The organism is Maribacter sp. UBA3344, assembly GCF_002362375.1.
GTDB lineage: Bacteria > Bacteroidota > Bacteroidia > Flavobacteriales > Flavobacteriaceae > Maribacter > Maribacter dokdonensis.
Genome location: NZ_DERI01000018.1, coordinates 57672 through 141645 on the forward strand (window position 1 = coordinate 57672; position 83974 = coordinate 141645).

Below are 83974 nucleotides of genomic sequence, written 5' to 3' on the forward strand. Positions count from 1 at the left end.
TTGGAGAAGGATGGCATTAGCTGTGAAATAATAGATTTACGTACTGTAAAGCCATTGGATTACGAAGCTATTTTAAAATCAGTAAAGAAGACCAATAGATTGGTCATCTTAGAGGAGGCTTGGCCGTTTGGTAACGTAGCAACAGAGGTAACTTATCACGTTCAGGCGCATGCATTTGATTATTTAGATGCTCCTATTGTAAAAATAAACACGGCAGATACACCTGCACCTTATTCTCCGGTATTATTGGAGGAGTGGTTGCCTAATCACAAAGATGTGGTAAACGCTGTTAAAAAAGTTTTATACAAATAAGATATAAATATTGTAAAGTACCTTAGCTTCTCCGACCAAGTCTGGAGAAGCTTTTTTTATTGGTATGCTATTTGCCACAAAACAATATTATTGAACTACGTATTTTAATGAGAGGGATATTTTTTATAATCTTAAGTCTAAGCTTTTTTATACTGCAGGGGCAAACCAAAATTGGTGGCATGGTTGTAGACGAGCAAGGTGAACCTGTATCCTTTGCCAATGTATTCTTTAAAAATTCCACAGAAGGTACCATTACCAATGATAATGGTAGGTTCTATTTGGAATCTGAAAATGATTATAATACGGTAATTATATCTTTTATCGGTTACACCGAGTATGAGCTTGAATTAAAAAACAAAGTCTCTTATGACCTGAAAATCATTATGGTCGAAGCTGCTGAGCAGTTAAATGAGGTGGTGCTAATATCGGGTAAGCAATCTAAAAAGAATAATCCGGCAGTCGATATCCTTAGAAAAATCTGGGCAAAAAAACGTCAGAATGGGGTTCGCCAATTTGATCAATATGCTTTTGATAAGTATGAAAAGGTAGAATTTGATTTAAATACCATTGACAGCGCCCTAATTAAAAGTAAAGTGTTTAAGGGTCTTGAATTTGTTTTTCAAGATTTGGATACCTCACGTATTACGGGTAAAACCTATTTACCAATTTTCTTGAACGAGACTTTTTCTAAAGTCTATGGCGATAATAAGATCAAGGAAGAGAAAGAAGATGTTCTAGGGAATAAAAACTCAGGTTTTGAGAATAATCAAGCAATAATAGCTTTTGTAAAGGATTTGTATCAAGAATACGATGTCTATAACAACTACCTTAAATTTTTCGATAAAAGTTTTACGAGTCCTTTGTCCAAAACTGGGGTAGATGTCTATAACTATGCGCTAAGGGACAGTGCGTTTATTGATAACAAATGGTGTTATAATATTGTATACTATCCTCGCCGTAAAAATGAATTGACCTTTAAGGGAGATTTCTGGGTAAATGATTCTACTTGGGCAATTAAGAACATCAATTTACAGGTAACCAAAAGTGCCAACATTAACTGGGTAAAAGAAATTTACATTGAACAAGATTTCGATGTGGTCAACGATTCTGTATTTCTTTTAAAAAGAGATTATATGTTGAGCGACTTTAGTTTCAATAAAAAGGAGGAGTCTAAAGGACTTTATGGCAAAAGAACTACGGTGTATGATAATTACGAATTCAATAAGCCAAAGCCAAAGGAAGCTTATAGAAAAGATCGTAACCCTTTAGATGTTACCCAAATTATCAAGGATGATGAGTTTTGGCAAAAAAATAGATTGGAAAGCTTAAATAAAGACGAACAGGGAATTTATAAATTGCTTGACACCTTGAAGACGGTGCCAAAATTCAAGACTTATTATAATCTGGTCAGCATACTGGGGTCTGGTTATGTTGAGGTCGATAAATGGAATTTGGACCTGGGTTCGGTATATGATTTTTTTGGGTACAATAATGCCGAAGGTGCTAGGGTTAGACTTGGTGCTAGAACGTATTTTGGCCAAAATGACCTATGGCGTATAGAAGGGTATACGGCATATGGGTTTAAGGATCACAAGTTCAAACATGGCTTGGCGGGTAAAATGCTCATCGATAAAAACAGTAGACTGATCATTTCTGGGGGGAATAGAAGGGATATAGAGCAACTTGGGGTTAGTTTGACCGCTACTAATGATGTTTTAGGGCGTAGCATAGCATCATCATCTTTATTGACAGTAGGTGCTAATAACAGGTTGACGAATATCAACCTAAGTGCATTGAATTTTGAAATAGAGCCGTTAACCAATTTAAAACTCTCTGTAGGTGGTACCTTTAGAACCTTGAGTTCTGCTTTGCCCGGTGATTTTAGTTTAGATTATGCAGATCCTGAATCTCCAACAGGTGTTTCGTCAGAAATACGACAGTTTGATTTTAATGCTCTTTTATTATATACCCCGGGTAAGAAAACCATTGGCTTTGGAGTTGAGCGTAGAGATGTCAATGATACCTATAGCACTATTTTACTGAATTATACCAAGGGAACCAAAGGCGTTCTTGATAGTGATTTTGATTACAGTAAGTTACAGTTTTCATATAGTCAACCTTGGCAATTGGGCGGATTTGGTAGATTGCTAAGTACGGTAGAGTTGGGTAAAACCTTTGGTGAGGTGCCTTTGGGCTTGTTGAGTGTGGTGCCGGGCAACCAAACTTTTTTCTCTAATTATGGAACATTTCCAAATTTAGATTTCTATGAATTTGTGACAGATACCTATGCTGCAGTACATTTGCAACATAATTTTAATGGAAGGTTCTTTTCAAGGATTCCATTTTTAAGAAAGTTCAATTTAAGGGAATTAGTGGCTATACGCGGAGTGTGGGGAGATTTGTCTGATGAGAACATAGCGTTGAGTGCTCCTGCTACCGTAAATATACCTTTAATGGCACCATCGGAAAAAGTATATTATGAGTATTCTTTTGGAATTGGAAATATTTTCAAGGTATTTAGATTGGACTTCAATTTTAGGGGAAACTATTTAGAGAATCCAGATGCTAGAAAGTTTGGTGTAACAGGAACTTTTGGATTTGTCTTTTAATTCAGCTAATTTTTACAATTATAACAACTAAGCAACGTTTCAATACAAACTATAAATTAAACAACTTTTAAATATGGCTACAGAAAAAGGACTAACCTTTGATGTTTTAATAGAAATTCCGAAAGGAAGTAGAAACAAGTATGAATACGATTTTGATCTACATAAAATTCGTTTTGATCGTATGTTGTTTTCTTCAATGATGTACCCAGGGGATTACGGATTTATTCCAGAAACCTTGGCTTTGGACAAAGATCCATTAGATGTTTTGGTAATGGGTACAGAACCTGTTTATCCAATGACGGTAATGGAAGTAAAACCTATAGGTGTTTTCCATATGACAGATGAAAAAGGACCAGATGAAAAAATAATCTGTGTACCGGTTTCTGATCCAATATGGAGTAACAATAATGATATTAGTGACCTAAACCCGCATAGATTAAAGGAAATTGAGCATTTCTTTCAAGTATACAAAGATTTAGAGGAGAAAAAAGTAGATACCGGTGGGTGGAGCAATGCGGAGAAAGCCGTTGAAATTTACCACGAATGTGTAGAAAGATATGATAAGAGCGAGCACAAGGCAAAGCGAACTTTTATGATATAAATAATATTTCACTTCATTTAAGCCACTTTTCATAAAGAAAAGTGGCTTTTTTTATTCTATTCTAATTTACTACATTAGTCAGATAAATTTCTAACAACTAACAACAGATTAAATGGAGTCAACAATGATTTACATGCCAATTCTTATGGCAGTACTAGGCCTAATTTACATGGGTATTAAAAGATCTTGGGTATTAAAACAACATGCCGGAGATGGAAAAATGAAAGAAATATCAGATTATATCTATGAAGGGGCTTTGGCTTTCTTAAGTGCAGAATATAAACTTTTATCAATTTTTGTGGTTATAGTGAGTGTTTTACTTGCAATTGTTTCTTTTGTTGTCCCAACAACACATTGGCTAATTGTAATCTCCTTTGTATTTGGAGCTATATTTTCTGCATATGCAGGTAATATTGGAATGAAAATAGCAACTAAGACCAATGTGCGTACTACACAGGCAGCACGTACTAGTTTGCCAAATGCATTAAAAATTTCTTTTGGCGGTGGTACGGTTATGGGACTTGGTGTAGCCGGCTTGGCCGTATTGGGACTTACCATATTCTTTATTGCCTTTTTTCAGTTTTTTATGGGGGGCGTTTGGACATCTACTATGGATATGACCATAGTGCTGGAAACTCTTGCAGGTTTTTCCTTAGGAGCAGAATCAATTGCATTGTTTGCTCGTGTAGGCGGTGGTATTTATACGAAAGCTGCTGATGTTGGTGCAGATTTGGTAGGTAAGGTAGAAGCGGGTATTCCTGAAGATGACCCTAGGAACCCGGCCACTATTGCTGATAACGTGGGTGATAACGTTGGTGATGTTGCTGGTATGGGAGCTGATCTGTTCGGGTCTTACGTGGCAACGGTGCTGGCTGCAATGGTTTTGGGTAATTATGTAATTAAAGATATGGGCGGTAGCATTTCTGATGCTTTTGGCGGAATTGGACCAATTCTGTTGCCAATGGCAATTGCGGGTGCTGGAATTATCATATCCATAATTGGTACTATGCTCGTTAAAATAAAAGATAATGAGGCGAAAGAAGCTCAGGTAATGGGTGCTTTGAACATTGGTAATTGGACATCTATTGTTTTAGTTGCCATTTCTTGTTTTGCCTTAGTAACATGGATGTTGCCCGAAACCATGAAAATGGAATTTTTTGGTGAGGGGTTAATTGAGATTTCATCTATGCGCGTATTCTATGCCACCTTGGTAGGGTTGGTGGTAGGTGCCGTAATTTCTTCGGTGACCGAATATTATACGGGGTTGGGTAAATCCCCAATTTTAAAAATAGTTCAACAGTCAAGTACAGGTGCCGGTACAAACATTATTGCAGGTTTGGCAACGGGTATGATCTCTACTTTTCCATCTGTTCTTTTGTTTGCTGGTGCAATATGGGCATCATATGCCTTTGCGGGGTTTTACGGTGTTGCCTTGGCGGCATCTGCAATGATGGCGACAACTGCCATGCAGTTGGCTATTGACGCTTTTGGACCAATATCTGATAATGCGGGGGGTATTGCCGAGATGAGTGAGCAAGAACCAATTGTGAGGGAAAGAACCGATATTTTAGATTCTGTAGGAAATACGACTGCCGCAACCGGTAAAGGTTTTGCCATTGCATCCGCAGCGTTAACTTCTTTGGCATTATTTGCTGCTTACGTTACGTTTACAGGAATTGATGGCATCAACATTTTCAAAGCTCCGGTTTTGGCAATGTTGTTCGTTGGTGGTATGGTACCGGTAGTATTCTCTGCTTTGGCGATGAATGCCGTGGGTAAGGCCGCTATGGAAATGGTACATGAGGTTAGAAGGCAGTTTAAGGATATACCTGGTATTATGGAAGGTACGGGTAAGCCGGAATATGATAAATGTGTGGCAATTTCTACTCAGGCTTCTTTAAAAGAAATGATGTTGCCGGGTCTGTTGACAATAGGTTTTCCATTGGTTATTGCTTTTGCTCCATTATTGTTCGGAATGAACAAATTGGCCATTGCGGAAATGTTGGGAGGCTACATGGCCGGTGTAACAGTTTCCGGAGTGTTATGGGCAATTTTTCAGAACAATGCTGGTGGTGCATGGGACAATGCAAAGAAATCTTTTGAAGCCGGTGTAGAAATTAATGGGGAAATGACCTATAAAGGTTCAGAAGCTCATAAGGCAGCTGTAACTGGTGATACTGTCGGTGATCCATTTAAAGATACTTCTGGACCGTCAATGAATATCTTGATTAAATTAACCTGTTTGATCGGCTTGGTCATTGCACCAATCTTAGGCGGACATACAGAAGATGGAGTTGCTATGGTGAACAATACAAAAGAAGTGACAATAGAAATGAATGTTGAAAGTGAACAATTGGCAGAGGCCATTGTGACTTATGCTACAACTGTTGATGGGAAATTGGTTATGGAAGAAGTTGTTTACAACGGAACTCAGAGCGAAGTCGAAGAAAAGCTGAAGGCATTTGAAAAGGCTACCATTGAAAAGAAGGGTACGGCAACCGAAGTAACTATTGAAAAAGTGGAGATCAATAAACAATAATTTCCCGCTTTATATAAAAAACCATCAGCCTAGCTGATGGTTTTTTGTTTTTAAACTATTCTAGTTTAAATGTAATTGGTATGGCAAATGAAACCTTTACGGCAGAGCCTCTTTGTTTACCTGGTGTCATTTTAGGTAGTTTAGATAAAATTCTTACGGCTTCTTTCTCCAGAACATCGTGCGGACCTCTTTTTTGAATAGCGCCGATGGTACCATCGTTGTTAATCATGAACTGAGTATTTACTCTACCTTGAATTCCCATTTCTTGAGCTAGCTCTGGGTAGCGGAAGTTTTTACGAATGTGTTTTTGCATCATTTCATTGAAGCAGGCGCGTTTGTCTTCTGCACTTTCACAACCAGGAAATATAGGAACCTCTTCAATAGTTGTCCAAATTACTTTTACTTCTTCTGGTTCTTCAATAACTTCAAAATCAGAGGGGTCTACAATTTCCGTGTCGGTGTCAACTTCACTTGCAATAACCTCAGTTTCGATTATGGGTTCATCATCTTCTATGATCTCTATTTCAATAGGTAAGACCTTTGGTTTTGGTGGTGGGGTTGCCTTTAACTCAATAATAGTCGCTTCTTCAATAATGGAATCATCAACCTTGTTCAGTGCTACATCTATTTGATTGATGGGGTCAAAGGATTTCCATTCCAAGGCGGTGTATACCATGGCTAGTACTAACAATAGTCCAATCACGAAGAATGTTCCGCTTTTTTTGTTTAGATCTTTTTGTGGATTCTTTTTTGATCTCATAATCTTACATTTTTTTTGACTTGTGTGAACAAGACAGGTTATTTTTCCTTTTACTTGTTTAAAAGTATAGCATAGGTGTTGCCGCTAAAATGAGCAATGAGCTAACCCTTGTTTTGAATGAGTGAACGGTCTAAAAAAAATATTTTCAAAAGTTTAATGACTTTGATTGGCTGGTAAATTGATAATTCTTCAAATAAATATTTTAAAGGTTGTTGAAAGACCGTAATTTTAACGCCATGGGTATTTTTAAGAAAGATAAACTTCAGATCATCAACTTTCAGTCTTATGGGAGTGCTACTCGTTTGTACGTTAGGGGTAGGGCAATTGAAGATGAAAATATCGATTTGGATCAAAAAGGGATTTTCAATTTAATGAAGAATACCTGGAAACGTTTTGAGACCGATGAAATTAAAAATGCACCAATAAAGATTACTTTTTCAAATGGCAACACTGTGCAAGGTATTACTGATAATGATGGGTATTATTTAATTGATGAGAATATTGAAGGACTGCAAAATTTGGCAAATGAAGAAGGTTGGGTCAAATTTGAGTTGTCATTTAGTAATACCAAATTAAAAAGGGAGATTCTTTTACAGAATAGGTTTCCTGGAGAAATGCTAATACCCAGTGCTAATGCAAAATTTGGGGTAATCAGTGATATAGATGATACCATTTTACATACAGGTGTAGTATCTTCTTTAAAATGGAAGGTTATTATAAATACCATGTTCAAAAGGGCTACAAAACGTTCTCAATTGGAAGGAGCTTCGGATTTTTATACAAAATTGCATTTAGGCAAATCTGGCGATGAAGCCAACCCTATTTTTTACGTAAGCCATAGCCCATGGAACTTATACAGGTATTTGGAACTCTTTTTAAAGACTAACAATTTCCCTAAAGGTCCGGTTCTTTTACGAAGTATGGCAAGTTTTAAAATGCGAAAGAAGAGTGATGAAAAACCGCAAAAACAAAAGGAAATCAGCAATTTGCTCATGTCTTATCCCAATTTGCCATTTATTTTAATTGGTGATAGTGGTGAAAAAGATGGTGATATCTATCAAGAGATATCAACTCTATTTCCGGGCAGGATAAAAGCTATTTATTTGCGTAGCGTAAATCATTCCAAACGTATGGCACGAATAGAAAATCTCTTTGCGGATTTTAAGGATATTCCATTTTTAATGGTCAATAAAACCGAGGAAGCTATACAGCACGCCAAGAAAAACGGATTTATATAGGGTTTAATTCTTTATATTTTTGATAGGGATCCATCTGGTGTCATCAAAATCATTTAGAGCATTGATCAATTGAAAGCTTTTAAAATGTTGTAAATCAGCCGTTGTAATTCTTTTTTCCGTTATTTTATTTTCATCTAATAACTTAGCTCTACAAGTGCCTTCAAGTAAAGGGGTAGAAGGGGTTACAATATGTTCGCCATCGGTCAGTAGAATGTTGGCGTAAGAGGCATCGGTAATAAATCCGTTCTTAACGATCAAAACATCATCACATTGGTCACGTAGCTTAAAAAGGTTGTTCAATTTTTTACGATTGTTTCTTTTAACGGTGTATGAAATAGTATCATCATCAACCAATTGAAGAGAGGTGGCTATGCTATTTTTATATTCGGAAATAGAAAAACGGGTACCGTGCTGTTTGTAGCCAATACGTAACTTGTATTTTAATGTATTGTCTAAGTTGGTGAGGTGAATACCATCAAATAAAGAATAGGTAGGGTGGGTTTTATATTGTTGCATATAAGAAGCTCTAAATCTAGCTTCGTGGTATTGTTCGTTTTTTATTTCACTATTTTCTATACAAACAGATTCAAATAATGGGTACATATATTTTTTCTAAAAGTTCGTGATATTCTTCTTCCATTTCGCTGAGGTGGGTTATACCGCCACCACTTTTGTAGAAAAGCGTATCGTTAATTTTTTCAATAAATCGAATGCTGACCGCACTATCGATTTGTTGTCCGTCGAAAACCCCAAAAATTCCCGTGTAAAATCCACGTGGTGTTATTTCTGCCTTTGAGATAATTTCCAAAGTTTTCTTTTTAGGAGCCCCACTAATTGATCCTGCGGGTAATGTTTTTAATAGTAATGTGGCAAATTCGTCTTTCCAGTGTTCAGGAAGCTCCCCCTGTATTTCCGTGCTGGTCTGTAGTAATTCTTGATTTCCTTTTTTAATTTTATCTACATACCTAAATTTATTTACCCTAACCTTTTTTGCGATCATAGAAAGATCGTTTCTAATTAGATCAACAATGGTGTTATGCTCGTAAAGCTCTTTTTTATTGGATAACAACAACTCTTTGGCATTGGGAACATTGCTGTTGATCGTACCTTTCATTGGATAAGAGAATATGTTGTCCTCCTTTATTTTAAGATAACACTCAGGTGAAAAAACAACAAATTTATCTTTATATAAAAGCTTATATGGCGCATGCGCTTTTTGGTAAATCTCCTTTAATTCTAACGGGGTGTCAAGCGCCGTTGGAAAGGTAAGGTTTAATAAAAAGCTATTACCTGTTTTTAACTCATGTTTTACTGTTGAAAAAGCCTCATTGTAAATTTCTTCTGAAACCAATGTTGGTTTCAGGTCAAAATTTAATTTTTCTAAAGATGAAGATGCTAGATTTCCATCATTACCGTTTCCTTTTATATTGAAAAAGATATTTTCGTTAGCAGCTTCTTCAAACGTAAAAACCTGTTTCGTTGTTTTGTCAAAATCTATGATAAATAAAAAGGGAACTCCATCTTGAAGAAAGCGGGTAACTTTATGTTCAAAATTTTCCAATGGTTTCGGGCTTTGCAAAAATGAACCTAAAATAGACCGTTGATTTGAGCGTCAATTTTATTGAGAATACTTCCTAAATCTTCTGGGTTGTCCACAAAATCCAAATCATCTACATCAATGATCAATAAATTGCCTTTGTTATAGCCATGTATCCAAGCTTCGTAACGTTCGTTCAACCTGCTCAAATAGTCAATGGAAATGGTGTTTTCATATTCCCTGCCTCTCTTATGAATTTGTTTCACCAAATTAGGTATAGAGCTGCGTAGGTAAATTAGAAGGTCTGGTGGATCTACCAGGCTTTCCATTAGATCAAATAAACTAGTGTAATTTTGAAAATCCCTATTGGTCATAAGGCCCATAGCGTGTAAGTTGGGCGCAAAAATATGTGCATCCTCGTAAATGGTCCTATCCTGTATAATTTCTTTACCGCTTTCCTTGATCTGTAAAATTTGGCGGTATCTACTATTTAAAAAGTAAATCTGGAGGTTAAAGCTCCAACGTTCCATCTGATTGTAAAAATCATCTAAATAAGGGTTCTCCACTACATCTTCAAAATGAGCTTCCCAATTATAATGTTTTGCAAGTAATCTGGTTAGGGTCGTTTTTCCTGCACCGATATTTCCGGCAACTGCTATGTGCATAGAATTAAATTGATTAATGGTTGTGTTCTTGTTCCCAAGAAGAATTCGATGGTACAAGATACAAGATAACAACAGGAAGTAAAAACATATTTGTTGTATGGCATAAAAAAAATGAAAGCAACGTAATTATTAACATACTTCAATTAAACCAAAAGCCAAAATTGGTGTCATACAAGCATTCTAATACGTACACATGAAGATATATAAGTGGTTTTTAAGTTTTGTAATCCTTTGCATGGGCATGAACTTGCATGCACAAGATTTTCAAGGAAAAGCGGTATACCAGAGTAAAACTCAGGTAAATTTTGATTTTGGAAACCGAAATATACCAGAGGACCGAAAAAAGGAGATGATGGAGCGTATTAAAAAGGCAAACGAGAAAACCTTTATACTCAGCTTTGATAAAACAGCATCTATTTATAAAGAAGAGGAGAAATTAGAGCAACCTGGAGAAAGAGGTGGTGGTCGTGGGCCACGGTTTGGAGCTATGGCCGGTACAGATGGCGATTTATATAAAAATATAAAAGAGCAAAGGTATTTGATAAAGAACGAGCTTTTGGGAAAGATTTTCTTAATCGATGATGAGTTGGAGACCTTGGAGTGGAAAATGGGTACCGAGTCTAGAAAAATAGGAAATTACACGGCGTTCAAGGCAACGGCAACAAAGACTATAAAGCGACCTAATATGAGTGCCATTTTTAGAAGACCGGGCAGAGGCGGGCAAGATAATGAAGAGAAGGAGAAAGAAGCTGAATTTACCATTAAAGAAGTAGAGATCGTTGCTTGGTATACTCCTGAAATCCCTATAAATCAAGGTCCTGGTCTGTATTGGGGTTTGCCGGGGTTAATATTGGCGGTGAACGATGATATTACCACAATTGTGTGTTCGGAGATTACAATGAATCCTTCGGAGAAAATGGAAATAAAAGCACCTAGCAAAGGTAAAAAGGTCAGCCAGGCAGAGTATGATGAGATTTCTCAAGAAAAGATGAAAGAAATGCGAGAGAATTTCAGGAATAGAGGTGGTCGGGGTGGCGGTAGGCCAAACTAATAAAAGTGCTTTTTAATTCATTTCAATTTATACCTATTACATGAGAAACAAAGTGCTTTTAACACTATTGCTAGTGGTGACGTCTGCTGTTGCCTTGGCCCAAGAAATTTCATTGTCCGGTACGGTTAAGGACAGTTTAGGGGTTGGTGTAGATATGGCCAACGTCATTGCGATCAATACGGCTACACAAGGTTTGGAGTCTTACGGTATAACCAACCATGCAGGGCTATTTAAATTGAAGTTGAAAACTGGTGAGCAATACACGGTTAAAGTGAGTTATCTTGGTTTTAAACCGGAGTCGTTTACTTTTACCGCTGGGGAGCATGATGCGGTTAAGGATATTGTTTTGCAAGAGCAGGCGGCACAATTAGATGAGGTAGATGTTACTTATGAAATGCCGGTTTCGGTAAAAGGGGATACTATTGTGTATGATACGGATTCCTTTGTATCCGGTACCGAAAAAAAATTAAAAGATGTACTTGAGAACCTTCCCGGTATTGAAATTAACGATGACGGCCAAATTGAGGTAGAAGGTAAGACCGTGAGCAAGGTCATGGTAGAGGGCAAAGACTTTTTTGATGGCGATAGTAAACTGGCGGTAGAAAATATTCCAGCCAATGCTTTGAGTAAGGTAGAGGTGTTGCGTAATTTTAATGAGGTTTCACAAATGAAGGGACTCACCAATGACGATGATAATGTGGCCTTGAATATTAAACTAAAAGAAGGGAAGAAGAATTTTTGGTTTGGGGAGTTAACTGCCGGTTATGGTCCAGATGATAGGTATTTGGCCCATCCGAAATTGTTTTATTACAGTCCTAAATACAGTATCAATATTATCACTGATCTTAACAATATAGGTGAAGTACCTTTTACCCGTAATGATTATAGGAATTTTACCGGAGGATTCAGGAATCTAAATTCAAGAGGAGGTAGTTCTATTTCTACGGGGGCAGATGGCTTAGGGCTTTCGTCTACCCAGAATAACAGGGCAAATGATATTGATACAAAATTTGCCGCCGCAAATTTTAGCTATGCACCCATGGAGGGTTTAGATTTAAGTGGATTCGGTATTTATTCGTACACCGGTACCATTTTAAAATCAGAAGGAGTAACATCTTACATAGCCAGTAATGATGTGGAAAGTACTACCTCAAATACAGATCAAACAATACATTTGGGTCTGGCTAAATTGAGTGCCAAATATCAGCCAAATGATAGTTTTCAGTTAGATTATGACGCATTGTTAAAACAATCTGATGATACTGAAGAAGTAAACGTACTGTCCATTTCATCTATAACTGATGAGATCGCAGAGGTGAAGAAACAAAAACCGTTATCGGTAAATCAAAATCTGAACATTTACTATACTTTGAGCGATAAGAATATTTTTGCCGTAGAGGCGCAATATTTGTATCAAGATGAAGATCCATTTTATGAAGCAATTAGAAACGAGTTTGCCTTTGTAGATATTTTTCCGGTAGATGAGAACCAAGAGTTGTATAACATTAATCAGGCAAAACAAGTAGTCACCAATAAGGTAGACGCAAAAGTGGATTATTACAGGGTTCTGGGTAGCAAAAGCAATATTAATTTAACTTTGGGTACCACACAGAGCAATCAAAACTTTAATTCGAACATATTTCAGATTTTAGATAATAAAGATGTTTTAAATATGAATGGCGATGATTTTGGTAATGACGTTGCCTTTCATGTTTCAGATGTTTATGCCGGCTTGCACTATAAAGTTATTTCTGGGATTTTCACGTTTAACCCAGGTGTAACCTTACATCAGTTTAATGTAAAAAATGAGCAATTGGGTAGTGTGGTCAAGGATAATTTAACGTCATTGTTGCCAGATGTATATATAAACGCCCAGCTTAAAAAGTCAGAAAACTTACGATTTAATTATCAAGTAACCCGTTCATTTACAGATGTAAGCAATTTTGCTCAGGGTTATGTGTTGAACAACTATAATTCCCTGTACAGTGGTAACCGCGATCTGGAAAGTGCGTTGAACCATAATGTGTCGTTGAACTTTTTCAGTTTCAACATGTTCAACTTCACCAATATTTTTGCCAATGTGGCATACACTAAGCGAATAGACGCCTTAAAAAGCGGGGTGAACATAGTTGGTATCAACAGGGTAAGTAGTACCATTAACTCTAATTTCGATGATGAATCTTTTACGGCAAATGGAAAATATGAGCGTACTTTTGGTAAGATAAAAGCATCGGTGCAAGGTAATTTAGGTTGGTCTACCACCAATAACCTTGTTGATGATGAGCAGCGAACCTCAAATTCTTTGACACAGAATTATACGGGCGCGCTTTCTACGAATTTTAAAAATGCGCCTAACTTGGAGTTGGGGTATAGGTACACCGTAAACAATTATGAAAATGGTGATTTGGAAACTACCTTTTACACCAGTAGGCCCTATGCCCGTTTTGATGCCAGTTTTTTAAAGAACTTTATTTTTACCGTAGACTATGATTATTATAATTATACGGATAAGGAAGATACCATAACCAATACCTATAGTTTTTTAGAGTCTAATTTAACCTATCAAAAGAAAGATAGCCGTTGGGAATATGGCATTAAGGGAACCAATTTATTGAATACCACTACATTGAATAGGGATAGTACCAATGAACTCTACTTTAGTACACAGGCGTATTTTGTACAACCTAGGTATGTACTATTTTCTGTAAAATATGATATATAACATTTGATGATTCTAGCAGGATAAAGAGCCTTAATTTTAATTGGGTCAATAAATAACATCATATTAAGATAAGGAACAGAACATTTTTTCTATTTTTGCATCTGAATTAAAAAAAAAGAGGAGGGATTTGACTGATTGCAACCTCTGTTTTAGCCTTAGGGTATAAAGCGAAAAAAATGCTAAAGCAGTTGATGTAGATACCTATCGCATCATACTTCTTTTCGGCATTCATACAAATCCCTCCATAGAATAAAAAGTTTGTTATGCCATATTTATTTACATCAGAATCTGTTAGTGAAGGCCATCCGGATAAAGTTGCGGATCAGATCAGTGACGCCTTATTAGATCATTTTCTTGCTTTTGACCCAGAAAGTAAAGTTGCTTGTGAGACCTTGGTAACTACCGGCCAGGTAGTTTTAGCGGGAGAGGTAAAAAGTGATACCTATTTAGATGTACAGAACATTGCTCGTGAAGTCATCAATAAAATAGGATATACCAAGGGTGAATACCAGTTTAGCGGAGACTCTTGTGGAGTTATTTCATTGATCCATGAGCAGTCTCAAGACATTAACCAAGGTGTAGACCGTGGAGCAAAGGAAGAGCAAGGGGCTGGTGATCAAGGTATGATGTTTGGCTATGCAACCAGTGAGACCGAAAATTACATGCCTTTGTCGTTAGATATTTCACACAAGATTTTGCATACACTGGCAGAACTGCGTAGAGAGGGTAAAGAGATTTCTTATTTAAGGCCAGATGCTAAAGCGCAGGTTACTTTAGAATATTCAGATGCCAATGAGCCACAGCGTATAGATACTATTGTAGTTTCCACACAGCATGATGCTTTTGATGCCGATGATGAAAAAATGTTAGCGAAAATAAAGTCTGATATTATATCAATTCTTATTCCAAGGGTGAAGGCACAATTGCCGGTAGAGACCCAAAAATTGTTCGATGATCAGATCAAATATCATATTAACCCAACAGGTAAATTCGTAATTGGTGGACCACATGGTGATACCGGATTAACGGGCCGTAAAATTATTGTTGATACCTACGGAGGTAAAGGAGCCCATGGTGGTGGTGCTTTTAGCGGTAAAGATCCAAGTAAAGTAGACCGTAGTGCGGCATATGCGGCACGTCATGCGGCAAAAAATTTGGTAGCTGCAGGTGTTGCGGATGAAATTTTGGTACAAGTGAGCTATGCGATCGGCGTTGTTGAACCTACATCTATTTATGTAGATACCTACGGTACTTCTAAAGTTGGGTTAAGTGATGGTGCTATTGCAAGAAAGGTGGCTGAGTTGTTTGATATGAGACCTTTTGCCATTGAAGAAAGATTGAAGTTGAGAAATCCTATTTATTTGGAAACGGCCGCTTACGGTCATATGGGTAAACAACCAAGAACTATTACCAAGGTTTTTGAATCGCCATATAATGGTCGTATTGAAAAAGAAGTGGAATTGTTCACTTGGGAAAAACTAGACAAAGTAGCAGAGATAAAATCTGCGTTTAGCATATAAGAGTAAAGTGAAACCGTTTTGCACGGTTAATGCTTACACATCTAATGAATAAAAAATGCCTCGTATTTTACGGGGCATTTTTTTGTGCATTGATTTATGGAACGATTGTAAAAACATCACGAGTATTTGGGCTGCTATTAAGGATTGTTTTTATAGTTGTTTTTGGTGTTCAATAATTCATACAAGCCAATTAACACCTCTTCACAACAAGATTATATGGTTTTACCACAAAATCTATTTTGTAGGAAAAGTATTACATATATTTGAATTGTAATTATTGGTGAATCCCCAAATTTTGCCAAGTTAAAAGATAAAGAATATGTTAGTACTGTAAAAAAAATTATCCATGTGAATACCGGTTGAAGTCCCAAATGTCTGCTTGTATTCCGCATTGTTAAAAAGAGTCTTTGTCTTTTAAAAACCTATAAAAATATGAACTTAACCTACGAATGCCATGCTTAAAATGCCCAGATTTCTATTAACGCTTTTCATTGGTATATGGCTGCAATCGTGTGCAAAAGATACAGACCTTATTTCTGAATATGTAGTTTTAGATACCTCAAAATACGAATATCGTTCCGTAGAAATGAATCCGGAATTTAAAATTGAAAAATCTATAGAAAATTTAGAAACAGTTGTATTAATTCCTTTTTCTAATTAAATTTAGATCCAACTAAACACTATTTTAATGAAAGACCAACTACTAAAAGAGACCACCATTGAAGAATATAAAAGCGATTTTTTCACCGGCATTGTTATGCTAATGAGAAAGTTGTTTATGATTTAAATGCGTTTGCTTTTCTCAATTTCCTGTGTGAGAAGTACAGTGCCTATCCACCTATCAAAACTTTATTTTAATATTTCGTTCCCTGTAAATGTTATATTGCGGTCCAATTCTTCTTGCCTTGTTCTCATTTAAAAATGATTGACAGGCAGCTAAAGTTAAATTAGCAATTTTCGGTTCAATTTTATTCCGTACAGTAGTAAACTTTCTTAGTTTTAAGATTTCAAACCTTTAAGACATGTCAAAGTTTACCATCAAACAGTTTTTTACGTTCATTTTACTAGCTATAGTACTTATTTCCTGTAGAAAAACAACACAAAAAGTAGCCAATGCCGAGGTTTCTGATACCTACGTAGAGGATAACTACACAAAAAAGGAAGTGGATATTGCCATGCGTGACGGTGTTACGTTACATACCACTATTTATTCGCCAAAAGACACTTCAAAAGAGTACCCAATTATAATGCAAAGAACCCCGTATAGTTCTCAGCCTTACGGAGCGGGTAATTTTAAATCAAAGATCGCGCCCAACATTCATATGATGCAAGATGGCTATATAGTGGTCTATCAAGATGTGCGCGGCCGTTGGTTAAGTGAAGGGCATTATGAAAATATGCGCGCCTATAATCCCAACAAAAAAACAGAGCAGGATATCGATGAAAGTTCAGATACCTATGATACTATTGAGTGGTTGGTCAATAATGTAGAGAATAATAACGGTAATGTAGGTATTTGGGGAATTTCGTATCCTGGCTTTTATTCTACCTATGCCGTGGTAGATGCGCATCCGGCATTAAAGGCAGCATCTCCACAGGCGAGTATTGCCGATTTCTTTTTTGATGATTTCCACCATAATGGCGCCTATTTATTGAGTTATTTTAGGGCTACTTCATTGTTTGGTACACCAAGACCAGATGGGGATAAACCTATAGATACGGCTTGGTATACACTGCCTGATTTACCAACTGAAGATCAGTATCAATTCTTTTTAGATGAAGGACCGTTAAAGAACTTAGATCGATTTTTTGAATACGAAACAGCCGATACCCCACGTATGGCAAAGGAGGGCGTAACCGATGATTATTTTTGGAACGAACTTAAAGAGCATCCAAATTATGATGAAATGTGGCAGAGCAAGGGCTTGATCCAGCATTTAAAAGATGTAAAGCCAACAGTGGCCACAATGGTAGTTGCGGGCGAGTTTGATGCGGAAGATTTATACGGACCGTTAGAAACCTATAAGAATATAGAAAAGTACAATGCCGATAATTACAATACCTTGGTTTTTGGACCATGGGATCACGGCGGATGGGCACGTAGAAAAGGTCAGAATACTGTGGGCAACTATTATTTTGGCGATGGAATTTCTGAATTTTTCCAAGAACATATAGAAACCAAATTCTTTGATCATTTCTTAAAAGGTGATGGCGATAAGAATAGCGGTTTGCCAGAAGCCTACGTTTTTGATACCGGTAGAAAAGATTGGAAAACCTATGATACTTGGCCGCCAGCAGGTGTCGTGAAAAAGGATATGTATTTATCTCCAGATCAAGAACTGACTTTTGAGCCAAAAGAAGTGGAAGAAGTAAAGTTTATCAGTGATATTAAAAAGCCGGTTCCATATTCAGAAGATATTAAAACGGTATTTACACCAAGAAAATATATGACCGATGATCAGCGTTTTGCAGCTCGCCGTGGTGATGTCCTGGTGTTTGAAACTGACGTAATGCAAGAAGATTTGACCTTGGCGGGTGATATTTTGGCGAAGCTAAAAGTTGCTACTACGGGTACCGCTGCAGATTGGATCGTAAAAATCATTGACGTACACCCAGCAGATGAACCTGCTTATGAAGGCATGCAAGACCACTTAAAAATGAGCAACTATCATTTAATGGTACGTAGCGAAGTATTGCGCGGTCGTTTTAGAAATAGTTTTGCTAACCCAGAACCGTTTGTGCCAAATGAAAAAACAGATGTAACTATTAAGCTGCAAGATGTATTCCATACCATTAAAAAAGGTCACAAATTACAGGTACAAGTACAGAGTACTTGGTTTCCGTTAATAGATTTAAATCCGCAAACCTATGTAGATAATATTTTTGAAGCTGAGGAGTCGGATTTTAAAACCCAGACACATACGGTATTCACAGATTCAAGTATAGAGTTTTCTGTGTTAGAGTAGGAGTGCTAAACGATTGTAAATCATGCGATAGAAGTAATATATTGTAACTATTAATAAACTATGATCTTTGATATTAGGACAAAGGAAAAAAATGAAGAAACAGAAATTTCGGAGAAAAAACTACAAAGTTTAATCGTCGAAAATTTCAATTTATTTTTTCCTGAACTTAAAATTATAAAATCGGAATATGCTATTAAAGGAAATGTTAGGTTGTTTGGGATGAGCGGACGAATAGATATTCTGGCATACAATCCAGTCGAAAACAATCTTGTGATATTCGAGCTTAAAAAAGAACACTCTAGGAACATAGTTATTCAAGCAATTGATTACTCAGATTTTATTGAGGAAAATTTAGAGTTAATTATTTCGCGTATTGATGAATTATCTATTGAAGAAAAAAAGATAGTCTTGCAACTTAACAAGCCACCTAAAATAATATTAGTAGCGAATTCATTTTATCATCCAACAATTCGTCGTGCGAAAAGATTGACTAATGAAATTTCTTTATATCAGTATATTTATTATTCTAATCAACTTCTGCAATTTGAAGAGATTAAGGATAATAGTAAAATAAAAGAGAGAATAGAAAGTATTTCATATTCGAGTGAATCTCTAGATCACATTCCTAGAATTGTTGAAATAATAAAAACCATAATTGGTTTGGATTTATTAAATGAAAGGTATTACAAGATTGAAGGTAGAAAATTAACTGTAAATCAATCACATTTGTTTAAATCATACGAAAAGTATTATAGTGGTAAGGGAATGGATTTTTTATCGAAAATGGATTTTGTAAAGTCGATAAAGGAATCGAATAGGTATATTGGAAGTTCTAAAGGTGTGCGATATAAAAACAATAATACGAGCGGAATAATTATAAATCTGTCATAAATTACGATGCCTCAATTCACAACTTGCTAAGGTCATTTTATTAGTTTATTGTAGTAATGATTAAGAATGGTCCACAGATTCTTACAAGTGTTTTAAGTAAATATACATTAACATAGTCCTTCGAAATTAAATATCAATTAAATGGGTACATTTTGGAAATTAAGATTTGTGGCTTAATATTCCTTATTTTTAATATCAATCAAAATTAAACAAAAGCCAACAACAACAACAACCAACAACAACCAAAATGAAAAAAATAATCCTAACTGTTGCAGTCCTGCTTCTCTTGCTGCCATTTAAAACTAAGGCGCAAAAAAGCAATGCTAAAAAGCCCAATATTATTTTCATCATGTCAGATGATCATGCGTATCAGGCCATAAGCGCATATGACGATAAATTGCTGCAAACACCCAATATTGATCGCTTGGCAAAAGAGGGCATGCTTTTTACCAATGCCAGCGTTACCAACTCTATTTGTGCGCCTTCTCGTGCAACCATATTAACAGGCAAGCATACACATATCAATGGGAAAGTGGATAATTATTTTCCGTTCGATACTACACAGGTGACCTTTCCACAAATCTTTAAAAAGAACGGTTATAAAACGGCGATGTTCGGTAAGCTTCACTTTGGCAATAATCCAAAAGGGGTAGATGAGTTTATGATCTTGCCGGGTCAAGGGCACTATATTAATCCAGATTTTATAGTCACCAATGGTGATACCATAACCAAGCAAGGCTATGTTACCGATATCATAACAGATGTATCACTAGATTGGTTGAAAGAAGAAGCGTCCAATGACGAACCTTTTATGATGATGTATTTGCACAAGGCACCGCACAGACCGTGGTGGCCAAGACCGGATAAGTTTAAGGAGTTCACGAAAAAGACCTTCCCAGAGCCTGAAACGTTATTTGATGATTACAGCAATAGAGGATCGGCGGCAAAGACGGCAGAAATGAATTTGTTGACACACATGATGTATAGTCATGATAGTAAGATCAGACCGGAAACCTTAGCTAAAATGGAGGGTAAGGTTTTACCGGTAGTGGAGGAATTTCCCAATAGTTTTTACGGTCCGTATAACCGTGCAACGGCAGAACAAAAAGCATTGTATGATCCGGTGTTAGATTCCATCAACGATTTTTTCTATAACAATTGGCCAAAAATGAACGATACCGAGAAAATGAAATGGAAGTATCAGCGCTATATGCAAGATTATTTGGGTAGCATTTCTTCGGTAGATGATAACGTAGGTCGCTTATTGGACTATTTGGATGAAAGCGGATTGGCGGAAAACACCATAGTGATCTATACCTCTGATCAAGGATTTTATTTAGGGGAGCATGGTTGGTTTGATAAGCGATTTATTTATGACGAATCGTTCAAAACTCCGTTATTAGTGCGTTGGCCCAATGTAGTTGAACCGGGAGCTGTAGAAAATGAAATGGTACAGAATTTAGACTTTGCACAGACCATGTTAGAAGCTGTAGGCATCAAGCCGCCTAGTGATATGCAAGGCGAAAGTTTAATTCCCTTATTGAAAGGCGAAAAAGAAAAATGGACTAGAGATGCCGTGTATTATCAATATTACGAATATCCATCTGTTCATATGGTAAAGCGTCACTATGGTATTGTGAATAAAGAATTTAAATTGGTGCATTTCTACTATGATGTTGATGAGTGGGAGTTGTATGATAGATTGAAGGACCCAAAGGAAATGAATAACATCTACAACGACCCTTCCTACGCCGATACCGTTAAAAAATTAAAGAAAGATTTAATTGCACTTCGTAAAAAATATAAAGACTCCCCGGAGCAAGATCAGATGTATATAGATAAATATAAGAGCGCAGGGATGATTGAGTAGTTGTTCGTGGTTCGTTTCTCGTTGTTCGTTTTTCGTTTATAGTAAAATGTCAGTTCGAGTGCTCTTAAACTAATTTTTCTTTAGGTTAAGAGTGTATCGAGAACAGGTTTGGGACACGTGTGCTTCTCGCTACAATTTTTCCTCCCAAAAAAGGTCGTAAAAACCACTCGAAGTGACATTCGTTTTAAGGCGAAAAGGAGTTGATTTCATACTGTACTTTGTCAGTTCGAGTGCTCTTAAGCTAATTTTTCTTTAGGTTAAGAGTGTATCGAGAACAGGTTTGGGACACGTGTGCTTCTCGATACAATTTTCCTCCCAAAAAAGGTATTAAAAACCGCTCAGAGTGACATTCGTTTTAAGGCGAAAAGCAATTGATTCCATGAAGTGCTTTGTCAGTTCGAGTGTTTTGGGCGTAGAATATCTGAGTCCTAAAAAGTATCGGTAATATTGTAATTGAACAAGTGTTCCATTGCTTTTAAGCCTTCAGAAAACTAACAACAAGACCAAGAATTATATATTTTTCATAAAATACTAGGTTTTTAAATTTTTCTGCCTTTATATTTGTAGCTCAAAGTTCACACACGTATTGAATAGTTATCAAGAAAGGTGGAGGGATTAGACCCTTTGAAACCTTAGCAACCCTTTGTTCCATACAAAGAAGGTGCTACATTCTACCCTTAGGGGAAGGATAACAGTAATCGATTTTCTCGATATTACTTTCTTATAACTTTTTGATTTTACTTACTCACATTTTTATGTGTTTAAGTTGGGCTTTTTAATTATTAAAATAATTTTTAAAAACAACAAAATCATGAGTAATCACAAATTAGCAACAAACGCATTACACGCAGGTCACGACACCACTACAAATGGAGGTACAAGGGCAGTGCCTATTTATCAAACTTCATCGTATGTATTTAATGATACCGATCATGCGGCAAACTTATTTTCTCTTAAAGAACTAGGGTTTATTTACACACGTTTAAACAATCCTACCAATCAAATTTTACAAGATAGATTAGCCGCTGTTGAAGGTGGTGTTGGTGCTGTGGTATTTGCATCTGGTACTGCTGCTATTTCTACAGGTTTATTGACCTTGTTAAAAGCGGGAGATCATATTGTAGCATCCAGCAGTTTATACGGTGGTACTTTTAATTTGTTGAATGTTACCCTACCAAGATTCGGTATTACGACCACCTTTGTAGATGCATCTGATCCTGAAAATTTTGGAAAAGCGGTGCAAGATAATACAAGGGCTTTCTTTGTGGAATCTTTAGGGAATCCGAAATTGGATGTGTTGGATCTGAAAGCGATTTCTAAAGAATCGAAAGCAGCGGGAGTACCTTTTATAGTAGATAATACAGTAGCTACTCCTTCATTGTTAAACCCTATTGAGCACGGTGCCAATTTGGTCATTCATTCATTGACAAAATATATTGGCGGTCAAGGAACGTCCTTAGGTGGAGCAATTATAGATGCCGGTACGTTTGATTGGACCAACGGAAAATTCCCTGAATTTACGGAACCATCTGCAGGTTACCACGGTTTGGTATATAGCGAGGCATTAGGTGCTGCAGCATTTACCTTTAAATTGATACTGGAAGGTTTACGTGATTTTGGTGGGGCATTGAGTCCGTATAACGCCTTCCAGATTATACAAGGTTTAGAGACTTTGCCGGTACGTATAAAGCAACACAGTGCAAATGCATTGGAATTGGCTACTTGGTTAGAAGGAAGGGATGAAGTGGCTTGGGTAAATTACCCAGGATTAAAGAGCAATAAATACTATGACTTGGCGCAAGAATACTTGCCAAAAGGTCAAAGCGGATTGGTTACCTTTGGTATCAAAGGAGGTTTTGAAGCGGCTAAAAAGGTTACCGATGCCACTAAGATTTTTTCATTACTTGCCAATATTGGTGACACTAAATCATTGATCATTCACCCGGCAAGTACTACCCACCAGCAACTAACCGCAGAGCAGCAAGAAGGTGCAGGTGTGGGGCAAGATTTAATTCGTTTGTCGGTGGGTCTTGAAGATATAGAAGATTTAAAAGTAGATTTAGAGCAGGCATTTGCCAGCCTTTAATATAGGTTGCTATATAGTCAACAACCGGTCACTGACCGTAGCGGAAGTGATCGGTGGTTTAAGAAAAAAAGAATATTGGTGGCGGCTGAGCCTAGCCGAAGTCATTGAATGTTCAAGAATATATTATTTTACATGTGGTGGCTGAGCGCAGTCGAAGCTCAGTCACAAATTGATTTTGAAATAGATGTTACATCAACTACAGATTAAAAAATACAAGGCCCTAAGCGGTAGTGCTCAAGATATTCAATTATCATATCAGGTATTTGGGAAAGCTCTTCATACAGCGCCAATAATTTTGGTGAATCATGCATTAACGGGCAATTCTAATGTTACCGGAGAAAATGGTTGGTGGTCTGCCTTGATCGGAGAAGAGAAGTGTATAGATACTAACAAGTACACTATTTTGGCATTCAATATTCCGGGCAATGGTCATGATAAGTTTGTAATAGAGAACTATAAGGATTTTGTAGCCGGTGATGTAGCTAGAATATTTTTATTGGGCCTACAGCAGTTAAAGGTAGAACGTTTGTTTGCATTGATCGGTGGATCTTTAGGTGGCGGTATCGCTTGGGAAATGGCAGCATTGCACCCAACGCTGACAGAACATTTGATTCCTGTGGCATCTGATTGGAAATCGACCGATTGGTTAATAGCCAATTGCCAAATACAGGAACAGTTTTTAGTGAACTCTAAACAACCTGTGCATGATGCCCGTATGCATGCGATGTTATGTTATAGGACCCCGGCTTCCTTTAAAGAACGGTTTAAACGAAGTACCAATGAGGAGCTTAAGGTTTTTAATGTAGAAAGTTGGTTAATGCACCATGGCGATAAGTTACAAGAGCGTTTTCAATTGTCTGCGTATAAGTTGATGAATCAATTGTTAAAGACCATTGATGTAACTAGGGATGGTGATGAGAATTTCATTAAGCTACAAAATAGCGATACCAATATTCATATTATCGGGGTAGATTCCGATATGTTCTTTACTGCCCAAGAAAACAAAGATACCTTTAGGCAATTGGCGCAGGCAAAGAGTAATGTTACCTATGGAGAAGTACAATCGTTACATGGGCATGATGCCTTTTTGATCGAGTTTGATCAAATGGAAAAATTGCTGACCGGTATTTTTAATACCAACGGTAATATCAAGAAGATCAAAATCCTAAAATTTGGTGGTAAATCGTTAAGCAATGGCGAGGGACTTGAGCGTGTATTGGATATCGTTACACAAAAGGTCAAGAACAATGAGAATATAGCCATGGTGGTTTCCGCAAGGGAAAAGGCTACGGATCAGCTAGAGGATATGCTAGAGAAAGCGGCCAAGGGAAAAGATTATAGGTCAGATTTTGAAGCGCTGGAGAAGTATCAAAAACATACCTATTCCAACGTAAATCTATCTGCCGAATTCAAGGGCTTGGCAAAGCTATATGAAGGAGTTTCCTTGTTGGGAGATTATAGCGCCAAAATAAAAGATGAGGTGCTGGCGTATGGCGAGTTGATCTCTGCCAAACTGGTAACCAAACTATTGATCGGTAAAGGGATCAATGCCAAACTTGTAGATACTCGTGAAGTCATTAAGACCGATGATACCTTTGGTGATGCCAAGGTGCTTGAAAATGAATCCAAAGAATTGGTGCTTTTGAAATTTGCTGAAATTCCGAGTGATACGGTAGCGGTAGTTACTGGTTTTATAGCCTCTACAGTGGAGAATGAGACAACTACTTTGGGTAGGAATGGTAGTAACTATTCCGCCGCATTATTGGCTAATTTCTTAGATGCCGAAGAATTACAGAATTACACCCATGTTGATGGTATTTATACGGCAAACCCTGATTATGTACCAGAGGCGAAAAGACTGGCGAACCTGTCTTATGAAGAAGCAAATGAGCTCGCCAATTTTGGAGCTACCATTCTACATGCCAAAACCATAATTCCCTTAATAGAGAAGAACATTCCGTTACGTATTTTAAATACCTACAATGATGATAATGAGGGTACTTTAATAAGTGCCAAATCCAGTAAAGAAGGTATAAAGTCGCTCTCGGTAATAGAAGATGTTGCCATGATCAATATAGAAGGTCGTGGCTTGTTAGGGAAAGTAGGGGTGGATGCCCGTATTTTTAAAGCCTTACAATCTAGCAATATTAGTGTCAGCATAATTTCTCAAGGATCATCTGAAAGGGGAATAGGTCTTGTAGTGAAAAAGGATAAGGCAAAAAGGGCAAAGCTGGCACTAGAAAATGAGTTTAGCAACGACTTTGAATCAAAAGATGTAAATATGATTACGGTGATGGATGATGTGTCAATCATATCTATCGTAGGTCAAGATTTAAGCACTTTTCACAATCCGTTCAATGCATTGATCAAAAACCAGATCGTGCCGTTGTTGTTCAATAATACGGTATCTGGCAAAAACGTAAGTTTGGTGGTAAAGAAATCAGATTTGCATAAGGCGGTAAATGTTATGCACGGTCAGGTGTTCGGCATCAGTAAGAAAATTAATATTTTGATTTTCGGTCACGGTAATGTAGGCGGTACGTTGATAGAACAGATTTTAAAGTCGGCAAAGTCCATTAAAGAGCGCAAGAAATTAGACCTAAGGGTTTTTGGAATTGCAAACTCTAAAAAGATATTGTTGAATGAAAAAGGTATTGCCAAAAACTGGAAGACACAACTAGAGCAGAAAGGAAAACCGTATAAGGTTGATGACGTCTTTGAATTTGCAAAGCGTCACCATTTAGAGAACCTTATTGTAATAGATAATACGGCAAGTAAAGATTTTGTTGCCAACTATTTTGAATTTGTAGAGCATGGTTTTGATATTGTGTCATCTAACAAAATTGCCAATACCTTGCGTTACGATTTTTATCAGTTACTGAGGGAAGAATTGCAAAAAAATCAAAAGCAATATCTGTACGAAACCAATGTAGGAGCAGGTTTGCCATTGATTGATACTATTAAATTGTTACATTTATCCGGAGAGAATATAACAAGGATAAAAGGCGTATTCTCAGGTTCTTTAAGTTATATTTTCAATACATTCTCAGAAGTGGATGTACCTTTTTCATCGATTTTGAAAGATGCAATGCAAAAAGGATTTACGGAACCAGATCCACGTGAAGATCTTTCTGGAAATGATGTTGGGCGTAAATTATTGATTTTAGCACGTGAGCTAGATTTGCATAATGAGTTTGCAGATATCAATATTGAAAACCTGATACCTAAAAAACTGCAAGATGGTGAGGTAGATTTCTTCTTACAGCATTTAGAAGTGTTGGATACCAAGTTCAATGAAATTAAGAAGAACCAAAAACCAGATCATGTATTGCGTTATGTAGGTGATCTGCACGGAAATCTTCAGAAAGAAAAAGGAGTGTTAGATGTAAAATTGGTCTCCGTACCAAAAGAAAGTGCCCTGGGGCAAGTAAAAGGGTCAGATTCCATTATAGAGATCTATACGGAATCTTACGGGGAAAATCCGTTAGTAATACAAGGTGCAGGTGCAGGCGCAGCAGTAACCGCAAGAGGTGTCTTTGGTGATATATTACGAATTGCGGAGAAAGGATGACTTCGGCTCCGCTCAGTCACCGCGTACCAATATTTGTTAGGTAAAAGGCTGGCAGCTGAGATAGCTGAATCCAAATAATAGTAATAAAAATAAGTAAGTTTAATCATGGTGGCTGAGCGTAGACGAAGCCAATAAATGATAATTGTATGTCAGGATTTATGTATATTTTGGAATGTTCAGACGGAAGTTATTATACTGGTAGTACAAAAGACTTAGATAAAAGAATAGTAGAACACCAAGAAGGTAAAGGGGCTAATCATACAAGATTAAGATTACCTGTGAAGTTGGTTTATGTAGAAGAGTATTTAAGAATTGATTCTGCATTTTATAGAGAGAAACAAATACAAGGTTGGAGAAGAGAAAAGAAAGAAGCATTAATTAATAGGGAATTAGGTAAGTTGCCAGGTTTGGCAGAATGCCAAAATGATACACATTATAGATATTTTAAAGAATAATAAAATGTCAATTCGGCGGAGCTTGACGGTCAGCATAATAAAAGAGGTGGTGTGTTTAAGATAGGTGGCTGAGCGTAGCCGAGATTAGGTGGCTGAGCGTAGCCGAAGCCAAATAATGTGAATAAGAGTAAATTAGTTAGTTTAGGTGGCTGAGCGTAGCCGAAGCCAAAAAGTAAAGAAATGAAAAAGAACAACAATAAATTTGAAACGAACGCAATACGTACACAATTAAAACGAAGCGAAAATTTGGAGCATTCCGTTCCATTATATTTGACCTCTAGTTTTGTATTTGAAGACGCTGAAGATATGCGTGCTTCGTTTGCCGAGGAAAAAGATCGTAATATATACTCAAGATATTCTAACCCAAATTCATCTGAATTTATTGATAAGGTTTGTCAAATGGAAGGTGCGGAGAGCGGATTTGCTTTTGCATCGGGTATGGCAGCTGTATTTTCTACATTGGCAGCGTTGCTAGATAGTGGGGATCATGTGCTATCGGCAAGAAGTATTTTTGGTTCTACGCATTCGTTGTTTACCAACTTTTTTCCAAAGTGGAATATTGATCATACATACTTTAAAATAGATGAGTTAGAAAAAATTGAAGGTTTAATTACACCAAAGACAAAAATCATCTATGCGGAAACGCCTACCAATCCAGGTGTTGATGTATTGGATTTGGAGGAATTGGGTAAAATTGCCAAAAAGAATAATCTAATTTTAATCATAGATAATTGTTTTGCATCACCTTACTTGCAACAGCCTATTAAATTTGGGGCGGACTTGGTCATACATTCCGGTACCAAACTAATGGATGGTCAAGGTAGGGTTTTGGCTGGTATTACCGTAGGTAGTGCAGATTTGATGGATAAAGTATATCGATTCTCACGAATTACCGGTCCGGCACTTTCACCTTTCAATGCTTGGGTGCTTTCTAAAAGTTTAGAAACACTGGCAATAAGAGTCGACAGACATTGTGATAATGCTTTAAAGTTAGCCGAATATTTAGAAGCGAGCGATAAGGTAAATTGGGTAAAATATCCATTTTTAAAATCGCACCCTAAATATGAAATTGCAAAAAAGCAAATGAAAGCGGGTGGTTGTGTTGTAGCCTTTGAAGTTAAAGGCGGTTTAGAAGCGGGTAGGGAATTTTTCGATTCCATTAAACTATTGTCCCTTTCTGCCAATTTAGGAGATTCAAGAACTATCGTTACGCATCCGGCATCTACAACACATAGTAAATTAAGCGTAGAGGAACGTGCTGCAGTGGGCATATCAGATGGTACGGTCAGAATTTCTGTAGGCCTGGAACATATAGACGATATCATAGCGGATATTGCTCAAGCTTTAGGCTAAAGGATATTGTGATTAAAACAAAAAGCCCGGTACGTACCGGGCTTTTTGTTTGTTTTATATAAGGTGGGTTATTTTGTTAATGTCATATTATAAGTTGCACTAACGCTAGTTGTAGCACCAAAGAAATCTACAGTTTCATCCACTTCATATCGTAATGACATTTTACCATCTGTAAGTTCTGTAATGGTAAAGCCTACTTCTTCATCACCAGTGCCAAAATATAGGGTACTGCCATCTAGTCTCCATTCATCACTTTCAAAAAAGTCTTCACCGGTTTCTTCTTCAGTTGATGTTTCTCCCATAACCGTAGTGGTAATCACTGTGGTGTAAGAACCTTCACTGGTTACTATGTTAGGGTTTTCTGAAAAAGTAACTACGGTATCAAAATCTTTACCAACTGCGGTGAAAGTAGTGGGTATAGAAGTGCCGTCAAAATTAGTATCTGATCTACCATCTTTTGTTTCTAGGGCGGTCAGGTTCCAGGTGCCCGTAATTTGAGATTCACTGGCGTTGGTAACAGCATCTTCATCGTTAGAGCATGATAAGAACACCAAAGTAAATGCACTTAAAAGTGTAGATAATAAAATTTTTTTCATGATTTGGATTTTTAGGTTGCCCAGTATTAACGCTAAAATTGTCGTCTTAAGTATTTCTCCGATATTTTATTATTTGGCTATCTTAGCATCATGCTCTCGAAAAAGACAAAATATGGTTTAAAAGCGCTTTCTTATTTAGCGGCGCAAACAGACAAGCAACCTGTTCAAATTTCAGAAATTGCTGAGAAGGAGAATATCTCCCAGAAATTCTTGGAAAGCATTTTGCTAAGTTTAAGAAAAACAGGTTTTTTAGGCTCTAAAAAAGGTAAGGGGGGCGGCTATTATCTTTTAAGGTCACCCGAAGAGATTTCAATGACCGATGTTATGAGAGTGCTTGAAGGTCCTATAGCGATGGTGCCATGTGTTAGCCTTAATTTTTATGAGACCTGCGATGATTGTCCCGATGAAAACACATGCTCCGTACATAAATTAATGTTGCAAGTGCGTGATAGTGCCTTAGAGGTATATAGAAGCAATACTTTAAAGGATATCATTTCTTAGCGTTCAAAATTCATTCATTTTTTGGTTTACTGTAATTTAATATGTTGCGAAATATTAAATTTTTGCGTCCATTTGTTAATAATCTACTAAATCTATAGGGTAATGGAAATTTATCTGAATTTTTGGCGACTACTTTGAAAATATATACTATTTTTGAAAACTCTATTAAATTAGTAGGGTAATAAAAATTAAGTAAAAGATGATTGCAGATCAACTTGTTTTGAACAAAAAAGAGTCAAAGACTACCTATAAAGAAGATAAAACTTCAGAGAAGCCGCTACGTAGTATTGCAAAAGCGTTTAGTTGGAGAGTAATTGGTACGTTAGATACTTTGGTGATATCCTATATATTAACAGGTGAAATTTCTATTGCGGCCTCTATTGCCTCTATAGATTTTGTAACAAAAATGGTTCTGTATTTTTTTCACGAAAGAATCTGGAATTTAATAAAGTGGGGTAAATAGAAAAGAAAAGGATTATGGCATTGACAGAAGCACAAGTTCAACAATTGAACGTTCAGTTTAAAGGGATACCACCTCAAGAAATTATTTCTTGGGCAGTAAAACATGCTAAGGTTCCTGTAGTGACTACTAATTTTAGACCGTACGAAGTAGCTATTTTGCATGCTGTTTCAGAGGTGAGAAAAGATATTCCTGTAGTTTGGTGCGATACAGGGTATAATACTCCTAAAACCTATAAACATGCAGAAGAATTGACTGAAAGGTTGAATTTGAACATAAAATTATATGTGCCAAAACAGACTACCGCACATAGAGATGCCGTAATGGGTATACCACAAATAGATGATCCTAGGCATGCAGAGTTTACCGAGCAGGTGAAATTGGAACCTTTTAAAAGGGCAATGGCAGATTTTAAACCGGATGTTTGGTTTACTAACCTTAGAAAAGGGCAGACCGCACATAGGGATAGTTTGGATATATTGAGCCTAAGTAAAGATGGTGTATTAAAGGTGAGTCCGTTTTATCATTGGAACGATACTCAGCTAGATGCCTATTTGAAAAAATATGACCTACCTAACGAGCATAACTATTTTGATCCAACCAAAGTGTTGGCAAATAGGGAGTGCGGGTTACATAGTTAATTATAGGTGGTAGAAAAAATAAAGATAATTGATCTAAAAAAGTATAATGAGTAATACAAGCACGGAATTGGAGGCAACCCCTTCCTTAGACCTTTTAAAAGATACTTCTCATATAAATGCCCTTGAAAATGAGGCCATTTATATCATTAGGGAGGTTGCAGCTCAGTTTGAGAAGCCGGTACTTTTGTTTTCGGGAGGAAAAGACTCGATCACATTGGTACGTTTGGCACAGAAGGCATTTTGGCCATCAAAAATTCCTTTCCCTTTAATGCATATTGATACAGGTCATAACTTTCCTGAAACCATAGAATTTAGAGATAGATTGGTAGAGGAGTTGGGTCTGGAATTAATTGTACGTAATGTACAGGATTCTATTGATCAAGGTAAGGTGAAAGAAGAATCTGGTAGGTATTCAAGTAGAAATAGCTTGCAGACAACAACGTTGTTAGATGCCATTGAAGAATTTAAGTTCGACGCTTGTATTGGTGGAGCTCGTAGAGATGAGGAAAAGGCACGTGCTAAAGAACGTATATTTTCTGTTCGTGATGATTTTGGTCAGTGGGATGAGCGTAATCAGCGCCCAGAATTGTTCGATATGTTGAACGGGCAAATAGAATTGGGGCAGAACGTAAGAGTGTTCCCTATTTCTAACTGGACGGAGCTAGATGTTTGGTCGTATATCAAAGAGGAGCAAATTGAAATTCCTTCCATCTATTTTGCGCATAAGCGTAAAACCTTCTTAAGGGACGGTATGATCTGGTCTGCAGAAGATGGTATCGTATTTAGGGAAGAAGATGAGGTAGTGGAAGAGCGTTTGGTGCGTTTTCGTACTGTAGGCGACATGTCTTGTACGGCAGCCGTTCTTTCAGATGCAGAAACGATCGATAAGGTAGTAGAGGAAATTAGGGATTCATCCATTTCAGAGCGTGGTGCACGTATAGACGATAAGCGTTCAGAAGCGGCAATGGAAAAAAGAAAACAACAAGGATATTTTTAATCTGGTTGATAGTTGTTAGTTGTTCGTTGATAGTAGATCACGAATAAAACTAACAACCAACAACCGACAACGAACAACGAAATTGGAAGTACTAAAAATAGCAACAGCAGGTAGTGTAGATGACGGTAAAAGTACCTTGATTGGGAGAATATTGTATGATACAAAGTCACTGACCAGCGATAAATTAGAGGCGATAGAAAAGACCAGTAAGCAAAAGGGATATGATTATTTGGATTTCTCTTTGGCAACAGACGGTCTAGTAGCGGAACGTGAGCAAGGCATCACGATCGATGTGGCCCATATCTATTTCTCAACGGCAAAGAAAAGTTACATTATAGCAGATACACCTGGGCACGTAGAATATACGCGTAACATGGTAACTGGAGCTTCAACTTCACAAGCGGCGATCATTTTGATCGATGCACGTAAAGGGGTAATAGAGCAAACTAATAGACACTTTTTTATCAATAACCTATTACGCATAAAAGATGTAGTGGTAGCTATTAATAAGATGGATCTGGTAGACTATTCTGAAGAAACCTACAATGCAATTAAAGCTGATTTTGAGGCATTGATGGCAAAGAGGGATTATCAAGATCAGAAAATCACTTTTATTCCTGTAAGTGCTTTGAAAGGGGATAACGTAGTAAACTTGTCAGACAAGACCCCTTGGTATAAAGGGCAGTCTTTGTTAGAGCATTTTGAAGCATTGGATAGAAAGGATATTTTCAATGTGGGTACACCACGTTTTCCGGTGCAGTATGTTATCCGTCCAAAAACGGATGAGCACCATGATTTTAGAGGATTTGCTGGTAAAGTATATGGTGGCGAATTAAGCGTAGGCGATGAGGTAGTAGCGCTTCCATCACAGACACGCTCTAAAATAAAGGATATTTATTTTCATGATAAGAAATATAAAACGGCATCAAGGAGATCATCGGTAACCATAACATTGGAAGATGAAATTAATTTGAGTCGCGGAGATATGTTAGTGAAAGCGGGTGATCTGCCAACGGTAGACAAGCAATTTACGGCAACGATCTCTTGGATGGATTCATTGCCTTTGGCGGCCGGTAATAAATATATTGTTCAACATGGTGTCAATAAAGTATTGGCGAAGGTAGAGCAAGTGCACCATAAGATCGCTCCGGATTATTCTGGTATAGATGAAAAAACGGAGTCTTTGGGCATGAATGATATTGCTCAAGTGAGTTTCCGTTTAAATAAACCAATTTTCTATGATCAATTTAAAAATCACAGAACAAACGGTTCATTTATATTGATTGATACAAAATCCAACAGTACCGTAGGTGCAGGATTCATAAGTTAATAGAAACATGTCAATTTTATATTGACTGTTTTTATTAAGTCTATAAAATCTATAGGCAAAATATAGTAATAATTTATATCGGTATTTATACTGAACATTTAATACTAAGCAATGCAAAGTTTTAGAACAGAATTAGAAAATCAGGTAGTTGAAAAGGATATTCTTGAATTGGAACGTAAAATTCATGAGTTTCATGGTGGCAAGCTAGATGAAGAAAAATTTAGAAGTCTTCGATTGGCACGTGGTGTTTACGGACAGCGTCAAGAAGGGGTTCAAATGATTCGTATAAAGTTGCCTTATGGTAAGGTGACCTCTAAGCAGTTGCTTCGTATTTGTGATGTATCGGACGAATATTCTACAGGTAGATTGCATATTACCACACGCCAAGATATTCAGATCCACTATGTAGATTTGAATAGAACGCCGCAGTTGTGGGCAGAATTGGAGAAAGATGAAATTACCTTAAGGGAAGCCTGTGGTAACACGGTACGTAACGTAACCGCAAGTGAAACGGCTGGTATTGATGTTGATGAACCTTTTGATGTTTCACCATATGCACACGCATTATTTCAGTATTTCCTTAGAAATCCTGTAAGTCAAGAAATGGGACGTAAGTTCAAAGTTTCTTTTTCCGCAAGTGATGCAGATACCGGTTTGTCCTATATGCATGATTTGGGCTTTATTGCCAAAACACAAAATGGTGAAATAGGTTTTAAAGTAATGCTTGGTGGCGGATTGGGTTCACAACCAAGACATGCCGATGAGTTGTACAGCTTTTTGCCTGCGGATCAGATAATTCCTTTAATGGAAACCGTAGTTCGTGTTTTTGACCGTTACGGTGAGCGTAAAAGTAGAGCTAAAGCTAGAATGAAGTTCTTGTTGAAAGATTTAGGTCTTGACGGATTTAAGGAGCTTTTGGCGGTAGAGAAAACGGCGGTACCTTTTGATACTTTTCCAATAGACCCAGAAGCATATCCTAAGGTAAAGGTGTCAGAATTAGAGGTTCCGGCAGTAGAAATTAGTGACGTAAAAGCTTTTGAACAGTGGAAATCTACCAACGTAATACCACAAAAACAACCAGGTTATGTTGCTTTGGGTATTAAAGTGTTATTGGGTGATTTCTATACGGATAAAGCACGTTTATTGGCAAACTTGGTGCAGAAATATGCAGCGGGTGAGTTAAGATTATCATTACGTCAAAACATTTTAATTCCTTTCGTAAAAGAAGAGAACGTAGCATTCTTTTATACTGAATTGGAAAAGTTAGGTTTTGTTGAGGCTGGTTATAATAAGGCTCTTGATATCACTGCTTGTCCTGGTACGGATACCTGTAATCTAGGAATTGCAAGTAGTACGGGAATTGCAGAGGAACTGGAAAGAGTGATAAAAACAGAATACCCAGATTATATTAATAACGATGATGTTGTTATAAAAATCAGTGGTTGTATGAATGCCTGTGGGCAGCACAATATGGCAAATATTGGTTTTCAGGGCATGTCGGTTCGTACTAAGGATAAATTGGTAGCTCCTGCACTTCAGGTATTGTTGGGCGGTAGCAATGATGGTAACGGTAACGGTCGTTTTGCGGACAAGGTGGTAAAAGTGCCAAGTAAAAGAGGTCCGGAAGCATTGCGTTTGATCTTAAATGATTTTGATGCCAATGGTGGAGATCTATCGTTCCCGGATTATTATGCCGAAAAAGGACAAATGTATTTCTATGATTTTCTAACGCCATTATCATCAATAGATGATTTAACGCCAGAAGACTTTATAGATTGGGGTAATACGGAGCGTTATGAAAAAGCTATCGGTGTAGGTGAATGTGCCGGTGTTGTTATCGACTTGATCGCAACATTACTTTTTGAAAGTGAAGAAAAAATTCAGAATGCACAGGAAATGTTCGATGCCGAAAAATGGTCTGCCAGTATCTATCACGCATATTCTTCTATGGTAAACTCGGCTAAGGCGATGTTGACCGCAGAAAATACGAAAGTGAATACCCACGTAAGTATCATTAAGGATTTTGATGAGAAATTTGTTGCCGATGGCAGAATTGCCGTAGCTGGTGGATTTGAAAAATTGGTACTTCAATTAAATCAGAACGAACCAACAAAAGAATTTGCACAATCTTACATAAAGGATGCAAAAGAATTTTTAGAAACTGTTGAAAAGTTCAGACAGCAAGAATTGGCAGAAGCATAGAGAATGGCAAATCATTTACAACATATAAAGAAACCTAAATTGACCGTAGTTGGTGCAGGACCAGGTGATGTGGAGCTGATTACGTTAAAAGCGATCAGAACGCTGGAAAATGCCGATGTGGTTTTGTACGATGCTTTGGTGAACGAGGAGTTGCTGGATTATGCCAAGAATGCGGAATTGATTTTTGTAGGTAAACGCAAAGGATGCTATGCATATCAACAAGAGCAAATTAATGAGCTTATTGTAAGTAGGGCAAATTCTAACGGACATGTGGTACGGTTAAAAGGAGGGGATCCTTTTGTATTCGGTCGCGGTTCGGAAGAAATGGAATATGCCGTCTCGCATGGGTTGCAAGTAGCCATGGTACCTGGTATATCGTCAAGTTTAAGTGTGCCTGCATATCAAAACATTCCGGTAACAAAAAGAGGTTCTTCAGAAAGTTTTTGGGTAATTACAGGAACTACAAAAGAGCATAAACTATCAACAGATGTTGGCTTAGCTGCAAAAAGTAGTGCTACGGTAGTCATATTGATGGGGATGTCAAAACTCCCTCAGATAGTAGAATTATTTAAGTCTGAAGGTAAATCGGAATTACCTATAGCTATAATTCAGAACGGAACGCGAAAGAATGAAAAAATAGGAGTTGCGACTATAGATACCATAGTTGATATAGTGGAGAAAGAAAATCTTTCTAATCCTGCTATCATTATCATAGGAGAAGTAGTTAGACATCGTGAAGCGTTAGCGGAGGCAACTCATAAGTTTGCTGAAGAGCATGTCAGTTTTGTTGAAGTAAATAAAGCATAGCATATTTAGTAAAGGATAAGTATATAGAATAAGTGAAATTAAAAGAAGCTAAAAAGTAGTTGTATAGAATGATGTCAACTTTGTAGAATTACTTTTTACTAAAAAGAGAATTATGATTAAAACAGATATGCTCATTATAGGAGCGGGACCTACCGGATTGTTCACGGTATTTGAAGCAGGATTATTAAAGTTAAAAACGCATTTAATAGATGCATTGCCACAGCCAGGTGGTCAGTGTTCAGAAATATATCCTAAAAAGCCTATCTATGATATTCCTGCATTTCCAGAAATTTTGGCAGGTACTTTGGTAGATAACCTTATGGAACAGATAAAGCCTTTTGAACCAGGATTTACCTTGGGAGAAAGAGCGGAAACGCTAGATAAGTTAGAAGATGGTTCTTTTGTGGTAACTACCAATAAAGGAACAAAGCACAATGCGCCTGTAGTGGTAATTGCAGGTGGTCTAGGTTCTTTTGAGCCAAGAAAACCACCTATTTCTAATATTGTAAACTTTGAAGATACAGGTGTTTCCTATATGATCAAAGATCCAGAAGTATATCGCGATAAAAAAGTGGTTATTGCCGGTGGTGGTGATTCTGCCTTGGACTGGGCTATATTTTTGACCGATGTAGCGGCAGAAGTAACCTTGGTACACAGAAGGGATGAATTTAGAGGGGCATTGGATTCCGTTGAGAAAGCATCTGAACTGGCGAAATTGGGTAAAATCAAGTTGATTACCAAAGCTGAGGTAAAAGAGCTGCACGGTGAAAATGAACTTAAGGCAGTAGTTATTAAGCACACGGACAAGGAAAAAGAAGATACTTATTTAGAAGTGGATAATTTTATTCCTTTATTCGGTCTGTCTCCTAAATTAGGTCCTATAGGTGACTGGGGCTTGGAAATTCAGAAAAATGCAATTAAGGTAAATAACGCAAAAGATTATCAGACCAACATACCGGGAGTATATGCCATTGGTGATGTTAATACTTACGAAGGTAAGTTAAAATTGATACTTTCAGGTTTCCATGAAGCAGCGGTTATGTGCCAATATGCATACCAGCAGATCAACCCAGGTAAGCGCTTTGTAATGAAATATACAACCGTTGGTGGTGTTGAAGGTTTTGATGGTTCTAAGAAAGAAGCAAAGAAAGAAGTAGTACAAAGTATCGCATAAATTATATTATTTGAGTAGTACGGCCTCCGGATGCTTCAGACGTGCGGGGGCTTTTTTTGTGACATTTTTTAAGAATTTCGTTGGCTAAAAAAACCATTGAAGTCTTGGTAAAGAGCGAGTAGTGCCGTTACTTTGCAATTCGTTCCTAATTAAATTGTATTGTTATCAAGAAAGGCGGAGGGACTAGACCCTGTGAAACCTTGGCAACCCTTTCCGTAATGGAAAAGAAGGTGCTACATTCTATCCTAATTCAAAAGGACAGATAACTAAAGAAAGAACATAATTACCTTCCTTTCCTTACTTGATATCATATATTTTAAAGCGAACAAATAATTTGTTAAGCGTAAAATGAAGGATATAAAAGAAATTTTAAAAGAGCGTATTTTAATACTGGATGGTGCCATGGGTACTATGCTTCAACGTTATAAGTTTACTGAAGAAGATTTTAGGGGAGAACGCTTTAAGGATTGGGAACATCCGTTGCAAGGTAACAATGATTTGTTGTCGTTAACGCAACCCGATGCTATAGCAGATGTTCACCGTCAGTATTTTGATGCTGGGGCAGATATTGTAGAGACCAATACCTTTTCCGGAACTACGATTGCTATGGCAGATTATTTTATGGAAGATTTGGTGTATGAGCTTAACTATGAATCTGCGCGTATTGCCAAAATGGTAGCAGATGAATTTACTGCAAAAGAACCAAATAAACCTCGTTTTGTAGCCGGTAGTATTGGACCCACCAATAAAACGGCAAGTATGTCACCAGATGTAAATGATCCAGGTTATAGGGCTATTTCTTTTGATGAGCTACGTATTGCATATAAACAACAGGTAGAAGCTTTATTAGATGGTGGGTCTGATATTTTATTGGTTGAAACCATTTTTGACACGCTCAATGCCAAGGCGGCATTATTTGCCATAGAAGAAGTTAAAGAAGAACGAAATATAGATGTACCCATAATGGTTAGTGGTACTATTACCGATGCATCCGGTAGAACGTTATCGGGTCAAACGGCCGAGGCATTTTTAATATCCATATCCCACATTCCTATTTTATCGGTTGGGTTTAATTGTGCTTTAGGTGCAAACCAGTTGGTACCTCATTTAGAGGTGTTGTCCACCAAAAGTGAACATGCGGTCTCAGCGCACCCCAATGCCGGTTTGCCTAATGCATTTGGAGAGTACGACGAAACTCCTGAGCAAATGGCGGAACAGATCAAGGAATACGCGGAAAAAGGATTGGTAAATATAGTTGGGGGTTGTTGCGGAACCACTCCGGAACATATTACTGCGATTGCTGAGGTTGTGAAAAATTTTGCTCCGCGTCAGTTTTAGTTGTTGGTTGTTGGTTGTCTGTTGTTGGGTGGAAAAAATACGAATAATATGAAAGTCTATACGGAATTGGAAGTTTGGAAAGAATCAAGAATTCTTGTGAAGGATATTTATTCTATTACTAAATCTTTTCCAAAAGAAGAGATTTACGGACTTAGCAATCAACTAAGAAGATGTGCTGTATCTATACCGTCTAATATAGCTGAAGGTTGCGGACGAAGAACATCGGCAGATACAATTCAGTTTCTGCATATTTCAAGAGGGTCATTGTATGAGTTGGAAACCCAACTTTATATAGCTCTTGATTTAAATTATATAGAGAGAGAAGATTTTGAAGCTATTAATAAGAGAATTATTAGCTGTAAGAAATTGATAAATGGATTTATCAATTATTTTAAAAAGTGAAATAGATTTTATGAGCAATAGGTCTAAAATACCAACAACCAACAACCAACAACCAACAACTAGATATCTGCGGTTAAGCGGCCTAGAACCCCTAATTGTAACCCCGGAGACCAACTTCATAAACGTTGGTGAGCGAACAAACGTTGCGGGTTCAAAAAAGTTTCTTCGTTTAGTAAAAGAGGAAAAGTTTGAAGAGGCATTGGCAGTGGCTAGGGAGCAGGTTGAAAATGGTGCCCAGGTTATTGATATTAACATGGATGACGGATTGATCGATGGTAAACAGGCCATGGTGAAATTTTTAAACCTTGTTATATCGGAGCCGGATATTTCTCGTGTGCCTATTATGATCGACAGTTCTAAATGGGAAATCATTGAAGCTGGTCTGCAAGTTGTTCAAGGTAAATGTGTGGTAAACTCCATTAGCTTAAAAGAGGGCGAAGAGCAATTTATACACCACGCCAAACTCATAAAAAGATATGGTGCCGCGGTAATTGTTATGGCTTTTGATGAGGTAGGTCAGGCAGATAATTATGACCGTAGAATTGAAATAGCAAAACGTTCGTATGATGTTTTGGTGAACAAGGTATATTTTGCACCAGAGGATATTATTTTTGACTTAAATATTTTTCCGGTAGCAACGGGAATGGATGAGCATAAATTAAATGCTGTCGATTTTATTGAAGCTACAAGATGGGTCCGTGAAAACTTGCCACATGCCAGTGTAAGTGGTGGCGTTAGTAATGTTTCGTTTTCATTTAGGGGCAATAACCCGGTGCGTGAGGCTATGCACTCGGTCTTCTTGTACCACGCTATAAAAGCGGGTATGAACATGGGTATTGTAAATCCGAGTATGCTAGAGGTGTATGATGATATTCCTAAAGACTTATTGGAGTATGTAGAAGATGTTATTCTAAATAGGAGGGATGATGCAACGGAGCGCTTGCTGGATTTTGCCGAATCTGTAGTTGGTAAAACCAAGGAAAGTAAAATAGATCTATCGTGGCGAGAAGAACCTTTACAAGAGCGTATTACCCGAGCCTTGGTAAAAGGTATTGATCAATATATTATTGAAGATGTTGAAGAAGCCAGGTTGGCTGCCAATAAGCCAATTGAAGTTATTGAGGGCAACTTAATGACGGGTATGAACGTGGTGGGCGATTTATTCGGTAGCGGAAAAATGTTCTTGCCGCAAGTGGTAAAATCTGCACGAGTGATGAAGAAGGCGGTAGCTTATTTATTACCCTATATTGAAGAAGAAAAGTTATTGAATCCGCAAGTTGGAGATTCTGATAATGCCGGAAAGATTTTAATGGCAACCGTAAAGGGCGATGTTCATGATATTGGTAAAAATATTGTAGGTGTAGTATTGGCCTGTAACAATTATGAGATCGTTGATTTAGGCGTTATGGTGCCACCGGAAAAAATTATTGCAGCAGCTATTGAGCATAATGTAGATATTATAGGGCTTAGCGGATTAATTACCCCATCATTGGATGAGATGGTGCATTTGGCAAAGGAAATGGAACGTAAAGATTTCAGCATTCCGTTGTTGATCGGCGGTGCAACCACCAGTAAGGCACATACCGCGGTAAAGATCGATCCACAATATAAAGAGGCAGTAGTTCATGTAAACGATGCTTCTAGAGCGGTAACCGTGGTGGGCGATTTGTTGCAGAAAGAAACAGCTACGAGCTACAAGAAAAGTATAAAAGATGATTATGATGTGTTTAGGGAAAAGTTCTTGAACCGTTCATCTAGTAAAACATATAAGCCAATTTCTGCAGCACGGAGAAATAAGTTTAAAATAGATTGGAAAACTTCTGAAATTGTAAAGCCGAACAAATTGGGTATTCAGGTGATCGAAGATTTGGATCTGAATGTTTTGGTACCCTATATAGATTGGACTCCCTTCTTTAGAAGTTGGGAACTTCATGGTAAATATCCTGCAATATTGACCGATGAGGTTGTTGGGGAACAAGCAACCGATTTATTCGCAGACGCTCAAGCGATGCTGAACAAGATAATTTCCGAAAAGAAATTAAAGGCTAAAGGTATATTTGGACTGTTTCCTGCGAATTCCATTAATGACGATGATATTTTAGTCGAAACTAGTTCAAGTTTAGAAGGGAATACAGGGTCGCTTAGCGGAGCCGAAACAGATGGGAACTATACTTTCCGTACCCTTCGCCAACAATTAGAACGTAGGGAAGGAGTCGCAGATTATGCCTTGGCAGATTTTATTGCTCCAAAAGAATCTGGGAAACAAGACTACATGGGTTGTTTCTGTGTATCCACAGGTTTTGGTACGGCAGAAATGGCGGCGCAATATGAGAAAGACCTAGATGACTATAACTCCATCATGGTAAAGGCGTTGGCGGATCGTTTAGCCGAAGCATTTGCTGAATACTTGCATAAAGAAGTGAGAACAGCGCATTGGGGTTATGCCGCCAATGAAGATCTGAGCAATGAAGATTTAATCAAGGAATCTTATAAAGGTATTCGTCCTGCGCCTGGTTATCCTGCTTGTCCCGATCACTTGGAAAAATTGACCATTTGGGATGTTCTGAAAGTAAAGGAAACCATAGGTGTGGAGTTAACAGATAGTCTTGCCATGTGGCCGGCCGCATCTGTAAGCGGGTATTATTTTGGTAACCCGGAAGCCCGTTACTTTGGTCTTGGTAAAATAAAACTGGATCAAGTAAAGGATTTTGCGGAACGAAAGGGGATTTCGTTTGAAGAAGCCGAGAAATGGCTTGCACCAAATATAGTGGACTAATGCGTTAGGGATTGCAGCGGCATCTTTTTTTATTTCTGAACTGTGCCATTGTTAAGTAAAAAGAGTTGTGGAAATAGAGAAAATATAGCGAAAAGCCCGCCCGAACGCCCAAAGAAGAATTAAAGTAAATAAGCCTCTTGAAGGTTTGCTCATAACCAAGAGTAAAAGAATATAAAATGAAAGTTACAGACCATATCACCAATGCAAAGGGAAAAACACTTTTTTCTTTTGAGATCGTACCGCCGGTAAAGGGGAGAAATATTCAGGAATTATACAATAATATTGATCCTTTAATGGAGTTTAACCCTCCGTTCATTGATGTGACTACATCGCGTGAAGAAACTATCTATATTAAAAAAGAAGGGCTTTTAGATAAGAAGACTACACGTATGAGACCCGGTACTGTGGGTATTTGTGCATCTATTCAACATAAATATAATGTAGATACGGTGCCTCATGTGCTTTGTGGCGGTTTCACCAAGGAGGAGACGGAATACTTGTTGGTTGATTGTCATTATTTAGGCATACAGAATGTAATGGCTTTACGTGGTGATGCCCGAAGTGAGCAAAAGTATTTTGAACCTACTGAAGGGGGGCACCCGTTTGCAATAGATTTGGTAAAGCAGATCCAGGATTTGAATAAAGGTAAATATTTACATGAAACCGTGGAGAGCGAACACAGTAGTGAGTTCTGTATAGGGGTGGCGGGTTATCCGGAAAAACATTTAGAATCTCCATCATTACAATCGGACCTAAAGCGATTAAAGGAAAAGGTAGATGCCGGTGCGGATTATGTGGTTACGCAAATGTTCTTTGATAATAAAAAGTATTTTGAATTTGTAGAAGCAGCAAAGGAAATTGGAATTACCGTGCCTATTATACCGGGCATTAAACCAATTGCCGTAAAGAGGCACATGCAATTATTGCCGCAGGTGTTCAGAATAGATATGCCACAAGATTTAATAGAAGCTGTTGATGCTTGCGCCACCAACAAAGATGTACGTAAAGTGGGTATAGAATGGGCAATTCAACAATCTAAGGAATTAAAGGCGGCAGGTGTTCCTGTATTGCATTACTATTCTATGGGGAAATCCGATAATATTAAGGCGATAGCGGAAGCACTATTTTAAAGGTTTAGAAAGTATTTAGTAGAGCGTATTACGTACAAAATGTCCGATAATGATAATACTTTGAACTTAATACTTCGTACTTGATACTTATAACTATTTTTGCCTACAATGAATTTTAAGTTTCTAACCATTGTAATGCTATCGGTAAGTTTTGGCTTTGCGCAAGAAGGTACCGAGAAAAAGAAGTACACGCTTGATGCCAATCAGTTCTATGGTTCCATCATACTGCACAATCCAGATATTTCACATTTGATCACATCGCACCCGGCAGGGGTTATTTTAAGTTATAACCGCAAAACGTACGGGGAAGAAGAATGGGAAGAGTTGTATAATTATCCGGATTTGGGTTACTCCTTTATTTATCAGAATACGAACAACAGCACGTTGGGCGATAATTATGGTTTGTATGCGCACTACAATTTTTACTTTTTTAGGCGGAACATGCAATTACGCGTAGGGCAAGGTATTGCATACGCTACAAATCCGTACGATAAAGAGACCAATTTTAGAAATAATGCCTACGGCTCGGATTTTTTAAGTTCAACCTATTTAATGCTGAACTATCATAAAGAGAATATTATAAAAGGATTGGGTTTTAAGGCAGGTGTGTCCGTAATTCACTATTCCAACGCCAATTTTAGGGCGCCGAATACGTCTACTAATACCTTGGCATTTAATGCCGGTTTTGTATATGATTTGGATGGTGGTACTGAAATTGATTATGTACACAGGGAAAAAGAAAAATTGACTGAGCCATTGCGTTACAATTTTGCGTTGAGAGCTGGTTTAAACGAGAGTGATGTTATTGATTCCGGTCAATATGGCTTTGTAGTGCTTTCTGCCTATGCCGATAAAAGGGTTGGAAGAAAAAGTGCTCTTCAAGTGGGGACAGATGTATACTTTTCTAATTTTTTGAAAGAGTTGATCAGGTATCAAAGTATTGCTTTTCCAGAGAATAATGTGGATGCAGATGATGATTATAAAAGGGTAGGTGTATTTGCGGGTCATGAACTGTTCATTAATGAAATGTCCGTCATTTCACAATTTGGCTACTACGTGTATTATCCGTTCGATTTTGAAGGTCGCACCTATTTGCGTGTGGGATTAAAGCGCTATTTTGGAGATAGGGTTTTTGGGGCGGTAACCTTAAAGTCTCACGGCGCAAAAGCGGAAGCGGTAGAATTTGGGATAGGAATACGATTGTAGAAATATGATGTTAGAAAATAGAAAACATAAAATAGACATTTGGACAAAAGGGATGTGCCAAACATTTTTGACCTTCACTACTATGTTTGTTTTGCTGCTCATAGCTAATTCTTGCGATTCCGAAAACGCCTCAGATTGTTTTCAGAGTACAGGTGATATGATACGAGAGGAAGTTACAGTAGCTGAATTTACGAGTATTACCGCATTTGAGAATGTGACTTTGGTTATAAAACAAGGCGACACCCAAAAAGTAGAAATAGAAACCGGTGAAAATCTTAGAAATGAGGTTTCTGCTGTTGTAGAAGATGGTCAATTATTACTGACCGATACGAACGATTGTAATTATGTAAGAGATTATGCTACCACTACAATCTACGTAACTACCCCTAATTTGACCAGTATACGTAGCAGTACAGGTTTTCCTATTAAAAGTGACGGAGTTTTGGCTTTTGATAGCTTAAGATTGTTGTCGGAAAGTTTTACGAATCCGGAAGCAGAAACAACAGATGGGGAATTTGATCTAGATTTAGAAGTGGCTTCATTAAGTTTAACGGTTAACGGCATTGCCTATTTTAAGTTGAAAGGAACAGCGGAAAGTATGAGTATTACCATAGCTGCAGGTGATTCTAGAATTGAGGCTGAAACATTGATCACTGATCGGGTTACCATAAACCATAGAGGTTCAAATGATATTTTAGTGAATCCGCAAGAAAGTCTTGCCGGAGTATTAAGGGGTACTGGCGATGTACAAAGCTATAATCGCCCGGAAACCGTTGAAGTGGAAGAATTGTATAACGGAAGATTGATTTTTGTGGAATGAATCCCATTTTAAAATATCTGAAAAATGTATTCGCTACTAAACGAGTGTTGGGAGATGACCCGACTTTGACCGGATTAGTAATAGCAGATGCAGTTTTACAAGATATGTATGCCGATGATAAATTTCCAGGATTGGCAATTACGGTTTTAAAAGAAGGAATAACCATTTTCCAAAAAGGGTATGGGTATGCGGATTTAGATACCAAAAAATATGTAGACCCAAAATCCTCAATTTTTAGAATTGCAAGTGTATCCAAGCCTATAGCGGCTACCGCATTGGCACATATGGTGCAAGAAGGGTTGATCTCATTAGATGAATCTTTCTATACCTATCTGCCAGATTACCCCAAAAAAAAGTGGGATTTCACTATTCGTCAATTGGCTAGCCACACTGCAGGTATACGTGTGTATAAAGGCAAGGAATTCGCCTTGAACGAACCTTTTGGGATAAAGGATAGTTTGTCAATTTTTAAAAACGATCCGTTGGTATTTGAACCGGGTACCGAATATTTGTACAATAGTTTTGATTGGGTAATGATTTCGGCGGCCATGCAAGAAGCAAGTGGTATTCCGTTTGAAGCATATGTGCAGGAGAAAGTATTGGATCCCTTGGGAATGAAAAACACATATATACCAAGAAGGCATCCTGATGATAACCTTAAGCAATCGGATATAGATGTGAATGCTATTGCAACATTAGAAGCACAAAACAATGTAACTGCATTTTATACCAAAAGCATTTCCGGGTTTAGAAAAGCGACTCCCGTAGATATCTTTTATAAGCTTGCTGGTGGAGGTTATTTATCAACTTCAGAAGATATTGCAAAATTCGGGCAAGCATTTTTAGATGAGAAAGTAGAAATCGAAAAAGATATTTTGAATCAATTTTTAACTGCTCAGCTAGTAAACGGTAATTCTACATACTACGGTTTAGGTTGGCAGGTAAGTGAAGATGCCAAAGGGCGTAAGTTTTTTGGACATGTGGGTAGTGGGGTAGGTGGGTATTCCAATTTTTTCGTGTATCCAAAAGAGCAATTGGTGTTTTCAATTCTGATCAATAGTACAGACCCTAAAGTACAAGAAGATCTTGATGTTGTGATAGATTCTTTTTTTGATGAGCTTGATTACAACTGATTTAATGTTTTTTAAAATTTAAAGAAAGGGTATATTAGTCTCGCTAACCGTGAGATTTTTAATACAGAATGAGCTTACCACCAGAAACCACCCCAGTTGAAGAGAAAAAAAAGAACATAAAATGGCTTCAACGACTTAAAGAAGAAAGTTGGGAAGCAGAATTGCTAGTTTCTGCAATTGCCATTTTTGGAACGTTTCAACTATTTGGTTTAATAGAATGGGCTACAAATAAATACATTGATCTATTACCTGTTGAGCAATACATTTATGGGTATATGATTGTTTTTTTAGGCTTGTTGGCTATTAGTATTCTGGTCTCTATGTTCGTAATTCATTTCGTTTTACGAGCGTATTGGATTGGATTAGTGGGGTTGAATTCTGTTTTTCCAGATTATAGTATTGAAGATAGTGTATACTCTAAAATTTATACCGAGAAGATTTTGTCCATACTCCCAAAGCAACAAGATACTATTCAAAAGGTAGATGAATTGTGCAGTGTAATTTTTTCTTCAGCATTTACTATTCTATTGATTTACTCTTACATGTCTTTGTTTTTAAGTATTTATATGCTGATATATAATTTGTTACTGGATTATGTGCCAAGTTATATACTGTTAATACCTTTATTTATAATTTCAGGTCTTCTTGTATTACAAATGATTTTTAGTGTCATCGGAAATTTAAAAAAGTACAAGTCTAATGTAATGGTACAAACTTGGATGTTTAAATTGGTCAAATTTACATCAATGGTTACCTATGGTCCTTTATACCGTAATTTACTGCAGGTTTCAATGGTTTTTGGGTCTAATTTTAAGAAGAAAAAGTCTTTAGTTTATCTCGTGCTATCGTTTTTTGCATCAGGCATATTTTTGACATTAGTGAAATTTCAAGATACCAATATTCCTCATTTGATTTTTCCAAAAGATCATGATGTAAATCTAATGTACTTGAGTTATTATAGTGATCAAAACCCTGATGAATCATTTTTGTTGACTCCACAAATACAGTCTGATATTATAATGGGTGAGACTGTAAAGCTGTTTATTCCTGTATTTCATCATGAATGTAATTATCAAGCTGCTACTTGCGGCGAATATCAAGAAGACGATAGTTTGTCCAATGAACAGGAAAGAGTTAAATCTAGAAAATTTTATCTTGATTGTTATGAAAAATATCATAAGGTTACCCTCAATGGTACTTTGTTAAATATTGATTTTCTAAAGAAAGACCATGCCGTTTCAGAACAATTTGGTATTGTAGGTTTTATCGACAAAGAGTTATTGAAAAAAGGTTATAATACCCTGTTGGTCACTAAAACGTTAGGTGATGTTAAAGAATTTAAATGGTCTATTCCCTTCTATTATCAGCCCAATGCACAATTAAAGTAACTTTTTAACGCTATGAGATTATCAAATTTAAATTTATTGACATGAAGGTAAAGTGTTTTTTAATTGTATTGTTTGCAATGGCTATAAACGTTTCTGCACAAGAAATTACGACGTTTACGGGCATATGGGGAATGGAGTATTATCAAGACGATAAGGAAATTACCAAGAAGGAAGTAATGGAATTATTTTCTAGTAATGATGAAATTTATAGCGACTGGAAAAAAGCTGACACAAAAAAGAGTATCGCTACCATTGCTTTAGTCGGAGAAATAGTTGGAGTAACCTGGGGCTCGGTAGAATTATTTAACAATGACCCTTTTGTAAGTGACAGGGATAAAGCGAGAAAGGCAATTGGACCATTGTTGGGTGGTATTGGCTCTGGTATAATTGCTATTATATTTTTGAATGGTTCTTATAAGGCAAGAAAACAAGCAATACTTGCTTATAATAAGCAATTTGATGATAAAACGGCTTTTAAACTTAGACCGGTATCTAATGAGAATGGACTAGGTATTGCACTTAGATGGTAAGAGGTTTAAAATTTTAACACAAAACCTCCACTTTTTGAGAAAGAAATTGATTTTTATAAAAAAATAATATCCAAAACAGCCATTTTTAAATATAATTACTACATTAGCCACAGATTACAAAAGTGATGACAAAACAATATTTCTGGAACGGTTTTTATTTTTACTTCTTTTTTAAGAGAGGTACGGGACTGTTGTAGTATATTTTAAATATAAAATAGAATCTAAGTTCCGATGTACATCGGAACTTTTTTTTTGAATAAAACGGAGCAAAAGTGAGTCTAAAAATAGCCATACAGGGAATAAAGGGCAGTAACCACCATCAAGTGGCAAAAGATTGTTATGGTGATGATATTGAGTTGGTAGAATGCCTTTCTTTTGATGTTCTGGTAGATAAGTTGTTAAACAAAGAAGCGGATCAGGGTGTTATGGCCATTGAAAATTCCATTGCAGGATCGATCATTCCTAATTATGCTTTGGTAAACCATAATGACCTACATATCATTGGGGAGTATTATTTAAACATCCATCACAACTTAATGGTATTAAAAGGCCAGAAAATTGAGGATATTACAGAAGTAAGTTCACACCCAATGGCACTATTGCAGTGTAAGGAATATTTTAGACAATATCCGCATATAAAATTGGTGGAAGACGTAGATACGGCAGAGACCGCAAAGCGAATTCAAAAAGAAAAACTTAAGCATGTAGCGGCTATTGCTCCTAACGTTGCAGCAGAATTATATGGGTTGGACATCGTAGCGAACGATATACAAACCATTCAAAATAATGCCACGCGTTTTATCATTGTAAAAACAAAAAATGATGCACTGCCAGAGGCAGAGATCAGTAAGGCGTCTTTACGGTTTTTAACCGACCATAAAAGGGGTAGTTTGGCGGCAGTGCTTAATGTTATGAGCGATTGTAGATTGAATTTAACCAAAATACAGTCGTTACCGGTGATAGAAACACCTTGGAAATATGCTTTTTTTGTTGATGTAACTTTTAATGATTATGCAGATTTTACGAAGGCTAAAAGTCTATTGAACATCATGGCGGAAGACTTTAAGATTTTGGGTGAATATAAAAATGTAAGACAATGATACGTACTGCCAAAAGGTTAGATACCATACAGGAATACTACTTCTCAAAAAAATTGAGAGAAGTTCGTGGTTTAATGGCACAAGGTAAACCTATCATTAATATGGGTATTGGTAGTCCTGATCTGGCTCCGTCCCAAGAGGTTTTAAAAGCCATACAAGCAGCAGTGTTAGAGAACGGTGCGCACCAATACCAAAGTTACCAAGGCTTGCCTCAGTTAAGAGATGCCATAGCCAATTTTTATAGGAATAAATTTGGTGTTACCGCAGACCCAAATACCGAAATTTTACCATTAATGGGGTCAAAAGAAGGTATAATGCATATAAGCCTGGCTTTTTTGAACGAGGGTGATGAGGTATTGATACCAAATCCCGGGTACCCAACATACACCTCTGTAACCAATTTGGTAGGGGCCGTGCCAAAATACTATGATTTAACCGCTGATAATGGTTGGTTTCCAGATTTGGAGGCATTGGCAAAGCAAGATTTATCAAAGGTAAAGTTAATGTGGTTAAGCTATCCTCATATGCCAACAGGTGCTACGGCAACCAAAGAGCAGTTTATAAAGATGGTGGCATTTGCCCAAGAGCATGATATTTTATTGGTGAACGATAATCCATATAGTTTTGTTTTAAATGACGAACCTGCCAGTATTTTAAGCTTGCCCAATGCAAAAAAGGTGTGTTTAGAATTGAATTCTTTGAGTAAAACGTTCAACATGGCCGGTTGGCGTGTAGGTTTTGTTTTGGGTAGCAATGAGCATATCAATGCTATTTTAAAGGTGAAGAGCAATATGGACTCCGGTATGTTCTACGGCATACAAAAAGGAGCAATTGCCGCCTTGAATAGCAGTGATGACTGGTTTAAGGAACTAAATGAAGTTTATGGTAAGCGAAGAGAATTGATCTATAAGTTGGTAGACAAGCTTGGCTGTTCATATGATCGTAACGCTGTAGGCATGTTCGTTTGGGCTAAATTGCCGGCAGGCAGTGTATCATCAGAAGAGTTCATAGATGATATTTTATATAAGAAAGATCTGTTTATTACGCCAGGAACCATTTTTGGGAGTAATGGTGAAGGCTATATTCGTTTTTCACTATGTATAACGGAGCATAAGATAGAAGAGGCAATTAAAAGATTTGAATAATAGGTCTTAAGACTAAAGCGTAGCTTTAAAATGAATGTATTTGTAATAGGTATCGGTTTAATAGGAGGTTCTTTGGCGAAAGACATAAAGTCGGCATTCGACAATGTTACCGTCTATGGCATAGAATCTAATGAAGCAAACTTAGCTGAAGCATTGTCTTTGGGTATTATAGATAAGAAAGCTACCTATCAAGATTTGCAATTGGCAGATATGGTCATTGTAAGTATACCGGTAGATGTTATGGTTACCGAGCTTCCTGTTATATTGAATGCCGTTCATGAAGATTGTGTTGTTTTTGATGTTGGGTCTACCAAATCCATGATTTGCAAGGTGTTGGAAAATCATCCTAAGAGAAGAAATTTTTTGGCATGCCATCCTATTGCCGGAACGGAGTTTTCGGGTCCGTCCGCAGCGATCAACAATTTATTCAAAGACAAAACAAATATTATTTGTGAGGTAGAATTAACGGCATTTAAGCTCCAAGAAAGAGCGTTAAAAGTTTTTCAAGCTATTGGCATGAGAATACGTTATATGAACCCTGTTGCTCATGATAAGCATATTGCATACGTATCGCATTTATCGCACATAAGTTCGTTCATGTTGGGTAAAACAGTGATCGAGAAAGAGAAGAACGAGCGTGATATTTTTGACATGGCCGGTAGTGGGTTTGAAAGCACGGTGCGTTTGGCAAAGAGTTCTCCTGCCATGTGGACACCTATTTTTAAACAGAATAAAGAGAATGTGGTGGAAACTTTGGAGGAGTACATTCAAAATCTAACCGCATTTAAGGAATTGTTGTTGAAAGATGATTATGAGGGCATTTATAATGAAATGAATAATACGAATAAGATTAAAGGAATATTAAAAAGAAATACCGTTAAACAAGAAATAGAATAAGTAAAAATGGAAAATTCAAAACAAATGAGAACATGGTTGGATGATTTAAACCTTGACCATCCACTAGTAATAGCAGGGCCATGTAGTGCGGAAACCGAGGAGCAAGTGTTAGGTATAGCACACTCCCTAAAAGATACCGATGTAAACTATTACAGAGCAGGTATATGGAAACCACGTACTCGCCCAGGAAATTTTGAAGGTGTAGGAGCTTTGGGGCTTAAGTGGCTTCAAAAGGTAAAGGCTGAAACAGGTATGAAAACGGCTACCGAGGTGGCTAACCGTGCTCATGTAGAATTAGCTTTAGAGCATGATATAGATTTATTATGGATAGGGGCACGATCAACTGTTAGTCCGTTCATCATGCAAGAATTGGCAGATGCACTTGAAGGTACGGATAAGATTGTATTGGTGAAGAATCCTGTAAATCCAGATTTAGCTTTATGGTTAGGCGGTATTGAAAGGCTACATACGGCAGGTATTAAAAAGTTGGGTGCAATTCATAGAGGATTCTCTACATATGAGAAAACCAAGTATAGAAATATACCGGAATGGCAAATGGCGATCGAATTTCAGAACAGATTTCCAGATTTACCTTTGATCAACGATCCATCCCATATCACAGGTAAAAGAGATATGATCTTTGATGTTTCTCAGACTGCTTTAGATTTGAATTTCGACGGATTAATGATCGAAACGCACCATGATCCTGATAATGCATGGAGTGATGCCGCTCAACAGGTAACTCCAGAGAAATTGGTTCAGATTATGAGAGACCTAAAAATTAGAAAAGAGAGCGATCCAGAGGCGGAATACAATTCTCAATTAAGTAACCTTAGAGCACAGATCGATGTTATTGATAACCAATTGATCGAGACTCTAGGTAAAAGAATGAAAGTTTCTGATAGTATAGGTGAACTTAAAAAGCAAAAGAACGTTGCCGTACTACAATCTAATAGATGGAACCAAATTCTAGGAGCAATGATTCTTGAAGGGGAAAGTAAGGGACTTAGTGAAGAATTTGTTCTTCGTATGTTCAAGGCTATTCACCAAGAGTCTATCAACCACCAAGAAAAGATAGTGAACGGTTAAGGTTTACATAACTTTATAAATACAAAACATCCGTAATATGCGGATGTTTTTTTATGCCTTAATTTTAATAAGTAAGAAAAATAATACATTTTAACAATATCCTTAATTATGAACCGTTAGGGGTCTAAAGAACCATTTTAACCAATCAAAAAGTATGAAGAAAGTAGTATTGTTTACGTTCATGTTAATGGCATCATTTGCTGCAAAAGCCCAATCGTATATAGGCTTTTTAACAGATAATTACAGTGGTGTCAATAGTGTGATCTCTAACCCTGCAAATATTGCAGATTCACGTTTTAAAACAGATATTAATTTAATAGGAGCTAGTGGTTTTTTAGCTAATGACTATGTAGGTGTTGGGTATTCTGATTTGGTTTCCAGTGATTTTGACTATGATACAGATGCATTATTGACCCTTTCGGATAACAATAGTTTTTCTGGTAACGTAGATGTGTTAGGTCCTTCGTTTATGTTTAATGTTGGTAGAAAATCTTCTATTGCCATATTTACAAGAGCAAGAAGTTTTGTGACAGGAAATGAATTTAATGGAGAAAGTATTGATGACCTTGACGATAGTATTGATGAAAGTCAAGACTTTTTGGTAAACGAAGGTGATTTCTTTGCCGCCGGTCATGGTTGGGCAGAAGTGGGGATCACGTATGCACAAGAATTAATGAATAAAGAGGAGCATTTCTTAAAAGGTGGTCTGTCATTTAAATATTTGAAAGGATTTGGTAATGCCTATGTGGCCGGTAGAAATGTAACTATTGATTATGATGCGGATGGCGCTACATTACCGGATAATTCTACTATTGGAACTTTATCATCTACAGGAGATTTAATTTATGGGCGTGCCGATCAGTATGATGTAGAAGACTACGATTATGAAGTGCCAGATGCAAACGGATTCGGGTTTGATCTAGGTTTCGTTTATGAATGGAGACCATATTATGAAGATTATGTGGTAACGGATGTTGATGGAGAAAAAACCGTCATGAAAGATAAAAATAAGTATAAACTAAAATTTGGCTTGTCACTTACTGATATTGGTGCTGTAAACTATAAAGGTAGTTTGGTAGATACCTATAATATCAATAATACCATTACACAAGACGATTATGATAATATAGAGGATTCAGATGATCTTCAAAATTTATATACGTTTACACAGACAACAGAAGATTTAAAGGCGGGTTTGCCAACTGCATTACATTTTAATGCAGATTGGAATATTAAAAATCATTTTTATTTGAATTTCAACACTGATATCTCTATGCGTTCTGCAGGTGAGAATAATTTACGAACTGCAAACGTATTATCATTGACTCCACGTTTTGAGAGTAAGTGGTTCAGCTTCTATTTGCCTGTAAGTAGCTATCAATATAGTGGTTTACAAGTAGGTGCAGGCTTACGTGCCGGTCCTCTTTATCTTGGGTCGGGATCATTGATCTCTACATTTACAAAAAATGAAATACAAGGAGCAGATGTATATGCAGGGTTGAAAATTCCGGTGTACTATGGTCAGCCAAAAGATTCAGATGGTGATGGTATTCCAAATAAAGAAGATGGTTGCCCAAAAAAGGCAGGACCAATAGAAAATAATGGTTGCCCATGGGGAGATACTGATGGCGATTCGGTATTGGATAATGAGGACCAATGTCCAGATGAGGCAGGTCCTGTAGAAAACAATGGTTGTCCTTGGGTAGATACGGATGGAGATACCTTGTTGGATAATGAAGATCAATGTGTAGATGTAGCCGGACCTGTAGAGAATAATGGTTGTCCTTGGCCAGATAGTGACGGAGATTCAGTTTTTGATAAAGATGATAATTGTCCTGATGAAATGGGTACGGTAGCGAATAACGGTTGTCCAGAACCGGTTGTTACGGCTGAGGTTCAAAAGTCATTGAACGAGTATGCAAAAACTATTTTGTTCAACACAGGAAAATCAACATTAAAGGATGAGTCAACACCGGTATTGGTTGATATCATCGGTATTTTAAACGAATATCCCAATGCAAATTTCACTATTGAAGGGCATACGGATAGTATAGGTTCAGAAGCTACCAATCAAAAATTATCGGAGAAAAGAGCTCAAGCTCTACAATTTTTAATAGATGGCGGTATTTCATCAGCAAGATTGACCGCTATTGGTTATGGGGAAAGTAAGCCAATTGCTACCAATATGTATAAAGACGGTAGACAGAAAAACAGACGTGTTGAGATTAACTTGGCACAGTAGCTATCCAAAGATTTAGTACTAAAAAAAGCCCGGTAAAACCGGGCTTTTTTTATGTATATTAGTGCTATCTTTTAAAGATATATCGGGTAATGAAAATACCTTGTCCGTCTGTGTTACCGGCATCAGCTTCTACACCACTGGTTACAAAAACAAGTTCCCATCCATTTTGTGCCATATCACTTAGTTTAGATGAAATAAGTGCATCGTTTGCCGCAATGTTCTGAAAGCGAATACCGGCCACATTATAGAAATTAAGCAATTTGGTCTCTTCAAAATCCTTTACGCGAATATCACTGCGTTTAGATTTATTTCTGGTATTATCTTCCTCGGTCTGTTCAGAGGTGAACTCCTTAAAATCTCGATCTGCATTGGCATCTATAATTCGTGATCTTCCTAGTCCGCTAGGTACTATAGATTCTACACTGGTAACAACTTTGTATTCCTGTGCTGTAGATGTAGTAATTGCAGTAAAGGCAAATAGGGCAAGTAAAATGATTTTTTTCATGATGATGGTTTTTTACATTGATTTAAAGATTGTACGGTGAAAATATAAGGTATAATTAAGAATGTAAAGAATACTACTTTATATCATTGTAAATTGATGTTTTACCAATATAATGGCTTAAAAAAAAGTCCCGATGCTTTTAGCATCGGGACTACCAATAAAATTATGTTTTGTTTCTATTGAATAGAGAAATCAAATACAGATTGGTTTTCTCTACCTTGTGGAACCTGACCTTGGTATATAAAGCAATATTCTCCTGGTTCTAACGTATCTGGAGTAACTTTGAACTTGTTACCTTCAATTTCTTCGATAGCAAAATTTAATGCATATTTTGGATCAATACCGCTGCTACTGGTGATCCAGCTACTTTTTCCGGTGATAACTTCTCTAAGGTTCTTTTTCTCTTTAACGGTAAGTTTTACCAAAACAAACTCATTAGGGTTACTTGCCATTCTAAACCACCAGTTAAAAATACCGGTATCTCCACCTTGGTTGTTCTGCATATTATCAACTTCTGTAACACTTGGGTCAAAGATGAACGTAAATTCTGGTCTGCTTTGGCGAATTACATTGTTGGATTGTGTTTTAGGTAACTGAGCCTTCTTTTTAGAATTGATCAATCCAGATACCAATTTCTGCGCCACTTGGTTAGAATTTGAACCAGAGAATACACTTGGTTGTATTAATTTATCTTCACCGCTAGCATCGGCATAGTAAATACCAGTTTTAGATTTTGTGTTTTGTTTTGATTTATCCATGATCAAGGATAATATTTCAGAAGAAACCCCTGCATTTTTCATAGCGCCTAGAGCGGAAATAGAAGCATCAAATTTAACATCCGAAGTGTTTATTTTATCTATGATCATATAATCGTCGAAACCTAGTTCAACCATTTGTACTACAGATTCGTTTGTAATAGTTTCTTGGGCAGTTCCAAAAGTTATGGCTGATAAAGCTAACATCAGCAATGATTTTTTGATGAATTTCATTTTCTTGATTTTGGTTGTTATTTAATGTTATAGTTCTAAATTCAAATTTATGTTAATTTTTATATTTAAAGCAGTTACTTTGTATAAATGGAAGGATTTTTGGGTAAATGGTAGGAATTGTTTATAAATCTACGGGTAGTTGGTACACTGTTAAGGCAGAAAATGGTGATTTCTATGAATGTAGAATAAAAGGTAAGTTTAGGATCAAGGGTATAAAAAGTACGAACCCTGTAGCGGTTGGTGATCAAGTACGCTTTGAGGTGGAGACTATTGGAGATGATACCAATGGTATTATCAATGAAATAGAAGATCGTAAAAATTATATAATTCGTAAATCTGTAAACCTGTCTAAACAGACACATATCATTGCTGCCAATTTGGATCAGGTTTTTTTATTGGTAACATTGAACAATCCGCCTACATACCCAGTTTTCATAGATCGATTTCTGATCACTGCAGAAGCCTATGAAATTCCGGTTGTTCTACTTTTCAATAAAGTAGATACTTATGCCCCGGAAGAATTAGATGAGATAAAGTTTTTGGCGGCCCTTTACCGCAATATTGGGTATACTTGTTTGGGTATTTCTGCGGCAACGGGCAAGAACGTTGATAAGGTGAAAGAAATGATGATCGGTAAAACATCAATGTTCTCGGGTCATTCTGGTGTTGGTAAATCTACCTTGGTCAATGCTTTGGAGCCAGAGTTGGATATTAAGACCAAACAAATTTCTCAACAACACGCACAAGGGCAACATACCACCACTTTTGCGGAAATGTTCGATCTTAGTTTTAATGCTCGCATTATTGATACCCCAGGTATTAAAGGTTTTGGTATTGTAGATATGGAAAAGGAGGAGATAGGCGATTATTTTCCAGAATTTTTTGAACTAAAGCAAGATTGTAAATTCAATAATTGTATTCATGTAGACGAGCCAAAATGTGCCGTTAAAGATTCCTTGGAAACTGGTGATATAGCTTGGAGCAGGTATAACAGTTATCTGCAGATGATCAAAGGAGAAGATGAGAATTATAGGGTAGATATACACGACGATAAAAAATGAAAACAGTAATACAACGTGTTGCCAAAGCTAGCGTAACGGTCAATGGCGAAAAGATAAGTGCTATTGACAATGGGCTTTTAATTTTAGTGGGTATAGAAAATGCAGATGCTCAAGATGATATTGATTGGCTTACGAACAAAATAGTAAACCTTCGTATTTTTAATGATGAAGATGGTATAATGAACAAATCGCTTGTAGATGTAAATGGTGATGTCATTGTGGTTAGCCAGTTTACTTTACATGCAAGTACTAAAAAAGGGAATCGACCTTCTTATATAAAAGCGGCAAGACCAGATGTTGCCATACCCCTGTATGAAGCCTTTATTACTACTTTGGAATCTAAATTGGGTAAGAAAGTCGGTACCGGAGAATTCGGTGCGGATATGAAGGTTGAATTATTGAATGATGGTCCTGTGACCATTTTAATGGATACTAAGGATAAAACTTAGAATTCAATAGATTTTCTGTATTTTTTGTAAGAAATCTACTGTTTTTGTCGTTAAGGTAAAAACCAGCCTACCAAATTATATGCGCTTATCTTTTTTAATACTAATGTTCGTGGTAACTCTTGCCATGAATGCACAAGAGTACAGTTTTGCGAAAATAGAGCCCTCCCTTTTAAAGAATGCAGATGCAGTTGTTCGCTTAGATGAAAGCACTGTTTTACTTAAATCTTCTGATTTTATGGAAGTTAAGTCTAAAAGGGTGGTCACCGTTTTGAATGAAAGTGGATCTAAACATATAAATGCGACAGTATTTTACGATAAAGAGAAATGGATAAAAAATCTTGAAGCCATAATACTTGATGCTAATGGTAAAGAAATAGAAAAGTTTAAAGAAAAAGATTTTATTGATCAAACGGCTACAGGTGAAGGAACTTTGTATTCTGACTCTAGAGTCAAATACCTAAAATACACACCTGTTAAATATCCATACACGGTTGTTTTAACCGAAAAATACACGACATCTGACACCGCATTTATACCACGTTGGTTTTTTCTGGACGGTTATAGGCTTAGTGTCGAAAAAAGTGAATTTAAGTTGAATTTACCTTCAACCATGAAATATAGGTATAAGGAGAATAACCTAGATTCTTTTAATGTGAAACGAACGGTAAATGAGTCTGGCGTAATGTATAGTGCCGTAAATTTAAAAGCGCTAGAGTCAGAAGATTTTGATCCTGAGTTTAGAGATTTTATACCTAATGTCCAATTCGCACTAGAAAATTTTCATTTAAAAGGGGTGGACGGTCATGCTACTTCATGGAAAGAATTCGGAGGTTGGATATACAATTCTCTATTAAAGGGTCGGGGAGAACTTAGTGCTGCAACCATTCAAAAAGTTCAAACTTTAGTAAGGGGGATAGATGACCCAAAAGAAAAGATAAAAATAGTATATCAATTTGTTCAAGATAACACCCGGTATATCAGTGTACAAATGGGTATAGGCGGTTGGGAGCCTATTAGTGCCATTGAAGTAGATAGAGTAAAGTATGGTGATTGTAAAGGTCTAACGAATTATACCATGGCATTGTTAAATGTTGTTGGTGTGGAATCTTATTACACCATAGTTTATGCCGACCGTAGTATGCGAAGTTTAGATGCTGATTTTCCTTCTTTACAAGGAAATCATGTATTCTTAAATGTGCCCTTGGAAGGTGGGGAATTGTGGTTGGAGTGCACTAGTCAAATTGTTCCCGCAAACTTTTTAGGAACTTTTACAGATAACAGAAATGTGTTAAAAGTTGGTCCAAATGGTGGTGAGATGGTAAAGTCCAGACAGTATTCGCCAGAACAAAGTAAGCAAATTACAAGCGCTAAAATTACAATTAGCGAAAGTGAGATTAAAGCGCAAGTTGAAATAAAAAGTACAGGGATACAGTATAACCAAAAATACGGGTTGTCAAGTGAAAGTAAAGAAGATGTAGAGAAATATTACAAAGACTATTGGGGCTATGTTAATGATGTTCATATTCTAAACCATAATATCTTAAATGACAGGGATAAAATTATCACAACAGAAAATGTTGATATTATAACATCTGGTTATTTGTCAAGGGCAGGTGACCGTCTACTTTTTGCGCCAAACATGCTAAATAGAAATGAATATGTTCCCAAAAGGAGTAAAGATAGAAAACGCGATGTTGTAATTAAAAGAGGGTATTTAGATGAAGATGAGTTCCTAATAGATTTACCGGACAACTACGGGTTAGAATCTGGTTTAACGGCAATAGACTTAAAAAATAATTTTGGAGAGTATTCAGTTAGTTTAACTAAGGTTTCAGAAAGTCAGTTCAAATACAAAAGAAGATTATTGATTAAACCTGGAGTTTTTTCAAAAACAACTTATAACGACTATCGTAATTTCAGAAAAGAAATAGCAAAATCAGATAAGAACAAGATTGTCCTACTGAAAAATAACACCAATTAAAACCATTCGATTTTTATGACTATTGACAATAATTTTAAATCCAACAAAAAAAATTATATACTGATTTCCCTAATTTTTATATCTACCTTTTTAGTAGCTCAAAACACTGATTACGGTAAGGTTTCAAAAGAAGAATTGTTACAAGACTTTAATTCAATAGATAGCACAGCATCTGCAGCGTATTTGTATAAATACAGAAAAACGTATTTCAACTATGTTTCAGGTGTCGGTTTCAGTTTAATTACCGATGTGCATGAACGAATTAAGATTTATAATAAAGAAGGATTTGAGTATGCCACCCAAAAGATACGATTATATAAAGATGGTAATGAAATTGAGGATTTAAATAAGCTTAAGGCTAAAACATACAATCTAATAGATGATAAAATAGAGGAGACTCCATTAAAAAAAGACGGGAAATTCAAAAATGAAATATCGGAGAATATTAATGAGGAATCATTTACAATGCCAAATATAAAAGAAGGGTCAATAATAGAATATAAGTACAGTATAACTTCTCCCTTCATATACAACGTAGATGAATTTATCTTTCAGCATGATATTCCAGTGAATAAAATAGAAGCTTTTTTCGAAACTCCAGAATATTTTGTTTTTAGAATGAATGTTAAGGGATTTTTGAATGTAATGCCTAAACGAGAGCAATTTAATAAGTCGTTAGATTATACTCAGCGTGTTGCATCTGGGGGTACAACTAATGCAGGAGCTGGTCAAGGTCTTGGTAGGACTACTCAAGTAAGAGGTAATGTGAAATATGTTAGCAATGTAATTAGCTTTGATTTAAATAATATTGAACCACTTAAAGAAGAACCATTTGTAAATGAACTTAGTAACTATAGGTCAGGGGTTAAGTATGAGTTGTCTTACACACAGTTTCCTAATTCAAGTAAAGAGTTTTATTCACGTACGTGGGAAGATGTAGTTGAAACAGTATATAAGAATCCAAGTTTTGGAGATGAATTGAGAAAGACTAATTATTTTAAAGAAGATTTAGATGCAATAATTAAAAATTTAACTGATGAACAAGAGAAAATAAATACAATATTTTCATTTGTGAAATCTAAAGTTAAATGGGATCAGAGTTATGGTAAGTATACTAGAAAAGGTGTTAAACAAGCATATCAGAAGGGGGTAGGAAATACAGCAGAGATTAATTTAATGTTAACAGCTATGTTAGATTATGCAAATCTAGAAGCTAATCCTGTATTAGTGAGTACAAGGTCTAACGGGATGCCGCTTTTTCCTACTAGAGAAGGTTATAATTATATAGTGAGTAGCGTTAGAATAAATGAAGGTATTATTTTGTTAGATGCTACAAGTCAAAATAGCTTGCCTGGCGTTTTGCCAATTAGGGCTTTAAATTGGGAAGGTCGCATGATGTCAAAAAATGGTAAGTCTACAATTATAAATCTTTACCCGACCAATAAGGGGTCAATTCAAACTTTTCAAAATATTACTTTAAGTGGAAATGGAACGGCTGTAGGCAAAATTAGAAATGTTTACAAGGGACATCAAGCTCTGTCTTTTAGGGATGAATACGGTAAGGATAAACAAAAATCATATTTGAATCAGTTGGTTAATAACAATGATGGAATTGAAATAAACAATTTTGAAGTAAAGAATAACAATGAACTGGCTAAACTGCCCATAGAGTCTTTTGATTTTACTACGGAAAGTGAAATCGATGTAGTTTCAGATAAGATATATTTTTCACCATTGTTATCTTTAGCCACAAAAGAAAATCCTTTTAAACAAGAGAAAAGAGAATTTCCAATAGATTTTAGTTTTCCGTTTGAAAATATATCAACTACTATAATTAATCTACCAGAAGGATATAGGGTAGAATCTATTCCAGAAGCTATGGCAATAGCTTTGCCTAATGGTATGGGTAATTTTAGTTATGCGATTAATAATGTTGGCAATGTTTTACAATTAAAAGTATCGAAGAAAATTAATTATCCAGTTGTACCTGCGGAATTCTACCCTAGTCTAAAAGAATATTATAGTAAAATGGTAGGGAAATTAAATGAAAAGGTAGTATTAACTAAAATATAGATTAAAACAGCTTTTAAGATGCAATTAGAATAGGTCTAATTCTTATTAAGCGAACTTTTTATTAGAAAAATAAATCAATCTAAATGTATAAAATTATTTATTTATCACTCTTTGTTGTTACCATGTTCTTTTCTGTTACCCAGATTTTAGCTCAAGAAAAACCAGAGTTTGGAACCATTTTAAAATCAGAAAGTGAATTTACCTTTTATGAAAAAGATCCAGAGGCAACAGGTATCTTTTTATCGGAATATGGTCACAATTTTTTTGATGTAAGAGATGATTACATTTGGCTAATTACCAAATACCATGCAAAAGTGAAGGTTTTAAATATGGAAGGCTTTAAAAATGCGGACATTGAAATACCTTTATATCATTCAAAAAAAAGTAAGGAAAAAATAGTAAAAATTAGGGCCGTTACTCATTATAATGGCATGCGTATTCCCGTCAAAACTGAAGAATTTTATGAAGAAGAGGTAAATGAAAAATGGACCCAACTAAAATTTACTTTTCCAAATGTACAAGAAGGGGCAATACTGGAGTATGAATACGAAATGCAGTCACCTTTTCATTTTAATTTTGAGGGTTGGGAGTTTCAGACCGACATTCCTAAGTTATATTCTGAATTTTATGCGGAAATACCGGGTAATTGGCTGTATAACAGAAGTATAATAGGGTCTTTAAAACTTTCTGTGGATGAATCTAGAATATTAAGTTCTTGTTTTAAGTTTCCAGGATTGAAGCAAGATAGTGATTGTGAAGCGCTAAGATATGCCATGAAAGATATACCCGCCTTTAAGGATTCAGAAAAGTACATGCTTTCGGCAAATAATTACAGATCTAGAATTGAGTTTGAACTTTCTGAATATAAAAGTTTTTATGGAGGCACGGATAAATATACGAAAACATGGAAAGCGGTAGATAGGGAATTTAAAACAGATGGAGATTTAGGTGTTCAGCTTAAAAAGAAAAATTTTTTTTCAAAAAGTGTTGATGCGGCTCTTTTGACTCAAGGTGATGATTTGACCAGGGCTAAGAATATTTATGAGTTTGTAAAGAATCATTTTACTTGGAATGAAGAGTATGGGGTATGGAATGACAATAAAGTGAAAAATGCTTTTGATCAGAAAAAGGGTAGTGCAGCTGAAATTAATATTTCATTGATCAATTTATTAAATGCTGCGGGTATAAATGTTAATATGATGTTATTGGCAACAAGAAACAAAGGGCTACCTAAGAAAACTCATCCGGTAATGACCGACTTCAATTATCTTGTAGCTAAAGTGGATATTGGTGAACAATCTTATTTGTTAGATGCGACCAATAAGTACATGCCTTTTGGTATGTTACCTTATCATAGCTTAAATTATTATGGTCGTGTAATGGATTTTGATAATAATAGTTATTGGTACGATATTGTACCTGAAAAGTCAAATGCCATTATGTTGCGAGCTCAAATGACAATCGATGCAAGCGAAAAAAAATTAACTGGAGTATTTGACCTTATAAATACAGGATATAAAAAAGTTGTTCAAGATGAAGTGTTGTCAACAACAAAAGAAGATAGTTATATTGAAAGATTAGAAGAAGAAATTTCAGATGATTTTCATATCATGTCTCATGAAAAACAACTTAAATATTCTGATGAAAAGAAGTTGACAGAAAGATTCAATTTTGAAATGGAAAACTTGTTTCAAGGGGATAATATTTACTTAAATCCCTTTGTGATTAAATTTTTTGATAACAATCCGTTTACAGCTTCGGAAAGAAATTATCCGGTTGATTTTGGTTATCCAATGAAATATCAGTACGTTTTAAATGTTAAAATACCGGATGGGTATAATGTAAAGTCGATACCTGAAAATAAGAATTTTTCCTTACCAGATAATGGTGGCGTATTAAAACTAAATGTATCAGATAATAAAAGTGATACCCTTAATTTATTTTTTACTTTTGATTTGAATTCTGCGCATTACAGTAACGCATACTATGCAGGTTTGAAACAATTTTTTAATGAAGCGGTAAAAAGTCAAAGTCAATCTTTAATTGTTTTTGAAAAAATTTAGAATTAATATGAACATTGAAAACGCACAAAAAGCAGTTGATGACTGGATCAAGGAGCACGGAGTTCGCTACTTTAACGAATTAACTAATATGGCACAGCTTACCGAAGAAGTGGGCGAGGTGGCTAGAATCATTGCTAGACGTTATGGAGAGCAAAGCGAAAAAGAGTCTGATAAGAACAAAGATCTGGGCGAAGAATTGGCAGATGTAATGTTCGTAGTATTGTGTTTGGCCAATCAAACGGGTGTTGATTTGCAACAAGCTTTTGATAAAAAGTTAGATTTAAAAACAAAGCGAGATCATGACCGTCATCACAACAATAAAAAGTTGAAATAGGCTTATATTTGTTGTTCTATTTTTAAAAAGATACGCATTGAAACTTCACTTGACAGGTCCGTCCAATACAAAGCTTAACGATACGATTACCATAACAGGTTCAAAGAGTGAATCTAACCGTAGTTTATTATTGTCTGCATTGTTTTCTGATATAACCATTGAGAACATTTCCAATTCAGATGATGCCCAGGTAATGGCAAAAGGTTTGAAAATTTCAGAAGGTACGGTTGATATTCATCATGCAGGTACCGCCATGCGTTTTTTAACCGGGTATTTTGCATCACAAGCAGGTAAGGAAGTAATGCTTACCGGTTCTAAAAGAATGACGGAACGACCCATAGAAATCTTGGTAGATGCCTTAAAAACCTTGGGAGCTGAAATATCTTATGTTCAAGATGAGGGATATCCTCCCATAAAAATTAAAGGACAGCATATTGTAAAAGATAAAGTGAGTTTACCGGCAAATGTAAGTAGCCAATATATTTCTTCGTTATTGTTGATTGCTCCAAGTTTGGAAAAAGGGCTACAATTAGAGTTAATCGGTAAAATTACTTCAGTACCGTATATAAAAATGACCTTGGCATTGTTAGAGGAAATTGGAGTGGAAACTTCTTTTGAGGGTAACCTGATTAAAGTGTCGCCAAAGGCAAAAGTAGCACCAACGACATTGGTGGTAGAATCAGATTGGAGTTCTGCCTCATATTTTTATGGTATTTGTGCACTGGCAGCACCAGGAACGCAAATTACTTTATCGGCATATAAAAAAGAAAGTCTTCAAGGAGATAGCGTACTTGCCAGTATTTATACTTCATTTGGTGTGGAGACTACTTTTGGCAATAATACGGTTACCTTAAAGAAGACCGATAAAAAGATAGAAGCTAAGAATGAGTTTGATTTAGCAAATGCTCCAGATATAGCCCAAACAATTGCGGTTACCTGCTTTGGTTTGGGGGTAGGTTGTTATTTGACCGGACTGCACACGTTAAAGATCAAAGAAACGGATCGTTTAGAGGCTTTACATACAGAATTATCTAAGTTAGGGGCAAACATATCCGTAACAGATAAAACCTTGACCATAATACCATCTGTAGGTATTCTAGAAGATATTGCTATAGATACATATAATGATCATAGAATGGCAATGGCTTTTGCTCCTTTGGCCATGAAAACTACACTTATTGTTAATGATGCAGAGGTGGTATCTAAGTCATATCCAGATTTTTGGAACGACCTAAAACAATTGGATTTCGGTATAAAGGAATTATAATTAAGGATTTACTTGACAAGGCCTATCTGCAGATTGTATATTTGCAGCCGCAATTTGCTACATTAAATATAATAGCTACATGAAATTATCAAATTTTAATTTTGAGCTTCCTAAAGAATTATTGGCGGAGCATCCATCTGAAAATAGAGATGAGTCTAAGTTAATGGTCATCCACAGAGATACCGGAAAAATTGAGCATAGAATGTTCAAGGACATGATCGACTATTTTGATGAAGGTGATGTCATGGTTCTTAACAATACAAAAGTATTTCCTGCCCGTTTGTACGGTAACAAGGAAAAAACAGGAGCTCGTATTGAGGTTTTTCTTTTACGTGAGTTAAACGAAGAGCAACGTCTTTGGGATGTTCTTGTAGATCCTGCACGTAAAATACGTATTGGTAACAAACTGTATTTTGGTGATGATGAAACCTTGGTAGCGGAAGTTATTGATAATACTACTTCTAGAGGTAGAACGTTACGTTTTTTATATGATGGTGCTTACCTTGATTTCAGAAGAAAATTAAGGGAATTAGGAGAAACTCCGTTACCAAAATATATAAAGAGAGATGTTGAGCCAGAAGATGAAAATCGTTACCAAACGATCTATGCCAAGCATGAAGGTGCTGTGGCGGCTCCAACTGCTGGTTTGCACTTTTCTAAACATTTGTTGAAGCGTTTAGAAATTAAGGGTGTAGATTTTGCTGAGTTGACTTTGCACGTAGGTTTAGGTACATTCAACCCAGTTGAGGTAGAAGATCTTTCTAAGCATAAAATGGATAGTGAGGAAATGTTCATTGATGAAAAAGCTGCAGAGATCGTAAACAATGCAAAAGCGAAAAAACGTCGTATTTGTGCAGTAGGTACTACGGCAATGCGTGGCTTGGAAAGCGCAGTGTCGTCTAAGCAGACATTGAATACCTATGAGGGTTGGACAAATAAGTTCATATTCCCTCCATATGATTTTAGTATTGCAAATGCCATGATTACAAACTTCCATTTGCCAAAATCAACATTGTTGATGATGGTATCTGCATTTATGGGTCATGATCTTATGAACAAAGCATATAAAGAAGCAATATTGGAAAGCTATAAGTTCTACTCTTATGGTGATGCCATGTTGATCATATAAGTTGATATAATCCTTTTTAAAAAGGAAAATTTTTTAATCCCGCTTTATCTACATATTGACAAAGCGGGATTTTTATCACCAGTAATACCTACCTTTAATAGATGGAAGAAATAAAGAAAAAAGATATCCGGGCACTAACGAGAGAGCAGCTTAGGGAGTTCTTTGTTTCTAATGGTGACAAAGCTTTTCGTGGCAACCAGGTCTACGAGTGGTTATGGCAAAAAGCTGCGTATTCTTTTGATGTAATGACCAATTTATCAAAAGAGACCAGAGAAATGTTAGAAGCCAATTTTGTCATTAATCATATTAAGGTGGATCAAATGCAGCGCAGTAGTGACGGTACTATAAAAAATGCGGTGCGTTTGCATGACGATTTAATTGTTGAGTCCGTTTTAATACCTACAAAATCAAGAACAACTGCATGTGTGTCCAGTCAAGTAGGGTGTAGTTTAGATTGTAGGTTCTGTGCAACGGCACGTTTAAAACGAATGCGAAATTTAAATCCCGATGAAATTTATGATCAGGTTGTCGCTATTGATAATGAAAGCAGATTGTATTTTGACAGACCTTTAAGCAATATTGTTTTTATGGGCATGGGAGAGCCTTTAATGAACTACAATAACGTATTAAAGGCTATTGATAAAATCACATCTTCAGACGGGCTGGGCATGTCTCCAAAGCGAATTACGGTCTCCACCTCTGGTGTGCCTAAATTGATCCGAAAAATGGCCGATGACGAAGTTAAATTTAAATTGGCGGTTTCTTTACATTCAGCTGTTGATGAAATTCGTACGTCAATAATGCCTTTTAACGCAAAGTTTACCTTGAGCGATTTAAGGGAGTCTCTACAGTACTGGTACCAAAAGACAAAAAGTAGAATTACGTATGAGTATGTGGTTTGGGAAGGCATAAACGATACTCAAAAAGATGTAGATGCATTAGTGGAGTTTTGCCGTTTTGCGCCTTCTAAAGTAAATCTTATAGAATACAACCCTATTGATGACGGTGAATTTAAGCAAGCGTCCAATGCAGCTATAGATCGCTATGTAAATTCATTGGAGCGTAATAATATCACCGTAACCGTTCGTCGTTCTAGAGGAAAGGATATTGATGCCGCATGTGGGCAGTTGGCGAATAAAAGTTAGAAGTACAAAGTAGTAAGTGCGAGGTACAAAGTGGAAAGCACTAAGTATTAAGTTAGAAGAGAGAAAATAGAGTTTAGAAAATAGACTTGTTAGAAGATAAATTATTTAGCAAAGCTAAGCTTTAGAAATGGAAGGTATTAAGTAATACGTATTACTAAAGCAATTGCTGATATAATATCTTTATTCTACATAACGCGAAGCGTTATAGCCAACAACCAACAACCAACAACCAACAACCAACAACCAACAACCAACAACCAACAACCAACAACCAACAACCAACAATCTTAAAATTCCTTCCGGCTACTGTTATTTCCTAGCTTTTACCTAATTTAGGCCTTCTAAGAAGGAGCACCTGAAAATTGTAGCACAAATAAAGGAACCTGTCTATCAGGAAATGGAGTTGTTTGAGTCTAAGTTTAGAGATTCAATGACCTCTAAGGTTGCATTACTCAATAGAATTACCCATTACATCGTAAATAGAAAAGGGAAGCAAATGCGCCCTATGTTCGTATTTTTAACGGCAAAGCTGTTAAATAATGGCGAAGTTAATGAGCGTACCTATCGTGGTGCATCGGTAATCGAGTTGATACATACGGCTACATTGGTGCATGATGATGTAGTAGATGAGAGTAATAAACGACGGGGCTTCTTCTCTATAAACGCTTTGTGGAAAAATAAGATTGCCGTTTTAGTGGGAGATTACCTGCTTTCAAAAGGTTTGTTGCTTTCTATTGATAATGGAGATTTTGATCTGCTAAAAATAATCTCCGTTGCTGTTCGTGAAATGAGTGAGGGCGAGTTGCTGCAGATAGAAAAAGCTAGACGCTTAGATATTACCGAAGAGGTGTATTATGATATCATTAGGCAAAAGACCGCCACTTTAATAGCGGCATGTTGTTCGTTGGGCGCATGTTCTGTAAAGCCCGAAAGCATAGATGTGGAAACGTTTAGAAAATTTGGGGAGTTGTGTGGTATGGCCTTTCAGATTAAAGATGATCTTTTTGATTATGGTGGTCAAAAAATAGGTAAGCCAACCGGTATAGATATCAAAGAACAGAAAATGACCTTGCCTTTGATCTACGCGCTTAACCATTGTTCTAAAAAAGAGAAAAGTTGGGTAATCAATTCCATCAAAAATCATAATAAGGACAAAAAGCGGGTAAAAGAGGTCATAGCCTTTGTAAAGGAAAAAGGTGGCTTGGATTATGCGGTAAGTAAAATGCTACAGTATAGAAATGAGGCCCTCGAGCTTTTGGACACCTACCCAGAATCCGATTATAAAAGTGCTTTGCAGCTCATGGTCAACTATGTGGTTGATCGTAAAAAGTAATTTTTTTACAAATCAAACAACTGGTAATCAATATATTGAAAAATAATTTTGAATTTTTTTATTTTTCAGGCAACTATATTTCATTCTTCGGCGTCTATGCTAATAGAAGACCAAACCAATATTTTGAAAATTATACCTTTTTATAAAAACGAGAGCCAACTCATAAAAAAAGCGTCATCGGGCAACCGCGATGCACAAGAGCGTTTGTATAAAAAGCATGCGCCAAAAATGTTAAGCGTTTGTCGTCAGTATATAAAAGATGTTCATTTTGCGGAAGATGTAATGGTGCAGGGTTTTTTAAAAATGTTCAACAAGTTAGATACGTTTAAGTTTGAAGGTAGTTTTGAAGGGTGGTTACGTAGGATCATGATCAGGGAAAGCATATCCTATTTAAGAAAACAACAATTTGTCGTGTATGATGATGAGGTGTACGAGAAAAATCAGTCGGAAGAGATTTCGCAGAGTACTGATTTAGATACGGAGCATATTCAACAATTGATAGACAAGTTGCCCCAAGGTTATAAAATGGTCTTTGTATTGTATACCGTAGATGGGTATAAGCATAAAGAAATTGCAGAAATGCTATCAATTACCGAGAGCACTTCAAAAACACAATTATTAAAAGCCCGAAAATTGCTTCAAGATCAATTAAGGCAACAAAATATTATAGGGTATGGAAACCGATAAATTTGAAAAACATATTAAGACCAAATTACAAGAGCGCGAAATTCAGCCATCGGCGAATGCATGGTCCAAAATTACATCAGAATTAAATGATGATGATGCCAAAAAGAAACCCGTATATCTATGGATGGGTATTGCGGCAAGTGTTGTTGTCTTGATCGGTATTACAATGTTCTACTTTAATGGGAATACTGCAGTTACCAAAATACCAACAGAAATTGTAGACATTGAAAAAGAGCGTACGTTAAAAGAAGTTCCTGTAAAAGATGTTTTACCTATAGGTAAAGAGGAAGTAGAGGTGGTTGCACATTCGGAAACTGAAACTAGCATTGAGAAGGTGGTTGAGGAAGAAAATATACTAATTAAAGAAAAAGAGCCTTTAGTATTAAAAGATGAAATTAAAGTCGCGGTAAACCAAGTACCTACCAGTACATCTGTTGAGAAATTAGTGGTGACCGATGATATTATAAATTCTAAAGTGGCCGATGTTATTGCACAAGTAACCGTTCTGGAACAAAACAGTACAGTGACAGATGCCGAGGTAGATTCATTATTGAAACGTGCCCAAGATGAAATATTAAGAGATAAAATATTTAATAAAGATAAATCTGTTGATGCTATGGCTTTGTTGACAGAGGTTGAAGATGAACTTGATCAATCCTTCCGAGACCAAATTTTTGATTCCCTAAAAGCCGGTTTTATAAAAGTGCGTACTGCTGTAGCAGACCGCAATAATTAATCAATCACAAATCGTTTTTCCTTATCTCTATAAAATACTATGGGGACAGGGAGCGGAGTTTATTCATCAAAAAAAATCAAAATAGAAATGAGAACAATTACCATGTATTTAGTAGCCATATTGACACTTTTATTAATGAAAAGTGTAGTGGCTCAAGATAATTATATAGAAAAAGTAGAAATTTTAAGAGAGCAAAAGCTTAGTATAACTAGACAAGAAAAGGAAGCCTTAAAATTCGAAATTGCTGAAATAGTTAAGCAATTGGAAAATGGTGAAATTACTGAAGAAGAGTCCAATGCCTTAAAGATGAAGGCTGCAGAAAAAAGAGCACTTAATATAGAGGAGAGAATCGCTATTATCGATAATAAAATATCCCTTTTGGAAAGAAATAACGGCGAGGTCAAAGAATTGGATACCTTAAATTATAAGTTCGCTTTTGAATTGGGAATAGGGGATGATGATGACAAAATATTTGGAATACGTATCAATGAAAATAGGCATAGAAAAGAACCGGTCTATGATAGAAGAACCTATTCTGATATTGTTTTGGCCGTTGGTTTAAATAATGCAATTATAGAAGGGCAGTCCTTAAATGATTCTCCTTATAAAATTGGTGGAAGTAGATTTTTTGAAATGGGATGGCAATGGCGCACCAGGGTGTTTAAGAATACAAATTTCCTAAGGTTCAACTATGGGTTTTCATTTCAATTTAATGGCTTAAAACCAAAGGATAATCAGTACTTGGTGTCATTGGATAACGGTCAGTCTGAGCTTCAAGAATTTGAATATGATTTGGATAAATCGAAATTTAGAATGGATAATTTAGTATTTCCTATGCATTTTGAATTTGGTCCGTCAAAGCTAACTACCACAGATAAGACCATGCGGTACTCGTTACATAATAAATTTAGAGTTGGTTTGGGTGGTTATGCAGGGTTCAATTTAGGAACACGTCAAAAATTAAAATATACCATTGATGGCGAAAAGGTAAAAGACAAATTAAAGCGTAGTTATAATACCAATGATCTTGTGTATGGTTTAAGTGCCTATGCTGGTGTAGATGGGGTACTATTATATGTAAAGTATGATCTTAATCCCATATTCAAAAATGCGGCGGTAGATCAACGTAACATCTCTCTAGGTCTTAGGTTCGATCTTTAATTAAGAAATTCATCAATCAAATTAGCTGTGGTACTCCAATTCAAAAGGGTGCTACAGCTTTTTTAATTCTCCAGATCGGCTTTCATTTCTTCGGTGAACTCGTGCTCATAATATCCACGTTTGCAGTGGCTACATTCTACCGTAGTGGTACTGGAAATTTTAAAAAGCTTGATCCAAAAAATATGGAAGTAATTCTTTTGGGTAAACGCTGTTAACGTTCCTTTTTGTTGGCAATAAGGACAAGTGCTATGAAAAAGATTTTTAGTTACCGGCTTTCCTGGTCTGGTGCCAAAGAATAGAATCATTTTGCTATTTTTGATGTTCTAATTTACGTAAAATTATTTCCAGCTTTTAGCAAGATTTTCATGATAGCAAAAACAACCATAGATCAAGTTTACGAAACTGCTCGCCTAGAGGAGGTTATTGGTGATTTTGTACAGTTAAAGAAATCGGGTTCCAACTTTAAAGGCTTAAGTCCGTTTAGTGATGAGCGTACACCTAGTTTTATGGTATCTCCCGTAAAGCAAATTTGGAAAGACTTTAGTAGCGGTAAAGGCGGTAATGTAGTTGCTTTTTTAATGGAGCATGAACATTTTACCTATCCAGAGGCTATTAAGTACCTAGCTAAGAAATATAATATTGAGGTAGAAGAGACAGAGCAATCCAGTGAGCAAAAAGAGCAGGCAAATGAGCGTGAAAGCATGTATTTGGTGTCGGAATTTGCTCAAGGCCATTTTAAGGAAATGCTTTGGGAGAGCGAGCTAGGTAAGGCTATTGGATTTACGTATTTTAAAGAACGTGGTTTTACGGATGAGACCATCAAAAAATTTGAATTAGGGTATTGTTTAGATCAATGGGACGGCTTTACAACGGCCGCATTGGATAAAGGTTATAAGTTAGATTACCTGCAAAAAACCGGACTTACCATTGTAAAGGATGATCCCAACAACCCAAACGGTGCTAGAAAATTTGATCGATTCAAGGGCAGGGTCATGTTTCCTATACATTCCTTAAGTGGACGTGTTTTAGGTTTTGGTGGGCGTATTTTAACGAACGATAAAAAAGCGGCCAAATACCTGAACTCGCCCGAAAGTGACATCTATCATAAGAGTAAGGTGTTGTATGGTATTTATTATGCCAAGCAAGCCATAGCAAAAGAAGATAATTGCTTTTTGGTAGAAGGTTATACGGATGTTATTCAATTTGCACAACGAGGCATAGAGAATGTGGTGTCTTCTAGTGGTACGGCTTTAACGCCAGAGCAGATCAGACTCATAAATAGGTTGACCAAGAATATTACGGTATTGTTTGATGGCGATGCGGCCGGTCTACGGGCATCGTTAAGGGGTATTGACCTCATTTTGGAACAGGGTATGAACGTAAGGGTCTGTACATTTCCAGAAGGTGAAGACCCAGATAGCTTTGCAAAGAATAATGAGTTAGATGATGTGTTGGCTTACTTAAGTGATAATGCCAAAGATTTTATTCAGTTCAAGGCTTCGCTTTTGGTAAAGGAAGCGGATAATGATCCAATTAAAAGAGCAGATACTGTTAGGGATATAGTAAACAGTATTTCCAAGATCCCGGATCGCATACAAAAGGAAATTTATATTCAAGAGTGTGCACAGATCATGAATATCTCAGAAGCTGTCTTGTTCAATACCTTGGCGCAAATAGATAAAAAGGGAGAGAAAGATTTTAAGAAGCAGCAGAAAAAAGAGCCTAAGGCTTTTGATGTAGTACGCAATACAGATGAGCAAAAACCGGAAAAAGTTGATGTACAGTATGTGTTAGAGCGTAAAATCATAGAGTCCCTAATGTTGTACGGTAGCAATATAGAAGAGTTTGAAGACTTGGTGTTAAAGGAAAACGACGCCGGAGACTTGGAATTGGAGCCAGAATCAATGGAAATCAAGGTGTACGAGAAAATATATCTAGATTTACAAGAAGATGAAATAGAGTTGGCCAATGAAGATTTTAGAAAGATGTATGGCAAATTGATCGAGGCCTTGAATGAAGAGGGCGATTTTTCGATCACCACTTTTGTTAACGGATTAGATCAAGAAATGGCAAATCAAATATCTTCTATTTTAATGGAAGAAGAGCGTTATGCCCTGCATAACTGGGAGCGTAAAGATATTTATCCAAAAAAGAAAGAAATAGGCGTGTCTCAATTGGTGAGTGAAACCATTTTGACCTTGCGCTGTTTTTTGATCAAAAAGAGGATGACGGCCTTGCAGCATACCACGGAACAAGCAGATAAGGACAATAGGGAAGCGCTAGAGGAAATTATGAACTATATTCAGTTGAACAAGTTATTGAATCAGAAATTAAATAGGGTTTTGTCATAAAACTTAAATGATAGCATAAAAAAAAGACCTGTTTTAAACAGGTCTTTTTTATTTTATTCAGTTGTAAGAATTTAGTACAATTCCAATGCTTTCGCTTGTTGTAATAAATCTACCATATTATCTACATTCAATTTTTTCATTAAACGAGCTTTGTAGGTACTAACTGTTTTTTCGTTTAGGTTTAAACCTAAAGCAACTTCTTTGTTGCGCTTACCACTAGCTAAAAGTTTTAACACTTCAATTTCTCTAGTAGATAGTTTTCTAAAGAACCTTCTTGGCTTTTTAGTTCCTTCATCAAAAGCAAGTCTTTGTGCAAGTTCATTTGTAATGAACATGCTTCCTTCGCTTACTTTGGTCACTGCTGCAGTAATATATTCTACACCAGATGATTTGGATAAATATCCAAAAGCACCGGCTCTAATGGCACTTAGGGCATATACATCTTCAGATTGACCGCTGTACATAAGGACTTTTACGTCCGCGTAATCTTTCTTGATTCTGCGTAATGCCGCTATTCCGTTAATTTCCGGAATATCCATTTCTAACATGACCACATCGGGGGTTGTGTCTTTGAGTTTTTCGAACAGCTCTTCGGTAGTAGCTACCTCATCGATCAGTTCAAAGCCCTCAGCGGATTCTAGTACCTTCCTAACTCCCATTCTTATGATAGGATGATTGTCCGCTATTAAAACTTTGATCATTAAATTGTTTTTTTATAGATTTCAAAACCTATTTTGTCTGAAAAGACAACATGCAATGTAAGGCTTAAAATTCTAAATTAGAAGCCAAAGTTGCATTTTTTTATTACTAACGTATAATTTTCATCTTTATTTTCGATTTAATACATTGATTCTTAGTTGAGTTGTTATTTTAACTCTGTAGGAATCTCACAAACAGGTATAGGTAACATTTTGTGTTGGTTCATAGTATTCAACCTCGTAAAAATCGTATATACCTCTTTTTGTCTACCCTCAAAATCGGCTATGGTCTTTCCTTCGTCTTTCATGTTCATGGCCCACTCTAGCTCAGGGTAAGATGCGCCGATCTGATCCTCGTCTGTTCTATCATCTCCCCAAAGTCCGTCCGTAGGCGCGGCATCAATAATTTCTTTATTAACGCCCAAAGTCTTGGCAATATCGTACACTTCGGTTTTCATTAAATCCGCTATAGGGCTAAGGTCTACACCGCCGTCACCGTATTTGGTGTAAAAACCAACACCAAAATCTTCTACTTTATTTCCGGTTCCCGCTACAAGATAGCGCTCAAGCGCGGCAAAATAATACAAACTGGTCATGCGCAATCTTGCTCTTGTATTTGCCAATGACATAAACCTGTCCTCTTCATTATCTACTGCAGGCAGTGCGGCCACCAAACTATCAAATACCGGGGTAAGGTTTACAGGTTGTCTTCTAACATTGGGAAAATTTTCTATTAACCAATCAATATGTCTAGAAGCACGGTCACTTTGGTTCTCGGCTTGGTGAATGGGCATTTCTAGGCAAAGCAGGTCTAAACCTGTTTTTGCGCATAGGGTAGAAGTAACCGCAGAATCAATTCCGCCAGATACTCCAATGACAAAACCTTTCTGTTTTGCATTTACAGCATAATCTTTTAACCACTTAACAATGTGTTCAATTACCTTTTCAGTTTGCATACGGCTCTAATTATTTAGTAAAATCAATTAACTTTGCCTTAAAAATAAGTTGAACACTGTGAATAATAAAATGTATTGTAAAATACTTGCCAAGGTCAAACCTATTTTTATACTATTATCAGTTTTTGTCATTCTTTCTAGTTGTAATGATAGCGATAAGGTGGCCAAAGAGATTGCAGCCGTACCTATGGACCTTAAAATAGCACGTTTTGATCGTGAATTTGCGTCTTCGGGAGAAGAGGGTTTACCAGGTTTGCGTAAAATGTATCCGTATTTATTTCCGGCTCCCGATAGTGTTTGGATCGCCAAAATGAATGATTCCCTTCAAATTGAATTATTTCAAGAAGTGGGTAACGCCTTTCGTAGTTTTGAAGATGAGGAAGAAGGTTTGGTACAGTTGTTTAAACATATCAAATATTATTTTCCGGAATATACAGTGCCAAAGGTAATTACGGTTACCAATGATGTAGATTACAACAACAGGATTATTTTGACCGATAGTTTGTTGTTCATAAGCCTTGATAATTATTTAGGACCAGAGCATAAGTATTACGGCGGTTTTCAGCGCTATATAGCGCATACCTTGGATCGCAACTATTTGGTGAGCGATGTGGCAAGTTCCTTTGCAAAACAGGTAGTGCCAAGACCCAGGGAGCGAACATTTCTTGCCCGTATGATCTATTTTGGTAAAGAACTGTATTTAAAGGATGTGCTTATGCCCAATGTAGATGATCGCAAGAAAATAGGCTATTCACAAGAGGATTTGGATTGGGCTTTTGCCAATGAAGAACCTATGTGGAGAAATTTTATAGAGAATGAATACCTGTACAGTACAGATAATAAATTGAACCAACGGTTTTTAGAGCCTGCCCCTTTCTCAAAATTTGGATTGGAACTGGACAATGAATCGCCGGGTAAATTAGGAAGATTTGTAGGATGGCAAATTGTACGTGCCTTTATGGAGAATAATGAAGTTGATGTAAAACAACTGATGACCATGCCTGCAGAAGAGATATTTAAGAAATCAAATTACAAACCAAGAAATTAAATGGCAGATTTACATACTTCAGAAATTACGTTGCGCGTAGGATTGGATGAGAATAGAGTTCCTGAAAAATTAAACTGGTCTGCACAAGACGGTGGTATTGAGAATGAAGAGGCAAAGGCAATGTTGTTATCCGTTTGGGATAGTAAAAACCAAGAATCTTTAAAGATCGATTTATGGACCAAGGACATGCCGGTAGATGAAATGAAAACATTCTTTCATCAAACATTGGTTTCGTTATCGGAAACTTTCTTAAAAGCAACGCAAGACGAGAAAATGACGGCTACCATGAAGGATTTCTGTGATTATTTCGCAGAGAACCTAAATTTAAAAGATCAGGGTTAAGCGGATTTCAATTTCTTTTTTCCTTTTGTTTTTTTGATCCAATAGATAATATAGGCAGTTCCTAAAACGGACGGTGTTATCCACGCCCAAAGGGTATCTTGGTGCATACCGGCTACAATAAATGCTGTTACCGACGCAATAAGTGCACCCAGCATTCTGCTTAAATGGTTTATGAGCCAAAGCTTCCTGTTTTCTAATGTGGTGCTATATAGTTTAAAATCTCCATAAGGCATAAACAGTCCAAAGCAACCAAAGAACAAGAACAAGATACTTTGGTTATACCCTTGTATAAGTCCTATAATTCCAAATGCTATCATCAGCATGGCAGATAGGATCATAATTCCTGAAACCAACTTATCGGTATAATTGGCTTTTATTTTTTTGGTCGATTTAAAGGTTAGTGCCCTATTACCGGCCAGGACCATGTAAATGGTGAAAATACCGATCAAGAATAAAAAGGTGTTTATGTGGTTGGGCATGCGGGCTACTACTAGAGAAATGGCGGAGCTAATAATCATAGACCAAGAAAACCATTTGCCCAATAGTTTATGGTTCTTTTGCCCTTTTTTGACTACAATACTTGCAATACCGGTAATAAGTCCTACACCGCCAAAAAAGGCGTGAATGAAGATGAAGATGCTAATGATGTTTTCCATGGTCGGTCGGTTTTTCGTTACCCAAAGATGGAGTAATTAGTGTTGCTGAGATAAAGATAACTACTCAATTGTGGTATTTGAGTGCTCAGTTGAAGTTGGGAAGTGTTGAGTACTTAGTCTTAAGTAAAGCGTATTAAGTAAAAAGTAGGAGGTAGAAAGTACAGAGTAATAAGTACAAAGTCTTAAGTAAGAGGTGCGTAGTTAGATGTATTAAATATAAAGTCTTAAGTCAATGTAAATGTCATTACGAGGAGCTCTTGCGACATGGTAAGCTGTTGAAGTTATCAATGTCAGTTCGAGTGTTTTCTGAAAGAAAATGCCTGCCTGCCTGCCGGCAGGTATCGAGAACAGGTTTGGAACACGCGAGGGTTCTCGATACAAATTCCTCGTGCCTCGAAATCCACTCGAACTGACAGGAAGGTGTAATGTGAGATATACTGAGTATTAAGTTTTAAGTAAATGTAAATGGTATTGCTAGGAACTTTCGCGACATGGCAAGCTGTTGAAATTATCAATGTCAGTTCGAGTGTTTTCTAAAAGAAAATGTATCGAGAACAGGTTTGGAACACGCGACGGTTCTCGATACAAATTCCTCGTGCCTCGAAATTCACTCGAACTGACAGGAAGGTGTAATGTGAGATATACTGAGTATTAAGTTTTAAGTAAATGTAAATGGTATTGCTAGGAGCTCTCACGACATGGTAAGCTGTTGAAATTATCTATCTATGTCAGTTCGAGTATTTTCTAAAAGAAAATGCCTGCCTGCCTGCCGGCAGGTATCGAGAACAGGTTTGGAACACGCAAAGAATCCCGATAACAGTTTTACAACTTAGTACTATGTACTTAATACTTAATACAAAAAACGCGCAGCGTTTAAACAACCATCAACGAACAACCATTAACTACTTCCTATTCTTCCTAGGCTTACAAGTCATACAGAAGTCAGAGAGTTGGTTAATGCCATCTATGACTTTGTTGTGTTCTTTTAAAAGGAGCTCTGCATCTTTGCCAAAATCGGTTGCTTTAAAGACTTGTGCACTTACCGTATTCATTTCTTCCTGCAGCTCGTTAAAAATAGGTTGAAATAATTTTGAGTCGCTAAAAGTACCTTTTTCCTCGTATATCTTTTTCCTTATTTTTCTGGCATATAGTTCTACCAGGTCAAAATCGTATCGTCCAAATTGTAATAGCTGATTAGCGGTCAAGGTGTCCGGAGCTACTAAAACAGCAAGGTTTTTTTGAAAAATGGCCTTTACCTTGTCATTAAAGTTCTTGGTGAACATAAACGAGACCGAATTCATATTAAAGCTGAAATCTATTTTGGCACCGGAATATATGGAATAGGAGGTGAGGTTAGCATTGATTTCGGATTCTGCAGATTGATAATCGGTCAGTTGCAGCTCATAGTCCGGGTTCCAAACCATGGGTTCTTGCGCCTGCATAGTCGCCGATAAAAAGAGTAGGGTCAGTAGTAAAGTGATGTTCTTCAAAGTATACAAAATTTGAAATCGAATGTACTACAAATAGTAATTCGTTTTTGATACCGTTAGGTCCTTAAGTATTAAAGTTTGTTAAACTTACAATTGAAACTCGGTCTGGTTGGTACCGTTATCAAATATTTTGGGGTAGTGTTCACGGGCATTTTGTGCCATAAATGCTACGGGTACGTCTTCAAAATGACCATAATCTTCCAAATATTCCATAAACTGGGTACCTTCTTTGTTGAAAGCCTGTAGAACGGCATCATTTTCCCCGTCAAAATCTAAAGGGGCAACATGCAGCATTTCGCATAAAGAGGCATTGAAAGTGGGGGAGAGTTTAAGCCATTTATTTTCTATAAAAGCATCTGCCATACCGTGCGGAGTTAATTCGTTGGATCCAAATTTTTCAATTAGGCGGTCCACCGCAATATGGTTTTTAACTTTCGCCAAATGTATTCTTGCCGGTATACCCATGGCACGTAAACAAGCAATCAGTATGATCGATTTGTCAACGCAGTGTCCTTTGCTGCGTTTCGCAATTTCACTGGCTCTGTATTTCTCTTTGTTAAAGCTTAAGTTGTAGGGGTCATAGCGCCAATGGTCTCTCACCTTGGTGTATAAGCCAATGGCTATTTCTTTTTGTGACAAAGAAGCATCTTTAAATTCTGAAACAATGTTCTGAATTTCTTCACTTTCAAAATCAAAAAAGTAAGTAGGGGAAAGGTAATCCATAGCATTAGGTCTTTGTAGTATACATTTATTTATACGCCAAAGACTAAGGTAAGAAATTTTTAAGCGTAAAGGGTAAATCACTACAAGCCATACGCCGAACGCAAAGCGTCCAAAGCTAGTATTAAGTACAAAGTGTTAAGTGAGAATTTTAAAGTAAGAATAGAGAAAATAGAATATAGAGAATAGACTTGTTTTATCAGAAGCTTGGAGTCAGTATTAAGTAATAAGTACAAAGTATTAAGTGAGAATTTTAAAGTTTAAAGTTGGAAGAGAGAAAATAGAATATAGAGAATAGACTTATTTTGATTGAATCGTATTTAGCTGCTAAAATTTTGATATTTAAGTAGCCCGTAGCAACTATTCACTATTTCACTATCCAACTAATTCACTAAAACACTGAGAACTATTCCCTCGGTCTATTCTGCCAAATATGAATATACTGCCCTGTAGACATACGGCGTGCCATTTCTTTGGCTCTGTCCGCTAATTCTCCTTCAAAGAGTTCATCGATAGTTTCGAACCAAAGTTGTAACCATTGTGCGAAATGATTTTGAGAAATTGTATGGTTTAGATTTTTGTCAACATTCACATGGGCTTTGGAGGGGCTTCCTCTAAAGGTGCGTACCCCAAATAAGTTAGATTCCCAAAAATCGGTGAGTTTGCTGAGGTGTGCCGGCCATTGTTCTTCGGAAATATGTCCGTTGAAAATAGGGCCCAACAATTCGTGCTGTCTTATTTTATCATAAAACGTATGCACTAGCAGGCTTACATCATCTCTATTTGTAATTTTGGTCATGCGCTAAGTTTAAGAATTTGCCACAACTTTTTCTACTCGTTCCGCGGCATCAAGTTTAGAAAGCGTAAGGCGAACAATGCTATCCGATTTTGCTAAAAGGTCATGCGGAATATTGGCTGCTAAGGTAATCATATCTCCTTGTTTTAGTACATGGACAGTACCTTCAACCCCAAAATCTATATTTCCTTCTACCATATGTACTATAATCGGGAAAGGAGCCTTGTGTTCTTTCATAAGTTGACCTTTTCTCAACAAGATGCGTATCTCTTTAGAGAACGATGTCTCTAAAAGAATTTGAGTAACCATTTTTTTATCGCTGAAATCTAAATTTTCGGTGAAAGATACCTTTTGCATACCAGTGTTTTTTACAATAGTATAAAACAAGCAATCTTTAAACTATGACACTTCTCAGTTTTGCTTAATGGGCGTTGTGTGGTGATTGTTTGGCAAATTATTACGCTATAAACCCTCGTGTATTTTTATATTACTCCCCCAAAGTATTTAAATATAGCGCCAAAACTAAACCTATTGCGGTAGCCAAACCTGTCCAATATTTATCTTCTTTAAACGCTTTTGGGAAAACCTCTAAAGCTAATGACGCCGCTACGGCACCACCGGCAAAGCATTTAATGTAGTTCAAATATTCTTCAGGTACATCGGCAAGTAGAAAATGCCCAAGTAAGGCTGCTGCCGATAAAATCAGTGCAGTACCGATCCATAGCCAAAGAATTTTCTTTTTAGAATCGGTATTTTCAGCCATTTCCTTTGCGCCACCTGCCGCCTCGGGTAAATTGGACAATAATATAGATCCCGATAATGCCGCGATGGATAACGGACTTGCGCCAATTAAAGAAACGCCCAATGCCAAGTTTTCAGGTATGCCGTCCAAAGTAATGGCAGCAAGTAAGCCGCCGCCACTTTGTGAGTTCCATTTTTCCTTCACCCAATAATCTAACACGGTAAAGGTTATGGCACCTACAAAGACGGTGGATAGTGCAATGGGTACGGAGTTTTTCTCAAGTGCGGGATAAATTAATTCCAACAAGGCGGACACCAATAACGCACCACCGGCAAGCGCTACTAAAAAGCCTTCTAAACGTTTGGATAAATTTCCGTACAGACCCCAAAGCGCACCTATGATAAGGGCTCCAGATACAATGAGAACAACAATGGCGGTCATCATGACGATTACGAGTAAGGTTGAAATTTGCGGTGTAGTGGCAAATTAAGAACCTTTAGGGGTAAACTATACTTTGATAAAAAGATTTTTTAACGCAAAATATTACCTATTGGCAATTTTTGCCTGTTCTTCTAAATCGGTAAGATTTTCGAATTTTTGAAGTGATATGTTCTTTTTGGTCGCTTTTATTTCAGCTACCAGGTCAAGGATTAAATCTAAAGGTTTGGCTTCATAGCCGAACATTTTTTGGTCAAACCCAATACCGGCAAGTATGCCGTCATTTTCCATGCCTACGCCCCAGGTTTCAATAAATTCTGTTAAAGAAATTTCGGTAATACGGTAGTCTGCCCATTGGTTGATGATGCAAGAATTTGCCCTGCCGTGTATGGCCCAAAAACAAAGAATGCCCACAGGTTGATCAAACTCGTCACCATATTGCACAGAGCTGGCCATGGCAAAGCCATTTTGGTTTTGCAGCGTGTACACAATGTCTGTTTCACACACCGTTTTAATAAAGTTCCTATACCTGTTTACAATAATATCCGAGCCTTTTGTCATTTTTTGTTTTTGTGGGGGTTTTTGCTTCTTTTTGTTGAAATGATGACGAAGGTAATAATATTCTACTGTAGTTTTTAAAAGCGGGGCGGGACAGCTTGCCCTGCCATTATTCATAAAAAGCATGCTTCATTACGTGAAAAGCCTATCTCCAGTAAATCTAAAATTTAGGTTCATCTTCTGACATGGCATAAAAAAAGCCCCTTGAAGAGGCTTGTATCGATAGTGATTATTTCTAATTATAGGATTGTGTAACTTTTACTGGTATTAGCACCAGAATTTTATTCAATATAGTTATTATAACTTTTAGCAAATTCCTCCGAATATTCCTCATTACTGAAAAGAAAAACTTCAAAAACTCCAGTAGTGCTTTTGAAAGTCAATTCTCCATATCGTGCTATCGGAATCTTATAATTATCTTTAAATCTTCTGTCGGGCGTTCCGTCTTTGTTTACTTTTGCCCAAGTTTCTCCAACTATTTTACTGTCCTTTGGTATTTTTTCAGTTTCAAGAAAGTTCATTGATTCAAAGGTTAAATTTAATTCGTCAATTTCAATGAGTCCAAAATTTTCCTTGTTATCAAATAGCGCAGCAAAACCTGGATAAATGTAAATATTACTGCCATTTTGATTTTGAAAACACATAGCCTCATAAACCGAATTTAAAAATGATATTTTCTGATAGCTTATTTTTGTGGGCTTACGTTCTATGCTTCTGTTAGCAGAAGATCGATTGTCATTATTTGGAACTGCGTTAGTCATATCCCAAATGATCGAAGAATTTAATAAATTGTCAAATGCAATTTTTAGTTTCAAATATTTTTCATCGAGAACTCTATCCATATCAATTTCTATATCAATATGGCATTCTGTAACTTGTTTTTTTAAATTGACTAGATATTCCTTTTTCTCAAGATAATCGTTATCGAACCATTTAATTAAAAAACCAATTAAAAATACTTTTGAAATTATTCTTATAGTATTTGAATTTTTAACCTTTTTTTCAAGTTGTAAAATCTCTTTTTTAATTGCAACCATTTCTTTGTTAGCAGCAACTAATGTTTCTTTCAATTCTAATAAACCCTGTGTAGTAACCTCTGAAGCATTTTTACTTTTTATTTCTCCTCTCAAATTTTCTGGAAGGAAATAGTTTTCTGTTTTCTGTGTTTCTGGGGTATAGTCTACGGACTTTTGTTTTTTCGAATCCCAGTCAGTAATTTTTTTCCTGTCATAAATTCCAGTTCCGGGAATTCCAGTGTTCAAATAAGCTCCGTCCTTATTAAGGTTAACATTAAATCCATTAATTCCCAAAGTAGTGCTTATTCCGCTTGTACTAAAGTTTACATAGAAACCCGGAAATATTTTTTGTCTTCTTCTAAATTTTAATCCCATTATTGTTTGGTCATATTGGTGGTAACGTCTCGGCTATGATTAGTGCGGGGCGGAAATCCAGCGGATTTCCTGTCTCGCGCTAAGCAAAAGCTTTGGGTTTTGTTTTATTTTTTAATCCAAAGCAAAATCCCAAAGATTTTGCGACTTCATAAATATATGCAGACCTTGGCTTTTAGACTGAAGTCCGTATTAATTATAGGTATTGTGCCTGTTGCACAAGTTAAC

Annotated in this window: 72 protein-coding genes and 2 riboswitches (1 of these 74 running past the window's edge); of the genes, 54 read left to right on the forward strand and 18 right to left on the reverse strand. The window is 36.7% G+C overall.

The features are described 5' to 3' along the window. From B2Z27_RS12760 to B2Z27_RS12775, 4 genes are all read left to right on the forward strand, one after another. Positions 1 to 312, forward strand: partial view of a pyruvate dehydrogenase complex E1 component subunit beta gene (locus B2Z27_RS12760; RefSeq protein WP_058105294.1) — the final stretch only. The gene continues 666 nt to the left of window position 1, outside the view; only the last 312 of its 978 coding nucleotides appear in the window; the start codon falls outside the window, past its left edge; the stop codon is at positions 310 to 312. 107 nt (positions 313 to 419) lie between these two features. Next, positions 420 to 2921: a DUF5686 family protein gene (locus tag B2Z27_RS12765; protein ID WP_286813934.1), complete on the forward strand. Its 2502-nt coding sequence runs from the start codon at positions 420 to 422 to the stop codon at positions 2919 to 2921. Positions 2922 to 2994: 73 nt separating this feature from the next. Further along, complete coding sequence (locus tag B2Z27_RS12770) at positions 2995 to 3522, forward strand: inorganic diphosphatase (protein WP_058105296.1); 528 nt, start codon at positions 2995 to 2997, stop codon at positions 3520 to 3522. Positions 3523 to 3634: 112 nt separating this feature from the next. Continuing rightward, positions 3635 to 6061 carry a sodium-translocating pyrophosphatase gene (locus B2Z27_RS12775; protein WP_286813935.1) on the forward strand — a complete coding sequence of 809 codons (2427 nt, stop codon included), beginning with the start codon at positions 3635 to 3637 and terminating at the stop codon, positions 6059 to 6061. Between the two features lie 55 nt (positions 6062 to 6116). On the opposite strand, the gene B2Z27_RS12780 is transcribed toward B2Z27_RS12775, so the two are convergent. Further along, a complete protein-coding gene (locus tag B2Z27_RS12780) occupies positions 6117 to 6821 on the reverse strand; it encodes an energy transducer TonB (RefSeq protein ID WP_286813936.1) in 705 nt (234 codons plus the stop codon). 212 nt (positions 6822 to 7033) lie between these two features. Here B2Z27_RS12780 and B2Z27_RS12785 point away from each other — a divergent pair, with 212 nt between their 5' ends. Then, positions 7034 to 8059, forward strand: coding sequence for an App1 family protein (locus B2Z27_RS12785; protein WP_339633102.1), 1026 nt, complete (start codon positions 7034 to 7036; stop codon positions 8057 to 8059). Positions 8060 to 8062: 3 nt separating this feature from the next. Here the strand turns inward: B2Z27_RS12785 and B2Z27_RS12790 are convergent, their stop codons facing one another. Genes B2Z27_RS12790 through B2Z27_RS12800 form a run of 3 tightly spaced genes read right to left on the reverse strand, consistent with a single transcriptional unit; the run spans position 8063 to position 10261 of the window. Beyond that, positions 8063 to 8662, reverse strand: coding sequence for an aminotransferase class IV (locus B2Z27_RS12790; RefSeq protein WP_286813937.1), 600 nt, complete (start codon positions 8660 to 8662; stop codon positions 8063 to 8065). After that, complete coding sequence (locus B2Z27_RS12795) at positions 8646 to 9620, reverse strand: aminodeoxychorismate synthase component I (protein WP_286813938.1); 975 nt, start codon at positions 9618 to 9620, stop codon at positions 8646 to 8648. The genes B2Z27_RS12790 and B2Z27_RS12795 overlap by 17 nt, the downstream gene beginning before the upstream one ends. A gap of 26 nt (positions 9621 to 9646) precedes the next feature. Then, positions 9647 to 10261, reverse strand: coding sequence for a deoxynucleoside kinase (locus B2Z27_RS12800; protein ID WP_074669887.1), 615 nt, complete (start codon positions 10259 to 10261; stop codon positions 9647 to 9649). A 193-nt stretch (positions 10262 to 10454) separates the two neighbouring features. Here B2Z27_RS12800 and B2Z27_RS12805 point away from each other — a divergent pair, with 193 nt between their 5' ends. The 11 genes from B2Z27_RS12805 to B2Z27_RS12855 all read left to right on the forward strand — a co-directional run bounded on the left by B2Z27_RS12805 (position 10455) and on the right by B2Z27_RS12855 (position 28746). Next, on the forward strand, positions 10455 to 11312 hold the full coding sequence (locus tag B2Z27_RS12805) for a GLPGLI family protein (RefSeq protein ID WP_286813939.1): 858 nt from the start codon (positions 10455 to 10457) through the stop codon (positions 11310 to 11312). A 40-nt stretch (positions 11313 to 11352) separates the two neighbouring features. Continuing rightward, the gene (locus B2Z27_RS12810; RefSeq protein ID WP_286813940.1) at positions 11353 to 14034 is read left to right on the forward strand and encodes a TonB-dependent receptor; all 2682 of its coding nucleotides are present in this window, start codon (positions 11353 to 11355) and stop codon (positions 14032 to 14034) included. A 263-nt stretch (positions 14035 to 14297) separates the two neighbouring features. Continuing rightward, complete coding sequence (gene metK / locus B2Z27_RS12815; RefSeq protein ID WP_286813941.1) at positions 14298 to 15554, forward strand: methionine adenosyltransferase; 1257 nt, start codon at positions 14298 to 14300, stop codon at positions 15552 to 15554. A gap of 463 nt (positions 15555 to 16017) precedes the next feature. Further along, positions 16018 to 16215, forward strand: coding sequence for a hypothetical protein (locus tag B2Z27_RS12820; RefSeq protein ID WP_058105306.1), 198 nt, complete (start codon positions 16018 to 16020; stop codon positions 16213 to 16215). Between the two features lie 361 nt (positions 16216 to 16576). Then, entirely contained in the window at positions 16577 to 18520 is a 1944-nt protein-coding gene (locus B2Z27_RS12825; RefSeq protein WP_286813942.1) for a CocE/NonD family hydrolase, read from the forward strand. A gap of 60 nt (positions 18521 to 18580) precedes the next feature. After that, entirely contained in the window at positions 18581 to 19411 is an 831-nt protein-coding gene (locus B2Z27_RS12830; protein ID WP_286813943.1) for a hypothetical protein, read from the forward strand. Positions 19412 to 19658: 247 nt separating this feature from the next. Beyond that, entirely contained in the window at positions 19659 to 21281 is a 1623-nt protein-coding gene (locus B2Z27_RS12835; protein ID WP_286813944.1) for a sulfatase family protein, read from the forward strand. A gap of 591 nt (positions 21282 to 21872) precedes the next feature. Beyond that, positions 21873 to 21976, forward strand: a riboswitch (SAM riboswitch). 116 nt (positions 21977 to 22092) lie between these two features. Then, a complete protein-coding gene (locus tag B2Z27_RS12840) occupies positions 22093 to 23367 on the forward strand; it encodes an O-acetylhomoserine aminocarboxypropyltransferase/cysteine synthase family protein (protein WP_286813945.1) in 1275 nt (424 codons plus the stop codon). Positions 23368 to 23551: 184 nt separating this feature from the next. Further along, on the forward strand, positions 23552 to 26938 hold the full coding sequence (thrA, locus tag B2Z27_RS12845) for a bifunctional aspartate kinase/homoserine dehydrogenase I (RefSeq protein WP_286813946.1): 3387 nt from the start codon (positions 23552 to 23554) through the stop codon (positions 26936 to 26938). Positions 26939 to 27084: 146 nt separating this feature from the next. Continuing rightward, positions 27085 to 27393, forward strand: coding sequence for a GIY-YIG nuclease family protein (locus tag B2Z27_RS12850; RefSeq protein WP_286813947.1), 309 nt, complete (start codon positions 27085 to 27087; stop codon positions 27391 to 27393). A 180-nt stretch (positions 27394 to 27573) separates the two neighbouring features. Further along, positions 27574 to 28746 (forward strand): trans-sulfuration enzyme family protein, encoded by a 1173-nt coding sequence (locus B2Z27_RS12855; protein WP_286813948.1) that lies wholly within the window; start codon positions 27574 to 27576, stop codon positions 28744 to 28746. Between the two features lie 68 nt (positions 28747 to 28814). Here B2Z27_RS12855 and B2Z27_RS12860 read toward each other — a convergent pair whose 3' ends face one another. After that, the gene (locus B2Z27_RS12860) at positions 28815 to 29342 is read right to left on the reverse strand and encodes a hypothetical protein (protein WP_058105313.1); all 528 of its coding nucleotides are present in this window, start codon (positions 29340 to 29342) and stop codon (positions 28815 to 28817) included. A gap of 90 nt (positions 29343 to 29432) precedes the next feature. On the opposite strand from B2Z27_RS12860, the gene B2Z27_RS12865 reads away from it, so the two are divergent. The 22 genes from B2Z27_RS12865 (at position 29433) to B2Z27_RS12970 (ending at position 54650) form a co-directional block, all read left to right on the forward strand. Further along, a complete protein-coding gene (locus tag B2Z27_RS12865) occupies positions 29433 to 29843 on the forward strand; it encodes an RrF2 family transcriptional regulator (protein ID WP_058105314.1) in 411 nt (136 codons plus the stop codon). A 199-nt stretch (positions 29844 to 30042) separates the two neighbouring features. Beyond that, positions 30043 to 30306, forward strand: a complete 264-nt coding sequence (locus B2Z27_RS12870) for a DUF2061 domain-containing protein (RefSeq protein ID WP_286813949.1) — start codon at positions 30043 to 30045, stop codon at positions 30304 to 30306. 14 nt (positions 30307 to 30320) lie between these two features. Beyond that, positions 30321 to 30944: a phosphoadenosine phosphosulfate reductase family protein gene (locus tag B2Z27_RS12875; protein WP_058105316.1), complete on the forward strand. Its 624-nt coding sequence runs from the start codon at positions 30321 to 30323 to the stop codon at positions 30942 to 30944. A gap of 46 nt (positions 30945 to 30990) precedes the next feature. After that, a complete protein-coding gene (gene cysD, locus B2Z27_RS12880) occupies positions 30991 to 31941 on the forward strand; it encodes a sulfate adenylyltransferase subunit CysD (protein WP_058105317.1) in 951 nt (316 codons plus the stop codon). A gap of 82 nt (positions 31942 to 32023) precedes the next feature. Then, positions 32024 to 33271, forward strand: coding sequence for a sulfate adenylyltransferase subunit 1 (locus B2Z27_RS12885; RefSeq protein WP_058105362.1), 1248 nt, complete (start codon positions 32024 to 32026; stop codon positions 33269 to 33271). 111 nt (positions 33272 to 33382) lie between these two features. Further along, positions 33383 to 35473 (forward strand): HEPN domain-containing protein, encoded by a 2091-nt coding sequence (locus tag B2Z27_RS12890; protein ID WP_286813950.1) that lies wholly within the window; start codon positions 33383 to 33385, stop codon positions 35471 to 35473. Between the two features lie 3 nt (positions 35474 to 35476). Next, complete coding sequence (gene cobA / locus B2Z27_RS12895) at positions 35477 to 36280, forward strand: uroporphyrinogen-III C-methyltransferase (protein ID WP_286813951.1); 804 nt, start codon at positions 35477 to 35479, stop codon at positions 36278 to 36280. A 112-nt stretch (positions 36281 to 36392) separates the two neighbouring features. Then, entirely contained in the window at positions 36393 to 37454 is a 1062-nt protein-coding gene (locus B2Z27_RS12900) for an NAD(P)/FAD-dependent oxidoreductase (protein WP_071340185.1), read from the forward strand. Between the two features lie 159 nt (positions 37455 to 37613). Continuing rightward, a riboswitch (SAM riboswitch) is annotated at positions 37614 to 37723 on the forward strand. Positions 37724 to 37802: 79 nt separating this feature from the next. Further along, complete coding sequence (locus B2Z27_RS12905; protein WP_058105321.1) at positions 37803 to 38792, forward strand: homocysteine S-methyltransferase family protein; 990 nt, start codon at positions 37803 to 37805, stop codon at positions 38790 to 38792. Between the two features lie 48 nt (positions 38793 to 38840). Next, entirely contained in the window at positions 38841 to 39194 is a 354-nt protein-coding gene (locus B2Z27_RS12910) for a four helix bundle protein (protein ID WP_071342496.1), read from the forward strand. 10 nt (positions 39195 to 39204) lie between these two features. Beyond that, positions 39205 to 41970, forward strand: coding sequence for a methionine synthase (gene metH, locus B2Z27_RS12915; protein WP_286813979.1), 2766 nt, complete (start codon positions 39205 to 39207; stop codon positions 41968 to 41970). Between the two features lie 176 nt (positions 41971 to 42146). Continuing rightward, entirely contained in the window at positions 42147 to 43100 is a 954-nt protein-coding gene (gene metF / locus B2Z27_RS12920) for a methylenetetrahydrofolate reductase [NAD(P)H] (RefSeq protein WP_210707693.1), read from the forward strand. A 108-nt stretch (positions 43101 to 43208) separates the two neighbouring features. Continuing rightward, complete coding sequence (locus B2Z27_RS12925; protein WP_210707694.1) at positions 43209 to 44306, forward strand: acyloxyacyl hydrolase; 1098 nt, start codon at positions 43209 to 43211, stop codon at positions 44304 to 44306. Between the two features lie 4 nt (positions 44307 to 44310). Next, positions 44311 to 45126: a head GIN domain-containing protein gene (locus tag B2Z27_RS12930; protein ID WP_286813952.1), complete on the forward strand. Its 816-nt coding sequence runs from the start codon at positions 44311 to 44313 to the stop codon at positions 45124 to 45126. Beyond that, positions 45123 to 46259, forward strand: coding sequence for a serine hydrolase domain-containing protein (locus tag B2Z27_RS12935; RefSeq protein ID WP_286813953.1), 1137 nt, complete (start codon positions 45123 to 45125; stop codon positions 46257 to 46259). Before B2Z27_RS12930 ends, B2Z27_RS12935 begins: the two co-directional genes overlap by 4 nt. Before the next feature lie 68 nt (positions 46260 to 46327). Further along, on the forward strand, positions 46328 to 47647 hold the full coding sequence (locus B2Z27_RS12940; RefSeq protein ID WP_286813954.1) for a hypothetical protein: 1320 nt from the start codon (positions 46328 to 46330) through the stop codon (positions 47645 to 47647). Between the two features lie 41 nt (positions 47648 to 47688). After that, a complete protein-coding gene (locus B2Z27_RS12945) occupies positions 47689 to 48177 on the forward strand; it encodes a hypothetical protein (RefSeq protein WP_286813956.1) in 489 nt (162 codons plus the stop codon). Positions 48178 to 48449: 272 nt separating this feature from the next. Continuing rightward, positions 48450 to 49277, forward strand: a complete 828-nt coding sequence (locus tag B2Z27_RS12950) for a prephenate dehydratase (RefSeq protein WP_286813957.1) — start codon at positions 48450 to 48452, stop codon at positions 49275 to 49277. Further along, positions 49274 to 50422, forward strand: coding sequence for a pyridoxal phosphate-dependent aminotransferase (locus tag B2Z27_RS12955; RefSeq protein ID WP_286813958.1), 1149 nt, complete (start codon positions 49274 to 49276; stop codon positions 50420 to 50422). The genes B2Z27_RS12950 and B2Z27_RS12955 overlap by 4 nt, the downstream gene beginning before the upstream one ends. A gap of 30 nt (positions 50423 to 50452) precedes the next feature. Next, positions 50453 to 51319: a prephenate dehydrogenase gene (locus tag B2Z27_RS12960; protein WP_074669866.1), complete on the forward strand. Its 867-nt coding sequence runs from the start codon at positions 50453 to 50455 to the stop codon at positions 51317 to 51319. A 6-nt stretch (positions 51320 to 51325) separates the two neighbouring features. Then, positions 51326 to 52408, forward strand: coding sequence for a bifunctional 3-deoxy-7-phosphoheptulonate synthase/chorismate mutase type II (locus B2Z27_RS12965; RefSeq protein ID WP_071340176.1), 1083 nt, complete (start codon positions 51326 to 51328; stop codon positions 52406 to 52408). Positions 52409 to 52562: 154 nt separating this feature from the next. After that, complete coding sequence (locus B2Z27_RS12970; protein WP_286813959.1) at positions 52563 to 54650, forward strand: DUF5723 family protein; 2088 nt, start codon at positions 52563 to 52565, stop codon at positions 54648 to 54650. A gap of 64 nt (positions 54651 to 54714) precedes the next feature. Here the strand turns inward: B2Z27_RS12970 and B2Z27_RS12975 are convergent, their stop codons facing one another. Both B2Z27_RS12975 and B2Z27_RS12980 read right to left on the reverse strand, forming a co-directional pair. Then, positions 54715 to 55155 (reverse strand): hypothetical protein, encoded by a 441-nt coding sequence (locus tag B2Z27_RS12975; protein WP_058105333.1) that lies wholly within the window; start codon positions 55153 to 55155, stop codon positions 54715 to 54717. A 176-nt stretch (positions 55156 to 55331) separates the two neighbouring features. Beyond that, positions 55332 to 56144, reverse strand: coding sequence for a hypothetical protein (locus tag B2Z27_RS12980; protein WP_058105334.1), 813 nt, complete (start codon positions 56142 to 56144; stop codon positions 55332 to 55334). A 107-nt stretch (positions 56145 to 56251) separates the two neighbouring features. Here B2Z27_RS12980 and rsgA point away from each other — a divergent pair, with 107 nt between their 5' ends. The 13 genes from rsgA (at position 56252) to B2Z27_RS13045 (ending at position 71563) form a co-directional block, all read left to right on the forward strand. Then, positions 56252 to 57205, forward strand: a complete 954-nt coding sequence (gene rsgA / locus B2Z27_RS12985) for a ribosome small subunit-dependent GTPase A (RefSeq protein ID WP_286813960.1) — start codon at positions 56252 to 56254, stop codon at positions 57203 to 57205. Continuing rightward, positions 57202 to 57654 carry a D-aminoacyl-tRNA deacylase gene (gene dtd, locus B2Z27_RS12990; RefSeq protein WP_286813961.1) on the forward strand — a complete coding sequence of 151 codons (453 nt, stop codon included), beginning with the start codon at positions 57202 to 57204 and terminating at the stop codon, positions 57652 to 57654. Before rsgA ends, dtd begins: the two co-directional genes overlap by 4 nt. Positions 57655 to 57733: 79 nt before the next feature. Continuing rightward, on the forward strand, positions 57734 to 59635 hold the full coding sequence (locus B2Z27_RS12995) for a DUF3857 domain-containing protein (RefSeq protein ID WP_286813962.1): 1902 nt from the start codon (positions 57734 to 57736) through the stop codon (positions 59633 to 59635). 15 nt (positions 59636 to 59650) lie between these two features. After that, positions 59651 to 61708 carry a transglutaminase gene (locus B2Z27_RS13000; RefSeq protein WP_286813963.1) on the forward strand — a complete coding sequence of 686 codons (2058 nt, stop codon included), beginning with the start codon at positions 59651 to 59653 and terminating at the stop codon, positions 61706 to 61708. Between the two features lie 83 nt (positions 61709 to 61791). Continuing rightward, entirely contained in the window at positions 61792 to 63771 is a 1980-nt protein-coding gene (locus B2Z27_RS13005; protein ID WP_286813964.1) for a transglutaminase domain-containing protein, read from the forward strand. Positions 63772 to 63778: 7 nt separating this feature from the next. Next, complete coding sequence (locus tag B2Z27_RS13010; RefSeq protein WP_071340171.1) at positions 63779 to 64105, forward strand: nucleotide pyrophosphohydrolase; 327 nt, start codon at positions 63779 to 63781, stop codon at positions 64103 to 64105. 37 nt (positions 64106 to 64142) lie between these two features. Further along, positions 64143 to 65372 (forward strand): 3-phosphoshikimate 1-carboxyvinyltransferase, encoded by a 1230-nt coding sequence (gene aroA / locus B2Z27_RS13015; protein ID WP_286813965.1) that lies wholly within the window; start codon positions 64143 to 64145, stop codon positions 65370 to 65372. A gap of 79 nt (positions 65373 to 65451) precedes the next feature. Next, positions 65452 to 66501 carry a tRNA preQ1(34) S-adenosylmethionine ribosyltransferase-isomerase QueA gene (queA, locus tag B2Z27_RS13020; RefSeq protein ID WP_071340169.1) on the forward strand — a complete coding sequence of 350 codons (1050 nt, stop codon included), beginning with the start codon at positions 65452 to 65454 and terminating at the stop codon, positions 66499 to 66501. A gap of 101 nt (positions 66502 to 66602) precedes the next feature. Next, the gene (gene rlmN / locus B2Z27_RS13025; protein ID WP_058105342.1) at positions 66603 to 67646 is read left to right on the forward strand and encodes a 23S rRNA (adenine(2503)-C(2))-methyltransferase RlmN; all 1044 of its coding nucleotides are present in this window, start codon (positions 66603 to 66605) and stop codon (positions 67644 to 67646) included. A 355-nt stretch (positions 67647 to 68001) separates the two neighbouring features. Continuing rightward, complete coding sequence (locus B2Z27_RS13030; RefSeq protein ID WP_058105343.1) at positions 68002 to 68979, forward strand: polyprenyl synthetase family protein; 978 nt, start codon at positions 68002 to 68004, stop codon at positions 68977 to 68979. A gap of 123 nt (positions 68980 to 69102) precedes the next feature. Next, complete coding sequence (locus tag B2Z27_RS13035) at positions 69103 to 69666, forward strand: RNA polymerase sigma factor (RefSeq protein ID WP_071342494.1); 564 nt, start codon at positions 69103 to 69105, stop codon at positions 69664 to 69666. Beyond that, positions 69653 to 70402 carry a hypothetical protein gene (locus tag B2Z27_RS13040; RefSeq protein ID WP_286813966.1) on the forward strand — a complete coding sequence of 250 codons (750 nt, stop codon included), beginning with the start codon at positions 69653 to 69655 and terminating at the stop codon, positions 70400 to 70402. Before B2Z27_RS13035 ends, B2Z27_RS13040 begins: the two co-directional genes overlap by 14 nt. 87 nt (positions 70403 to 70489) lie before the next feature. After that, positions 70490 to 71563: a hypothetical protein gene (locus tag B2Z27_RS13045; RefSeq protein ID WP_286813967.1), complete on the forward strand. Its 1074-nt coding sequence runs from the start codon at positions 70490 to 70492 to the stop codon at positions 71561 to 71563. A 62-nt stretch (positions 71564 to 71625) separates the two neighbouring features. On the opposite strand, the gene B2Z27_RS13050 is transcribed toward B2Z27_RS13045, so the two are convergent. Beyond that, entirely contained in the window at positions 71626 to 71868 is a 243-nt protein-coding gene (locus B2Z27_RS13050) for a zinc-ribbon domain-containing protein (protein WP_058105345.1), read from the reverse strand. 60 nt (positions 71869 to 71928) lie between these two features. Here B2Z27_RS13050 and dnaG point away from each other — a divergent pair, with 60 nt between their 5' ends. Further along, positions 71929 to 73914: a DNA primase gene (dnaG, locus tag B2Z27_RS13055; protein WP_286813968.1), complete on the forward strand. Its 1986-nt coding sequence runs from the start codon at positions 71929 to 71931 to the stop codon at positions 73912 to 73914. Positions 73915 to 73985: 71 nt separating this feature from the next. Here dnaG and B2Z27_RS13060 read toward each other — a convergent pair whose 3' ends face one another. Further along, positions 73986 to 74615 (reverse strand): response regulator, encoded by a 630-nt coding sequence (locus tag B2Z27_RS13060; protein ID WP_058105367.1) that lies wholly within the window; start codon positions 74613 to 74615, stop codon positions 73986 to 73988. A gap of 164 nt (positions 74616 to 74779) precedes the next feature. Beyond that, complete coding sequence (gene nadE, locus B2Z27_RS13065) at positions 74780 to 75568, reverse strand: NAD(+) synthase (RefSeq protein ID WP_071340164.1); 789 nt, start codon at positions 75566 to 75568, stop codon at positions 74780 to 74782. A gap of 70 nt (positions 75569 to 75638) precedes the next feature. Between nadE and gldB the strand changes: the two genes are divergently transcribed. Beyond that, positions 75639 to 76616, forward strand: coding sequence for a gliding motility lipoprotein GldB (gldB, locus tag B2Z27_RS13070; protein WP_215997282.1), 978 nt, complete (start codon positions 75639 to 75641; stop codon positions 76614 to 76616). Continuing rightward, the gene (gene gldC, locus B2Z27_RS13075) at positions 76617 to 76958 is read left to right on the forward strand and encodes a gliding motility protein GldC (protein WP_058105349.1); all 342 of its coding nucleotides are present in this window, start codon (positions 76617 to 76619) and stop codon (positions 76956 to 76958) included. On the opposite strand, the gene B2Z27_RS13080 is transcribed toward gldC, so the two are convergent. From B2Z27_RS13080 to B2Z27_RS13115, 8 genes are all read right to left on the reverse strand, one after another. Continuing rightward, positions 76955 to 77614, reverse strand: coding sequence for a hypothetical protein (locus B2Z27_RS13080; protein WP_286813969.1), 660 nt, complete (start codon positions 77612 to 77614; stop codon positions 76955 to 76957). The two genes, gldC and B2Z27_RS13080, sit on opposite strands and share 4 nt — an antisense overlap. A gap of 902 nt (positions 77615 to 78516) precedes the next feature. Then, positions 78517 to 79104 carry a hypothetical protein gene (locus B2Z27_RS13085; protein ID WP_286813970.1) on the reverse strand — a complete coding sequence of 196 codons (588 nt, stop codon included), beginning with the start codon at positions 79102 to 79104 and terminating at the stop codon, positions 78517 to 78519. An 87-nt stretch (positions 79105 to 79191) separates the two neighbouring features. Beyond that, the gene (locus B2Z27_RS13090) at positions 79192 to 79827 is read right to left on the reverse strand and encodes a transglutaminase-like domain-containing protein (protein WP_286813971.1); all 636 of its coding nucleotides are present in this window, start codon (positions 79825 to 79827) and stop codon (positions 79192 to 79194) included. A gap of 403 nt (positions 79828 to 80230) precedes the next feature. After that, positions 80231 to 80623 carry a group III truncated hemoglobin gene (locus B2Z27_RS13095; RefSeq protein WP_210707716.1) on the reverse strand — a complete coding sequence of 131 codons (393 nt, stop codon included), beginning with the start codon at positions 80621 to 80623 and terminating at the stop codon, positions 80231 to 80233. A 9-nt stretch (positions 80624 to 80632) separates the two neighbouring features. Beyond that, on the reverse strand, positions 80633 to 80977 hold the full coding sequence (locus tag B2Z27_RS13100; RefSeq protein WP_286813972.1) for a cupin domain-containing protein: 345 nt from the start codon (positions 80975 to 80977) through the stop codon (positions 80633 to 80635). A 130-nt stretch (positions 80978 to 81107) separates the two neighbouring features. Next, positions 81108 to 81806, reverse strand: coding sequence for a ZIP family metal transporter (locus B2Z27_RS13105; protein WP_252736407.1), 699 nt, complete (start codon positions 81804 to 81806; stop codon positions 81108 to 81110). Positions 81807 to 81905: 99 nt separating this feature from the next. Then, the gene (locus B2Z27_RS13110; RefSeq protein ID WP_286813973.1) at positions 81906 to 82361 is read right to left on the reverse strand and encodes a DUF2750 domain-containing protein; all 456 of its coding nucleotides are present in this window, start codon (positions 82359 to 82361) and stop codon (positions 81906 to 81908) included. A 278-nt stretch (positions 82362 to 82639) separates the two neighbouring features. Further along, entirely contained in the window at positions 82640 to 83749 is a 1110-nt protein-coding gene (locus B2Z27_RS13115; RefSeq protein ID WP_286813974.1) for a DUF4236 domain-containing protein, read from the reverse strand. Positions 83750 to 83974: the final 225 nt, after the last annotated feature.

Coding starts and splice junctions, on each gene's coding strand:
- B2Z27_RS12825 (WP_286813942.1), top strand. CDS start 16,577: ATGTCAAAGTTTACCATCAAACAGTTTTTTACGTTCATTTTACTAGCT.
- B2Z27_RS12830 (WP_286813943.1), top strand. CDS start 18,581: ATGATCTTTGATATTAGGACAAAGGAAAAAAATGAAGAAACAGAAATT.
- B2Z27_RS12995 (WP_286813962.1), top strand. CDS start 57,734: ATGCGCTTATCTTTTTTAATACTAATGTTCGTGGTAACTCTTGCCATG.
- dnaG (WP_286813968.1), top strand. CDS start 71,929: ATGATAGCAAAAACAACCATAGATCAAGTTTACGAAACTGCTCGCCTA.
- B2Z27_RS12980 (WP_058105334.1), bottom strand. CDS start 56,144: ATGAAATTCATCAAAAAATCATTGCTGATGTTAGCTTTATCAGCCATA.
- B2Z27_RS12820 (WP_058105306.1), top strand. CDS start 16,018: ATGCCCAGATTTCTATTAACGCTTTTCATTGGTATATGGCTGCAATCG.
- B2Z27_RS12775 (WP_286813935.1), top strand. CDS start 3,635: ATGGAGTCAACAATGATTTACATGCCAATTCTTATGGCAGTACTAGGC.
- B2Z27_RS12860 (WP_058105313.1), bottom strand. CDS start 29,342: ATGAAAAAAATTTTATTATCTACACTTTTAAGTGCATTTACTTTGGTG.
- B2Z27_RS12925 (WP_210707694.1), top strand. CDS start 43,209: ATGAATTTTAAGTTTCTAACCATTGTAATGCTATCGGTAAGTTTTGGC.
- B2Z27_RS13100 (WP_286813972.1), bottom strand. CDS start 80,977: ATGCAAAAGGTATCTTTCACCGAAAATTTAGATTTCAGCGATAAAAAA.
- B2Z27_RS12910 (WP_071342496.1), top strand. CDS start 38,841: ATGAAAGTCTATACGGAATTGGAAGTTTGGAAAGAATCAAGAATTCTT.
- B2Z27_RS13090 (WP_286813971.1), bottom strand. CDS start 79,827: ATGGATTACCTTTCCCCTACTTACTTTTTTGATTTTGAAAGTGAAGAA.
- B2Z27_RS13040 (WP_286813966.1), top strand. CDS start 69,653: ATGGAAACCGATAAATTTGAAAAACATATTAAGACCAAATTACAAGAG.
- B2Z27_RS12935 (WP_286813953.1), top strand. CDS start 45,123: ATGAATCCCATTTTAAAATATCTGAAAAATGTATTCGCTACTAAACGA.
- dtd (WP_286813961.1), top strand. CDS start 57,202: ATGAAAACAGTAATACAACGTGTTGCCAAAGCTAGCGTAACGGTCAAT.
- B2Z27_RS12765 (WP_286813934.1), top strand. CDS start 420: ATGAGAGGGATATTTTTTATAATCTTAAGTCTAAGCTTTTTTATACTG.
- B2Z27_RS12850 (WP_286813947.1), top strand. CDS start 27,085: ATGTCAGGATTTATGTATATTTTGGAATGTTCAGACGGAAGTTATTAT.
- metF (WP_210707693.1), top strand. CDS start 42,147: ATGAAAGTTACAGACCATATCACCAATGCAAAGGGAAAAACACTTTTT.
- thrA (WP_286813946.1), top strand. CDS start 23,552: ATGTTACATCAACTACAGATTAAAAAATACAAGGCCCTAAGCGGTAGT.
- B2Z27_RS12805 (WP_286813939.1), top strand. CDS start 10,455: ATGAAGATATATAAGTGGTTTTTAAGTTTTGTAATCCTTTGCATGGGC.
- rlmN (WP_058105342.1), top strand. CDS start 66,603: ATGGAAGAAATAAAGAAAAAAGATATCCGGGCACTAACGAGAGAGCAG.
- B2Z27_RS12840 (WP_286813945.1), top strand. CDS start 22,093: ATGAGTAATCACAAATTAGCAACAAACGCATTACACGCAGGTCACGAC.
- B2Z27_RS13060 (WP_058105367.1), bottom strand. CDS start 74,615: ATGATCAAAGTTTTAATAGCGGACAATCATCCTATCATAAGAATGGGA.
- B2Z27_RS12855 (WP_286813948.1), top strand. CDS start 27,574: ATGAAAAAGAACAACAATAAATTTGAAACGAACGCAATACGTACACAA.
- B2Z27_RS13110 (WP_286813973.1), bottom strand. CDS start 82,361: ATGACAAAAGGCTCGGATATTATTGTAAACAGGTATAGGAACTTTATT.
- B2Z27_RS13080 (WP_286813969.1), bottom strand. CDS start 77,614: ATGGAAAACATCATTAGCATCTTCATCTTCATTCACGCCTTTTTTGGC.
- B2Z27_RS12900 (WP_071340185.1), top strand. CDS start 36,393: ATGATTAAAACAGATATGCTCATTATAGGAGCGGGACCTACCGGATTG.
- B2Z27_RS12905 (WP_058105321.1), top strand. CDS start 37,803: ATGAAGGATATAAAAGAAATTTTAAAAGAGCGTATTTTAATACTGGAT.
- B2Z27_RS12960 (WP_074669866.1), top strand. CDS start 50,453: ATGAATGTATTTGTAATAGGTATCGGTTTAATAGGAGGTTCTTTGGCG.
- B2Z27_RS13000 (WP_286813963.1), top strand. CDS start 59,651: ATGACTATTGACAATAATTTTAAATCCAACAAAAAAAATTATATACTG.
- B2Z27_RS12970 (WP_286813959.1), top strand. CDS start 52,563: ATGAAGAAAGTAGTATTGTTTACGTTCATGTTAATGGCATCATTTGCT.
- queA (WP_071340169.1), top strand. CDS start 65,452: ATGAAATTATCAAATTTTAATTTTGAGCTTCCTAAAGAATTATTGGCG.
- rsgA (WP_286813960.1), top strand. CDS start 56,252: ATGGTAGGAATTGTTTATAAATCTACGGGTAGTTGGTACACTGTTAAG.
- B2Z27_RS12800 (WP_074669887.1), bottom strand. CDS start 10,261: ATGCACATAGCAGTTGCCGGAAATATCGGTGCAGGAAAAACGACCCTA.
- B2Z27_RS12790 (WP_286813937.1), bottom strand. CDS start 8,662: ATGTACCCATTATTTGAATCTGTTTGTATAGAAAATAGTGAAATAAAA.
- B2Z27_RS12780 (WP_286813936.1), bottom strand. CDS start 6,821: ATGAGATCAAAAAAGAATCCACAAAAAGATCTAAACAAAAAAAGCGGA.
- B2Z27_RS12770 (WP_058105296.1), top strand. CDS start 2,995: ATGGCTACAGAAAAAGGACTAACCTTTGATGTTTTAATAGAAATTCCG.
- B2Z27_RS12875 (WP_058105316.1), top strand. CDS start 30,321: ATGGCATTGACAGAAGCACAAGTTCAACAATTGAACGTTCAGTTTAAA.
- cysD (WP_058105317.1), top strand. CDS start 30,991: ATGAGTAATACAAGCACGGAATTGGAGGCAACCCCTTCCTTAGACCTT.
- metH (WP_286813979.1), top strand. CDS start 39,205: ATGAGCAATAGGTCTAAAATACCAACAACCAACAACCAACAACCAACA.
- B2Z27_RS12835 (WP_286813944.1), top strand. CDS start 19,659: ATGAAAAAAATAATCCTAACTGTTGCAGTCCTGCTTCTCTTGCTGCCA.
- B2Z27_RS13115 (WP_286813974.1), bottom strand. CDS start 83,749: ATGGGATTAAAATTTAGAAGAAGACAAAAAATATTTCCGGGTTTCTAT.
- B2Z27_RS12945 (WP_286813956.1), top strand. CDS start 47,689: ATGAAGGTAAAGTGTTTTTTAATTGTATTGTTTGCAATGGCTATAAAC.
- B2Z27_RS12865 (WP_058105314.1), top strand. CDS start 29,433: ATGCTCTCGAAAAAGACAAAATATGGTTTAAAAGCGCTTTCTTATTTA.
- B2Z27_RS13050 (WP_058105345.1), bottom strand. CDS start 71,868: ATGATTCTATTCTTTGGCACCAGACCAGGAAAGCCGGTAACTAAAAAT.
- B2Z27_RS12955 (WP_286813958.1), top strand. CDS start 49,274: ATGATACGTACTGCCAAAAGGTTAGATACCATACAGGAATACTACTTC.
- B2Z27_RS12940 (WP_286813954.1), top strand. CDS start 46,328: ATGAGCTTACCACCAGAAACCACCCCAGTTGAAGAGAAAAAAAAGAAC.
- B2Z27_RS12975 (WP_058105333.1), bottom strand. CDS start 55,155: ATGAAAAAAATCATTTTACTTGCCCTATTTGCCTTTACTGCAATTACT.
- B2Z27_RS12810 (WP_286813940.1), top strand. CDS start 11,353: ATGAGAAACAAAGTGCTTTTAACACTATTGCTAGTGGTGACGTCTGCT.
- B2Z27_RS13105 (WP_252736407.1), bottom strand. CDS start 81,806: ATGATGACCGCCATTGTTGTTCTCATTGTATCTGGAGCCCTTATCATA.
- B2Z27_RS13045 (WP_286813967.1), top strand. CDS start 70,490: ATGAGAACAATTACCATGTATTTAGTAGCCATATTGACACTTTTATTA.
- B2Z27_RS13095 (WP_210707716.1), bottom strand. CDS start 80,623: ATGACCAAAATTACAAATAGAGATGATGTAAGCCTGCTAGTGCATACG.
- B2Z27_RS12965 (WP_071340176.1), top strand. CDS start 51,326: ATGGAAAATTCAAAACAAATGAGAACATGGTTGGATGATTTAAACCTT.
- cobA (WP_286813951.1), top strand. CDS start 35,477: ATGGCAAATCATTTACAACATATAAAGAAACCTAAATTGACCGTAGTT.
- B2Z27_RS12930 (WP_286813952.1), top strand. CDS start 44,311: ATGATGTTAGAAAATAGAAAACATAAAATAGACATTTGGACAAAAGGG.
- B2Z27_RS12870 (WP_286813949.1), top strand. CDS start 30,043: ATGATTGCAGATCAACTTGTTTTGAACAAAAAAGAGTCAAAGACTACC.
- gldB (WP_215997282.1), top strand. CDS start 75,639: ATGTATTGTAAAATACTTGCCAAGGTCAAACCTATTTTTATACTATTA.
- gldC (WP_058105349.1), top strand. CDS start 76,617: ATGGCAGATTTACATACTTCAGAAATTACGTTGCGCGTAGGATTGGAT.
- B2Z27_RS13010 (WP_071340171.1), top strand. CDS start 63,779: ATGAACATTGAAAACGCACAAAAAGCAGTTGATGACTGGATCAAGGAG.
- metK (WP_286813941.1), top strand. CDS start 14,298: ATGCCATATTTATTTACATCAGAATCTGTTAGTGAAGGCCATCCGGAT.
- B2Z27_RS13005 (WP_286813964.1), top strand. CDS start 61,792: ATGTATAAAATTATTTATTTATCACTCTTTGTTGTTACCATGTTCTTT.
- nadE (WP_071340164.1), bottom strand. CDS start 75,568: ATGCAAACTGAAAAGGTAATTGAACACATTGTTAAGTGGTTAAAAGAT.
- B2Z27_RS12890 (WP_286813950.1), top strand. CDS start 33,383: ATGCAAAGTTTTAGAACAGAATTAGAAAATCAGGTAGTTGAAAAGGAT.